The following is a 107,572-nucleotide window of genomic DNA, read 5'->3' as shown; positions in this document are numbered from 1 at the left end:
CTTGGTCGGGAGAGGTGCTGACTCTACCAGCTGGCCTCTCAACTACCAATTGCACTTATTATCTGAAACCGCGATTCATTTAGAAAAAATAATCGGAGTTCGTTATGAATAAAGATATGGCAGAAGGTAAATGGAAAGAAGTTAAAGGTGAAATTCGTAAAACTTGGGCCAAAATTTCCGACGACGAAGTAGAGCAAATGGCCGGTTCGCAAGAAAAATTTGAAGGTTCTATGCAAAAGCACTACGGCAAATCAAAAGAAGAAGCTCGCGAAGCGTGGGAAAAACTTACTAAGCATTAATAGCGAAAGCAAGTGGTTAACAACCACTTGCTTTTTTTTGTGCAAAAACTTCTTGGAGAGCCTAATGAATAATCCGTTAAAAATAAAAAATGTCTTTAAACAATACGGTAACAAGCGTCAATTAATTTTAGGTTTTGCGTGTTTAGTCGCCGTGTCTTTTGCCGGTTGTCAAACCGTTGAGGGTTTTGGTAAAGACGTGCAGTCGGCGGGTGAATCCATCGAGCGTGCCGCAGACTAATTTGAAATTAAACCCATTAATTTTGAATGGCCAATACTTGCTGGGTTATAAATACACTCGGTTATAAATACTTGTTTGATGATAAAAGCTGAGTATTTATTTTAAGCAACTGTAAAATTAAAAGTATTCGTCATTTTGCATGTATAACAATCAGCCACCCTTGGTTTGCGCTGATTTACGTAAATTTGACGATACTACCGACAGTTTATCGGTCGAATTAGGAATAAAATTATTTAAAACTTACTCAAACCCAAATAACTTAGATGCCACGACCTTAATGGAAGCCATTGCAGGGGTTCCATACCCCATTAGAGAAGGCTCGAAAATACCGCACAACTGCGCCGATGCCTATAAATAAAACCAAAACAATCGTAGCTCTAGGCATAATGATGCTTGGCTCGGCATTGTTGTTTTTTTACGTTAACAAAACGCAAATACCTCGCACGCTTGATGCAAACTCGCAAGAAATTATTCAACAACTTGATAGCATTGCTATTTTAAATAACACCAATTTTATTGAGTTCTATCGCAAAGAACTCACCGAAGAATTGAATGCTAAGCAAAGCGGCTCTGATAAAAATCTTCTAGAAAACAACGAGCTGCTAAACAGTAAACAATTTATTTTAACGGTAATGAACCAATACAACCTAAGCCGGGTTTTGTACGTAAAAGAACCTAGTGCGGCGCGTGCAAGGTTAATGGTAAATAGCTTTAGCCTAGGTGCTAGTTGGTATTACCAATACAGCGAAAACGGCTACACAGAAGAAACCCAAGTAGACTCTATTAATAACGCTTTAAAAACCAAAGCAGAGTTTTATCATTTATGTGAAAAAACCAACAATAAACACTGGTTTTTTTGTACCAGCAGCGATTAGTTATTTATTCATACTCGCAACATTACGCGCTTAATTTACCTGCCTAGCATTTCTCAAACATCCTCAGCTACTCTTTTTAGAAGCTAATTCTAACTCTTTAAATATTTCGTTTTGACGCGTTAAATATTTAATTTTTGTCCAGATGTTCTATTGGCGCCAGTATGTCAATAAATCCATATTCCCAGTAAAACTGCAACATGCGATAGTTACCCAAATGCTATCGACCGAGTACAAGGGACGGAAATGATTGGGCGCAACAGAACTCCAGCAGAAAATTATGCCGAAGCCGAACGGCGAATTGAAAACTGGCAGCCGGGTGAAGAGTTGGATTTATCCGATTTGGAAGAGCTGGAGGAAATACCGGAGAGTATTGCTGAGTTAAAAGAACTTCAGGTTCTTAATATTTCTGAGACTAAGGTTAGCGATTTAAGCCTATTGAGTAGTTTAAGCAACCTAAAACAAGTAAGTTTTATGTGGAGTCACGTCACTGACTTAAGCTCATTGAGTGGCTTAAGTAACTTACAAAAGCTTAATTGTGGGAATAGTCAAGTCCCTGACTTAAGGCCGTTGATTGGCTTAAGTAACCTGCAAACGCTTTATTGTGAGAATACTCGAGTCACTGACCTAAGGCCGTTGATTGGCTTAAAAAATTTGAAGGAACTAAATTGCGTAGTCACGAAAGTCACTGACTTAAGCCCGTTGAGTGGACTAATTAACTTGCAAGAGTTTTGTTGTGGTGGCACTCAAGTCACAGACCTAAGCCCATTGCGTGGCTTAAGTAACCTGCAAAAGCTTGATTGTGGTGGTACTGAAGTCTCAGACCTAAGCCCATTGAGTGGCTTAAGTAACCTGCAAGTGCTTCATTGTTCGTATGCTCAAGTCACAGACTTAAGCCCATTGAGTGGCTTAAGTAAGCTGCAGGAGCTTTATTGTAGTGATACTCAAGTCACTGACCTAAGCCCGTTGAGAGGCTTAAGTAACCTGCAAAGTCTTGATTGTTGGGGTACTCAAGTCACTGACCTAAGCCCGTTGAGTGGCTTAAGCAACCTGAAAGTGCTTAATTGTGGTAAAACTCAAGCTAATGACCTAAGTCCGTTGGGTGGCTTAATTAACTTGCAAGAGTTTAATTGTGGTCATACTCAAGTCACAGACCTAAGTCCGTTGGGTGGCTTAATTAACTTGCAAGAGTTTAATTGTGGTCATACTCAAGTCAGGGACCTAAGCCCACTGATTGGTTTGGGTTTATTGAGAAAATTAAACGTTTTTTTTTGTCCAATCACAGCAATACCATTGGAGTTGGTTTATTCGAAAAGCTTAAATGAATTAATTTTGGGTGATTGCAAAATCACTGAACTACCCAATGAGGTTTTATCAAAATTTGGGTATGATAATTGTCTACCAAGGTTAAGAGCACATTTTACAGATTTAGCCGAAAGCCAGAACCAGCAGCAAGATGCTAAGTTAATGATTATTGGCAATGGTCGTGTTGGCAAAACCCAAATTTGCAGACAGTTATCCGATTTAGAATTTGAGAAAAATTCGGATTCTACCCACGGTATTACCATTTCTTCGGCTGCTGTGCCTAACCATAAAACCGCGCGATTTAATTTGTGGGATTTTGGTGGCCAAGATATTTACCACGGCACCCACGCGTTATTTATGCGTAACCGGGCTGTGTTTTTATTGGCTTGGATGCCTGAAATGGAAGAATCTGAGACTCATTCCTACGGCGGTATGACCTTTCGTAATTATCCGCTTTTGTATTGGCTTAATTACATTAAGCAATTTGGTGGTACCGATTGCTCGGTGATTATTGTGCAAACCCATTGTGATGAGCCGGGCCAAGCGCAAACCTTGCCCAGTGACGTTTATGCAATGCTTGGTGAATTTAAATACTGGAAAACACTGGATTACAGCGCGTTTAATAATCGAGGCCGAGCAGCGTTGGATGAAGCGCTCACCGAGGCCTACCAACAAATAGATCAACCGTTTATTGGTGAAGGTAGGCAGCGTGTTATTGATCAACTGCAAACCTGGATAGATGACGATTCTAAAAGGCCAGTAGAGCAACGCCAACACCGAACCATTCAATACGATGATTTCGTAACCCTGTGTGAAAATACCGGTGGTATTTCTAACCCAAAATTATTTTTAAATTTTATGCACAACTGCGGTTACGTGTTTTACCAAAAGGGATTGTTTAATAACCAAATTATTCTTGACCAAGCCTGGGCGCTAGAAGCCATTTACGCGGTATTTAACCGCGATAATTGCTATAAAATTTTAAAAGAAAAAATGCATGGCAAGTTTGATCGCGATTTGTTAGCGATACTTTTATGGGATGAGCTGGGGTTTTCTGAGCAGGAACAAGTTTTATTTTTAAATTTAATGGAATCTTGCAATATCTGTTTTGGCTTGAATAAACGTTGGCAAAAAGAAAGTTTAGAGCATAAATTCGAATATCTTGCCCCAGATTTATTACCGGAACTCCCACCCGAGGGTTTAACGGAAAAATGGAACCCAAACTTACCCATTGAGAAAGTCGTATTTAGCTACGAACTCTTGCCTTCGGTATTACTGCGTAACTTTATGGCCGAAATTGGTAAAGACGCGGGTTTAGCTGGAGATTACTGGTTAAATGGTTTTTTTGTACCCGAGCGAACCACCCATAGCCGGGCCTTAATTACCCAAACCAAAACCGGTAGTTGGCAAGGTGAGATTTGTATACAAACTCAAGGTGAGGGTGCAGTTCAATTACTTGAGGCTATGATTCAAACATTGGAATACGTTGAGCAAAAAATTGGTATTAACGCAACGCAAAAAGAAAGCACTTTAGATAACGCAAAATCCCAACACGAGTTTGTAGATAATTCTAATATGAAAGCACCGAAATTTGAGCCTGATTACGCCCAAGAAAAACCCCAGCAAAAAGAATACTTTGTTTCTTACGCTTGGAACGACGATAAAACCGACGCCGGTAAAAAGCGAGAAGAAAAAGTAGATCAGTTATGTGATGATGCAGAAGAAAAGCTCGGTATTAAAATTATTCGCGATAAAAACACCCTGCAATTTGGCGATAGTATAACCAAATTTATGCAACGCATTGGCAAAGGTGAACGGGTGTTTGTGTTTTTAAGCGATAAATATTTAAAATCACCCAATTGTATGTTTGAACTTCACCAAATATGGGTGCATTCACAGCAGGATGGTGACAAATTATCAGATATTATTCGTATATTTACCTTAGACGATGCCAAAATTTGGGAAATAGAAAATCGGCTTGAATACGCCGCTTTTTGGAATACTAAGCGAGAAAGTTTAGAAAGTGCTATTAGTCAATACGGCGTGCAAAGTTTAAGTGCAAAAGATATGGAACGTTATCGAGCCATTAAAAAGTTTGCCGATACCGTAGGTGATGTTTTGGCTGAAATTACTGATCGTGTACAACCAAGAGAATGGCAAGATTTTTTAGAATACGGTTTTAAAGATTAACGGCGTATTTTTTAACTAAAAATAGTTTTCGCGGGTTTTTAACCTAGCGCTTGCATAAAAAGAACTCCGAATGCTCGGAGTTCTGTTGGTTTTTAACTAATTCTTTTGCGGCAAATTTAATTAGCTGGTCAATACACGTTTTGCAAAGTCTTGTTTGCGAACGCTTTCAATGTATTCCACAAGGTTTTTGTGCGCGGCAACCTTTGGTTTGCCAGCTTCGAGTTGTTCAATGTAGTCGATAATAGGAATTAAAATTAAATCGGCAGCGGTAATTTCATCGCCACAAATATAGGCGTTATCACCCAATTGTTCTGCAACTAAGCTTAGAGCGTTTTCAACACCCGGCATTGCGGCTTCTACCACATCGGCACGTACGGTGCCGTTTTCACCTTTCGGAAAAATGTATTCTAATAATACTTTGCGCACAATATCGGTATCTACGTAAATACCGCTAATGCCGCTCCACAGCTCAACCTGCGCTTGTTCAAAGGGGTCGGTTGGGTAGAGCTTTTTGCCACCAAAGGTGTTTTCTAGGTAGTGCAAAATGGCTACGGTTTCGCCAATTGGGCCTTTTTCGGTCATTAACACCGGGAATTTAGTGTAAGGGTGCAAAGCTTTGTGCTGCGCGCTTCTGAATTCAATTTTTTCGCCGTTAATTTCGGTGGTTACTTGGTAGGGAATATCTTTAAGTTCGCAGGCCATCATTACACTGCGCACAAAGGTGCTGAAAGTAGGGCCGTAAATAGTAATTGGGGTGCTCATGGCTCAGTCCTGATTATTGTTAATTGCGGGGTTAATGTATTCAAATTAACAATATGTTCAAGATCATATTCTTGTAAGATGAAATAATTAACGAAATCATCGCCGAATTAATGCAGCGTATTAACGATTACCGAAACCTTGAAAAGAGCTGAGTTATGGGTTGGAAAACAGAGCATAAAGACCAAAGCCGCCAAAAAATTACCGCCAGCGCGGCGGAATTATTTACCAAACGCGGGTTTGATAATGTCACAATCAACGACGTAATGGAACACGCTGGGTTAACACGCGGTGCCTTTTACAATCACTTTCAATCGAAGAGCGACTTGTACGCAGAAGCCGTGGTAGATGCTGCGCAACGTGCCAAAAACTACGCGTTAGAAAACGCTAATTTAAAACCGTCTGATATTATTGAGCTGTACTTAAGCGAACAACATAGACAGGGCGAATTTGCTTGCCCGCTGGCATTTTTGGCAACCGATATGCGTCAACGCGAGAGCAAGGTTCGTTCAACTTACACGGAGGTTTTTAAAAAATTCGTGACACGTATACAAGAGCTTACCGGCGATACCGAAGACGAGTTAGAAGCCATTAAAAAAACCGTATTAATGGTGGGCGGCATGGCAATTGCGCAGGCCATTAACGACGATGAATTGGTCGAAAAATTATTAAAAGCCTGTCGTGAGGGTGTTAATGCTGGTATTTCTGATTAATTTATAACGGAGCTAAATCAGAGTTTGTTGTACATAAAATCCTTATTAATAGCGAAAATTAACAAGTCATAACGATGCATTTTAATTTATGCCTTGTTGTGACTATTGTTGTTACTTGTGATTACTATTGTCTCGATAATATTCGCTACCCCAGTTGCACATTGCGTTTAAAATAGGTTTTAAACTTTCACCCAATTCTGTGAGTGAATATTCCACTTTGGGTGGTACTTCCGCAAACACTTCGCGATGGATTAATTGATCGCGTTCTAGTTCGCGCAATTGTTGGGTTAGCATTTTTTGCGTAACTTTAGGCAAGCGTCTTTTTAGCTGACTAAAACGCAATGTTTTATGGGACAAATGCCATAAAATTACGCCTTTCCATTTTCCGCCAATTAAATCTAAGGTGACAGATACACCACAAATATACGTGGTTTCGTTGTCTTCGGTGAGTGTCTCTACCGTTTTTGTCATTGTCGTGCTCGAATAAATTGATGCTGTTAATTCAATTTCGCTAAGGTGCTGCGCAAAGTGTTGGGTTATTTAGTTGGTATCTTTTTGGTAACTAGCAAACTAAAAAGTGCATACTTGATTAATAGTAGTATATCAACAAAACTGTACCTTAATAAATCTCTGAGTCTTTATGCAGTCTGTTCTGAGCTGATAATCAGTAAGTTCTGATGGTAATCGCTGCACGCTCGGTAAGTTCAGGGCTTTTACGTAATAACAATAATGATCAAGGAGGCTCGCGTGAGCACACAATACCGATGTTTATTGGTTGAGAAGTTAGAGAATAAGCAATTTTCGCGTTCTGTTACCCATCGTTCTATCGACAATCTACCGGCCGGTGATCTTTTAATCAAAGTGGATTATTCATCGCTCAATTACAAAGATGCGTTATCGGCCATGGGTAACCCGGCGGTTAGTCGCAACTTCCCACACACTCCTGGTATTGATGCCGCCGGTAACATTGTTGAGAGTAATTCCGATGACTTCGCCGTTGGCGATAAGGTGCTGGTTACCGGTTTTGATCTGGGTATGAACACCGCCGGTGGCTTTGGTGAGTACATTCGTATACCCAAGTCGTGGGCGGTAAAACTGCCAGAGAACCTAACAACGCGCGAAGCTATGATTATTGGCACCGCGGGTTTTACGGCAGCGATGAGTGTACAGGCGCTGCTTGATGGCGGTACAAGGCCCGAACACGGCCAAATTCTGGTGACCGGTAGCACAGGTGGTGTGGGTTCTGTGGCGATTGCCTTGTTGGCTAAAAGTGGCTTTGAAGTGGTAGCCGTAACCGGCAAAGCGGAGCAGGCCGAATTTTTAAAATCTTTGGGTGCCAGCGAAGTGGTTACCCGCGAATCACTGCTCGAAGGCGCTGAAAAACCCATGATGCGTGAACGCTGGGCTGGTGTGGTGGATTGCGTTGGCGGTAACTACTTAGCAGCGGCAATTAAATCAACCCGTTATGGCGGCAATGTAACCTGTTGTGGTTTAACAGCTTCTGCGGATTTATCGCTGAATGTTTTTCCGTTCATTTTGCGCGGCGTTTCTTTACTAGGCATTGATTCGGTGGAGTGCCCAATGGCACCACGATTAAAACTGTGGGCGAAATTGGCGAGCGAATGGAAGCTTGATAACCTAGAAGACTTTGTGACCGAATGTAGCCTTGATGCATTGGATCAGAAAATTAATGATATTTTAGCCGGTAAAGTGGTTGGTAGAACCCTGGTAAATTTAAAGACGGATTAATTTAAAGACGGGTTAACTTACAGAAGGGTTAATTTGGAACAGCTTAATTGAATGGAAAATTAATCGTATGTATTAATGATTAATTTTACGTTTAAGGGAATACCTAATTCGACGGCTCTACAAGTGTTATAAATATATAGGAAACTCTGATTAACCTAGAGTTTCTCGCGACACAAGGATGTGTCGCCAATTTCATGAACGGTAAGTGATTGAAATTGTATAGAAATTGGAAATCACATTTTCAATTTCTGCCCTCTGATTAAATCATGGATGAGTTAATCAGATGTTTCTACACGTAAAATTTATTTTTGCTTGACCGTATTTAATAGTTTGATCTTAGTGCTGTTGATGAGTTTGCGATTGTGTGGCGGTTGATGATAAAAGGCGTAACTGCTTTTACCTTTGCGTTTTATTTGGTACATGGCTTCGTCGGCTTGTTTTAATAGCTCAGTATGATCTTGATTGCCTGCATAATAAAAGGTAATACCAAAGCTAGCTGTAACCGTAACCGAAATGTCGGCCAGAAAAATGGGTTTTTCTAATTGTGAAATCAGTCGTTTTAAAAGTGCTTCGACGGCAATTTTTGCGTCTCTGGTATTGTTAGAAAGCTCAGGAATTAATAGTACAAATTCGTCGCCCCCAAATCGAGCCAAAGTATCTTTGCTTCGTAAATATTGGCGAATAGTTTCTGAAATTTTAGTCAGTGCTAAATCGCCAATTTTATGCCCGTAACTATCATTAATGATTTTAAAGTTATCCAAGTCGATAAATACTAATGCGCCCATTAAATGGTTACGTTGATAGGCAGCGAGTGCTTGATTGAGTCTGTCGTTGAGTAAGCGTCTGTTGGGCAATTGGGTGAGTTGATCGTGATAAGCCAGAATTTGAATTTTTTGTTCGGCCAGTCGATGGTGGGTTATATCTTGTGTGACGCCAACGACTTTTATCGAGTGATTTTCTTTATCTTCTATAGTGCAGGCACGGCTTTGTAGAATTTTAACGCCAGATTCTGTGTGTATTTTATATTCGGTGTTAAAAATTATCTTTCGGTTAGAAGCGTCTATTAAACTGAGTTTAACTCTTGCCTTATCGTCTGTATCTATTTGGTTGATCCAATCCCATAAATAACCGCTTGTGTCTGTGGGTTGTATTTCAAAGATTTCGTACATCCAGTGATCCCAAATAAGGGAGTTATCACTCGGTCGCCATTCCCATATGCCCATTTGGGCAACATCTGTCGCCAGCATTAAACGTTCTTTTATGGCTTCAAGTTCTGAGCCGGCGGCGTGTTGATCGTGATAAATAATAACTAAACGAAGACCGTGAACCTCATGGGCTTGCGCTCTCATTAAAAACCAGCGTTTAACCGTGTCGCTGTGACAAGGGTAATCGAGGGTGAATTCATCGCATTCGCCACTGATGACTTGTGATAATCCAAGGTGCGCTTTAGCCGCCAATGCATCACCGATTTGTGCCGACTGTTGGCTGATATTTAAATAATTTAAACCAATCCACTGATTATTATTTTTGCCGTTTTCGCGCCCAAAATTAATCCACGATTTATTCACATAAACTATTTCGCCGGTTGAGTCAACAACAGCGATATGAGAGGGTGATTTATCAAGAATACTGGTGAGCAGCGCGGTATTTATATTCACGATTTATTCTTTTGATGTTTTGGTGAAGTTAATATTTTTAACAAAATCATGTTTATAAATCGAGTAATTGTTCTAGCTTTTAAATATTATTTTTTTGGCTATGTTTTTTGGTTAGATGTTATTCATGTTTTTACTATGAATGTTTATATGCTATTCCTAATAAAGAAAGTGGTTGTATTTTTTTATTCTAGTAAGTGTGCCTGGGGTTTTTCTTTGTTGATTTATGAGTGAATAGTTATATGAGTGTTTTTAGGTGTTAACTTTGATAGAAGCTTTGGCGTTATCACGATGTTAATTAGAATTTTGAAAACTGTTACAAATTTGAGATAACAGGGATTTTATAAAATAGACTTTGACGAATTCATTTGAATAGAGCCAAGTATTTTGGGGTAACAAAATTGTTCATCTAACTCTAAAAACCTCTGATTAACTCATCCATGATTTAATCAGAGGACAGAAATTGAAAATGCGATTTCCAATTTCTTCGCAATTTCAATTACTTACCGTTCTTGAAATTGGCGACACATCCTTGTGTCACAAGAAACTCTGTTAATCAGAGTTTCTTGTATTTTTTGTGCAAATAGTGGCTAATATTTATTGTCTGTAAATATCGTTGTATTTTTCTAGAATACGCCAAAATCAGAAATCGATTAAATAATGATCGGTGTATCTGCCATAATTCGTCATATTTAAAATATGAAATTGCCAAGGTTTATTGTTACTCTAGCCGCAATTATTGCGCCGCATTTACAGCCTAAAAACGGGCCGAATGAAGTGCGCAGGTTCAGACTGGGAAGAATGAATGAAAACGCCTTTGATGTTATTTAAGTTTGTGTTTGGATCAATTCAGTGGCAGGCGCCAATTTGGTTGGTGTACTTTAATAGGCAGGCCAGATCTAAACCTTGGTTATTAGCACTGTTGCTGATCTTACTAGTTGCTGTTATTGGCTACTTTTTTTATCTTAAATCGCTTCCAGGTCAGGTTTTTGTTAAAGCCAATGTTGAGCCACCATTCTTAACAGAAGATTATCAAGGCGCATCTGCCAGTGGCCTTCAGGTTTATTTTGAGTTTGATTATTCAGAGCTTAAAGAAGGGCAAATTCTACCCGAACAATCGCCTTCTATTGCAAGGTTAGATTTAATCGGTGAAGAGTTAACCCAAGGCGTGACGATTGCTCCAGTCATAGAAGGTCAATGGCAGTGGGGGCAAGATCAGGTGTTGTATTTTTCACCAGAAGGCGACTGGGCGCCGGGTACGGAATACACTATTGATCTTGATCCGGCAATTTTTAGTGAAGAAACTCGTTTAAAAACAACTCAAATAAGCTTTACAACCCCGGCTATGCAGGTATCGATTGATGACATCAGCTTTTATCAAGATCCCACCAACAGTTCTATTCGCCGTGTAACCGCCGATCTTAATTTTACTCATCCCGTTGATCCCAAGAGTTTTGAGCAACATGCGAAATTGCTAATGCGACCTTCCGGCGCCGGTATCGAGGTAAAACCCAAAGCCTTTTCGTTTGACGTCAATTACAGCGAAACTTTTCGCACCGCTTATGTTGTCTCTGAGCCCATTGATTTACCCGATGTTGCCAACACCATGACATTAAATCTGGACAAGGGCATTGCCTCTAAGCTGGGTGGTGCACCAACCGATTCTGTGGTTGATAATCGCGTGTTAATTCCCGATGTTGCGAGCTATTTAAAAATATCGGAAATGTTTTTTGACATTGTTCGTAATGACCAAGACGAACCCGAGCAGGCCGTATTTATAGAATTAACCGACGATATAGAACAAGAAAATTTAGCTGAAAAACTCGAGTTTTATTTATTGCCCGATCGTTGGAATAATCGCAACGCCCATTGGAATAACGGTGGCGAAATTAACGACGCTATTCTTGAACAAAGCGAAAAGCTTTCACCCAAATGGCTAGAAAATCCTCGGTCATATTCTGCAACTTACAGTTTTGTGTTTGATGTTCCTGAAAATCGCCAGATTTACGCGCGTATTCATAAAGGCCTAATATCGCGTAACGGTTTTAAAACCACGGTTGCTTACGATCACGTTGTCACGGTCAATCGTTATCCGCAAGAGTTGCAATTCTTTGGTGAGGGTTCTATTTTAACCTATTCAGGTGAACATAAACTTTCGGTTTCTGCCCGCGGTGTACAAGCGCTTAAGTTTTCCATTGGGCAAATTATTGATGGTCAGTTAACACACTTAATCAGCCAAACCAGTGGCGATATACGTTCGCCAGATTTTAACAATTGGTATTTCGACGAAAATAACATTGCTAAAATAAACGAGAAAATTGTTCGTTTAAACAATGCTCATCCTAAAACCTTGAGCTATGCATCTTTAGACCTAAGCAGCTATTTAAAAGACAGTGGTCAGAGCTATGGTTTATTTTACGTAAAAGTCCACGGTTATGATGAACGAAGAAAAAATACAATCTACGGTATAGAAGATCACCGACTTATTTTGGTCACTGATTTGGGGATTATTGTTAAATCCAATATCAACAATACCCAAGATGTTTTTGTGCAATCTATTGTTGATGGCAAACCTGTTGCCAATGCAAAAGTACAATTGTTGGGTAAAAACGGATTGCCAGTAGTAGAAGGCACTACCAATGATTCGGGTCATACTCAATTAGCCTCTACCGAAGGGTTAAGTAACGAAAAACAACCGGTTGTGTATTTTGTAACCCACGGTAATGACTCTTCATTTATTCCCTTTGATCGCTATTCACGACAAATTAATAACTCCCGTTTTGACGTTGGTGGTATTAACCCGCGTTATCAAAAAAGTGAGCAGCTAAACGCTTTTGTATTTACCGACCGCGGTATTTATCGCCCCGGCGAATCGGTGCATTTAGGCTTTATTGTTAAACGCAATAATTTACAAAACGTTGAAGGTATTCCGGTAGAAGTGCAAATTCTAGATTCGCAATATCGATCGTTAACCAAACAAAAGATAACGGTACCCAAAAGCGGTTTCTTTGAATTTAACTTTGATACCAAAGAAACCTTTAATACCGGTCTTTATACCGCACAAGTGTACGTGTTGCGTAACAATAATCGACGTGGCGAAGAACTGGGTAATGTGACCTTTACGGTTGAAGAGTTCCAGCCCGATACCATGAAGATTACCAGCGAATTAGAAGGTTTGGATATGGCTCGCTGGACAACGCAATCTTCTATTACCGCAAAAGCAACGCTTAAGAATCTGTTTGATGTACCAGCACAAAACCGCAGAACGGAAGCGTATTTACACGTTTATCCTGCCAGTTTTTATTTCAGTCAGTTTAAAGACTACACCTTCTCGACCATAACCAGCGATAAAGAACCGCTAAATATCAGCGAGACTCTGCCGTCGATTACAACCAATAACGACGGTGAAGCACTATACGATATTGATTTGAGTCGTTTTAGCAGTGGTACCTATCGCGTTAATTTAAGCATCGAAGGGTTTGATCAAGCCGGTGGGCGTAGTGTTACGACCAATAGTAGTGTGCTTTTATCGCCGTTGGATTTTGTCTTGGGTTACAAAACCAATGGTCGTTTGGATTATATTAATCAAAACAGCCAACGCAGTATCGAATGGATTGCCCTAGACGCACAATTAAATACAGTGCAACAACAAGATTTAACCTTGCGTACCATTGAGTTACAAGATGTTTCAACATTGGTAAAACAACCCAACGGTACCTATCAATATCAAACCATTACCAAAGAAAATATTCTTTCCAATAAAGCATTTGTTGTTGACGATAATACGTCATTGGCTATCGACAGCTCGCAACCGGGCCGTTACGCCTACGAGGTTTACGACAACGACAATCATCGTTTGTCGAGAATCGATTTCACCGTTGTAGGTGTGGGTAATTTATCCGGTAAAATTGATAAAAACGCCGAGCTACAATTGACGCTAAATAAAAACGATTACAAGCCCGGCGAAACGATTGAGATGAGTATTCAGGCTCCGTATCAAGGTGCGGGTTTAATTACTATCGAATCCGATCGTGTGCATATTTATAAATGGTTTAAAACCACTACCCAAAGTACGCTGCAAACCATTCGTGTGCCCGATAACCTAGAAGGCACAGCCTACGTTAATGTGGCGTTTGTGCGCGATATTTCGAGCGAAGAAATTTATACCAGCCCGTTAAGTTACGCAGTGCAACCTTTCAGTGTGGATCGCTCTAAACGTGATTTGGCGGTAAATTTAGACATAGATCGAATTGTTCGTCCGGGCAAAACCATGGACATTCGTTATTCAACCGAAAAACCCGCCAAAATTGTTGTCTTTGCCGTTGATGAAGGCATTTTGCAGGTTGAAAACTATCAAACCCCTCAGCCGTTAAGTCACTTTTTACAAAAGCGTGCGCTCGGTGTTACCACCATGCAAATGATGGATTTAATTTTGCCAGAATTTAATCTCTGGAAAAATTTATCCGCCGCCGGTGGTGGCGCTTTCGTCGAAGCTGATGAATTTCTGGCAGCGAATCTAAATCCTTTTACACGCAAAACCGATACTCCTGCGGTTTATTGGTCGGGAATTATTGAATCAACCAGTGATGTGCAAACCGTACAGTTTAATGTTCCCGATACATTCGCGGGTGCATTACGGGTAATGGCCGTGGCGGTATCCGACGAAGCCATGGGTGCAACCAGTAAAAGTACCATTGTTCGCGGGCCGTTTGTATTAACACCCAACGTACTTTTACAAACCGCACCGGGTGATGAGTTTGAGGCAACTATTGGTATTGCCAATATCATTGAAGGTTCTGGGGTTGCTGCACAGGTGAAAGTCAGTGTAGAAACTTCTGAACATCTAGAGCTGCTGTCTGAATCCACTCAAACCATTGCGATCGATGAAGGTGGCGAAGCGGCATTGCGCTTCAAATTTAAAACACTGCCTAAATTGGGGGCGGCAAATATTGTCTTTTCGGCAGAGCATAACGGAATTGATGCATCGCGCAGTGCCAGTCTGAGTGTACGACCAGTAACGACTTATCGCAGTGACTTTAGCGCAGGCTTTAATAAAAATGGCGATGTTACTGTAGAATTGTCTCGCCAACTGTTTGAACCCTTAGCGTCACAGCATATTTCTGCATCCACCAGCCCGCTGGTATTGGTTGATGGTCTGCACGATTATTTAGAAAATTATCCACACGGCTGTACCGAACAAGTTGTTAGCCAGGTATTTCCGCGAATTGGTTTAATGAGCCATATCGGCTGGCAAGACCAACAAGCTCAATTGCAGGAGCATTTTGACCAAGTTTTGTTAAAACTGCGTCAGCGTCAATTAAGTGAGGGTGGTTTTAGTTTTTGGCCAGGTAATAGTTCGGTTTCTGAATACCCAACGGTTTACGCCGCGCACTTTTTATTAGAGGCTAAAGAACTCGGTTTTGCGGTGCCTAACGATATTTTAGAGCGCCTAGAGAGTTATTTAACGTTTTATGTTGGTCAACAAAGTAGTGATTTAGAGCAGGCACGAGTACGCGCCAATGCGATTTATTTGCTGACTCGCATGGGTAAGGTTACCACTAATTACTTGGTTGAGCTGCAAGAGTACCTCGAAAAAAATTACGCCAAAACTTGGCGAAAAGATTTAACCGCAAGCTATATGGCTGCTACTTATCTGCTGTTAAAACAAAATGATCAAGCAGAGCAGTTAATTGATAGCTATGTTGTGGCTGCGAGTAATAACAATATCTACGGTGATTTTGATTCTGCGTTAACGCAAAATGCACAGCATATTTATTTGCTGGCTCGTCATTTTGAATTGAAAGCGAAGGCATTAAATTTTTCGGTGATTTCGGAATTTATCAACCCCATTTTTGAAGGCCGCTACAACACTATCGCCGCGTCTTATTCAGTATTGGCCTTAAGTGCTTATGCAAGTGTCACAGAGAATGCAGAAGTTGATGCCGCCATTGAATTTATGGCTCAATCAAATTCGGGTCAACAGGTTTTAACCCGTGAGTCAGCGCCGTTTGCGCAAGCCAATTATGATACCGATACCACGGCAATTACCGTAAAGGGCGAAGACGGCTTGTATTACGTAAACGTACAAACTGGGTTTGATCATCAATCACCAACATCTGCTGTTAAGGAGGGTGTTGAGGTTACCAGAACCTTCTACGATAAAACCGGTAAAGCGATTGATACCATAAAACAAGGCGCCGAATTGGATGTGGTTATTCGTGTACGTGCCCTAAACAATAAAACACTCAGTAACATTGCTGTGATTGATTTACTGCCGGGTGGCTTTGAAGTGGTTCGTAACTCGATTAACAATGCGCAAACGTATAATAGTGATTTAGCTTTTAACAATATTGATTACGTAGACGTACGCGAAGATAGAGTTGTTTATTATGGTCGCTTTAACAGTGCAATTACCGAATTAAAATACAAGGTAAAAGCAACCGCAGCGGGCACCTTTACGGTACCATCTACAACCGCTGAATCGATGTACGATCGCTCTGTAAAAGCCATTTCAGAATCGCGCAACTTTAAGGTACTAGCCGCACAACCATGAAGTTAAAATCCTTTACGCTGAGTGTTATTCAATGGAGTTTAATAACGCTTGGCGTAATTTTATTAACATTGAGTGCCATTATTGCTTTTGCGCCTAAACCGCAATTGTATGCTGATATCAGTTATTCAACCGCGATTTTAAGTGACGAAAATACGTTATTGCGAATTAGCCTGGCCGACGATGATCAATATCGATTATTTCAACCCATAGAAACCATCGCACCGGCATTAATTGAGGCGACTTTGCTCTATGAAGATCAAGATTATTACCAGCATTGGGGGGTTGATGTTTTAGCGTTATTTCGCGCGGCTTGGTCAACGTATGGAATAGGGCATCGTCGAGTAGGTGCATCCACCATCGCCATGCAAGTTGCGCGCATGCGTTGGCAAATAAATTCTTCAACTTTTTATGGCAAGTTCGAACAAATATACAAAGCCTTGGTATTAACGCGTTATTACAATAAGCAAGAAATACTAGAAGCATACTTTAATGGTGTTTCTTACGGACAAAATGTTCAAGGTATAGCTGCCGCCAGTTTAATTTATTTTAATAAAACCGCCGATAAGCTCACGTGGCCCGAAGCCATGATGCTTAGTGTGGTACCACAAAACCCGAGTAAACGAGCCCCCGGTTTGGCAAAAAGTTATACTTCTATAAAACAGGCTCGTGATCGATTATTTGAACTTTGGCTAGAAAAGCACCCTGAAGACGTTGATAAAAAAGCATTTTTAGACTTACCGCTTTCAGTTGCTTCTTTAAATAAATTACCGTTTATTGCCCCGCATTTTACGCAGTATCAACTTCAACAGATTAATAATGCTGGCTTGCTGGATAATAGCTACCAGTCTAATGTTATTGAAACCACCCTAAATGTAAGCTTGCAAAAGCAGTTAGAAAATCGTATTGAAGAATACGTATCTAAACGTAAAAAAGACGGAATCAATAACGCTGCGGCTTTGTTAATTAATTACGAAACCAATACCCTAAAAGCCATGGTGGGTTCGGCGGATTTTTTCTCAACCGAATTCGAAGGGCAGGTAAACGGTACGACGGCTAAACGATCACCGGGTTCGGCTTTAAAACCGTTTGTGTATGCCTTGGCAATGGATGAAGGTTTAATTCATCCCATGACCATGTTACGCGATACACCCAAACAGTTTGCCGGGTTTTCACCGGAGAATTATGACAAGCGATTTTTAGGGCCGGTGTTTGCAAAAAATGCGCTGATCACCAGTCGCAACGTACCGGCTGTAGACTTGCAAGCGCAGCTTAAGCATTCAAGTTTTTACGAGTTTCTAGTCAATGCCGGTATTAAAGATCTTAAAGAACCTGATTTTTACGGGCTAGCACTGGCATTGGGCGGCGGCGAAGTTACCATGTTGGAGCTTGCGCAACTCTATGCCGGTTTAGCACGTGGTGGTGAGTTTTTACCGCTAATCTCTGTAAAAGATCAAAATTCGAAAACACAAAAAGAACCAGCACAAAAAGAACCAGCAAATACTCAACAATCCGCACATTTATTGTCTGCTGAAGCAAGTTATTTAATTTTAGATATTTTAAAAGATAATCCGCCACCAGACGGTAGCTACCGTAATAAAAACTCGTTACTTGCAAACGATATCGCTTGGAAAACCGGTACTTCTTGGGCATTCCGAGATGCATGGGCCGTTGGCGTTTCGGGGCCTTACGTATTGGCGGTTTGGGTGGGTAATTTTAACGGTGAAGGGAATCCTGCGTTCGTGGGTAGAACCGCCGCTGGCCCGTTATTATTTTCGATATTTTCGTCGATATTTCCCGATCAAGGTTGGAAGCTAAAAGATCAATACAATCTTCAGCAACTTAATATTAAAAAAGTTGATGTGTGCGCCAATACCGGTGATTTACCCAGCAAATATTGCCCGAACGTCACAGAGTCTTGGTTTATTCCGGGTGTTTCTCCCATTAAGGTTTCTACCGTACACAGAGCGGTAGCCGTAGATAACAAGACCGGTTTACGCGCTTGTGATTTTTTTCAAGAAAATACAGAGCTAAGGGTTTACGAATTTTGGCCATCGGATTTTTTGCAGTTATTTCAGCAGGCCGGAATTTCATTAAAATCGCCACCTGCTTATTTGCCCGAATGCCAGTTAAATACTAAAAGTGCATCCGGTCAGCAGCCGTTAATTACCTCACCTTTGTCTTCTATAGATTACGTTATCGATAACCACCAGAGTTCCAATATTCAATTACAAGCAACCGTAGATTCGGATGTAACAACGCAGTTTTGGTTTATTGATAATCAATATATTGGCCAGTCATCAACTGGTAATGTATTAAGTTGGCAGGCAGAAATAGGTGAGCACGAGATAACCGTGGTAGATGACTCGGGTAGAAGTAGCAGTAAAAAAATTCGTGTTATAAATCAACCCTAATTTAGAAAGCGCGCTTGAAAAATACGAGTGCATTAAGGCAGAAATTGAAAAATGCAATTTTCAGTTTCTTCACAATATCAATTACTTAACGTTTTTGAGATTGGCGACACATCCTTGTGTCGCGAGAAACTCTAGGGTTAATCAGAGTTTCTTTTAATTAACTAAAAAAATTGGCCGATTTAACACAATCAATTATGAAAAATTAGGCTGGCCGTTAGACGCAGAAATTCCGCCATCAACAGGTAGGTTTACACCGTTAATAAAGCTGGCCTCATCACTTAATAAAAACAGAATGGCAGCAGCCACTTCGCTGGGTTTTGCGGCTCTGCCCATTGGCATACGTGCGTTAAATTTGGCCATCATTTCTTCGTTTTCAGAAATAAACGTCACCATATCGGTATCCGTAAGGCTTGGAGCTACAGCGTTAACGCGAACGCCTTGACCTCCTAATTCTAGCGCTAGCGCACGAGTAAAATTACTTACGGCACCTTTGGATGCATTGTATGGGCTAAAACCCCAATCGCCCGCAAGGCCAGAAACCGACGATACGTTAACAATCGAACCACCGGTTTTTTTCAGGTGAGCTACGGCCAAACGTGTGGTATAAAAAACGCCGTCCAGGTTAACAGACATAACGTTTTTCCAATCATCCAAAGAGACAGCATCAATTGGGCCGCCTACAGGAACTCCGGCGTTGTTCACCAAACCATCTAAACCACCAAAGCGGTCGATGTGTGCATTTATTAAGGTTTCTACGTCGGCAGGGTTAGCAACATCACCGGTTACGGCTAACATTTGCTCAGGTTTGCCGATTCTTTCTACGGTTGCATCCAGTTTAGATTGAGTTCTACCAAAAATAGTGACATTCCAGCCGTTTTTAACCAATTTTTCTGCGGTAGCCGCACCAATACCTGAACCGCCACCGGTAACAATCGCTGATTTGTTCAAAGTTGACATAATAAAAACCCTTTGCTGTTAGATGAATACAAACACATAACCCCAGCTTCAGCATGGTGAAGTAATGTCAAAATGTGCGGGTTTATGGTTGGTATGAGAATGGGCACAGATCTTAATGATGAAGTCTTGTTAAATAAATAAGATTAATCTGAATTTATTTGTTAGTTTAAGTGATTAACTTAACATGAGGTTAATGGGTATTAGGTCGATAGTCTATCGTCAATTTCAATAACTTAGGTATCTTTAACTGATTGAGAGTCATTATGATTATTGGTGAATCGGAACGTTTATGTATTCGACATTTTCTATTGTCAGATACGGATTATATTCTTACACAATTAAATGATGCTGCTTTTATACAAAATATTGCCGATAAAAACGTAAAAACCAAAGCAGAAGCTGAATTGTATTTGCAAAATAGCCCCTTAGAAAGTTACAAGCTAAACGGTTTTGGGCTTAACATGGTGCAGCTGAAAGAAACCCTAGAACCTATTGGAATGTGTGGTTTGGTTAAACGACCAGAGTTAGACACTCCAGATTTAGGCTACGCATTTTTACCCAATTACTGGCGCAAAGGTTATGCAGAAGAAGCTTGTAATATTGTGCTTTCTCATGCAAAGCACAACTTAAAAATAAATGAAGTTTTGGCGATAACGCTACCGGATAATACGGCCTCAAATTATTTATTGCGAAAACTCGGCTTTAAGCGCGATGGTGTTGCGCAGCTGTATGGCTTTGAAAATAACCAGTATCGTTATTTTTTATAAGAAACTCCTATTAACTTATCTTTGTTGAAATTGTGAAGAGATTGAATATCGAATTGTCAATTTCTGTTCTGTCATTAAACCATGGAGTTAATCAGAGATTCTCTTAAACGGTTTAATCTGTATCTTATTGGCTTCAACAGTAACTGCCAGAGCAAATCAACAAGTACTTCAGTCCTCTAAAACTGTTCATTTATGTATTTAACGATATTTTGAACAGTTTGTTATTTTTATTGAGCCATTAACGGATTTATCAGTCTTTGTAGCTGTCATTCAAAAAGGCGTATTAATAATCGTATATTTTTTCGCCGTTGATAATTTCCATACAGAAAATGAGTTTTTTATGACTGAAGCTAAATCCTTAAAATTATCGCTACTGCTGCTACGTGTTGGTGTGTTTATCGTCTTTTTTATGTGGACGATTGATAAATTTATCAATCCAGAGCACTCAGCTCGCGTCTTTGCTAAGTTTTACTACTTTCAAGGCCTTGCGACCGAATTGGTGTACGTTATTGGCCTGTTGCAGGCAGCGGTGGTATTGGCGTTTTTACTGGGCATTATGAAAAAATATTCCTATGGGATTATTTTTCTTATGCATTTAGCGTCTACATTAGTGTCTTTTGAACATTATTTTGACCCTTGGAAAGTGCCAAATTTGCTGTTCTTTGCGGCTTTTCCAATGCTTGCTGCAATAATGGCCCTGTATTTGATGCGTGATCAAGACACTATGCTAACAATTAAACGATAGCTATTAAGCCAGTAACTGATTAATTAATGGACTCTGGCTTATGCCAGGGTCTATTGTAGAAAATTAATGAACCTCTGCGTTAAAAAACGATCGATCCTAAATTATTTAAAAACAAATTATTGGAGTAAAAGGGGTTTCCAATATGGGTGATAACTCGAAAAACAATTTTGGTGTAGATCAACCGGATGAAGTGGGGTATGCCTCGATAACTAATACGAGCGGCAAAAAATTTAATCGTAGAAAATTTGTGCAATCATCAATCGCTGGTTTAGCTGCACTTTCGGGTCTTGCATCCAGTCAAATATCCTTTGCAACTGAGGCTGCAAGTAACTCTTCAACATCTGCAACATCTAGAAAACGCCCAAAAGCCATTGCTTTTGATGTTATTGAAACACTGTTTGATTTGCGTGCGCTTCGTCCTGCGTTTGTAGAAGCAGGCTTACCGGCTTACAGCCTAGAATTATTTTTCTCGCAAATGCTACGTGATGGCTTTGCCTTAGAATCCAGCCATGAATTATTGCCCTTTGGCGAATTAGCGGTAAATACGCTTAAAGTGACCTCAGCTAATGTCGGAGCGCCACTTACTACGGAACAAGCTAAAGACATTCTCGCTAATGTTGCCGCGTTACCGCCGCATCCAGATGTAGTCGCAGCAGTTAAATATTTTAAAGCCAGCGGTATCAGATTAATTACGCTGACCAACAGCTCATCTGGCAATACCGATAAACTGCTCACCAAAGCGGGTATTCGTGATCAAATCGATTATCTTTGGCCGGCCTCAGACAGCGGCCACTGGAAACCCGCACCAGAACCCTATCATTATGCCGCAAAAAAATTGGGTTTAAATATTGATGAAGTCGCTTTAATTGCAGCTCACCCGTGGGATATTCACGGCGCGGTCAGTGCCGGTATGACTGGAGTTTACATAAAACGCCAAGAATCTTTGTATCAACCCAGCTTTAAACAACCGCATTTTCAAGGCGAAGATATGCTAGCCTTAGCAAAGGTGTTAATGAGTTTGTAGATTGGAAGTTGCAAATTTAAGAATCAAGGAGGCTAGGCCTCCTTTTTTATTTTAAGATACGTTGTATTTTAAAATTCGTCGTATTTTCAGATACCTTATATTTTTAAACGCATGTATTTCCAGATACTTTTTATTTTGAAGTATCGCTTAATTATTCAGAGTTTTTATTGTGTATGGATAAGAAAATTGATTTTTTAGTAGAAATAGACAAGCTAAAAAACGTTATTAGAAGTTCGCCTTTAGTTGATTCTTCACGGAGGGAAAACTCGGCGGAGCATTCTTGGCATTTGGCGATGTACGCATTGATTTTGGCGGATGAGGCACCAGAAGGTGTTGATATTAATCGTGTGATTCGTATGTTGTTAATTCACGATATTGTTGAGATTGATGCGGGTGATCATCCCATTTACGGTTCTACCGAACCTAAAGACCAACAAGAAAAAGAGCTTAAAGCCGCAGATCGTTTATTTGGATTATTACCTGAAGAGCTCAATCAACAATTAAAAACATTGTGGCTTGAGTTTGAAGCAGGTGAAACACCGGACGCCGCATTCGCAAAATCGTTAGATCGCTTTCAGCCGTTAATTCACAACGTAAAAGCCGGTGGTGGAACATGGGCCGAGTTTGGCGTTAGCAAAGAACAAGCAACCGCACGTTACGAAAAAACCATTCCTAAAGGTTCGTCAACATTATGGAAAAAGGCCAAGGAGTTGATGGCGTCTTATTTTGGCTAAATAAAACTATGATGAAAGTTAGTAAGAATTGATTAGCATTTTTTTTATTTTTGCTCGATTTGTAGATGTCCTGTTTTCTTTAAATCTTTGAGATACCCATTGGGCGCAGGCCACGAAACTATGTTTATGGGTTCTAGCGATTCTGGCTCATAAATTAAGGTTCCTAGTCCATCAATTACGGGACTACAACTTTCTGAACCCGGATACTCGGTGGTTACAAGGCAATAACCGGGTAAAACGGTTGAGTAATAAGGATCATTAATAATTTTGGTGTTGCAAATATTGCCTTCGGGCTCATTCAAAAAAAATCTGAGTTTTTGTTTGCAGTGTTTTTAGCTCGTTATCTGTTAATTTGCAGAGGGTTTTTGTGGTAGAGCAGCCACAAGGTAAACAGGTGCTTATGATAATTAATTTAATCAATGTATGAATGTTAATTTTTTTCCATAACTTGCTAGTTTTGCATTGTCTTTTTGCTAGGTTTATGTTGAGGTTCAATTAAAAAATATCCTCTCGTAAAAGGATTAATGTAATTGTATATCTTGCGAGTTCTGTTAGGTGATAATAACTTTCGCTGTCAGAAAAATGGCCTTGTTTTATTTCTAGAAATCCGTTTCTGCTTAAACTATTAATTAATATTTCTAATTCATCCCAGCTATAGCTTCTGTTCTTAATTAGCTCATTTCTTAAGTTTTCTATCTTTATATATAGATTCTCAATATCTTCTGGGCTGTTACAGTAAATATTGTGCTTGTGTAACTCGGATAATAAATTGACCTCTGAGTGAGTAAGCTTTGCTAATTGATCAAATGAGATTTGATATATATCTTGTTTTTCATCAATTGTTGGGTGCTTTATGCCGGAGATTAAAAATTCTGCTAAAACGTTTATCATTTCGTTAGATGTACATATCTCACAAGCCCGTTGTAGTCTACAAAATAGAGCGAATCTTTCATCTGATGTTATTAAGTCTAAAATCTTTATATTCTTTTCATTTTGAATTTCGTCTAATTTTTTATCCAGTCTTTTATATCTATATTCTTTATGTACATTTTTGACAGCACTAACGATGGTAGATGCTATTTTTGATGATTCAATCACTGAATTGTTACCCTTAAAGAAAATCTTTTAAAGTTTAATGAATTTTTTAATTTGAGATTTTAATTAGAATTTATTTTTCTGTTTTTGTCATGTTCAATTTCTTTGTGAGATTTGTGTTATTTTAGAATGATTTACATTGTTTAATGTATCATAGTTTTTTTTTCTGACTGACTAACGAAATTATCAGTTTGACTTCATTTATTGTCTTATATAGAGAATCGAATTAATTGAATAACTCAGGTTTTAATTCGTTTCTTCTACAAGGCTTTTAACGCCTTTTAACAGGCTCTATAAATGTACTTATAAAAAGAAATACTAAGGAGATCAACGGTGGCTTCACGTTTAGCTATGGCGATTAGATCGGCTGTGACTGGGGTTTTGGTGACGGGCGGTTTGTGTTTGTCGGTAAATACTGCGGTTTTGGCTCAAGAGAAAGATAAAGACGACGCTTCGCTGTTGTCGTCTAAAACCTTTGGCGGATTAGAATTCAGAAATATCGGCCCCGGTTTTATGTCGGGCCGTATTGCCGATGTGGCGATTGATCCCACCGATACCAGCGTTTGGTACGTGGGCGTGGGTTCTGGTGGTGTTTGGAAAACCGTCAACTCGGGCACGACTTGGTCGCCCATTTTTGATGGTCAAGAGGTGTATTCAATTGGCGCGGTCGCTCTTGACCCAAGTAACCCCAACACTGTTTGGGTGGGCACCGGTGAGAACGTCGGTGGTCGTCACGTGAGTTTTGGTGATGGTATTTATGTGAGTCACGATGCCGGTGCAAACTGGAAAAATCTTGGCCTTAAAGATTCCGGGCATATCTCTGAAATTATTGTGCATCCCACTAATTCCGATGTTGTTTGGGTAGCTGCGCAGGGGCCTTTGTGGTCGAAGGGTGGTGAGCGCGGTTTATACAAAACCACCGATGGTGGTGAAACTTGGAAACAAGTCTTAGGCGATAAAGAATGGGTGGGCGTTACCGATGTTGTGGTTGATCCGCGTAATCCCGATGTTTTATACGCCGCAACTTGGCAGCGTCATCGAACCGTTGCGGCCTATTACGGCGGCGGCCCGGGTTCTGGTTTGCATAAATCGGTAGACGGCGGTGAAACCTGGCAGAAGTTAACTCAAGGTTTGCCCGAAGGCGAAATGGGTAAAATTGGTTTAGCGATTTCGCCCATTGACCCCGATATTGTCTACGCGGCCATCGAACTAGATCGCCGCACCGGTGCCGTGTATCGCTCCAGCAATCGCGGCGCATCTTGGGTGAAAGGCGCCGATGCGGTTTCTGGCGGTACCGGCCCGCATTATTATCAAGAGCTTTACGCCAGCCCGCACAAGCTTGATCACATCTTTTTAGCCAACGTGCGTATGCTAGAGTCTACCGATGGCGGTAAAACCTTCAACGCCATGAAGGAAGAACACAAGCATTCCGATAACCATTCCATGGAATTTATCGCCGGTGATAAAGATTACATGATGGTGGGCACCGACGGCGGCTTGTACGAAAGCTTTGATAACGGCGCGAATTGGCGTTTTATTTCTAATTTACCGGTAACGCAGTACTACAAGCTTGCCGTTGATGATGACCTACCTTTTTACAATATTTACGCCGGTACCCAAGATAACAATACCCAAGGCGGGCCTTCGCGCACCGACAGCGGCCACGGTATTTTAAATTCCGATTGGTCGGTGATTTTATTTGGTGACGGCCATCAACCGGCAACAGAACCGGGTAATCCCGATATTGTTTACGCCGAATGGCAGCAGGGCAATTTAACCCGTTACGATCGCACCAATGGCGAAGTGGTTTATATTCAGCCGCAACCGGGCAAAGGTGAGCCACCCGAGCGCTTTAACTGGGACGCGCCTATTTTGGTGAGCCCGCACAATCCTTCGCGCTTGTATTTTGCGTCGCATCGCGTTTGGCAATCGGAAGATCGTGGCGATACTTGGACGGCGATCTCTGGTGATTTAACCAAAAACCTAGAGCGCATTCGTCAACCCATTATGGGTGGCAGCCAAGGTTGGGATGGCGCGTGGGACATTTACGCCATGTCGCAATTTAGCACCATTACTTCACTGGCAGAATCGCCCGTAAAAGCCGGTGTTATTTATGCGGGCACCGATGACGGTCATATTCAGGTAACACAAGACGGTGGTAAAAATTGGCAAAAAATAGACGTTAATAAATTGCCGGGCGTACCTAAAACCGCTTTTATTAACGATATTAAAGCCGATTTATTCGATGCCAATACCGTTTATGTGGCCCTAGATAATCACAAGCACGGTGACTTTACGCCGTATCTTTATAAAAGTACCAATCTCGGAAAATCCTGGACAAAAATCTCTGGTGATCTTCCCGAAAAACACTTGGTTTGGCGTTTAGTGCAAGATCACGTTGATCCTAATCTATTGTTTGTGGGTACAGAGTTTGGCGTATTTTTCTCGGTCGATTCTGGTAAAAAATGGATTGAATTAACCGGTGGTGTGCCGACCATTTCGTTCCGTGATTTAGCCATTCAACGCCGTGAAAACGATTTAATTGGTGCATCGTTTGGTCGTGGTTTTTTTGTGTTAGACGACTACAGTGCGCTGCGCGAATTAACCGAGAAAAAGCTCGAACAAGAAGCCTTGTTATTTCCAACCCGTAAAGCGCTTTGGTACATAGAGCGTCAACCGCTCGGTTTAAGTGCGTTAGGTTCACAAGGTGCGGGTACCTTTGCCGCGCCCAATCCAGAGTTTGGTGCTACTTTTACGTATTATTTAAAAGATGACATTAAAACTCTAAAAGGTGAACGCAAAGCCGCAGAGAAAAAACTGAAAGACGATAAAAAATCGTTAACCCTACCAAGTTGGGATGCCTTGCAAGCCGAAGAACTGCAACAAGCTCCGGCACTGTGGTTTACCATTCGTGATGTTGACGGCAATGTTATTCGTAAAATTAACGCCATTAATTGTGACGATGCTGCATTAAAGTCGGGCAGCTGTTCTGCGAAAAAAGGCATTCATCGCATCAGTTGGGACTTGCGCTTGCCAGCGCACGAAGCAGTGGGTAGTGAAAGTGGCTTTTTATCCGACGAACCTCAAGGCATGTTAATAGCGCCCGGTGTTTACAGCGTTAGCATCAGCAAAGAAATTAATGGCACGGTGACCGAATTGGTTGCGCCACAAAATTTCGATGTTGTACCAATGCACACCAAAGGAGCTTTAAAAGAAATTGATGCCGAAGCCGTTGCCGCATTCTGGAAAGAAATTGCCGACGTACAACGCGTTGCCAGTGCTGCCAGTGCCGCATTAAGTTCAGCGGTTGCGCATTTAGATGACCTAAATACCGCGCTATCTAGAACTCAATCCGCACCGGGAACACTAGACGCAAAATACTCAGCATTACGCACCAAGCTGCTAGGTATGAGCGTGCAAGTCGATGGCAACCCTGCCAAAAACCAAGTCGGCGCTGTAAACGACACCACAGGAATTGGTGATCGCTTATCGCACGTCCTAATTGGCACCTTCCGCTCAACCTACGGCCCAACACCCGCCATGCGAACCAGTCTAGACATCGCCCGTGAAGAACTCACCGACCTTGTCAACCAACTGGATTTAATACTAACCAAAGACATTCCCGCCTTTGAAGCCGAACTTCAAAAAGCAGGAGCACCATGGGTACAAGGACAAAAATTGCCTAAGCTGTAAAAAGATATTTTTAGTGAGATAAAAAAGAGATCGACACACAGGGACGTGTTGTTGATTTCAATCATATCCAAAAAATTGGTTCAGGTGAGCACTTTTTAGCGAGCAATTCTTTTACGCATTAAAAATCGTCTTAAGTGAAATGTTTGTTTCTTCGAGATCGATGCCTTCAAACGCACGTACGTATTTCTGCCTTACTAGGTCGAAGCACTATCGATCACATAACAACAATTGCGCTTCAATTCTCGATATAGACTTGAGAAACGACGCCCCACAAGTACTGCAATCTTACTAATCGATAAGCCTTGCAACTTTAATGTTCAAAACGTTACTCTTTCTTCATAGGTAAGCTGGTTATACATACTGGATCATCTTCTTGGTAGGAGAGGAAAAGTACGTATTCCGGCTTACTTTTTTAAGGTAAAAAGTGTCGCGGTTAGTATATGAATTCGCGCCACAAAAAAACGTGGCCTCCACCGGTAGCGCTAACTCGTGCCGTAAAGTAAAGCGTTATAACTTAGGCGAGTAATGAAGATATTCAAAGCTATTTTAAAGGTTATCGGAGGTCTCTTCCTTTTCTTGTTGTTAGCTATTGTCGGGCTTGTGATGTATGCATCAATAGACAAGCAAGATACTTTCTATCTTAAAAATGCCCAGTTTAGCAACTTTGACTACCTGACTGATTTAGATAAAAAAATAGAAAGCAAAGAGGACTTGCCTATTTTAAGAGAAGAAATGAATGTCTATGTTCATAGGCTTTCAAAAGGTACTGGCTCTATATTCGCTTATAGGTGGTACACAAATGGCGACACCATGACTATAGATGATGAGGGATTCAAGAAAATAACTATCTGGATATCAGTGCTTCCTAAGTCTTTCCCTGCTAACTATGAATTTAATTCTGAGCAAATTATTAAAGCTGTTTATACGTCTGGTGGTTCAGCTTGGCCAAGCGCGGCCTGTTCCGGATATATCAAGTCTGGGGCAATGTCATTGGATAAATCAGGTTCTACTTATACGGTCAGTATAAAAGGGACCGTTTATCCATCTGGCTCTAGTTCGTATGGAGACTACTGCAAAGAACAAGAAATAGAATATGAATTTTCAGCATCAGAGATTGAATTTTCTGAGTTAACCCCTTGGCTTGGGCTCAAAGGCGATCACCCTTATGCAGAAACATACAGGTAAAACAGTTATAACAAGCACCGGCATAAGAAAATCAAAGGCTAGCGTCTTTGTTTTCTTGTGAGTTGGTCGTTAGGTAATAGAGTAACTTCATGAATCCTGAATATATATACCACTATAGAAAAAGTAGGAAGCAGCAATCCAAAATCTTTAGAAACACGGGTGTTGCTTGCTGGGTTTATATTGCAGGTCTATATGTTTATGAAGCTTATGGTAGCAAAGAAGTTTCAGATGAATTTCGCTTGATCTACATTGGCGTATTTGCGGTTGCAAGCATAATTATTTTGGTAGGGATGTGAGTTTTAACCGGCCAGAAGCAATCAAAACCGCTGGGTTAATGCATGTACATTTAAACGATAGAAAGTCATGGGGCGTTCGATTACTGCAATTTGACCGTACCAGTGATACGCACATTGTATATTGTCAAGGCTATTTTAATCCGAGCTGCTATCTACTGATTACCCTTTTAAATGGAGCACATGCGAAATACCGAGACAATTTGTTAATGCTTAGTTTAGCTGATGTAGCTTCTGGCTTTAGAGATAAATATTAGCTTTGTTACTACCATGTTTAGTCATTAATGTTCAGTCATTTTCTAAATGCCGCTTTTGTAGTTTTCTCTGTAGTGTTCTTCTGTGCATGTTAAGTTGTCGGGCTGCGGCGGATATGTTGCCGTCGTTGTCGTCGAGTGCGGTTTGAATGGCTTCCCATTCGAGTTTTTTTAGGGTTAGTGGTTTTAGGTTTTCTTCTTTGGCTAAAAGTTCGTTGTCTAGATTTTCAAACGCGCTGATTATTTCAGAAATTGACGCAGGTTTTGTTAAAAAGTTAGCGGCGCCCAGTTTTATGGCTTTTACGGCTGTGCGAATGGTACCGTAGCCGGTTAAAAATACGGTGGGTATTTCTATAAGGTCGGGTATTTCGTTTAGTAATTCTAACGAGGTGTCGGTACCAATTTTTAAATCCAATAATGCGTAGTCGTATTCTTCTTTATTAAAGGCTTCTTTAAATGCTAGTAGAGTTTCTACGTGGGTTACCTCAAAACCTTTCTTGGTAAGGGAGCGGCTGGTAATTAACCCTAGTGCGGCATCGTCTTCTAAATAAATAATCTTTTGCGACATAATTAAATACTGTTGCTAATGATTGGAAAGCTTACGGTTACCCGAATGGTAACATCGGTTTTTGTTGTATCTTCTACGGGAATAATTTCTAAGCCTACGGTGCCACCTTGTTTTTCGATGGTGCTGTTGGCCAAAAATGATCCTATACCCAAGCCGGTTTCTTTATTTGAGGTTTTGGGTTTACCCCAACGCACCAATATTTGCTCGGCATTAAGTTCGCTTTGGTTTTCTATGGTGATGGTTAGTTGCTGTTGATGTGTGTTAAACGCTAATGTTGGGTGTTCGTTTGATGAATCAATGGCGTTATTAATAAGATTAATTAATGCGTAGTAGAAGAGTTCGTTTGAGAGAATTTTTTGCTTGCCGCAGGCGTTGTCGTAAATAACCGGTGCTTGCTCTATTTTTTGCAACGAATAATGCTCTTTAATGCTTTCTACAATATCACTCACAGAAACCGGTTTTAGATCTTCGGATTGCTGCGCAAGGTTGGATAGGTTTTTCATGGTTGAAAAGCAGCGTTCTAGCTGTGTTTTCATTAACAGTGCATCGTTTTTAATGTCTTCAGGTAGCGATTGCTGTTCTAAAATATCTTCGGCAATTAATTTTACGGTTGAAATGGGTGTCGCTAAGTTATGTACAGTAGATGCAGCAACGGTTGCCAGTGCGATTAATTGTTCATTTTTAAGATTTTCTTCACGTGCGGCCGAGAGCTGAAATTCTTGCTGTCTTATTAATCGCATTAAATTGGTGATAAAAAAGCAAGTAATGATGGTTCCGGCGAGATAGTTCAACCACATGGCTACAAGATGAACACGGTAATCGGTAGAGAAATGCGCAAAATGCTGTTGTGAATCGCTAATGAGTAAAGCCGTATACAACATTATGCCTAATGCACAAATCATCCACGCTTGTTTAAAAGTGAGTATAACCGCGGCAATTGCCGTAATGACTAAATAATAATAAATAAATGGGTTAGACGTGCCGCCGGTGGTGTAGGCGATGGCTAATACCCAGCTAATATCGATGATCAGTTCGCGCACTAGGCTGTTGGCTTGCTGTAACCTTGCCGTTTTAAACGCAATTAAAGACCAAGCCATCATCATTGCTAATACAACAAACGGCCAGTTGCCGCGCACTTCTAATAAATCTGTGTTCTTTTGGGCAATCAGTAAGCCGGCAGAAATTACGATTAGTGCCATTCTCAACATTAGAATGTTCTTAATAATTCCGTCCGGCCGATCAAACAAAGAGCGTTTTAATTGGTGTAAGACCATTGTTCCCCAAGCTTGCCAGCTGATTATTCAAAATAGGTGTTGATTATACCTTGGGATGGTCCTTTAACGCAGCTATGCGGCATTTTGTCACTACAGGTTAAGTACTGGCTTTTTGTAATATTTATTCACTGCAAATGGGTTTGATATAACGTTTTGTGGCGTTTTGTAAAACAGAATTTCGCAAAGTGTTAATAATTTTCGTGTTGCGTGCGTGGCAACAGGGACGTCTTTTTAGGTGTAATTTTTATGGTCAACAGTCAATCCGTTTTGTACCGCAATGTATGGCGCTGGCATTTTTATATTGGGCTGTTGTGTTTTCCGGTCATTATTTTTATGTCTATTTCGGGTGGTTTATATCTTTTTAAACCACAAATAGAGGCTTTTCGAGAATCTTCTTACAACAATATTAGTGTTGATGCCAGCCGTGCAACACCAAACCAAATTATAGCCACTGCACAAAGCGCCTTGCCCAATGCTCGCTTTCATTTATATCGCTTGCCTAAAAACGACAGCGATGCAGTACGCATTAGCGTGCTCTCGGAAGGTGTTCGCTATTTTGTTTACGTTAATCCGTACAATTTATCTGTAATCGACGTAGTACGTTTTGATCAATTATTTACCGAATTATTAAAAGACTTACACGAATCTATTTTTATGGGCAGTTACGGCTCTTATTTTGTAGAGCTATGCGCGAGCTGGGCCATTGTATTGTTGGTAACTGGTGTCATTTTGTGGTGGCCACGAAACAGTTCTGGATTTGCAGGAGTTTTATATCCGCGATTGCAGTTGCGAGGCCGCAAACTCTGGAAAGATTTGCACGTGGTGATTGGAATTTGGATCAGTATTTTTGCCTTATTTTTGTTGGTAACAGGATTACCTTGGACGCAAGGGTGGGGTAGTGCTTTTGAAAAATCCAGAAAATGGTTTGAGCCAGAACTGCAACAAGATTGGAGCACCAGTGCCGATTTAGAAAAACTCCGTTGGAGCTCCCAAGCGGTGCGTAATGCTCAGTTATCGGAATCGGTTTACAACACGGCGGTTGAACTTCAATTGGCTTATCCGGTAACGCTTTCGGTGAGTGATACTCAAAACAACGTATGGAAGGCCAGTTCTCTCAGCCAAAATCGCCCTAAGCGCGCCGATGCATGGATCGATGGCGCAAGCGGCGAACTTATTATTCTGCAACCGTTTTCTGAGCGTAAAATTGTTGACCGGATTGTCGGTTGGGGAATTGCCGCCCACGAAGGCCAGTTATTTGGCTGGTTTAACCAACTGCTGGGGGTGTTTACTACGGTTGGTCTGATTTTTATGAGTGTGAGTGGTTTTGTGCTGTGGTGGAAACGCAAACCCAATCACCAGTTGGGTGCGCCAAAAGCCATGGGTACACGTATCACCGGTGTTATGTTGGCTGTTTTGATGATTTGTGCAGCCTTGTTACCGGCGGTGCTGGTCACTGTGGTGATGCTTGTTGTGACTGATCTTTTGCTAAAACCTATCAAGCCTGTGCGTCGGCGGTTAGGTTTGTCGTGATGACTGGTTTACAATCTACAAAAGTGAACAATTATTGATCTGCTTGGAGTGATGTGTTGTGCTCGGTTGAACCTGTTTTGGAATGGCGTTAACATTGGCCGATTAATTGTCTATGAGCCGCTAATGCCAAATCGCCGAGTCATCATTGCCTTTATCTGCTTGCTTGCGTATCTCACGCAAAGCACGGCGGTGTTTGCGATGAATTGCGCTATGGGCGAATCTCACCCTACAGCGCTTGATACTCGCTCGGTAGATTCCTTGTCGAATTCTTCGGCTTTGCAGAGTTTGCAGGTAGGCTCATCTAATCCATCTACCGATACTCATCATTGCCACGATTCTGATCAGTCGATGGATTTAAAATCGGTAAATACCAAAACCGAAGCCAATACTGCATCTGGCTCCATGAGTTGCTGTGACAGTGGTAGTTGTGATTTAGAACATTGTTCTTATCATGTGGTTGTGCCGGTAGAGTCTTTTAATTTTTCCGTAATTATTTCAGCGAAATCCCACTTCGCTGCCTATCTTCAGTCTGTTACTCGTACTGTCTCCGTTTTTTTTCGCCCTCCCAAATTTTAATGTCCTAGCCCTAGTGGGTATTTTGCCTACTGATTTCTTGAATTTACGCGTTTAAATTCTTTGCGTTACGGCCAATGCTGTTTGTTCGTTTTTGAAATGAGCACTGTTTTGGCGAGACATTATTGTTGTTAAAAGGATTGGTGTTGTGAAAAACAATTCCTCATTGAGTTGCATTATTCGAAGCCTAACGGCCTGTGTGTTTGTCTTTAGTTCGGTATCTATTGGTGCGCAGCAGTCGTTTGAGAATTTACCACCGGTATTAAACGAGCTGATAGAGTCTGCGATTACTAATGATCCATACTTGGCTCAAACGCGTCACTTAAAGACTGCTGCCGAGGCGGAATCTATTGCCGACCGGCAGCTTAAAGATCCAAAAATTAATTTGGCTTACGCTAATCTTCCCATCGACACGTTTGATGTTAACCAAGAGCCCATGACGCAATTTCAAATTGGTATCAGTCAGGAGTTTCCGGGTGGTAAAAAACGATCGCTAAAATCAGAACAAAAAAACATTGCCGGTAATCGTTTTCCTGCATTGGCCGCGAATCGTAGGGCAGATATTGCGCGTTCGATCACTCAGTTGTGGTCGAGATTAGTTGCTAAAAAATTAGCCTTATTATTAATTAAAGACGATCAAATACTGCTAGAACAACTTAGCAACAGTTTGCAATCGAGTTATGCCAGTGGTTTAAGCAGCATTAGCCAGCAAGACTTGTTGCTTGCGCAATTAGAAATTACTCGCTTGAACGAAAAATATTTACAAATAACCAGCGAGTTAAACAGCACCCAAGCCTTGCTACTTGAGTTCGCCAGTCATGAGCAGGTGCAAGATGTGCTTGAGTCTGTAAATAATTATGTAGTGGGTGGTAACAAGGTTGTTTTATCGACCTTACCTGATTTTTTGGTCATGGCGAATAATTTAACTTTACTATCGAGTTCTGATTTTATTCAAATGCAGAAGCGACATCCGGCCGCAGTTGCTGTTGATCAACGATATAAAGAGCAACAATTGCAGGTGCAATTAGAAAAACAAGACTATTTACCCGATTGGACCTTACGTGCTCAGTATGGTTATCGTGAAAATAATCCAGTAGGTGACAGCCGTGCCGACTTTTTAACGTTAGGCGTTACTTTCGATTTACCGGTTTTTACACGTAATCGTCAAAGCCAATCGGTAAAAGCAGCGCAAGAAAAAGCCAGCGCTGCGCAGTTAGAACTCGATCAGTTATTGCTCGGATTTTCGGCAAAAACACAATCGTCCATTGCGCAATATAAAATCGTTAACGAACGTATAGAGATCTATCAGTCTCAATTTCTCGGCCAAAATCAAGAGTTAGTAGAGTCTTATCTTGCTGCTTACTCGGCGGGCAATGGCAGTTTTTCTGAGTTTTTGCGAGCCAAAGGTAATGAGTTAAATACGCAAATTGATTATTTATCGCTTTGGTCAACTCGCACTTCGCTAAGCGCAGACATTCATTATCTTTTAACCGAATACACCCTTTAATGGCTTGTATTGAGGCCAATTCAGGTATTTAAAAATGAACAATTTATTTTCAATTAAATCGTTACTGTTAGTTAGTGTGGGGGCGGTAGTTGGTATTGTCGGCTACAGTCTTTTAGCTACTCACACCATGACTGCCGCAGGCGGTTCGGCAGATGCAGCAGATGATGAGCCTTTGTATTGGGTTGCACCCATGGACCCGAATTTTAGACGCGACGGGCCCGGAAAATCACCCATGGGTATGGATTTAATCCCGGTTTACGCCAATGAACAACAAAGCCAAGACGTAGGCACCGTACAAATTAATTCGCAAATTGTGAACAGTATTGGTGTGCGAACTTCGCGTGCAGTAGTCAGAAATTTACCGACAGAAATTCAAACCGTGGGTTATGTAACCTACGACGAAGATCAATTGGTGCACATGCATCCGCGCGTTGAAGGTTGGATTGAAAAACTGTACATCAAGGCCGCGGGTGACCCGGTTGAAAAGGGCGAGCCGGTTTATTCGCTGTATTCACCGCAACTTGTTACTGCGCAAGAAGAGTTATTGCTTGCATTGAACCGCAATAATACACCGCTAATTAAAGCAGCCGAAGAACGCTTAAAAGCCTTACAGGTGCCGGAAGGCTTTATTGCAAAAATAAAAAAGCAACGCAAAATTGAAAACAACGTAATTTTTTCTGCTCCGCAATCAGGCATTATCGATAACCTAAACATACGCGAAGGTTTTTACATTAAACCAGGTTTAACTTTATTGAGTATTGTTAATTTAGATTCTGTCTGGGTAGAGGCTGAAGTATTTGAACGTCAAGCGCGTTTAATTGAAGTTGGTGAGCCGGTGATTATGACCCTAGGATTTGACACCACCAAAGAGTGGGCCGGAGAGGTTGATTATATTTATCCTGTGCTTGATGAAAAAATGCGAACACTGCGTGTGCGTTTAAAATTTAAAAACCCAGAGTATCTATTAAAACCTAATATGTTTGCCGACGTAAAAATATTGGGTAATTCAAAATATAAAGCGCTTACTGTTGAGAAAAGTGCCGTTATTCGTACCGGTGATCAAGCGCGAGTCGTACTTGCTAAAGGCAATGGTGAGTTTAAATCTGTAGAGGTTAATATTGGTCGCGTTGAAGGCGAATACACTGAAATTCTCTCGGGCATTTATGAGGGTGAAAAAGTTGTCACCGCAGCACAGTTTTTATTGGATTCTGAGTCTAGTAAAACGTCGGATTTTAAACGCTTAGACAGCGATGTTGCACGTAAGCCTTCGATTGCGGAAACGCGTGGTGAAATATTAGAAATTGACGCAGAAAATAATCAGCTAACGATTCACCGTGAAGCCATCGAAAAATGGAATCGTCCAGCAGCAACCGTAGATTTTATTTTAGAAGCGCCTTATCAAATTCAAGATTTTTCTAAAGGGGATTCTTTAACGTTTAAATTTTTGGTGAGCAGTGGCGAGTTTATTATTTTGGATATTCTGGATCATAAACCCTCGGACTTGCTTCAGGGTATGAATGCTCACGAAAACATGACAATGGAATCCAAGGCTTTGATGAGTTCAGACACCATGGATTCAAAGAGTATGAATTTAGAAGCCATGTCTGCCGATAAGGCAAAATCAATGGAAGATTCAACCATGGAAATGCCAGACTCTAATAATTCATCCAACGAACACAACCACACCGAGCATAATCACGCTGAGAATAATGGTGGCCAATTATGATTGAAAAAGTTATTTATTGGTCGATTCAAAATCGTGTTTTAGTTTTGTTAGCAACGGTTATTTTAAGCGTTGGCGGTTTGTACTCGGTGAAAAATACACCCGTAGACGCCATACCGGATCTGTCGGATGTACAAGTCATTATAAAAACCAGTTATCCGGGCCAGGCGCCGCAAGTTGTGCAAGATCAGGTTACTTATCCATTAACCACAGCCATGTTATCGGTTCCGGGCGCGCAAACGGTTCGAGGATTTTCGTTTTTTGGTGATTCTTACGTTTATATTATTTTTGAAGATAAAACCGATCTCTATTGGGCACGTTCACGCGTTTTAGAATATTTAAACCAAGTTGCGCCACAATTACCGGCAAATGCATCGCCACAATTAGGGCCGGATGCCACCGGTGTGGGCTGGGTGTATTTATACGCGTTAATTGATAAGACTGGTCAGCATGACATTAATCAGCTTAGAAGCTTGCAAGATTGGTTTTTAAAATTTGAACTGCAATCGGTACCCGGTGTTGCTGAGGTCGCAACCGTTGGCGGTATGGTAAAACAATATCAAGTTGAGGTTGATCCCGAGCGATTGCGCGCCTTTGATATTCCGCTCACGCATATTCAAAATGCCATTCGACAAGCAAACCAAGAGGTCGGTGCTTCTGTAATTGAGTTGGCGGAGGCCGAATATGTGGTTCGCGCTTCGGGTTATTTAAAGTCAGAACAAGACCTTAGCAATATTCCGCTGGGAGTAAGCGGCCAAGGCACGCCACTGTTGCTTAAAGACGTTGCGACGATTTCTGTTGGCCCACAAATGCGTCGCGGTATTTCCGAGTTTAACGGTTTGGGTGAATCGGTAGGTGGAATTGTGGTGATGCGTTTTGGTGAAAATGCACAACAAACCATCGATGCCGTTAAAGAAAAAATTGAGGCACTAAAAAGCAGTTTACCGGCTGGGGTAGAGTTGGTGCCTGTGTATGATCGATCAGAATTAATCACTTCGGCCATCGATAATTTGTGGCAAAAACTCGCCGAAGAATTAATCATGGTGGCGGTTGTATGCATTGTGTTTTTAATGCATTTAAGGTCATCGCTGGTCGCTATGATTAGTTTGCCAATTGGTATTCTTACCGCATTTATTGTTATGCACTGGCAAGGTCTTAACGCCAATATCATGTCTTTAGGTGGTATCGCCATTGCAATTGGTGCCATGATTGATGGTGCCATTGTAATGATTGAAAACCTTCATAAACATTTAGAAGACTATTCTAAAAATAATATTCAGCTCACGAATCAAGAGCGCTGGAATTTGGTCGCTAAATCTTCCGTTGAAGTTGGTCCAGGACTCTTTTTTAGTTTGTTGATTATTACCGTGAGTTTTTTACCGGTATTTACGCTAGAGGCGCAAGAAGGAAAAATGTTTGCGCCACTTGCGTATACCAAAACCTTTGCCATGGCAGCCTCTGCTGTGTTGGCAGTGACGCTTGTGCCGGTGCTTATGGGTTATTTTGTGCGCGGTAGAATTCGTACCGAGCAAGAAAACCCTATTAATCGTTTTTTGATGAATAGTTATCGCCCCTTGTTAAAAAGGGTACTTAAATTCCCTAAGCTAACCTTAGCGGTATTTATTGGTGTTTTGGTTTCGGGAGTTTGGCCGTTATTTAATATTGGCAGTGAGTTTATGCCAGAATTAAACGAAGGCGATTTAATGTACATGCCGACAACTTATCCGGGTGTGTCCATTGGTAAAGCGCGTGAAATTCTTCAACAAACCGATAAATTAATAAAAACAGTACCTGAAGTAAAAACCGTTTTCGGTAAAATTGGTCGGGCTGAAACCGCCACAGATCCTGCGCCCTTAACCATGATTGAAACCTTTATTCAGTTTAAGGACAAAAGTGAATGGCGTGATGGTTTGACATTTTCGGATTTAAAATCTGAATTGGAATCTATCGTCCAGGTTCCCGGCTTAACCAACGCTTGGGTAATGCCGATTAAAACCCGCATAGATATGCTGGCAACTGGTATTAAAACTCCCGTGGGTTTAAAAATTGCCGGTCCCAATTTAAAAACTATTCAAGGCATTGGCGAACAGGTAGAAAACCTGCTGGGAGATTTTCCAGGCACAGCATCGGTTTACTCCGAGCGCGTTGCTGGAGGTCGATATTTAGAAATCGATTTAAAACGCGAGCAGGCCGTTCGCTTTGGTTTAAATATTGACGATATTCAACAGGTCATTTCTACGGCTGTGGGCGGTGTTAACATCACACAAACCGTTGAAGGGTTAGAGCGGTATCCGGTGAATATTCGTTATCCGCAAGCGTATCGTGACTCACCAGAAAAACTCGAATTGTTGCCTATTGTTACCGAAAGTGGTCAACGTATTGCACTTGCCGATGTTGCTGACATAAAAATTGTCGAAGGGCCACCTAACATTAAAAGCGAAAATGCTCGTGTAAATGGTTGGGTATTTATCGATGTAGCGGGTGTAGATTTAGGTACCTACGTTACCACGGCAAAAGATTATTTGAATGAAAATCTAGATTTGCCGGTGGGTTATTCTGTTACGTGGTCTGGTCAGTTTGAATACCTAGAGCGTGCCAAAGAAAAACTCACTTACGTAATACCCTTAACCATCGCCATTATTATTGTGTTGCTGTATCTAAACTTTAAATCCTTTACGCAAGTTACCATGTTGCTACTGACATTACCGGTGGCGTTAGTTGGTAGTTTATGGCTGATGTACATATTGAATTTTAACTTCTCAATTGCCGCAGGGGTTGGATTAATAGCGTTAGCCGGTGTTGCTGCCGAAACGGGCGTTATTATGCTAGTGTATTTAAATCAAGCATTTAAAGATCACGTGATACAGAATAATAATCAACAAAAAATCGGTGAAGCTGACGATAATGTAATCCTAAAAGAATATTCAAAAAATGACATTGCCGAAATTATTGTCGAAGGTGCCTCTAAACGCGTTCGACCTGTGATCATGACTGCCGGTGCAACCGTAATAGGTTTAGTCCCTATTTTGTACGGAACCGGTACCGGTTCAGAGGTAATGAGTCGACTCGCTGCGCCTATGGTGGGGGGAATGTTGACAACAATTTTATTAACACTATTTGTATTGCCCGTGGTTTACTTGTTAGTTACTAAAAGTGTTAGCGCAACGCCGGTAATGAGCGAAGAAAACCAGAGCTCTTAATTAAGAAAATAATATTTCTTCTGGCTAAGGGAACTCTAATTTGCTGTTCTTTGATTTAATCGAAGAACAGTAATTGAGTTTGGCGACGTATTCCTCTGTGATAGGAGGCTTTAGAATAATCAGAGTTTTCTCTTTTAGCATTAACGCGAAAGCTATTTTAAATTGCATCTTAATGCTACAAAAGTAATTGCTTTTTTTGCTGCGAAGCTTTTGGATTAATTATGAATATATCTATAAGAAAGTATAAATCAACAGATGCTACTCAGTTTTATGAGGCGGTCATGGAATCTGTAGATCATGTATCTCGTTGGTTGCCTTGGTGTACAGAAAACTATTCCTTTTCTGACGCTCAAGATTGGTGTAACTCGGCGCTGACAGCATGGGAAAACGATACTGACTACAGGTTTATTATTGAAGATAACGACACTAGAGCAATACTAGGTTCGGTTGGATTTAATCAAATAGTCAAACAACATAAAATAGCGAATTTAGGATATTGGATTCGTAAATCAGCAGCCGGTAAAGGTGTGTGCACAACAGCTTGTCGTTTAGCGATTGATTACGCGTTTTCAAAATTGGATATTTATCGAATAGAAATTCACGTGCATCCTGAAAATACCGCTAGTAATACGGTAGCTTCAAAACTTGGTGTGTACGAAGGTACTTTTCGTAATAAGCTGGTATTACATGGCAAATCGGTAGCGGCAAAATGTTATTCTGTAATACCCGGAGACATTTAATAGAAATATAAGCGTGTCAAATAGCCGTTAATGATTGGTATATGAATGGATTTAACGAAAATAAAACTCTTCTTGATGGGTTCCCTACCGAATTCTTAGTGCGCTGCCCAAAAACCGACAAACAAGCTCGAATAGCCATAGTGCTCCTAATAAAGAGGGTTTTGCTTGCTCCAACTACGGTAATTTGCAAGATTGGCAAAATACACAACCAAGTATTCAATTATGGGCCCATAACAAAGGCCATTTGGAAGGGGTAGAAAATTACGTAAGTGTAAAGCTTTGTGAACACAAGCAAGACGATTTAAATGGCTGGCGTAACAACAGTTTGGCCTAAATGGATTAAAGCAGCAAAACTCCGAATGGAAATTTTAAATACGATTCAGAAATTGCAAGAAAACATTGGATAAAATAATTACTAACGGATTCTCATTGGGGGTTCGTTTTTCAATACTAAAAATACAATCAATGTACTGAAGTAATGACTTTGATGTATTTATTGTTCGAAGATATTAAATGGGAATTTTTTGAAAACTTGTTGAAGTGATTGAACAGCTTAATTTGCACAGCTGAAAATTCTTCTAATTACTTCTGTCTTTTTTCGCAGGCATAAAAAAAGCTTCAATAATTGAGGCTTTTTTTAGAATTAAGTGGCGGACCGGACGGGGCTCGAACCCGCGACCTCCGGCGTGACAGGCCGGCATTCTAACCAACTGAACTACCGGTCCGCATACTGAACTCATTTACCAGGTAGTTCTTTGGTAAATGGTGGGTGGTACAGGGGTCGAACCTGTGACCTACGGCTTGTAAGGCCGTCGCTCTCCCGACTGAGCTAACCACCCCTCGTCAGGAGCCGCGTATATTACTGATAAAAAAATCCGAGTCAACAAAAAATTCTAGAAAAATCATTTAAATATAATGTCTGTTGGTATTTTCTTCGCCTTGTTCAAGTTGTCGTCAGCTTTTACTGATATCATCGGTCTCGGTGGAGTTTGATGTCATCCTTGTTATAATTCGAAAAATTAACATCATGGCAAATGCATGAGGAAAATCTTTTTCAAGCATTTATAGGGCGATATCTGTAATTGATATTCAATTTATACCTTAATGCCATTTTCTGATTTTTTATTAAAGACGGTAGTTTTAATTTTTTTACGATGGTGTTGGTTATAGGTTTGATGGTAAAACGGTGTCACTTCTATAATAGGGGCTTATCGAGAAGTTAGAGCTACTAGGCACATGGTGAGACTGATATTACCGATTACGGTTAGCTGTTGTTCATAATATAGATTGGAAGCAGTTCGATAGTGTTAGTTACGGTGTTTAGGTGGTTGAATTTTGTTAACAAAAGGAGTCCAAGGTGAACCCTACAGTATCGGTGACTTGGTATTTTAATATGGAATTTGTTCGTAGCTATTTAGCTCGTATTTTGGGTGCGGCGTTACTGGTCTTGGCTGTGTTGTTCGCCAACTCGGTATACGCGGTGGTTGAAATTTACGAGTTTGATTCTGTTGAGCAAGAAAAGCTCTATCAAAGTTTGGCCAGCGAATTGCGCTGTCCTAAATGTCAGAACCAAAATCTTATTGGTTCGGATTCTCAGATCGCTAAGGATTTGCGTGCAGAGGTTTATCGCTTATTAAAAGAGGGTAAAACCGGCCCTGAAATTAAAGAATACATGGTTGCGCGTTATGGTGAGTACGTATTGTACAAGCCTAAGTTACAAGGTAAGACTTACATTCTTTGGTTTGGCCCGGCTGTTTTGTTGTTAATTGGTGTGAGTGTTTTGGCGATGATTGTCAAACGCCGCAAAACCACAGAGGTCGTCGAGACAAACACCGAAATCTCTGATCAAGAACAAGCCCGTTTGCAAGCGATGCTTAATAACCCAGAATTCAATGGAAAAGACTAATGTTAAATTTTTGGTTAGCCGTCGCGGTATTGGCTGTGCTTGCTGCTGTTTTTGTTGCTTGGCCGTTATTACGCAGCCGAGGTAGAAATCTAGCGAACGAATACAATCGAGAAGGTGAGAACGTCGTTCTTTATAAGTCTCATTTGGCCGAGCTTGAGCAAAGTTTTAAAAATGGCGAAATAGAAGAAGCGGTGTTTAAGCAGCTAAAAGCTGAGCTTGATCGTTCTTTGCTAGAAGATAATTACACAACCAGTGAAATTGTTTCTAAACGCGGTTTGAGTAAACCGGTCTTGATCATTTCTCTGGTGCTGGTGCCTGCGCTGGCACTGAGTTTTTATTTGTCCCGTGGCGAATTCGACAACGTTGAGCTTTCGCAGCTGATGAAAGCCCAAGAAAACGAACTTATTGAGGCGTTTCGTGCAAATCGAGATGCCAATCCTAAGGTTACTCAGGATGTTGTTGAGAAGTTAAAAGACTTGCTCGAAAAAGATCCTGATAATCTTAAAAACCGCTATATGCTTGCGCGTAATTACGCCGAGTTAGGTGATTTTCGATCGGCCATTTCTGCGTATCAAGCTATATTGATTAAGCGACCAAAAGATTCTCGCATCATGGCGGAGTTTGCTCAAACCGTGTTTTTTGCCTCTGGCAATCGAATGATTCCCGAGATTGAAAGTTTGGTGAATCGCGCTCTTGCGATAGATCCCGATAACACATTGGCACTGAGTATGTCGGGCATTGCAGCAATGCAAAATAGTCGTTTCCAAGAGGCTATTGATCAATGGACACGTGCGATAAATCTATTAGGCAATGATCCCGATGTTGCAACCTTGCAAGCCGGTATCAATCGCGCTCGCGAGTTGTTGGTTGAGTCCGGACAAGAAGTTGCCGAAACCACGCCTGCAACTACTGAGGCTGCGACTACTGATGCTGAGCCGTTGAAAGTCGTCTTGAATGTAGCTCTGTCAGAAGGGGTGCCATCTGAGCCTGAGCAAACCGTTTTTGTGTACGCGCGTGCTTGGAATGGTCCTAAAGTACCCTTAGCCATTCAACGTATTAAGGTTTCTGATTTACCAACCCAAATCACTCTAGACGAATCCATGTCTATGGTGCCAAACATGAATTTGCGATCGGTTGATCAGCTAGAGTTGGTTGCCAGAGTCAGTCCTGACGGTAGCCCAATCGCAAAAGCTGGTGATTGGCAGGGGGCAATTGGTCCGGTAACTCAAGATCAATTGAGCCAAGGTTTTGATTTGCTAATTCAGAATCCAGTTAACTGATTTACCCAAGTTTATATCGTAAAAGCTCAGTGGTGATTCTGTTGCCGCTGAGCTTTTTGATTTTTGGGTATGCTCAAATGTTAGGGCAGTGGTTGTTTTGTTTAGAGCTGTAATAAGCTCTTGTTGGCTACCATCTGATCGTATAATACTTTTGTGCTAGTTTGATCGATCATAAAAAATGTCAGAATTTTGTCTCATAAATTCGAAATTGACTAAAATGAAAGTAAATGAGTAAAAAGTCATAAAATCGTCACCTAAACCTTCGACAGACGCTTTTTATACGGGTATAAAAGCCCACCCAAAAACGCAGTCAAATGATTGAATTGAAATGATTTTTTAGAACGATCAATCACTTTATTAAGCGCGTCTTATGCGTTGTGCTGTCGTTTGTGAACGAATATGTAGAATTTGTCTGAATACTCAGGCCGATTACCAGACTATTAAAGAGTGAAATAACCTAATTATGCGGCTCAAGTGCATTAAGCTTGCTGGTTTTAAATCCTTTGTTGATCCAACCACCGTTTATTTTCCGAGTAATTTGTGTGCGGTTGTGGGGCCAAACGGTTGTGGTAAATCAAATATCATCGATGCCGTTCGTTGGGTAATGGGTGAGTCTTCGGCGAAAAACCTTCGTGGCGAGTCGATGACGGATGTTATTTTTAACGGATCGGGCAATCGCAAACCTATTGGTCAAGCCAGTATCGAATTGGTTTTTGATAACAGCGACGGCACCATCATTGGTGAGTTCGCCAGTTATAACGAAATTTCTGTGCGCCGAAAGGTTACCCGTGATGGTCAAAACAACTACTACCTTAACGGTAATCGCTGTCGCCGCCGTGACATCACCGATTTATTCTTAGGTACCGGTCTTGGGCCGCGCAGCTATGCAATCATCGAACAGGGCATGATCTCAAAGCTTATTGAGGCAAAACCAGAAGATCTGCGTGTTTTTATTGAAGAAGCTGCCGGTATTTCTAAGTACAAAGAGCGCCGTCGCGATACCGAAAATCGTATGCGACGCACCATGGAAAACCTTGAGCGTTTGACAGACTTACGCGAAGAACTAGAGCGACAGCTGTCGCGCTTGGAGCGTCAAGCTCAGGCTGCCGAAAAATACACCGAGTACAAAAAGCTGGAGCGTCAATCTAAGGCTTGGTTACAAGCGCTGCGCTATAAAGAGCTAGATCAGCAAGCTCAGTTGAAATCCGGAGAAATTACCGAGCTTGAACTCAAAGTGGAAAGCTTTGTAACCGATCAAGTCAGTACCGATACCCAAATTGAGCGCTACCGTCAAAACCATACCGAAGTGGGCGAGACCTTTAACGAAGTGCAAGGTCGTTTCTACTCGTTGGGCAACGATATCGCGCGAATCGAACAAAGTATTCACCATACCGAAGAGCGTTCTCGTCAGCTGAAAGCTGATTTGCAGCAGGCCGAGCAGGAATTCAACGAAACTAAAGAGCATCTAGAAAGTGATCGTGAGCGATCTGAACTGTTGCAAGTTGAGTTGATGGAGGTTGAGCCAGAAATGGAACTGCTTGCTGAAACCGAAGAGGTTTCAAGCGAAACATTGGCCGAATCAGAAGAGCAAATGCGCGCCTGGCAAACACGTTGGGATGAATTCAACCAAACGTCTGCGGCGCCCCGTCAACAGGCCGAGGTGCAACAGTCTCGCATTCAGCATCTAGAACAAGTTCAAACCCGATTGAATCAACGTATCGAACGACTGCGCGAAGAAAAATCCGGTTTGTCTGCGGTTGAAGGTGAAGAGAACTTAGAAATTCTGCGCGAAAAAATCGCCGAAATGGAATTAATCGGCGAGGAGTATGCCGAGCAATCTGAGCAGTTTAGCGATCAATTGCAATCTAAGCGGGCCGACGTAGAAAGCTTACGCAATAAGCTCGATGATGTACGCGCGCTTATTCAAACCCAAAAAGGACGCTTGGCTTCGTTGGAAGCACTTCAGCAGGCTGCATTAAGTCAATCTAGTGCTGCGGTTGATGAGTGGCTTGAAACTCACAATTTAAGATCAGCGCCAAAGCTTGCCGAAAAAATCCAAGTAACCGATGGCTGGAATTTGGCAGTAGAAACCGTTTTAGGGGCCAATTTACAAGCCGTCGCTACCGACGCTTTTGATGAATTTGCCAGCAGTCTTGAGGCCTTCAACGATGGCAACTTATTTTTGGTTGACGGAAAAGCATCGGCTCAACATAACGCTAGTGCCGATCTCGATTTGTTGAAATATGTTTCTGGTTCAGACGCCTTGCCATCTTTACTTGCTGGTGTACAGGTGGCCGAAACTCTTACCGATGCACTGACACGACGAGCCGGATTGAGCCACGGTCAATCGATTATTACCCGTGATGGTATTTGGATTGGCTCAAATTGGGTTCGTGTTAAGCGTGAACATGACGCTGGTGCTGGCGTTTTAGCGCGTCAGCAAGAGCTTGAGTTGCTTTCTGAAAATCTTCATGAGAATCAAGAGGTTGCCGAAGATATCTCAAGTCAGCTTGAGGATGCTTTGGGCGCAGTTAAGGATCTTGAGCGTAAGCGTGAAGACGTCCGCCGTGAAGCCGATACTCATAACCGTCAACGCAGTGAGCTTGCAGCGCAGCTTAGCGCTCAACAAGTCCAAATCGAACAGATTTTGGTGCGCCGTCAACGTGTTGATCAAGAAATCAATGAAGCGCTAACCCAACAACATCAAGAGAGCAAAAATCTATCCGAAGCGAGAGCCATTTTAGAAGACGCTATTGAGGCGATGGAAAACGATTCCAGTCAGCGTGAATCCTTAATGGCTGAACGCGATCGAATTCGCCAAGCATTGGAAGACGCACGAGTTAAGGCGCGAGAAAATAAAGATAAGTCGCACCAGTTAGCGATGCAGTATCAATCTTTAAAAACACAGCTGGACTCGATTCGGTCTTCTTTGAGTCGAACCGAGCAATTGCACTTACGAGCCAAAGAACGCCGCGAGTCGCTGCTTGAAAATATCGAAAATACGCAAGATCCGGCAGAAGAGCAGAAGTCTGAGTTGGAAGCTCTGTTGCAAAAACGTATGTCGGTTGAAGCCGAATTAACCGCAGCAAGAACCGCGGTGCAAGAGGTTGAACATCAACTGCGTGAGTTAGAACAGTCTCGCGGTAAGGTCGAGCAAACTCTCGCTCAAGTTCGCGGGGTACTTGAAAAGGCGCGTTTGTCTGCTCGTGAGTTAGAGACCAAGCGTGAATCTGCACTGGAACAGTTAAAAGCCGAGAATTATGAGTTAGAACAAACCCTCGCCGAGCTCGCCGATGACATTACCGAAGATTCTTTGGTTAGCGAAATCGAAGGTTTAGAGTCGAAAATTTCACGCCTAGGTGCTATCAATCTGGCGGCGATTGATGAATATAAAACCGAGTCAGAACGTAAAAATTATTTAGATCGCCAAGATGCCGATTTGCGTGACGCACTAGAAATGCTGGAAAATGCAATCCGCAAAATTGACAGGGAAACTCGAACTCGATTTAAAGAAACCTTCGATCAAGTTAACTCTGGACTGCAAGAGCTATTTCCAAAAGTTTTTGGCGGCGGCCATGCTTATCTGGAGCTCACCGGTGATGATTTGTTGGATACCGGTATCGCCATTATGGCGCGCCCTCCGGGCAAACGAAACAGCACCATTCATTTGCTCTCCGGTGGTGAAAAAGCACTTACAGCAATTGCATTGGTCTTTTCGATTTTCCGTTTGAATCCGGCGCCGTTTTGTATGCTCGATGAGGTTGATGCGCCGCTTGACGACGCTAACGTGGGTCGTTACGCACGCATGGTTGAAGAAATGAGTTCACAGGTTCAATTTATTTACATCACCCATAATAAAGGGGCGATGGAAATGGCGCAGAACCTTCTCGGCGTTACCATGCACGAACCCGGCGTTTCGCGACTGGTTTCGGTGGATGTCGAAGAAGCAGCAGAATTGGCGGCGAGCTAAACACGGTTTATCGAGCTTGCATAAGAATACACATTACTCACACCAGGTGTTTTGGTGTTTGTCAGAGGCAGTTTAATTTATGGAATTCGCCGCACGTGAGTGGCTTACCGTAATCATTGGTTTGGCTATTTTAGCCGTAATTTTGGACGGAGTTCGCCGAATGCGACACGCCAAACGCGGCTCAATTAAAGTATCTGCAAATGTTCAGGTTGGCGGTAATAAAGCCGATTTGGAACGCTATGGCAGCGAACTCCCAAGTGGTGGCGCACGAGTTGTCGCCCAACGCGATGAGGTTTCTGCCGAGCAACTGAATCGTGTCGTAAAAGAATCCTACAGTGCCAGTAAAACCACCAAGGGATATCGTATTCCCGAACAGGTTACATTAAATCTGGATGAGTCTGTGCCTATGCTAATGGACTCGGTTGTTGAACCGGATCAGGCGCAAAAACAGAAAGAGCCTACGTTGGGTAACATCGATGATCTAGAGGTTCCGGAGAACGAACCACAACTGCGAGCAGAACCTGAAGAATCTTTGCGATCGAACACGTCATTTACGGTTAGTGGTTCAAACCCGCTTGATGAACCTCAAGCTCAAGCGGACGTCGAGCATTCAGCCGATGCCGAGCCCGAGCTAGATGAAATCGAACATCATTACGAAGAGCCCGAAGAAGTCTTGGTCATTAATATTATGGCGCCAAGCGGCGAGTATTTTTCTGGCGGTGCGATTCTGGATGCTTGTATCGAAGAAGGGATGCGCTTTGGTGAAATGAATATTTTCCATCGCCACCGCGATATTGAGGGCAGGCAACCAATTATTTTTAGCATGGCTAACATCGTTATGCCAGGTACGTTTAACATCCAAGAAATGGATCGATTTTATACGCCGGGCGTGAGTTTCTTTCTGGCGTTACCCTGTTCCGGCAAAAGTATGGATGCCTTCGATTTGCTCTATAACACCGCGAAGAACCTTGCAAATTATTGGGGTGGTGAGTTAAAAGACGAAAATCGCAGTGTCTTAACCCAGCAAACGGTCGAGCATTATCGCCAGCGTATACGTGATTACGAACGCAAGCGGCTAACACACCCACACTGAGCCATAACGTTAAGTGATATTGAGCCTGCAAGTAAATCATTAAACCTTGCGGGCTTTTTTACATTTGCAGTCTTAATTTCGAATATCTAAGTATTAAAACCAATGTCTAATTCTTTAACCGAACTCCAGCAAAAAATTTCGGCGCTACGTGATGAGTTAGATCAGCACAATTACGCCTACTACGTACTTGATGATCCCAAGGTTCCAGACGCCGAGTACGATCGACTGTTTCAAGAGCTCAAAGCCATAGAGGCCGATCATCCCGAACTGATTACTCCCGATTCGCCCACACAAAGAGTCGGTGCGATTCCTTTATCGGCATTTGAGACCGTGCAACATCAGGTGCCCATGTTGTCTTTGGATAACGCGTTTTCAGACGAAGACTTAAGAGACTTTGATAAGCGCGTAAAAGATCGTTTGAAATCGAACGTCGATATCGAATACGCCTGTGAACCCAAACTGGATGGTTTGGCCATCAGCCTGATTTATCGAAATGGTGTGCTAGAGCGTGGTGCAACTCGTGGCGATGGTCAAAACGGTGAGGACATTACTCAGAACGTTCGCACTATTGGAACCGTTCCCTTAAAGCTGCGCGGTAACGGTTATCCAGAGGTTCTAGAGGTTCGCGGCGAAATCTATATGCCTAAAGATGGCTTTGAAAAACTCAACCAACAAGCACGGCTGGACGGTAGCAAGGTGTTTGTGAATCCACGTAATGCCGCTGCCGGTAGTTTACGTATGCTTGATAGCCGTATTACCGCGAAACGTCCTCTGGAGCTGTGCGCTTACAGCGTAGGTTTAGTGGAGGGTGGCGATATGGCGACCACGCATACCGAGGTTTTGCAGCAGCTCAATGGTTGGGGTTTCAAAATCAATAAGCACATGGCTACGGCGAAATCGATTGAAGAATGTCTGAGCTATCACCAAAAACTGGGTGAGCTGCGTGACGGCCTTGCGTACGATATCGACGGTATTGTTTTTAAAGTGAACGATCTAGAGCTACAGCGGGAGTTGGGGTTTGTCTCACGTGCGCCACGCTGGGCGATTGCTTATAAGTTTCCCGCCCAAGAGCAGGTTACCAAGCTGGTTGATGTTGAATTTCAAGTAGGGCGCACAGGTGCTGTGACACCGGTCGCGCGTTTAGAACCGGTTTTTGTCGGTGGTGTTACTGTTTCAAATGCAACCTTGCATAATCGTGATGAAATCGAACGCTTAGGTGTTCGTGTTGGCGACAGTGTTGTTATTCGTCGCGCTGGTGATGTAATTCCACAGGTGGTCTCGGTGGTCCTAGAACGCCGCCCAGAAGATGCCCGCGAAATTGTCTTTCCAGACGATTGTCCTGTGTGCGGCTCACCGGTAGAAACCGTTGCCGGAGAGGCGGTAGCGCGTTGCACCGGTGGCTTAACCTGCCAGGCTCAGCGCAAAGAGGCTATTAAACACTATGCATCGCGTAAAGCTATGGATATTGAAGGCCTGGGCGACAAGTTGGTTGAGCAACTCGTAGATGAGCAACTGATTGATTCGGTGGTGGATTTGTACTCATTGGATCTGGAAGCCGTTTCTAACCTTGAGCGAATGGGGCAAAAATCTGCTCAGAATCTGTTGGATGGTATCGAAAACAGTAAGCAAACTACGTTACCCCGGTTTATCTACGCACTGGGTATTCGAGAGGTGGGTGAGGCTACCGCTAGAACTCTAGCGCAATCACTGGGTAGCTTAGAGGCTATTGCTGCAGCGGATACGGAACAATTGCAAACCATCAACGATGTTGGTCCTGTGGTAGCGCACTTTATTCACGAATGGTTTTGTCGAGCCGAGCACCAACAACTCGTCGAGGCATTAAAAGAAGCCGGTGTTAGTTGGGAAAACCTAGCCGTTAAAGAGGTGGCAGAGTTGCCCCTTGCCGGTCAAACCTATGTGGTCACCGGAACACTTGAGCGTTTTAGTCGCGATGAAGCCAAGGCCTTTTTGCAAGAACTCGGTGCTAAGGTAGCGGGCAGTGTTTCTAAAAAGACCCAATGCGTTGTTACCGGTCCCGGTGCTGGATCAAAATTAACCAAGGCACAGGAGCTAGGTGTTGAGGTTATTGATGAACAGGCCTTTGTCGATCTTTTGCGTGGTTTTGGTATAAACGTTTAAAATCTCTTACGCTTTTGGTGTAATAACATTATTGAGTTCAAGGGCTCATTTAGGCGATGTAAATTATTAAATGGACTAAATCAATCTGAGAGCTGCGGGTGTATCGAAAATTAAGCAACCTATTTATCACGATTAGAGTTTTTGCGGTGGTTACCTTGTGCATTGCACTTGCTGCGTGTACTTCATCACCGCCTAAACATACCGAAAACATCTGCGATATTTTTGATGAGAAGCGCGGTTGGTATGACGATGCCAAAAAGGCTGAAAAGCGCTGGGGTTCGTCCATACCAACAATGATGGCAATTATGTATCAGGAGTCTGGCTTTGTTGCCAAGGCTCGGCCAAAGCGGAAGAAGTTCTTGTGGATTTTTCCCGGTGCTAGGCCCAGTGATGCCTATGGCTACGCCCAAGTAAAAGACGATACTTGGAAATGGTACAAAAAATCATCGGGTCGGTCGGGTGCAGACCGACACGATTTTGATGATGCCATCGATTTTGTCGGTTGGTACAACAAACAAAGCCAAAAACTCAGTAATATTAATCTCTCTAATACTTACGGTTTGTATTTGGCGTATCACGAAGGGCATGGCGGTTTTAACCGCAAAACCTATGCGAGTAAAGATTGGCTAAAAGCAACGGCTCGTAAAGTTGCTGATCGTGCTAGTCGATATACGACGCAGTTGCAACGTTGTGAAAAACGGTTAAGTAGTAAGGGTTGGTGGATTTTTTAACCTTTGATTATGTAACGTTTTGGGTGAGTTTTAAGCAAATCTACAATCCTCTAACGATTATCAACGAGAGAATATTGGGTGGAATTCGAATCTTTAGTTTACGGATGTATTATCGACTCCAAGCGCTTGGACGCCGAGCGACGAGAAATAAATCGCAAGGCCATGTTGGAGCTGCCTTCACAAGATGAGTGGCAGTTTTTGGCTCGGGAGATGTTTTCGTTACCACAGCCATCACCAGAATTAGACACCGTTAATAACGAAGTTTTTCATTTTGGCGCATCTTATCGCGGTATTGAATACGAATGGCAAAGTTGGATTGCGCAATTTGAGCAGCTGCTTTCTAAAATGTATTGGGTTTCTGCAAAGGTTCATCTGGAAACTGTGCTCTCTGGCAGCCATACTTTTACGTGGGAGACCAGTGGCGATTTTCACACGCCGGGCTCTGGGGATATGCAAGTGCAATGTGAATGGTCCCGTGAAGATGCATTCTAAGCACACTCATTATTCGTGATATGTAAAGTAGGTGATATTTGTTTATTTTTAAGCGTAAGTTCAAACGTACAACAACAACACTTGTTGGTGTGTTCGCTCTAGCGTCTTTTCTAGGACTGGCTGTGTGGGGGTGGGGAGTACCGGCTTACGCCATACGTAATTTTTTTCTAATTTGCGTACTGTTTTTACTGTTGATTTTAATAATTGCTGCTCTCACTGGATTATTAGTGTTACTGCTTCGAAAACTTAAAAATTCGAGTAACGAATAACCGGTTTTATTTTCGAAATTTATAAGTATTCGGTTATTTTCTTTTCCAGTTTTTTCTTTGCTTAACGGGCCTTTTTCGTTAGGCTCATTAGCAATTTTTGCCTTCTGGTTAAATTCAGGAAGAGTTAATCAGGGGCTTCTAAAAGTCCTCATTAATTAACCATTAAAAGTGATTGAATGTCCCGAGCGTTAGTTTTATCTGGTGGCGGTGCTAGAGCCGCCTATCAGGTTGGTGTGTTAAATGCCGTTAATGACATTATTGGCAAGTCTGAAACTTCTCCTTTTCCCATTATTTGCGGTACATCGGCTGGAGCAATTAATGCGCTGGCCTTGGCATCGCATTTAAGTACCTTCGATAACGCCATTGCTGATTTGGTGACTATTTGGGATAACCTACACGTTGAAAATGTCGTAAAAGCTGGCTGGAAAGATATTGCTTTGGGCGTAAAACGTCTTACCGGAGCGTTTTTTAATCAGGGTATCGCTAAGTCTGACTCCATAGCCTTACTCGACAATTCCCCGCTGAAAACTCTGCTGCAAAGTCATATTAATTTTTCAAACCTAAAACCTTCTATTGAATCTGGAAAACTTCACGCTGTTGCTGTAACTGCCATGGCCTACAGTACCGGTGAATCCATTAGTTTCTTTCAGGGACATTCATCCATTCGCAATTGGCGCCGTTATAATCGTTTAGGGTTGTCTACGGAACTATCCATTGATCACCTTTTGGCGTCTTCTGCGATTCCCGGAGTTTTTCCAAGCGTAAAAATTAATGATGAATATTACGGCGATGGTGCTGTTCGACAGTTATCGCCATTGAGTACCGCGTTGCAATTAGGCGCCGATAAAATATTCATTGTGGGTGTGAGCGATAGCCGAAATCCTGAACACTGGAACAAACGGCATATGGCTAAACATTCTCCTTCTATGGGGCAAATGTTTGGGCATTTGTTAGATTCCGCTTTTTTGGATTCTATGGATGCCGATCTAGAGCATTTAGAGCACGTCAACGACTTAATTAATTTGATTCCAGCGCCGCTTAGGGTGGGTCATCCTAAAGCGCGAAAAATAGAATCGATTTCAATTTCCCCCACCAAAGACGTAGATCGAATCGCCGGTCGTCATGTCCGTTATCTTCCTAAACCTTTGAAAGCAATCTTGGCATCGTCTGGCGCTACCGCAAAAGGTGGTGGAGCCGGTTTGGCCAGTTATCTTTTATTTTCTAATAAATTCACGAAAACTCTGATGGATCTTGGTTACCAAGATGCTATGTGGGAACGTGACAAGATATTGCGCTTTTTTGAAGATTGATTATTCGAAGTGGTTATTTATTATTCGTGATTCTGCGAAGTAATCCAAATGGTGCATGTTTTGGCTGAAATGCCAACATTTATGACCATAAAACCCGTTTAGTATCCTTTCTTGGCGCACTAGACTGCACGCTATAATTGATCTAGCTCTGACCTTCTTTGGAATTACCATGACTTTGTCTGCACGTTTACCTGTAATTGTTGGTTTTGGCGGCTATAACGCCGCTGGTCGTACATCTTTTCATCACGGTTATAAACGTTTAGTAATCGATAGTATCGATTCGACAGAGCGCAACAAGACAATTGCTGGTTTAGCTGTGTTAATGGGTTATGCCAAAAAAAGCGAAAATGGTTACATCGTTGGTGAACAGTCGGGTTTGTCGTTAGAGCAAACCGTTGGGTTATTAGAGACAGATGTACTCGCGAACACTTTAATTCGTCGTATTGATAAAGACGTGTATTTCGATGTTGATAACGTCAAATGGCACAAAAAAACCACTTTAGATTCGGCAACTGGTGAAGCGATCGAATTTAAAGTCCGTACTCGCGATTTACCAGAGCCATTACCCGAAGGTTGGGAAATTATTGCCGAAGACGGCAAAACTACCACCATCGCCATCAGTTCTTTGAGCAACATTAAAGTCGATAGCTATCGTGATTTTCCGGTTAAATCTGCGGGACAGTTGCCAAAAGGATTCGATATCTCCAGCCATTATAATTCCCACTTTCACCCTCGTGCGCTGCAAATGGCGGTGTTGGGTGCGTCTGACGCCATTCGTTCGGTGGGGATAGATTGGCAAGATATATTGAAAGCAGTTTCTCCCGATGAAATCGGTGTTTATGCCAGTAATATTATGGCGCAGCTTGATGAGCACGGCGCAGGCGGAATGTTGCAGTCTCGATTACTTGGCTCGCGCGTGTCGACCAAAAATTTAATTTTGGGCCTCAACTCAATGACTACCGATTTTATCAACGCCTATGTTATTGGTAGCGTGGGTAGTTCGGCTTCTATTACCGGGGCTTGCGCAAGCTTTTTGTATAATATGAACACTGCTATAGAAGAAATTCGTAGCGGTCGTAAGCGTGTGGTAATTGTTGGTGGTTGTGAAGCGCCGGTAACCAGTGAAATTATCGACGGTTACGCAACCATGGGTGCTTTAGCAACTGAAGACGCTCAAAAGCGTTTATACAATGTTGATGAGGTTGACCACAGTCGCTCCAGTCGTCCATTTTCTGATAACTGCGGTTTTACGATTGCTGAATCTAGCCAATTTACGGTGTTAATGGATGACGAATTAGCTCTTGAGCTGGGTGCGCAAATTCACGGTTCTGTTGCCGGGGTATTCTTAAATTCAGACGGTTATAAAAAGTCTATTTCTGCTCCCGGCGCCGGTAACTATTTGACTATGGCTCGGGCTGTGGCCAGTGCTCAATCTATGTTTGGCAAGGAGTCAGTTCAGTCGAGTATTTTATTGGCTCACGGATCTAGCACACCTAAGAATAGAGAAACCGAATCTGTTTTATTTGACGAAGTCGCTAAGACGTTCGGCATAGAAAATTGGCCAACCATTGCCATTAAAGCGTTTTTGGGCCATTCCTTGGCGCCTGCCAGCGGTGATCAAGTGAATGCGGCTTTGGGTATGTTTAAATATAAAGTTCTGCCCGGAATTCGCACCGCGGATAATATTGCCGACGATGTTGCACGAAGTCATTTAAATATTTTCTTGGATGACATTAAAGTCGAACATAATCTTGATTTGGCTTTTATCAACTCGAAAGGTTTTGGGGGCGCCAACGCTACTGGTATTTTAGTATCGCCAGAAAAAACTCTGCAAATGCTCGAAAAGCGCTGGGGTTCCGACGTTTTAGATCAGTATTTTTCTAAGCTAGACGCTACCGTAACACGCGCAAACGAATACGATCAAAGCGCTTTAGCCGGAGATTTACAGGTAATTTATCAGTTTGGTGAAGGTGTTATTGAAGAAGGTAAGATTGAAATGACCACCACAAGCATCCGCGTTCCCGGATTTGAAAATCCAATAAGTTTGGAAATGTCGAATCTCTACAAAGACATGCTTTAAGGAAACCCTGATTCATCTAGAGTTTCTTGTGGTACAAGGATGTGCCGTCAATTTCTAGATGCGTAAGTGATTGAAATCGTGAAAAAATTAAAAATCGCTGTTTCGTTTCCTACTCTTCTATTAAATCTCTGATCTAATAATCGAAAAATTAATCAAAGATTCCTTAAGTGGTTTTTCGCATACACTCAAAAAAAGCGAATGTATGCGGGTTACTATTCTTTTAGATTAATGATTAACGTCAATTAATTCTTAGCCATTATTTACCAAATAAGGCGTAATTAACCCTGTGACTCGATGTGTTTGGCCATTATTTTCGCAAATTCGCTGTTCGATCCAAAATAGTCTAATTGCGTAATCGTGCAATTTGGGTAAGCCGTTAAGCATTCTTGTATTTGTGCGGGAATATCTACGCCAACGTGCTTTCCTTGATTAAAAAACATCGGGTAGATATCTATATTTTCAATGCCATTTTCATAAAGCACCTCCACTGCATCCAGCATAGAAGGATCGCAAAGTTCTAAGAAAATAGGTTCTACGATTTTGTAGCCACTTACATACTCAGATAATTGGTTAACAATGGTTTTAAATTCATCGTTAGCTTTTTGCGCGCGGCTGCCATGCGCCATAACCAATAAAGCTTTTGTGTTTGTGCTCATGGCATTATTTACCTTTTGATGAAAATCTGAGTATTAAAACGTTGCACCGAGTACTTTTGCTCGTTGGCTTTGCTGTTGTCGATCTTCGTTTGCAATCGCCCAACCCTTAAGGTTGTCATTAACAATTTGAGCCAGTGCTTGAATATGCTCGGGTTCATCATTTAATGCCGTTATGTATTCAAAGCGCTCACCGCCGTTGGCAATAAAATAGCCTTTATTTTCAACGTTAATTTCTTCGATGGTTTCCAGACAGTCAGCGGAAAATCCCGGACAAAATACTTGAACAGATTTGGTACCTTTGGATGGTAACGACTTCATGGTTTCATCGGTATAAGGCTGCAACCATTCTTCTCTACCAAATCGAGATTGGAACGTTGTTAGATAATCACCGTCTTGGAGATTTAGCGCTTGGGCAATGAGTCGGGTGGTTTTATGGCATTCACAAAAATAAGGATCGCCATTATCCAAATAATGTTTAGGCACACCATGATACGAAAAAACGATTTTTTCGGCTCGTTCGTGTATCTGCCAATGTTTTTTAATTTTTTCAGCGCAGGCTTTTATGTACAAAGGATGATCATGGTAATGTGTAATAAAGCGCAGTTCCGGTAGCCAGCGGCGTTGGGTAAAATCTTGCGCGATGGCATCAAAGGTTGATGCAGTAGTGGCGGCGCAGTATTGAGGGTAGAGCGGTAATACGACTAATTTTCTAACACCGGCTTCCGACATTTTTTGAATCACAGATGTGATAGACGGATTGCCGTAGCGCATGGCAAATTCAACCACCAGATTCTCGTCCAGCATCTCACTGAGCGCGCGGTGCTGCGCCTTAGTAATGGTCATCAATGGCGAGCCTTCTTCTGTCCAAACCGATGCGTAAGCATGAGCCGACTTTTTAGGTCTCACGTTTAAAATAATTCCATTTAAGATAAACCACCATATCAACCTTGGGATTTCGACAACTCGTGGATCAGACAGAAATTCCTTTAAATAGGTTTTTAGCTTAGAGGGTGTTGGTGCGTCTGGAGTGCCTAAATTGGTAATGAGTACACCAATTTTCTCGTTGTGTTGATGATTAAAATTTTTTGTATTTTGGTATTTCATGCGCTTTCAACTTATCAACGTTCGAGGTCGTGAGCACTAAGCCTTTTAATGCTTAGCTTGGTTGCGTGTTATCAAAGCGCCATTATACGTAAAAGTGTCTGAGTTCGGTTCAATGCTTTTGATGATTTCTGCATTCCATGCAATCCGATGGAATATTTATTTAGAGAGCTGAATCATTTTATCCCTCAAAAATGCAAAGTCTGTCTTATGATTGTTTTTGTAATAACCGTACCAAAGACGATATTGCTCGCGATAATTCCTCTGCTGCCGGTTGATTATCGATAATTTCTAGCCAAGTGCTACCATCGGTGGGGTTAAGCAATTGGCAACTGGCATTTTCGAGTCCACACTCATAACGCAAATATGGATCAACTCCGTACACAGAAAATCGCTGATTTGTGGTTAATCTTTTAGTGTTTGCCAAATTCTGAGTCGTTGTGATGACAGTATCAGGCAGCTTTACGCTAATTTTGTGGCGATGAGCTCCTTCGAGCTTATTTGAGGCAACTACTGAGGTTTCACCGTAGCCGTAAAATTCGAGAAGATTATTGATGTGCTGTGTAACGGCTTTTACGGTGTCGTCGGTTTGATACAAAAATTCCAGATACTGATAATAATCGTCCACAACATCGAGATCGTTTGACCATTTAATCTTAGCGGTGCTGGCTTTAAGACTATCGTCGGCTACTGTTTTTGAGGGCCCCTGCGTTTGCTCGCGCAGTTTGGTGATTAATCGTAAGGTTTCAAAATACTCCGGTGCGCTTCGTCCTGCGTGCTCTATGTAAGATTCGTAAGATGATAATGCTTTATGAGGTTCGTTTAGAGCAGCGTAAACACGTCCTTGCAAGAAATAAAATCGTGGTGGTGGATCAGTTCTTAAAGAGAGCGAGCGGGATAAAGATTCTTTTGCCTTCGAAAATTGACTCTGACTGATTAAATCTTCAGCTTCAATCAACAGGCGATCCGCTTCAAAGGATGGACTCAGCGCTGAGTGTCCTTCTAATGATGACAATGTGAAAACAGCTGTGACGATAAGCGTAAGAAACGATGAACGTTTGGATTGTGTTTGGTGATTGTTCAAAATCGTTTCCTCAATTCAACCGTGAAAATCGTAAATCACTACCGCAAATGATCAAGGTAGGGCTGTAAAGTGATAACAAGATCACACTCATTAGTTTAGAAAGTTTACGCTGAACAGGGCATTACTGGTCAAATTTTTCTGATAAATGGTTTTGTTCAGTATAGGAGACTCTAATCGAGTTCGAACTATCGGTAACACAGAAGCGAGATTTCATTCTCCATAATCGTAACTGGTTGAAATTATGACGAAATTGGTAATCGCCTTATCAATACTGGTGCGGTGTTAACATCAGAATGGGTTCACTAAGGCAGTCAAGGCTAAGAGAAAGATTAAATGTTGGTTCAGATTTGCCCATTATGTGGCGCGGTTTGCTCGTTATTTCATCAAGATAAGCGGAGGAGTTACTTTATTTGTGCGATTTGTAGCCTGGTTCATGTGCCGAAAGAATTCCATTTGACGGACAATCAAGAGCGAGAAGAATACGATAAACACGAAAATTCATTGACCGATGTCGGCTATCGTCAATTTCTTACCCGCGCAGCGGAGCCACTTCTTGGCCGCTTACAGCAAAAGTCTTACGGCTTAGATTTTGGCTGTGGTCCGGCACCAATGCTGGCCAAAATCCTTTCTGAGTATGGGCACACCGTCGAGCTTTTCGATAAATTTTATTATCCAAATAACACGATTTTGGATAATAGGTTTGATTTTATTGTAACCACAGAAGTCGTAGAGCACTTGGCTGATCCAGCGTTAATACTAGATACACTGTTTAATACTTTGAAAGTGGGTGGTTTTTTGGTGATTATGACCAAGCGTTGGTTGGATCTTGAACGATTTAAGTCGTGGCATTACAAAAATGATCCCACTCACATCACCTATTTTCACGAAAAGACATTGCAGTGGATCGCCAACTTTTGGCGAGCTGAGCTTGAATTTGTTGCTGCGGATGTTGTTGTACTGACAAAAAAATAGTGCGCAAATTACGAGTGCTGATCGGCACTGAATAATTTGGCGCGTACGGTGGTTCTGTATTCGCTGGGTGTGGTAGCAAGTAGCTTTTTAAATAAACCCACAAAGTGACCCATATCGGAATAGCCAACTTTATAGGCAATTTCGTGAATGGTGAGATTACTGGTTTGAAGTAAATCTTTGGCGACCGTGATTCTGATTTCCTGCAAATACTGTAGGGGTGATTTGTTAGTGGCGATTTTAAATCGACGATTAAATGATCTTACGCTCATTTCAAATCGCTCTGCCACTTCACTGAGTCGAATATCTTTTCCATAGTTATCGTGTAACCACATTTGTGCTTGCACAATATCCTCATCGGGATGTTGATTTATCTTGCCATCGAAATAACCGCGTTCTTCATACGATCTACGAATTTCATGGGAAAAATGGCGCTCAACATGATTGGCAATTTCTTGGTTGTAGATTCTTTGAATAAAATGCACGGTCAGGTCGGCGAGGGCGTTTACGCTGGCGGCGCAGAATAGGTTTCCTGATTGGGTAATGAAATACTGGCGTTTTAAATCGACTCGCGGATAGTACTTTTGGAATTGATCGAAGTAATGCCAATGAGTTGTGGCCGCTTTACCATCAAGTAGGCCGGATTCCGCCAAGAAGCACACCCCGGTTCCGACTGCGCTTACAATGGCGCCATTTTGTACCTGTTGCGTTAACCAAGAATAGATGGAAGGGTTTTCTCGTAAACGTAATCGTGGATTTCGCCAGAGAGCAGGTAGAAAGATAATGTTGGCTTCTGGTTGTGCGTCGAATACTGTGTATGGTGTTAAAGGTATGCCCGCACGGGTTTTAATGGGGGTTGCATCCTGAGCAATTGTTTGTATTTCTAGCCGTGCTGATCTTCGATTTTTCGAGCGTGCAATGCTTTCTCCAGCATTGAGCATTTCCATGGGTAAAGTGGCGCTGGACGCAAGCATCTCATCACAAAGAACAAAATATATACGCTGAATCATAACTGTTAACGCTAAGAACTTGATCCGACATTGTGATGTAAAAATGTAAACCAAGAAAGTTATACCACCCCCAGAATTTATATCATCAACGTAAAACACAAAAACTTCTGGTAATTAAAAGGAAGGCGAAGAGCCAGATTACAAAGCTGTCTTTTGTATTGTTCAGTTAAGAATTCAATGTCGTTGCTGTCGCAAAATTATTGCGTATCAGATGCATCCCGCCTGGTGAGTTGCATATCTCTTTGCTTATTGCATTTTCTGTTTAAATTATAAATCTCTTATTAACTATTTATCTTTAGTAAGAAATTATTTTCTCGGTACATTATCGGTTCGTTTAGTTCGAAAATTTATCTAGAGGCTTTTGTCTTAGATAGATGGTTAGAAATCATCTAAGTATTGCAAGATGCCTTTACCGAATTGGAGTGGTGCGTGCTTGAGATCGGAGAACGCATACAATGGTTGCGTAAGCTCAACGGCTGGTCACAGCGAGAGCTGGCCCGTCGTGCCGGTGTCGCTAACAGTGCAATTTCGCAAATGGAGCAGGGGCGTATCAGTCCTTCGGTGTCCTCCCTTAAAAAAGTGCTCGATGGCGTGCCAATTTCCTTAGCGGATTTTTTCAGTTTAGATCTGCATTCTTCACATAATCCCTTTTATTCGTCCTCCGAATTACCCGATCAGGGCGATGGATTTATTCAAGCGCGCTTAGTCGGTAATGACAAACGACGCACGGTTTCTCTTTTTTGGCAATTTTATCCGCCAGGTAGTGATACCGGTGAAGATATGCTTCGTTCAACGAAAGACATCGCTGGATTAGTCTTCGAAGGGGAGTTGGAAGTTGCTGTTGCGGGTCAGGTAAAGGTTTTGTCGGTTGGTGATGGGTATTACATCTATGCCATGCAGCCTTATCGAATACGAAATGTTGGTTTTAAAGGGTGTATTTGTACCATGTCCAGAGCCTCGTAATGCCCGTAAGTTACTAATTTTTCGAGTAAAAAATATTCTTTTTGATTGCCCTTAGTGCAGTTTTTAAGAAAATCTACAAATTTAATGTAATTTTTAATTTTTGTGTTGCTGACCTGAAAATCCTATGGCACAATGCGCTCCGCTTTTCCGGTAGAGCACTTAAGAAAAAAGATTTTATTGAATAAAATCAAAAACTTAGGTAAAGTTCTTCCAAGCTTAGGAAAAAGCTTTTTCAATGCGGACGTGGTGAAATTGGTAGACACGCCAGGTTTAGGTTCTGGTGCCGCGAGGTGTGAGAGTTCGAGTCTCTCCGTCCGCACCACATTGAATTTTATGCGCAGGTTGATTCCGTCAGCTTGCGCTTTTTCATATTTTGAAAACCACTTTTCTCCTTTTTCCTTATCGTGCATGACATACGTCGTAGCTGGCGATACAGGGTATTAAGTTTATATAGCTAGAGGATCAACATGCAGGTCTCAATCGAAACCACCGAAGGATTAGAGCGTAAAATGACTGTGGGTATTCCCGCAGAGCAGTTTGATGGCGAAGTTGAAAAGCGACTTGCTGAAGCCGCTAAAACCATACGTCTAAACGGGTTTCGTAAAGGTAAGGTTCCTCTAAAAGTTGTTAAGCAACGCTTTGGTTTGGGTGTTCGTCAAGAAGTTATGGGCGACTTAATTAACCAAACTTTCCCGAAAGCCGTTCAAGAAAACGAAATTAAACCAGCTGGACAGCCTTCGATCGAACCTCTTGAAATCAAAGATGGTGAAGGTTTTCAGTACGTTGCAACGTTTGAAGTTTATCCAGAAGTTACTTTAAACAGCATTGAGGGCTTCGAAATTGAGAAGCTTAATGCGCAAGTAACTGACGCAGATCTCGATAAAATGATCGATATTCTGCGCAAGCAACAAGCTACTTGGAAATCTGTTGAACGCGCTGCGCAAACAGAAGACAAGGTAAATATTGATTTCGTTGGCACCAAAGACGGCGAAGAATTCCAAGGTGGTAGTGCTAAAGGTCAAGACCTAGTATTGGGTTCTGGTCGAATGATCCCTGGTTTTGAAGATGGCATCATCGGCTTATCTGCCGGCGAAGAGAAGGCTATCCCTTTAACTTTCCCAGAAGATTATCATTCAGAAGAGCTAAAAGGCGCTGCTGTTGAGTTCAAAATCACTGTTAATTCGGTGAGCGAACAAGAATTGCCTGAGCTTAATGCAGACTTTTTCAAAGCTTTTGGTACAGAAGTCGAAGATGAAGCCGCATTCCGTGAAGAAGTAAAAGCTAATATGGAGCGCGAGCTGAAGAACGCTGGCAAAAACAAACTAAAGACTCAAGTGATGGATAAGCTTATCGAAGCTCATGAAGTTGCGTTGCCAAAAGCTTTGGTTGCTGGTGAGATCGATGTTTTGCGTCAACAAACGGCTCAGCAGTTTGGTGGTCGTGCTCAGAATCTAGATTTGCGTTCTTTGCTTCCAGATACCATGTTTGAAGAGCAAGCAAAACGCCGTGTTTCTCTTGGTTTGATTGTTAGCGAAATTGTTAAGCAACAAGAAATTAAAGTCGACGCTGATAAAGTTAGAGAAATGGTTGATGAAATCGCCTCTACTTATCAAGAGCCCGAAGAAGTTGTTAACTACTACTACGGTAATCAGCAATTATTAGCTGGTATCGAATCAGTTGTTCTAGAAGATCAGGTTGTTGATTTTGTATTGTCTAAATCGACAATTTCTGAAGTCGAAAGCAATTATGAAGATGTCATTAAACCGGCTTCTGTGTAATTTCCAGTCTTTGTAAGCTTTGCCGCACATTATTTGTAAGCTAACAAAATGTGTGCGCCTATCTTCCTAAAACGCCACTAATTAGTGGCGTTTTTTGTCATTATTCGTTAATACTTCACTGGCATATCCTTTGAACTCGGGTTAAGCTGACGACTGAGGCTATGCAGGCTCGCCCCTAGTTTATTGGCTTTCAGGTCGTTTTCTGTGGTGTATCCTGTTTCTAAGTTTTGCAATTAGAGTATAAATATGTCCGATATTATTAATCCTAATTCCATGTACGTTAACTCCGGTTTGATTCCAATGGTGATTGAACAAACTGCGAGAGGTGAGCGTTCTTTCGATATTTATTCTCGACTATTAAAAGAGAGAATTATTTTCCTTGTGGGTCAAGTTGAAGATCATATGGCCAATTTAGTTGTGGCCCAGCTTTTGTTTTTAGAAGCTGAAAATCCCGACAAAGACATCCATTTATACATCAATAGCCCTGGAGGTTCCGTTACCGCAGGTCTATCAATCTACGACACCATGCAGTTTATTAAACCTGATGTTAGTACAATGTGTATCGGGCAAGCGTGCAGCATGGGAGCGTTCTTATTGACGGCAGGTGCTAAAGGTAAACGCTATTGTTTGCCTAATGCTCGTACCATGATTCATCAGCCTAGTGGCGGTGCTCAAGGTCAGGCATCTGATATTCATATTCAAGCTCAAGAAATTTTGAAAATACGTTCTCGTTTAAATGAACTAATGGCTCATCATACCGGTCAATCCGTTTCGAAAATTGAAACAGATACTGAGCGCGATAACTTCATGAGTGCTGCCCAGTCTGCGGAATATGGATTGGTTGATAAAGTACTGTCGAATCGCGTTCCTACCTAAGTCGGTGCGAAGGTCTAATTTCAATCTATAATAACTTTATAAAGGTCAGCCAACATAAAAAGTCGATAAGGTCTGATTCATCATGTTTGGATAAAATATAAACTAGATGAATGGTCTTATTATTTAGTCTTATAAGTTGTTAAATAATTCTTTTGTATGCCGATGATTTATTTCATCCAACAAAGGAGGCTGGCCAAGTGCCTTTGTTAGATTTTTTTCTTCAAAGACTTGCAAAACGAGTCCAAAGCTAGCATCTTCTAGTCATTGGCTCAAAAATGGAGTGATTTAATGTCCGATCACGGTAACGATAAAGACAACCAAAACGGCAAGCTTTTATACTGTTCATTCTGCGGTAAAAGTCAGCATGAAGTACGTAAGCTTATCGCAGGCCCATCAGTCTTTATCTGCGATGAATGCGTCGATTTATGTAACGACATCATTCGTGAAGAGATTCAAGACAACAATTCTGAAGGTAACCAGGACAAGCTTCCAACTCCTGAAGAAATTGCTAAAACCCTAGATCAGTATGTCATCGGACAACGTCGTGCGAAACGTGTGTTGTCGGTAGCGGTATACAATCATTACAAGCGTCTTCGAATTGGCAATGATAGCAAAAAGTCAAAAGACGATGTCGAATTAGGCAAGAGTAATATCTTACTTGTCGGTCCGACAGGTAGTGGTAAAACTCTGCTGGCTGAGACTTTGGCTAGGCTTTTGAATGTTCCGTTTACCATTGCAGATGCTACGACTTTAACTGAAGCCGGTTATGTTGGTGAAGACGTCGAGAATATTATTCAAAAGCTTTTGCAGAAGTGTGATTACGATGTAGATCGCGCTCAGCAAGGCATCGTCTATATTGATGAAATTGATAAGATATCTCGAAAGTCTGACAATCCATCGATTACACGAGATGTTTCTGGTGAAGGTGTACAGCAGGCGCTCTTAAAACTAATTGAAGGCACTGTGGCTTCGGTACCACCTCAAGGTGGTCGTAAACACCCTCAGCAAGAATTTTTGCAAGTTGATACTTCTAACATTCTCTTTATTTGTGGCGGCGCTTTTGCTGGCTTAGATAAAATCATTCTTGATCGCTCTGAAAAGGGTGGTATTGGTTTTGGTGCAGAAGTTAAGAGTAACAATGACAAGAAAAACTTCGGTGAAGCCCTTAAGGAGCTAGAAGCCGAAGATTTAGTCAAGTATGGATTAATTCCTGAATTTGTTGGTCGACTACCGGTAATTGCTACTTTAGAAGAATTGAGCAAAGAAGCATTGGTTCAAATTCTTACAGAACCTAAAAATGCACTTACTAAACAGTACGCCAAGCTATTCAGTATGGAAGGTGTCGAGATCGATTTTCGTCCAGAAGCTTTAGACGCAGTTGCGCAAAAAGCAATGGATAGAAAAACCGGTGCTCGTGGTCTTCGTTCCATTATGGAAAATGTTCTACTAGACACAATGTATGAAATTCCATCGTCAGAAAATGTTGTTAAGGTAGTTGTTGATGAAAGTGTAATCAAAGGTGAGTCCGAGCCACTTTTGGTATACGCAAGCAACACTTCTAAAGCAAGTAAAGCGAGTTCTGAAGATTGACCCGTAAACAGGCGATGTTAAAACATCGCCTGTTTTGCATTTGATGCTCCACTCTTTCCGATTACATGCCTCACGCTGACCTTGTCAGACGCAATTTCTGTTTCCTGTTTAGCCATGGTTGCTTTGGTCGGATACCCAAATGCGGGGATTTTCGGTAGTGTGTTTGTGGTTAACGGATATTAAATTCGTATTTACGGCTGTGTTACGGTTGCAATTAGTAAAAGACTCCCAACATTTACTAGATTGAAATGAAATTACACTTATTTTTATCGAGGCAATGATTAATATGTCTTCAGAAGGTTTCGAAAGTACAAACGCCGGACTACCTTTATTGCCACTTCGAGACGTGGTTATCTACCCGCACATGGTAATCCCTTTGTTTGTCGGTAGAGAGAAATCTATAGAAGCTCTAGAGCAAGCGATGGCAACTGACAAGCAGGTATTGTTGCTGGCTCAAAAAAATGCATCTGATGACGATCCAAGTCCAGATCGGTTGTATGAAATTGGTACTGTTTCTTCGGTATTACAGTTGCTAAAGCTTCCCGATGGCACAGTTAAAGTGCTAGTTGAGGGCGGTGAGCGTGCGCGCGTTACCTCAATTGATAGCGAGGGGAATTTTTACAAAGCGCACATCGAGTTGCTTGAACCCGAAGAGATACCCGCCCGTGAAGGCGAGGTTTTGGTAAAGACGGCACTCAGTCAGTTTGAGCAATATGTGAATCTCAGTAAGAAAGTACCGTCTGAGGTGATGACCTCTTTGTCGGGCATCGATGAGCCAGGTCGCTTGGCAGATACCATAGTTGCTCACATGTCTCTTGAGCTTCCGCAAAAACAAGAAATTCTTGAGATGGTCAATGTTCGAGAGCGCCTTGAGCACATTCTAGGACTTATTGAGGCTGAAATTGATCTTTTCCAAGTCGAAAAACGCATTCGTGGTCGCGTTAAAAAGCAAATGGAAAAGAGTCAACGTGAGTATTACCTAAACGAGCAAATGAAGGCCATTCAGCGTGAGTTGGGTGATCTTGGTGACGAGCCAAATGAGCTTGAAGATCTTGAGCAAAAGATTGCCGATGCCGGGATGCCGGAGGAAGCTGAGAAAAAATCTCGTGCTGAATTGAACAAGTTGAAGATGATGTCTCCTATGTCTGCCGAAGCTTCGGTGGTGCGTTCTTATATCGACTGGATGTTGAATGTACCTTGGACTAAAAAGAGCAAAGTTCGTAATGATTTGGCGCGTGCCGAAGAAATTTTAGAGCAAGATCATTATGGTCTTGAAGAAGTTAAAACTCGTATTTTGGAATATCTGGCCGTTCAGAAACGTGTTCGCAAGATTAAGGGGCCAGTTTTGTGTTTGGTCGGGCCTCCCGGTGTTGGTAAAACTTCACTGGGTGAATCTATTGCGCGTGCAACAAACCGTAAGTTTGTTCGTATGGCTTTGGGCGGTGTTCGAGACGAGGCTGAAATTCGAGGACATAGACGTACCTATATCGGTTCGTTGCCGGGTAAATTAATCCAAAAAATGTCTAAAGCAGGTGTTAAAAATCCATTATTCCTCTTAGATGAGATCGACAAAATGGGTATGGATCATCGTGGTGATCCTGCATCTGCTTTGCTTGAAGTATTAGATCCCGAACAAAACTTCAGTTTTAACGATCATTATCTGGAAGTTGATTATGACTTATCAGATGTAATGTTCGTTTGTACGTCGAACTCTATGAACATTCCTGGTCCACTGTTGGACCGTATGGAAGTCATAAGAATTCCGGGCTACACCGAAGACGAAAAAGTTAATATCTCTACAAAGTATCTAATTCCAAAACAAGTGCAACGTAACGGCTTGACCGAAGGTGAAATCACCATCAAGGAAAATGCGTTAAGAGATATTATCCGCTATTACACTCGCGAAGCTGGTGTGCGTGGTTTAGACCGTGAAATCGCCAAAATCTGCCGTAAAGTTGTAACTCAGCACGTTAAAGACAAAACCAAAGTTCAGGCCGAGGTTGATAGCGATGTGCTTGAAAACTACTTGGGTGTGAAGCGCTTCGACTACGGCGTGGCCGAGCAAGAGAATCAAGTTGGCCAGGTTACAGGTTTGGCTTGGACGCAAGTTGGTGGAGAGCTTTTGACTATTGAATCAGCTTCTTTAAGAGGAAAAGGGCGCCTGGTTAAGACCGGTTCTCTTGGCGACGTCATGCAGGAGTCGATTCAAGCTGCAATGACGGTTGTTAGATCTCGATCTCAAGTGTTAGGTATAGATCCAAACTATTCAGAAAATACTGATTTACATATTCACGTTCCTGAAGGTGCCACACCTAAAGATGGCCCAAGTGCGGGTATCGCAATGTGTACTGCACTTGTGAGTGTTCTCACCAACATTCCCGTTCGTGCTGATGTAGCTATGACAGGAGAGATCACTCTTAGAGGCGAGGTATTACGGATCGGTGGATTAAAAGAGAAGCTCTTGGCGGCGCATCGTGGTGGTATCAAAACAGTGTTGATTCCTGCCGATAATGAACGCGACCTTAAAGAAATTCCCGATAACATTAAGGCTGATTTAGTTATTAAACCTGTTAAATGGATTGATCAAGTACTTGAGGTTGCACTAACTCATTTACCGGAACCGTTCTCAGATGAGGAATACAGGGCTTTAGAGGAAAAAGAGCGAGCTAAAAAAGACGCTCCTATTGAAACTGCAAGCAGACATTAATTAATTTGAGTGGCCGATCACTATTTTCGGTCACTTATATTATTAATGAAGTGATTCCATTAGATTTTTTGTGAAAGTTAGAAAAGTATTTTTCAATTATATTTTAGGGTTTATTCAAGTTAAAAATAAACGCTAAGTAATTAACTTTCAATTTTATTATGCTGAATTTCTAATGATCTCTCTTCTCTAATAGTTTGTAGACAATATAATAAACAACACTGAAATTTTATTTACGGTTAAAAACGTGAATATTTTTTTAAGTATTTATTTGATTTCTTTGCGCGGTGCACTTGAATATAAATTCGATTTTATAAACAAGGTCACTTTGTGTGTAGAAATTTTAAACTAATGATGAGTTTATTTTTTGTTTTACGGATTTTTACTGTTTTAATGTGAGTGTTCCTTGACCCTTTACAGCACTGTTGGTATAAAACGCTCTCTCAGAGCCACGGGTTCCGGGGCTTAAAACTAAATTACATTAAAGTAAAAATTATTAAACTCAATCTCTAATCAATATATAAGAGGGGTAAAGTGTGAATAAATCAGAGCTAATCGAAGCCATTGCGGAATCAGCAGATATACCTAAAGCAGCTGCTGGTCGCGCGTTAGACGCGATGGTTGACGCCGTTACAACTGCTCTGAAAGACGGCGATCAAGTTGTGCTCGTTGGATTTGGTACTTTCTCTGTGAAAGATCGCGCTGCCCGTACCGGCCGTAATCCACAAACTGGCGCTCCAATCGAAATTGCAGCAGCAAAAATTCCAAGCTTTAAACCGGGTAAAGCATTGAAAGATGCGGTAAACCCATAGTTAATTAAGCGGGTATTTAAAACACCCGTTTTTAAAGGTTGTCTTCTCCTAGTTTAATTAGGGAGAAGGACCTTTTAAATTATACGTAAAGTATAAAAATTTTTTCTCGCGAATATTTCATTTCATAATTGAGCATTTTGCTCCACCTATACCCCCTTCAAAATTAGAATCATTTTTCTTTCACGCGCTTTTTATTTTTAAATGTTCGCGTTTTATTTCTTCAGTGATGTTTAGATTTAAAAAAATAAACACTCATTCTTTAGTTCAATTTTTAAAATCTCCGAAGAGTAAATTTTGAACAGATTGTTAAGCTCAGGGATCGCATTGCGTTAAAAACTACGTTGAGATCACTAAATACCTAGAAACTTTGCTGAAGTTATTAAAGAATATTTTGATTTACATGTGGTTTTTGTAACAATACACGTTTGGTAATCAACACTAGATTTCCGGTTCCTATATAGGTCGGTTTTCTAAAACTGAAGTCATAACGGCTAAAAAAATTCTTATTAGAATTGCCGTTTCGAAACAATTATCTGGTAACTAACATGCTGCAATCATTTCGCGATAACCTGAAAGGTGGTGTCGCAATTATTCTAGTTGGACTCATTTGTATTCCATTCGCGATATTTGGAATTGATTCTTTGTTTTCGCAATCGTCGGTGGTGCCAGAAGTCGCTGAGGTTAACGGTAAGAGCATCACTCAGTATGAATTGGATCAGGCGCTTCAACTTCAGAAGAGACAACTCGTTCAGCAGTTTGGTGAAAACCTACCACCAGACTTTTTGAGTGACGATAGATTGCGTCAACCTGTCTTAGAAAGTTTAGTTCAGCGAAAAGCTTTGTTGCAGGCTGCAGAAAAAAGCGGTTTAACGGCTTCTGAGAAGCAGCTCAATGAAATTATTCTTTCCTCTCCCGAATATCAAGTTAACGGTAAGTTTGACACGCTTCGTTTTCAGCAAGTCTTACGAGGTGCCGGTTACACAGTTGCAACTTATAAAGGATTGCTAACCGATGAGGTTGTGTTGAATCAATACGCAACCACAGTTGGTCAATCTAATTTCGCGCTAGATTCGGAGGTTAAAGCCTTAACTAAGTTAGGTTTGCAAACCCGAGATTTTGATTTTGTTACCTTAGACATAAATACGGTGTTGCCAACCATTGAAGTATCAGATGCTGAGATCGATGAATACTACCAATCACATCAAGATCGTTACTTGGAACCTGAGTCGGTAGTTATCGAAGCGGTTGAGATTAATACAGACGATTTCCTTGCTAATATTGAAGTCAGTGAAGAAGCTCTCAAACAAGAATACGATGCAGAAGTTAAAAATTACCAAGCTACTACCGAACGTCGCGCGTCGCATATCTTGTTAGACAATAGCGCCGACGATTACCAAGAAACCTTAGAGTCAATTCAATCGCGTCTAGCCAGTGGCGAAGACTTTGCGGCTTTGGCCAAAGAGTTCTCACAAGACTTTGGCTCAAAGGATTCCGGTGGTGACGTTGGTTACACATCTGGTTCTACCTTTGTAGAGCCATTCGAAACTGCTTTGGCGAATTTGTCTGTGGGCGAAATTTCTGAACCCGTAGAATCACAGTTTGGTGTTCACATTATCAAACTCACCGATGTTCAAGAAAAAGCGGCTCCTACCTTTGATGAGCTGAGATTTGAATTAGCTCAACGTATTAAAACCTCTGAAGCGGAAACGGTTTTTGTTCAAAAATCTGAGCTATTAGCAGACATTGCTTACAATGTTAATGATCTTAAACCTGTAGCGGATGAGTTGGGTGTTGAGTTGTGGACTTCGGCACGTTTTAATCGCCAAACTCCAGCGGGATTGGCAGCAAATCCAGAAGTTTTAGATCAAGCGTTCGATGAAGACTTAATTGCAAGTGGCCGCACCAGCGACATTATCAGTTTGGGCGATAATCGTTCAGTGGTTATCCGTGTAATCGAACACACGCCAGAGTCTGTTAAGTCATTGGAACAAGTTAAAGAACAAGTAGCCGAATCGGTAAAAGCCGATAAAGCACAGCAGCGTTTATTGGAAGTTGCTGATGAGCTTTTGGCATCTGCGAAAGGAACAAGTTTTTCAGAAGCCGTAAGCAATCAAACCTTGTTGGAAGGTGTTGAATTGACATTGACTCAAGCTCGGGAAGTAAGCCGACAACAAACGGAGTTTCCTTCTGATCTAGTCAGTGAAATTTTTAGTTATTCCAAGTCTGACGCTGAAAACGCTGCGTTTTCAAAAGTTGAATTGGCATCTGGCGGTGTTGCTTTAGTTCAATTCCTTGAAGTTAAAGAAGGGGACTTAACCAAGGTTTCCGAGCAGGAACTGAACGCTGTCAATGCACAGTTAGCCCAAGCCTATGGCAATGCCGACATTAGCAATGTTAGAAAAGTGATTGTTGATGAGTCTGATGTTGAATATCGGTGAGATATTACCGATAAAGTAAAACATCGATAGAGCAAAACATATCGATAAATAACAAATAAAAAAAGCCGCTTATGCGGCTTTTTTTGTATTTAGATGCTAGTCCTAACGCTGGTTGAAGATGGTTTAACAGTATCGTCAAACCATCTCATCCAAACTCAAGCCAGTAAGTTAATGTAAATTCGTCACATTCACGAATAAGGTTAACAAATCACCTGGTTGTAAATATTTTTTTGCAGCATAGCCGCTGTTCCAGTTTTTAATTTGCTGAACACTTAGATTAAATTTCTGAGCGATTAGCGCTAGAGAGTCTCCCTTCTTTACCTTGTAACTTACCTTTCTGACGGTAGCATTGTCGGCCAATGTGGTTTGTGGAATTGAGATGTTGCTCGTCGATTTCGACCAAATGGTGAGTTTTTGGTTAATTTGTAAGGGATCGGTTGGGGCTAAACCATTCCATTTGGCAAGCTCACGAACACCTACACGATATTTTTTAGCAATACTCCAAAAACTGTCGCCCTGTTGAGTTGTATAAACGATTTTTTGAGTATTCGTGGTTGGCGAGGTATTTTGTTTTCGGCTGATTCGCTGGCTTTGACTTTGTGTGTATTGATTGGCCGGTGATTTAGCCACAGGAATAATCAATGCGTCGCCAGCTCTGATGGTGTTATTTTTTAAATTGTTGGTTGCTTTTAATGTTGCCACATCGGTGTTGAATTTTTTGGCGATTGTGATCAAAGAATCACCGCTGGCAATTGTGTAACGTTCCCAGCCAACACGCTGGTCTTGAGGTAATGCAGCAAGATTCTCGTTAAACAATGCTATTTTTTCGGCAGGTATTAGTAGTGAGTGATGTCCTTTAGGATCGGTCGCCCAGCGATTGTAGCCAGGGTTAATTCGGTATAACTCGTTAATACTAATATCTGCGAGTTCAGCAGCCTGCGATAAATCGATTTGTGAACCTACTTCTACAATTTCAAAATAAGGTGCATTTATTATTGTTGGTAATTCAAGGCCATATTTTTCTGGGTCGGCAACGATTTTAGATAGAGCAATGAGTTGCGGTACGTAGGCCGCTGTTTCGTTCGGAAGCCTCAAAGACCAGTAATCGATGCTTTTGCCTAACTTTTCGTTGCGCTGTTTCGCGCGTTTTACTGTACCTTCACCAGAATTGTATGCTGCAAGGGAGTGTAGCCAATTGCCATCAAAAAATTTATTAAGATATTTTAAATACTTGATGGCAGCTTCGGTAGATTCAACAATATCGCGTCGCCCGTCGTACCACCAATTTTGCTCTAATCCGTAGCTTTTACCTGTACTTGGGATAAATTGCCAAATTCCGGCGGCTCTGCCGTGGGAATAGGCGAATGGATCGAACGCGCTTTCAACAATAGGTAAGAGCGCTAATTCCGTTGGAAGCCCTTCTTCCTCCATTCGCTCTACAATGTAATGCAGGTATAAACTGCCACGTTCGCCAACTCTTTCTATGTAGGTAGGGTGTTTTTGATACCATTCTATATAGGTTTGAACTCGGGCGTGATCAATCTCTTCAAAACCATATCCGTTACGAATTCTCGACCACAAATCGGTATTGTCACTCAGTCGATAGTTTTGGGCGCCAAATTCTGAGATAGAGCAATCCCAATCCCCTTCTGCCGGTGGACTCGCAAGCGTATCAGACTCAACGATTGTTCTGGAAATATCAGATGTGGAGGTTGTTTCAGCAGCGTTGTCTTTGGGTGCTTTTATTTGCTGTGTTTGGCAAGCCGATAGAGTGATACACATACAAACGGCGCAAAAAATAGGGCGTAAATGAAGCATACGTCTTTGGGTAATCCTAGCGATATTTTATAAGTTTAATAACTCTGAGATTGAGCACTCTTAATGATAAAAAGCGACTAAAAGTCTATCGCTTTCAATTTTTTGAATGAGAAATCGCTCAAATAGTGTCATGTTGTTTGAAAGTATAAATGATTCAAATTGAAGATATCTATGTCATTAGAACCATTAAAGATAAAACAACCGAATTTTAGTTCCGATAATTTTATCTGGAGTGAACAATATAGAGGTAAAAATCGAATACAGTTATTTAAAATCGATCCTTCCACAATCGTATTTGAGCGAATGTTTCAACGTCATTTAAAACAGGTTTTTCGGCAAGCTCTGCCGCTTTTGTCATTACAGCAGGATCATTCCAGCGTAGAAATGGATTGATCAATAGTTCTTGTTGAATTGTTGTGGGAACGGTTGGTTTGTTATTGTTTCGTAACTCAATACAGGAATGTTTGAATTCTTGGATATCTTGATTGGCTGGCTCTACAGCTTCTGCAAATTTTAAATTATTAAGTGTGTATTCGTGTGCGCAAAAGTTTACAGTATTTGCAGGCAGAGCTTTCAGCTTCTTAAGTGAAGAAAGCATTTGCTCGGCGCTACCTTCAAACAAGCGTCCGCATCCGGCCACAAATAACGTGTCACCACTGAATAAGAACGGATGCGTTGGGTTCTTCGAAAAATACGCTATGTGATCGCGGGTATGCCCCGTTACGGAAATAATTTCAAACGTTAAATTGGCAGACAGTTCAAGCGTGTCTCCTTCGGCCACAAACATAGATACTTGGGGCACACGGTCGGACTTAACACCATAAACCGGAGTATCAGGAAAAACCTTGAGTATTTGGTCGATTCCTCCAATATGGTCATGATGGTGGTGGGTGACTAAAATTCCAGACAGAGACTTATTGTTGAGGTTTTTAAGCGTTTTGAGTACGGGTTCGGCACTACCAGGATCAACAATCCAACATTGTTGTGTTTCGGTATCTTCCATATACCAAATGTAGTTGTCATCGAAGGCGCCTATTGGTGATACTTCAATGGCACCCAGTGTTGTTTTATTGATCAAAGCTAAGGTATTTTCTGATAGTGAATTCATAGGGTTGCGTTCTTTAGTGTTTTAATAAAATGGCGCAGGTAGATCTATCGGTACCAATACTGAAAGAGGTCGATTCAAAGTGCAAGTTGGTAATTTCGCAAGGAAATTACTTCGCCTCAAGGTCTTTACATATCGTTGTTTTCTCAAGTTGACTTGGGATTGTGGCGAAGGAAAATGTTCGACGCTAAAAAAATCATAAATATTGTTGGCGGTAAGCTGGTCCATGTCTGATAAGCATTTTTTTGATCACAAAGAGATACTCCCTTCTTTTATTCAACAGCGCTTGGATAGCTGGTTTGGCGTAGCCGAAATAGAGTCCTTAGCGCCATCGTTGGAGGCATGGTTTGAAACCCCTTTAGGTAGCAGCTTGCTAGAAGCTGAGCAAGAAGTGATTGATACCGCGTTAAATTATCTGTTTGGCTATCACTTGATGCAGCTCAGTATTGATCGCAGAGCAAAGCTTTATGAAAAAAGTAAAATTAATCACTGCTTTGGGCTACATCCCATGGCAACTGACGGAAAGGTTTATACCGCAACGTCAAATTTTGAAAGCTTGCCTTTAGAGAGCGATGTTATCGATGTTGCCATATTGCATCATGTTTTAGAGTTCTCATCCGATCCGCATCGCCTGCTTCGGGAGGTAGCTCGAACCATTACTCCCCATGGATACATGGTTATAGTTGGATTCAATCCCATAAGTTTGTTGGGTATACGAAGACAAATTGCCCGACACACGTTAAGAAAGCCCCATCAACGCTCACACGCAATTCGTTTGTCTCGATTGGTTGATTGGTTACGTTTATTGGATTTCACACCGGTTAAAATCCAACGCGGTTTGTTTAGGATTCCGGTCAACAATCGATTCTTATTAAATCACTGGCGCTGGTTTGAGCGATTCGGCGCAAAGTTACTCACGCCGACCGGTGGGTTTTATCTAATTATCGCGCGTAAGCAAACAGCAGCCGTAACGCCCATAAAGCCCAGTTGGAAGTTTTCCAAGCCGGTCCCAGGATTTGCAGTTGGTGCAGCATCAAGTGCCGGTGCCGGGTCTGTTCGTATTCACGATCGAGTCGGTGATCATGCAAAGTCTGATGAAATTTGCTTGAAAAAGTCTGATGAGAATTGTTTGAAATCGGAAGTTTGATTCCGATAGCCGTTTGATCAAAACGTTGGAGTCGTTATCATAAGTCCCAACAGAATATTTGTATGAAACTGATCTATTTATGCCCAAATCTTTAAAATCTGTAGAAATATTTACCGACGGTGCCTGCAAGGGAAATCCAGGTCCAGGAGGGTGGGGGGCACTTCTTCGCTATAACGGCAACGAAAAATCCTTCTATGGCGGTGAGGCAAATACCACTAACAATCGAATGGAATTGACCGCAGCGATTAAAGGTCTTGAAGCTCTCAAGGAGCCTTGCCAGGTCGATTTAACCACCGACTCTCAGTATGTTCGAAAGGGTGTTACCGAATGGATCAATCAATGGAAGAAAAATGGCTGGAAAACTTCTGCGAAAAAGCCCGTTAAAAATGTCGATTTGTGGCAGGAATTAGATCATTTGGCCTCTGTTCATTCGGTGGCGTGGCATTGGGTTAAAGGTCACGCAGGGCACAGAGAAAACGAAATTGCGGATGAATTGGCCAACAAAGGTATTGAAGAGCTGAACTGACGGCAAATGTTTGCCTTCGTCCGAAACTTATCTGAATTTAGGAAGAGAATAAACGTGCGACAAATTGTTCTAGATACCGAAACGACCGGTATTGATCCTGCGCAAGGGCACAGAATCATCGAGATTGGTTGTGTAGAAGTTATTGACCGAAAGCTTACAGGTCGTCATTACCATCAATATATCCACCCGGAACGCGAAGTCGAGCAGGAAGCTATTGAAGTTCATGGAATCACCAATGACTTTTTAGCAGATAAACCCAAGTTCGGTCAGATTGCCGACGAGTTTCTAGAATTCATTCGCGGCGCGCAGCTAGTCATACACAACGCTGCTTTCGATATTGGATTTATCAACAATGAACTGAAATTACTCAAGCGAAACGATGGTCAAGTCACCGATTTTTGTACGGTAATAGATACATTAGCGCTTGCCCGTGAAAAGCATCCGGGGCAAAAAAATAACTTAGACGCGCTCTGCAAACGTTATTTTGTCGATAACTCTGCTCGTGACCTGCATGGCGCTTTACTCGACGCCGAAATTTTAGCAGACGTATATTTGTTGATGACCGGTGGTCAAACTTCTTTGGGTTTGAACGCGGGTAATGCGGGGCAACAAGAGTCTGGGGAAGTGGATAACAGAGAGATTCGGCGCCTCATGCCCGGAAGTTATTCCGTTCCTGTGTTACAAGCCAGTCTCGACGAATTGTCTGCTCACGAATCGACTTTGGATGCCATTTCAAAAAGCTCAGGTGGAAATGTTGTTTGGCGTGAGGGAATCACCGAACACTAAATTGAGCGTCTATTATTGGCTACGGTCTTATGTGTCCCAACTTGTCAAGCTTGTTGTTGGCTTCCAGTTGGGACGGCTTAGCTAAATCGAGATAACATCTTCAACTTAGGCAAGGCGCTTCGAAATTCACGAAACCGCCGATAAATGGATGAAACTGATTTGTTATTGAGGCGATTTATGCTCAATGACAGAATGAATAACAATATCTCTCTCAAAATAAACGCTGAAGCTTGGATATATCCAGGTGGTAATTGGCGGGCTGCCAACTGGACCCAGCGTTCGCTCGGGATTTCCAAAACTGGACTTCACTGTGTTCATATTCATTCCCAAACTGGGCACCGCAATGTGTGATTGATTCCCCTGAGTACCCACAGGTATCGCAATTGTGTTGGTATCTTGAGTTAATTCAACGTCTTCGTTCTGTTGAGCACTTACGTTAGTGGAGAGTAAAACCGCAATAAAGACGATGTAATTACGCAGAGTAAGTTTGTTTTTCATAGTGTTTGATGAAGACCTTAACGTTCGGTTTCAAATAGTAGTGATGTCTCTATCTTGAGATTTTTTGTAGATAGAGAGTTTTGTACGAGTTAATTACTTTAGAAACCTCTGATGGACTCATTTATGATTTCATCAGAGGGAAGAAATTGAAGATGCGACTTTCAATTTCTTCGCAATTTTTATCACCCACCGTTCTTAATATGGGCGATACATCCTTGTGTTGCTAGAAACTCGGTTGATCAGAGTTTTCTTATACGTTAATAGAACTTGGCGTGAATATTTAAGGTTATTTCTAGGCGCTCACGGTATCATAGCACTTAACGTAGCCAAATTAATTGCACACTCAAATTAAATTGAACTTCGTCAAACTCCTAAGTTCTCTTAACATCTTCGCCTAAAAGCAGTTGATGTTTTTAAACAATAGCCTTCCACTAGCCTTAATTCATGATTGCTCGATTTTCTCCTGTATCACTGTTCATCGGTTTGCGTTATCTAAAAGCAAAAAGGCGTAACCAGTTTATCTCGTTTATCAGCACCTTTTCTTTGATCGGTATGGCGTTTGGCGTATTCGCGCTGATTGTGGTTTTGTCTGTTATGAATGGCTTTGATCGCGAAATCAAAGAACGTATTTTAAGTGTTGTGCCACACGGTTTTGTGCGCTCGGAACAGGGAATTGATGACTGGAGTTCGTTGCGAGACGAGGTCCTTCGTGATCCCGATGTAACTGGAGCGGCGCCTTACATAGAAGGCTATGGTTTACTGAATTATGGTTACGGTATTCAAGGCGTCAATATTCAGGGAGTTGATCCCAGTATTGAGCCTAGCGTATCGAGTGTTGCTGAAAAAATGGTTGTAGGCGAACTCGATAATCTTCAGCCCGGTGAATTTGGGATTGTCATCGGACGTTTATTAGCTCGTTATTTAGGAGTTACCACTGGCGATAAAATCACCTTAGTGCTGCCTCAAGTTAGCATTACTCCAGCCGGCGTTTTTCCTCGGCAGAAACGTGTAACCGTGGTTGGGGTTTTCGAAATTGGCGCACAGCAGGACCAAACATTGGCGCTGATAAACATTCACGATGCGCAAAAACTGTTCAGATTTGATGCCGAAGCTGAAGGTTTACGAATTGCGACCTCCGACCTGTACAGCGCTCAGGCAGTTTTAAGTCGTTTACAATCGACCATGAGCCAAGAAACAACATCCTCTCACAAGCTTGAATTTCTTGACTGGAGCCAAACCCAAGGCGGGCTTTTTCAAGCCGTTAAAATGGAAAAAATAGTCGTTGGCAGTTTGCTGATGATTATCATTGCGGTGGCTGCGTTCAACATTATTACCAGCTTGATTCTGATGGTTTCTGACAAGCGTTCAGACATAGCGGTACTTAGAACAATGGGTTTAAGTGCCGCCGAGGTTATGGCTATCTTTATTGTTCAGGGTACTGCGGTTGGTGTAATTGGGATTCTAATGGGTGGTGTTTTAGGCAGTTTATGCGCAGTTTACGTTGGCGATATTGTGCAATTTTTTGAATCCGTTGTTGGTACACCGGTTTTTGATCCAAACGTATATTTTGTTTCAAAACTCCCATCGTTAGTAATGATCAATGATGTTTTCACGGTTGCCGGCGTGGGATTTGTTTTAGCGACATTGGCGACGCTTTATCCAGCCAGGCAGGCTGCGAAAATTCAACCCGCCGATGCACTTCGCTACGAATAGCTTCGGGAGCTAGCGATAAACTGATCGCGATGTGTTTTTAAAATACGTAGTCAGCTCGTACGAACCTTGAATTTCTAGCGGCGCAAGGATATGTCGCTACTTTTAAGAGTTGATGGTAATTAAGAGTTGAAAATAATTAAGGGTCGTAAGTAATTGAAATTGTTAGTAATTGAGAATCATATTTTCAATTACTACTCTCTGATTAAATCCTTGGAGAGTGAATTTTAGGTTCTCTTTTCTGGGTTCTCTTACTGAAAGTTTGAAATGATTCAAACGTATCAATTTAGCAAACTTAAGTAGCTGTATTTCTATATTTGATTTCTGGATATTTATTTATGAACAGTGCAGAAAGTACCATCCGTTCCAATCAAAAGGCCTCTGCACGAGTAGTTTTGCAATGTCAAAACTTATCAAAGGTGTACCTTTCAGGTCCTGAACCAGTAAAAGTCTTAAACAATATCAATGTTTCTATTTTTGTTGGCGAGACCATTGCCATTGTTGGTTCTTCTGGCGCGGGTAAGTCTACGTTGTTGAATATTCTCGGCGGTTTGGATTTGCCGACCGAGGGAACTGTATCTCTATTAGGAAATGATTTTGCCAAACTTGATGAGGTAGAGCGCAGTCGGCTTCGAAATAAGCAGCTGGGTTTTGTTTATCAGTTCCATCATTTACTACCCGAATTTAGCGCACTGGAAAATGTCGCTATGCCTCTAATTATAGGCAAACTGTCTAAGAACGAAGCGCAAGAGCGTGCGAAAGACGTACTCGATAAGGTTAATTTATCAGCTCGAATTAAACATCGGCCATCTGAGCTGTCTGGCGGTGAACGTCAGCGCGTCGCTATTGCTAGGGCAATTGTCTCTAATCCGGCTTGCGTTTTAATGGATGAACCGACTGGAAATCTCGATAGAAAAACCGCCGAGTCCATTCAAGATTTAATGCAGTCTCTGAACACGGCCTACGACACTAGCTTTGTTATTGTGACGCACGACGAGGCTTTAGCCGAACAGCAAAACAGAATTTTGTTTTTATCGGATGGTGTTTTACAAGAAAAATAACACTCTGTCTGTGGTAGCACCTATTTCAAACTTACTTTATCCAATCCATTACTAAGAGTTCCTATGGCTTCTGGTGGCAATTCTACTTCTTCGACATCTTTGGCATGGTTTGTCGGTAGACGATTCGGCTCGGTAAAGAGCGTTAATCAATTAGTCAGTTTTATTTCAAGAATCTCGATGATTGGCCTAGTCGTTGGTGTGGCAATGCTTGTGGTTGTCGTGGCGGTCATGAATGGATTTGATCGAGATTTACGCACTAAAATTCTAGCAATTGTGCCCCAAGCTTCGTTATTTCATCGTCAGGGACTAGAGAACTGGTCTGAGCAAATCGAGTATTTGAAATCTTTGCCTTCAGCTGAAGATATTCAAGCTATGGCTCCCTTTGTTCATTTAGAAGGCATGCTGAAGTTTGGAACAGGTGTAGAACCTGTGTTGATCTATGGTGTAGAACCCAAGTTAGAGGTAAATGTTTCGGATATAGCTCTTTATTTGCAGCAGGGTGACCTGGCGTCATTAGAAAACACACCTAACGGTTTAGCACTAGGCTCCGGGCTCGCAAAAAAATTGGGTTTAAAGCTGGGTGATTCCATTTCTTTTATTGTTCCTAAGGTGAACCAGTCTCGGCAAGCGGCAGGTATAAAACAACTTACCCTCGTTGCATTGCTAGACAGTGGTACAGAGTTGGATCACAAAATTGGTGTTATTTCACTGTCGGATGCTTCTGAGCTTGCACCAATACCCGGTACAGTTACCGGAATTCGACTGAAGCTGAACGATTTATTTGATGCGCCATGGGTAGTGAGAGAAGTCGCTACTGATCTTCCTTACGGATTCTATACCAGTGATTGGACCCGAACTCACGGGAATCTTTATCACGCTGTTAAAATGTCTTCGAACTTAGTGTCTGTTTTATTGGTGTTAATTATTGGTATTGCGGTTTTCAATGTGGTTTCTACGTTGGTTTTAGCGGTTGTAGAAAAGCAGGGCGATATCGCTATCTTAAGAACACTCGGCGCAACACCCAATGAAATTTTGAAAATCTTTATGGTGCAGGGTTGTTCAATTGGGGTTTATGGAACGGTATTTGGCGTAATAATAGGCGTGCTTCTAACGATATTAGCGCCTTTTTTGCTGAATTTTATTGAGTGGGCGACGGCTACCGAAGTGTTACGCTCAGACATTTACCCAGTGAGCGAGTTACCGATTGATAACCGAATCTCTAACATTGTTTTTATTGCCGTCACCGCGTTGATTTTGAGCTTAATTGCGTCGATTTATCCGGCCTGGCGAGCTAGTAGAATTCAGCCAGCTGAAGCATTGCGTTACGATTAAGCATTGTTGGCGTTGTTTCTCTCTTCGCGATCTTTTTTACGTTTTTCCCAACTGCGAATCACGTTCCAGCGCCACAATACTTGCATTGCTAGGTAGCCAAAGGCACCTAGCACCAAACCACTCAATACGGAGCCTACAAATAAAGGCGCCCATATCTTGCCGACTTCATTGACTAACCAATCCCAACTCATTTCAAACGTAAACTCGTGAACGGGAGTGTTTAATATCCATGTGCCTATTAAGTAGGTGGTGAAAAAGATAGGGCCAAAGGTGAGTGGGTTGCTGATCCAAATAAGGCCGATGGTGATGGGTAGATTACACCTTGCAACAACTGCCAATATTGCGCCAACGATTAACTGTCCTGGAAAGGGCAGCAACATGCAGAATAAACCAGCAAAAAACGCAACGGAAACGGAATGCCTATTCAGATGAAATAGATTGGGATCGTGAAGAATGTCGCCCAAAAATGAAAAGCCAGGAATTTGTTTGACTTTAGCGGGGTCGGGCATCCATCTTTTTAAAAATTTCTTCGCCATTATAAATTCGTTGGCTCTAACAGGGGCGCGTATTATGCACTGAAAGGAATTACGACTTCTACCGTAACCTGACCGAATACCTTTAAAAACCATCGGATGGTTAAAACCTGTTCAGGTTTTGAGTCTAAATTCCAATCATATGAAGTCCGATCAAGTATAAAGTTTAGTTTTTACAGATTTTGGTGCTCTTAAATACACAATATGATTGCATATTGATCTTTTATTCCAAAGTTTAAACTCCGTACCCAACTTTCAATGACGTTTGAAGTTGGCTAGATGATTGACGTAAACCCAAGAACTCAAAAAGACAGTAAGGTGTTTGTAAGAAGCGCCGCACTACCTCCTTTCATTTCATCATGGTCATTTCGGTTAGCACTGGTTAATTCAGGTTATGTCTTCACCGGATTTTTATCCAAATTGCCAGACATCACACTGTGTTCGGTGGCTATAGTTATAAGTTTACTGCTGGGGAGAACAAATCCCAGTTCAATTTTAAGAGGTATCTTGCTTTCTGCTGTATGTGTATTGATTGGTGTGGCGATCGCTAGTTGGAGGTCGCAACAGGTCATTGATCGACAACTGCCTAAAGCATTAGACCGTGAAGTTATATGGTTGACCGGTTGGATTAGTGATTTGGCGGATCTGCCCGAAGAGAACCAAGATAATTTCAAAATATCTATATATGTTAACGAGTTATCTAGGTCTTCGTGTGTAAATTCTAGTAATTTAGACCTTCAGTCTACCTATTCTGTGGCCGGTAGTATTCGCCTTACTTGGAGCTCAGAGTTTCAAGACCCAGATCAAGCAGCCTCACAAAAACAATTTTTTGAACATCTGAAGCCCGCAGACCAATTCTGCATTCAGGCTAAGCTAAAGCGGCCTAGAGGTTTGGCGAATCCTGCAGGCCATGACTATCAGCTGTGGCTGCTAAGTGAAGGGCATATTGCCACCGGTTACATACTTGATATTTATCCCTATGAGCGAAGATTGGCTCGATCACTCAGCCAATCCATAAAAATTACTTTTAATCAATTGCGTTACCAGTTAAGGCAGAAACTGCTTCCGGTACTCTCTGAGAAACGGAATTTGGCGGCCATCTTGGCATTAAGTATCGGCGATGATCACCTGTTGGATGATCACGATTGGCAAGTTTTAAAGCAGACCGGAACCTTACATCTATTAGTAATATCTGGGCTGCATGTTGGCCTGATCGCAGCGCTGGGCTTTTGGTTGGGACAAGGCATTGCCAGAATTTTTGGGACTTTCGTTGGGCGGTACCCACTGGTAATTCCCGTCGTTTGTTCTGTGCTCTGCACGCTTGCCTATGCTTTGTTGGCTGGCTATTCGTTGCCCACCCAGCGAGCTATGATCATGGTAGTGGTCGCTGGTTTGTTGTTAGTGTGTGGGCGTATCCGCCAGATATGGTTCGGTTATTGGCTATCAATGCTGTTGGTGCTGATCAACAATCCCTTTGCAATGCATCAGATAGGATTTGTCTTATCGTTTGGTGTTGTATTTGTAATCTTAACCACGTTATTAACCCAGAGACATCATTCAAAGCTAGGCCTATTTGTAGGATTACAAACTCGCATTTATTTTATGATGTTAATTCCTCTGGTTTTAACGACAGAAACGTTTAGCCTTGCTTCTTGGTTCTCAAACCTCATCGCTATTCCTTATGTTTCTCTTTTATTAGTACCTCTGACCTTAATTAGCTCATGCCTTGCTTTTCTATCACCAGAAACTGTGCTGTTTGAATGGAGCATTCAGTTAACGAACTTCGCTGTTACTGGGTTTTGGATGTTTTTAGATACGCTCGCAAGTTTAAACTTTACCGAAAGTTTTGCTTTTTCGGGACAGCTCAGCGGGCAATCAGACGGATCTTTTTATGTGGGATTAGGAGCGGTACCAACACTAAACTGGGTATTCTCGTTAGCGATTGTGGTTGCATTATTGCTCCCGATTTGGAGCTTTCTGCATAAATTAGCGTTGATTGGTTCGATTCTGATCGTTTTATGGTTTCCAGCATATGAATCGAATCCACTCAAGCTCGTTGTGTTCGACGTTGGGCAAGGTTTTTCTGCGTTAATTACCACGCAAACTATTACCGACCTAGATCGAGGAATCGAGGCCAGTGATGTTCATTCCTTTGAACATCATTTGTACGATACCGGTCCTAGGTTTGGTGAAAGTTCATCCGCTATAGAGGCCGTTTTAACGCCCTATTTAAAGTTCAATCGCATTGATCGGATTCATAATTTAGTGATCAGCCATGGGGATGAAGATCACTCCTATCTAGCCGAGCACTTGAGTGAGATAGCATCTGTTAGTGTCGATAACACCTACGTCGGTGAACCGCATCGATATTTTCTTCCGGCGCAATCGTGTCAAAAAGGGCAGTCTTGGCGCTCGGGAAACGTAAGTTTTAAGATTTTGTGGCCAGATGAGAGCTTTATTGCCGATAAAGCTAACGATGCTTCGTGTGTACTACTGGTCTCATACAACGATTTCACCATTTTATTTGCTGGCGATATCAGTAAATCTGTTGAATGGAAGCTCGAACAAGCCGGTTTACCGGAAATAGATGTGCTTATGGCCGCGCATCACGGCAGTAACTCATCTTCCAGTCTAAGATTTTTGTACGCGTTACAACCAAAGCACATCGTATTTAGCTCCGGTTTTGGTAATTTTTATCGGCATCCTTCCGAAAAAGTCATTCAGCGTATTCGTCAGCACCTTTCTAACGCTCAGTTGTGGAATACTGCAGTTGATGGCGCAATCATCATCACAGTCGATCAATCCAATCAGCTTCTTGTAAACGGCTATCGCAAAAATCACAAACGGTTTTGGTATGAGCTTGATTAGTATTGGGTGAACTAATTTGCTGTGCTAAAGTCCCAGCCCGAAATTAAATAAGCCAATCGCTTGTTTTAACAGCAAAAAATAGCGTGGCGGGTGTTTTGACCATGCCTATTATTTATCAGTTTGAAGGTTGGGGGATTAACAAGTGTTTGAAGTCATCGCCGCTGGTGGTTGGTTGATGTTGCCAATAATTTTGTGTTCGCTTGCGGTTGTAGGCATTACTTTTGAGCGATATTGGACGTTATCACCTCAAAAAATAGCGCCCAAACACTTGCTTGGTGAAGTTTGGGAGAGCATCTCTAAAAAGAAAATGACCGCAGACACCCTAAAAGAGCTTAAGTATGGCTCTGCTCTTGGTGCAATTTTGGCTGCTGGGATCAGTAATTCTCGCCACGGCCGTGACGTGATGAAAGACAGTATCGAAGAAGCTGCAAGCTCGGTCATTCATGATATGGAGCGTTACCTAGGACTGTTGGGAACTATTGCTGCTGTGGCACCACTGTTGGGCCTTTTAGGTACAGTAATCGGTATGATCAATGTGTTTACTGCGATTATGATTCAAGGAGCAGGCAACACCGGTGCTTTAGCAGGTGGCATCTCCGAAGCGTTAATCACAACCGCTGCGGGTTTGTGTGTCGCTATTCCTGCGATGATGGCACACAGATTTTTCCAGCGTCGCATTGATTCTCTTGTCGTCACCATGGAGCAAGAAGCTGTTAAGCTGGTAGATGCGATTCATGGCGACCGAAAAGTCGATGTTAAGGTTGTTTAAGCTCAAAGGAGTAGTAAGTTGAAGTTTAAACGCCAGTCCAATGCCGAAGATTCCATCAATTTGACACCATTAATTGATGTCGTATTTTTGTTGCTCATCTTTTTTATGGTTTCTACTACTTTCACTAAAGAAACGCATCTAAAAGTTGATTTACCCGAAGCCAGCGCAGAGCCTAATACCGAACAACCTAAGGTTATTGAGATATTAATCGGTCGCGATGGCAGCTATGCGATTAATGGTCAATCGCTTGTGAACAGTAAAATTCCCACTCTCAAACGTGCGCTCTCAGAAGAATCGTCTGGCGATTTGACGCGTCCGTTGGTCATCACAGCTGACGCCAATACTCCGCACCAAGCTGTTGTAACGGCTATGGATGTGGCAGGGCAGCTCGGTTTTTCGCACTTGAGTATTACCACACGTTCTCCTGCTGGAGAGAGTAATCCTTAATCGATGACTGGTATAAAAACCTGGCTTGAAAAAGCCGTAAATGCCAGTTGGTATGGGCGCATTCCTTGGACCTATGCGCTCAAACCGCTGGAATACTTATCGCACCATCACATCAGTAAGCGTCGCCGATTGCGTAAATCACCCCAGAAAGGTCCTATTATTGTCGTTGTGGGCAACATCACCGTCGGTGGTACTGGCAAAACGCCTATCTTAATCTCTCTCGCAAAATCTCTTCATAAAGCCGGCTTGCGCGTAGGTATTGTGGCCCGTGGCTATGGAGGTTCGAACGACCGATATCCACTGCAGGTGACAGAGAACACATCAGTTACACAATGCGGTGACGAAGCTAAATTACTTGCTATGGCCACGGGTTGTGATGTTTGGGTTGATCCAAAACGCCGCCGTGCCCTCGAAGCTTTACTGTCAAACTCGTCTGTTGATGTTGTGTTAAGTGATGATGGCCTACAACACTATGAACTCGAACGTGATATCGAGGTGTGCGTTATCGATGGTCAAAGGGGATTTGGAAATCAGCAGTGCTTGCCAACGGGCCCCTTACGAGAACCTTTGGATCGCTTAAGCGATGTTGACTTTATCGTTATCAACGGCAACCAAGGGGCCGTCGATAGTTTTAAAGAAAGATATAGCGTCGAGTCGTATCTTAATAATCGAGATCTTCACTGCGCAACCATTCAACCAAACACGTTCATTGCGTTAAAAAGTGGAGATGCTATCCCACTGAAGGAATTTCCGAGGTTGAAGACCTATTCGGCAGTAACGGGAATTGGCAATCCGCAACGATTTTTTGATACGCTATCATCGCTTTCTATAAGCTATAAAGAACATATTTTTCCTGATCATTATCGATATCAGAAAAAGGATTTTGCCACTTTGCATTCTCCAATTCTGATGACGGAGAAAGACGCAGTAAAATGTCTTGGTTTTGCCGAAGAAGATTGGTTTTACCTTAATGTTTATGCGAGCTTCTCGACGCCATTTTTCGATCATCTATTCACTAAAATTCAAGCGCTTCAAAGCAGTCGTGGGCGCTAATAGACAATCTTTAAAAAGGTAATTACCAGCAGATGAGTGATTTTACGGTAATCATTCCAGCCCGATTTGCGTCGACTCGATTTCCCGGCAAACCATTGGTTGATATTCATGGTAAAACAATGGTTCAACGAGTTTACGAGCAAGCAAAGCAAAGTAGTGCGATTAGAGTGTGTATCGCTACTGATGACTCCCGAATATTTGATCATGTTGAGAGCTTCGGCGGTGAGGTTATTCTTACCGGTGCAAATCATGTGTCTGGTACAGATCGATTACAAGAAGCCGCTAATCTTTTGAATTTGGATGACCAGCATATTATCGTCAATGTACAAGGCGATGAGCCCATGATTCCGCCTTCGGTCATTGACCAGGTTGCGCGCAATTTAGCAGGCGCTAAAGATGCACTTGCGGCAACCTTGGCAGAGCCCATTGACTCGGTAGATGATTTTCTAAATCCAAACATCGTTAAAGTAGTTGCAGACCAAGAAGGCTACGCACATTACTTTAGTCGAGCGCCAATACCTTGGCCGCGAGATGCTTTCGCTAGCGAAAAAGTTCTGCCAGAGAATTATCCCTGTCTGCGTCATTTAGGCATTTATGCGTATCGAGTAAGCTTGTTGAATTTGTTCGTAAGTTGGCCGGTATCACTTTTAGAACGCTACGAAAGCCTTGAGCAATTGCGAATAATCGATCACGGCAAGAAAATTCACATTGAAACTTCCTGTGAGCCTGTGCCAGGTGGAATTGACACGCCTGAAGATCTTGAAAAATTGCGCGCCTTTTTGCGTTGATTGCAGCATCGTTTGGCTGTTGAAAAAAACGCCATCAGTTTAATAAACCTAGCCCCAGTTCAGTTGTTATGAAATCTGTAAAATCACCGCTTTCGGTTTTATTTGTTTGCTTGGGAAATATCTGCCGCTCACCGACCGCAGAGGCAGTGTTTAGGCAGATTATTGTGAACCGAATGAATGAAGGTAGTCTGTTACGCGATATGAGTATCGATTCTGCGGGCACAGGTGCTTGGCACATTGGTAGCCAGCCGGATTCTAGAGCGATAGCGGCAGGGCGTACGCGTGGGTACGATTTATCTTCTTTAAGAGCTCGGCAAGTATCGAATCAAGATTTCTCTCAATTTGATTTCATTTTAGCCATGGATAATGACAACCTACGCAATCTTCGCAATTTGTCGTCTTTGAACAATTTTCGAGGCCATCTAGGGTTATTTTTGGATTTTTCTCCTTCTTCAGAAACTGAGGTTCCTGATCCTTACTATGGCGGTAGTGAAGGATTCGATCACGTCTTGGATTTGATTGAATCGGCAAGCCATGGATTTATTGATTATTTGATTAAAACTTGTGACTAATAGCAACAGCTCTAAAATTTCACTGAAAACCTACAACAGTTTCCGGTTAGATGTATCTGCCCCCTGCATTTTTGAATTCGATCATGTTGATGCGCTTAAACGACAGATAGAAAAAAACGGTTCCGACTTTATCTTACTGGGTGGTGGAAGTAATGTTTTGCTTCTCGGCGATCTAGATGTTCCTGTGTTTATCAATAGGATAAAAGGCATTCGGGTAACATCTAGTGATGACAAAAACGTTTATATCACTGTCGGTGCTGGCGAGAACTGGTCGGATTTTGTCGAATATTCGGTTGCGAACAATTTCTGGGGCCTCGAAAATCTGGCATTGATTCCCGGTACCGTTGGCGCAGCTCCGGTTCAAAATATCGGTGCGTACGGTGTTGAAGTTGAATCTTGTTTTTTCAGTGCAACCTTATTAGATCGATACTCGTGCCAAGAAATTATTGTCACAAAACAAGACTGCAATTTTGGTTACCGTGAAAGTCGATTTAAATCACAATGGAAAGATCAATACGTTATCTTAGATGTTACCTTTCAGCTTTCCCTTACCGCCAAACCCACGCTTGAGTATCCGGGTTTAAAAGATTTTTTTTCAGCAGATCAGCCAATCATTTCACAAAGAGCGATTTTTGATCGAGTTTGTTTTTTGCGCAATTCAAAACTCCCCGATCCGCGCCGTCTACCTAACGTTGGTAGTTTTTTTAAAAATCCTGTTGTGGCAAAACCTACCTTTATTGAATTAAAAGAAAAATTTCCAAATATTGCCAGTTTTGCTTTCGGTGATGATTTTAAAATAGCTGCCGGTTGGTTAATCGATCAAGCTGGATGGCGAGGTAAGTGTTTGAATACCGTCGGTATGCATGAACATCAAGCGCTAGTCATGGTTAATCACGGCGGAGCGGTCCCGAGTGATGTTCGAGCTTTGTATGAAGAAATTCAACGTGATGTATTAAAACAGTATGGGATTTTTCTTGAAGTAGAACCCACGATCTTTCCAACCTTAAAAATTTAACGTTGCAAAAATGCAATTAAATCGATACGCCCAAATTTACTGACTTTACTGAATATTCTGATTAAGCCAAGCTTCGCCATAGCACAGGTATGTCTAGTCAATCTCAATAATGATAAGTGATTGAAATGGTGAATAAATTAGAGGTTGAAATGTCAATTGTTATCATCTTATTAAATCAAAGCGGGCTTAATCAAACACTTTTATTATTTTCGACATACTATTTTCCGTAAATTTATAAATAGCTCGTCGTAATTCATACAAGGCTCGATAGAGTATTTTTGAATATACAATTTGAGCGATCATTTTGTCTGCCCACTATTAACGTTAAGCGTTAATCACATATCTAAATCAGAATATTCAAACCGAGTTGTGAGCTTCGCCAATTTTTGTCGAAATGCGTTGTAATAGCCGAATGCTTACAATGTATAAAGCTGAAAATGCAGAAATTATCCGATTTATTTAATTCTATTTTAATCTGGAAGAAACAAAGTTGAGATTATTTTCAGATATGGTGCACCCAATAAGTCGTCGTTAGAAAAATATTGCTTATTATTGGGCGCCTTAGAATTTGTGAACAAAAAACATTAAATCAACCTAATTAAAAAAACTAAATATGAAATTGTCTCAATTATCGTTTTTAGTGTATCTGTTAAAAGAGTTGAGTCGCAAAACAGTTGTTGTGAATTCATGTCATTCTAAAAGCCAATACCAAACTCTGTGAGAATATGGTTTGCTATGCTTACGGCAATTATTAACATGATAACAATAAAAATAGACCGTTCATTCAACTTGTGAAACAGGGTGTTTCTCAAACGGGCAAAAAATTTCCTAGCGAAAGAATTTTAAACACGTTTCTACCAGATTTGGTTTGTAGTAGTGTAATAGGCGAGATAGAAGTAAAAGTTTTGTTAATCCGTTAAGATTAGAATCTGTTTTTATCCTAAATCGGATGTTTTTTAGTATAAAATTTTGAATCAATTTGGGATTGCTTACTTCCATGGCATCCGAAAAATTCACAATCTAAGATTTTATTGATAGATTCACAAAGCATGTATGTTAGGAAAATTGCCAAAGCACTGTTAAAAACATTCTGACTAAACCGTTTAAGCTACTATAAAATAAAGCTACTAGGACAAGATAAATACGGAATTTTGAAGGTGCGTTAATCGATACGTTTATCTGAATTTAACGCATAACTCTAAACATTAAATTCGAATCAGGTCAGCACTAGTTTGAGTCAATTAAATAAGCTTGTTGCGTGTTGGGGTCAATAACGTGATTAAAATTTTGGTGGTGGACGACCACGACTTAGTAAGAACCGGCTTTGTGCGCATGCTCGGTGATATTGACGGTTTTGATGTGGTAGGTGAGGCCGACAGTGGTGAAAAAGCCGTTGTTCTTGCACGTGAGCTTCAACCAGATATTGTTTTGATGGATGTCAAAATGCCAGGAATTGGCGGGCTAGAAGCTACTAAAAAGTTAATCAATGCGCACGAAGGTTTGCGTGTTATTGTGGTAACAGCGTTAGACGATGCTATGTATCCAAGTCGGCTGATGCAAGCCGGTGCCTATGGTTATCTAACAAAAGGGACTGCACTTGATGAAATGGTGATGGCCATAAAAACCGTTCATAAAGGCAAGCACTACATGAGCAACAACATTGCTCAACAAATGGCACTAAAAAGTTATGCCAAAGATACGCGTACTCCCTTTGAGAAATTATCAGAGCGAGAGTTACAAACCGCGCTCATGATCGCTAACGGACAAAAACCTCAAGCCATTGCAAATACCTTTAACGTCAGCCCAAAAACCGTAAACAGTTATCGCTATCGCATTTTTGATAAGCTTGAAATTAGCAGTGATGTAGAGTTGGCATTGTTAGCGGTAAAGCATGGCGTGCTTGATGTTGAGATTGAATAGCCGTTGGAATGGAAGCCAATTAAAATCTCTTTTCTCTTGAATACGTAACGCTATTTTGCCGTTGAAGATCGCGCTATTATCGCGCCATGACTGAAACAGATAGCTCCCTAAATAACATATTCGATCACAAACGTTTTTTGGCTAACATTAGCGTTGACGCTGGTGTTTACCAAATGTTTGATTCTAATAGTCAACCTTTGTATGTAGGAAAGGCTAAGAATCTCAAAAACCGTCTCTCTAGTTATTTCCGAAAGACCGGACTAACACCAAAAACAGAAGCTCTTGTTAAGAGAATTGCCAGTATTCAAGTCACTCTTACGCGGACTGAAACTGAAGCCCTAATTCTCGAACAGAATCTTATTAAATCGCAACGTCCTCCGTACAATATTCTATTAAGGGATGACAAGTCCTATCCTTACGTATTTTTGTCGTCTAATGATTCATATCCAAGAATAGCCTTGCATAGAGGCGCCAAAAAAAAGAAAGGACGTTATTTCGGACCTTTTCCGAATGTGAGTTCGGTACGTGAGAGTCTGAATCTTCTACAAAAAACATTTCGAATTCGCCAGTGCGAAGACAGTGTTTTTAAAAATAGATCGCGTCCTTGTTTGCAGTATCAAATTAACCGCTGTACCGGGCCTTGTGTGAATTTGATTTCTGAATCCGATTACGCAAAAGATGTACACTTTACGGAATTGTTCTTGGACGGTAAGAGTCAGCAACTGCTCAACGAACTCGCCGAGCAAATGGAACAAGCTGCTCGTGAATTGAACTTCGAAAAAGCCGCCGACTATCGCGATCAAATTGCTTCTTTGCGACAAATCCAGGCTGATCGAGTCGTTGAGGGCGAACAGGGTGATGCCGACGTATTTGCGATTGCAGAGGCTAGGGGTGGCTTTTGTGTGCACGTTTTATTTATTAGAAACGGTCGAGTGCTGGGTAGTAAGAGTTACTTCCCCCAAGAGAAGCTTGGGCAAAGTGTTGACCAAGTCTTATCGGCATTCTTACCACAATTTTATTTAGCAAATACCAACCGTGAAGTCCCCTCGGAAGTATTATTACCTTGTGAGATTGAAGGCGAGGCGGCTCTGAGCGAGGCACTAAAACAATTACGCTCTGTAAAAGTTGCCATTAAACATAATGTGCGTGGCCAGCGTTTGAAATGGTTACAGTTAGCGTTACAGTCGGCTCAACAAAATATTTTATCGAGGATTAGTAGTCACGATAAAGTTCAGAAAAAGTACGAAGCCATACAAGACGCTTTGTCTTTATCGGAGCTTCCTTCGCGTATGGAATGTTTTGATATCAGCCACAGCTCTGGAGAGAGAACGGTGGCATCTTGTGTTGTTTTTGACCAAGGTGGTGCCAATCCCTCTGATTATCGTCGTTTTAATATCAGTGATATAACCGCTGGTGATGACTATGCAGCTATGCGTCAAGCATTAACGCGTCGATATAAACGCCTGCGCGAAGGCGAAGACAAAATGCCAGATATTCTGTTGGTCGACGGCGGTAAAGGTCAGTTTAATATCGCAAAAGAGGTCTTAGAAGAACTAGGCGTAAGTGGTGTTGAATTAGTCGGTATTGCCAAGGGAACGACGCGAAAGGCTGGTTTTGAAACACTGATTGTCGATGGCGGAAGTCGAGAGCTAACCCTAGACTCTACTTCAGCGGCACTTCATTTGTTGCAAGAGATACGCGACGAAGCTCATCGATTTGCCATTACCGGACACCGTAATCGACGCGATAAAGCTCGTAAGACATCAACGCTAGAATCAATCCCCGGTATAGGTGCAAAACGTCGGCAAGAGTTGCTTAAGCACTTTGGTGGTTTACAAGGTGTAAAAGGCGCAAGTATTGAAGATTTAGCCAAGGTACCGGGTATCAGCAAAAGTCTTGCCGAGGAGATTTATCACGGCGTACGCATGTCGTAATCTTTAGCGCTTAACGTTAGAGTGATCATTATTATTGTCAAAAGATTTTATTCGTAATAGTGGGAGTAGATTACTTGGGCCAATATTCTGTTAAACTTAAAAACCAGTCCACTATAGAAGTACAAGAAATATCTGCATGACTCTCGCAAATCAACTCACACTCCTGAGAATTGTATTAATTCCTGCCCTGATACTTGTCTTTTATTTACCTTTCAAAACGAGTGCGTTTTTTTCAGCACTGATTTTTTCGATAGCCGCAATAACCGATTGGGCTGATGGCTATATCGCGCGAAAGTACAATCAAAGTACGCCGTTTGGTGCTTTTTTAGATCCCGTTGCAGACAAACTGATGGTTGCGGTTGCACTGGTGTTGCTGGTAGAAGTGCATGGCAGCCCGTGGTTCGCGATTCCTGCGGTTGTAATTGTGGGCAGAGAAATTGTAATTTCGGCGTTACGGGAATGGATGGCCGAACTTGGTAAGCGCAAAACGGTTGCCGTTTCTACTATTGGTAAAGTAAAAACAACCTGCCAAATGGTATCTATTATCGTGTTGTTATTATTCCGCCCCGGAGTCAATGTTTACATGACTTGGATCGGTTATATAACTCTTTATTCAGCGGCCGTGCTAACGTTATGGTCGATGATGCGTTACCTGAAAGCTGCTTGGCCGGATCTCAAGCCGCAAGAATAATAAAACTCTTTACTTCTTGCGGCGTAGCCATATCTCGACACGGCCAAAGGCTTTCTGTGTTCTATAACTTTGTGTAATCGAAATTTATCGCGTAAATACTCAATGAGTTGTGCGAAGAAAAATTATGAGCAGCTTTTCACGCGGTTAAATAAGTTTATTCGCGTTGCAGATAGTTACTTTTTTATTTAGTAATTTTGTCTTTATTGAGTAATTTTGGCGAGATCTTGTAGGTAAATTCTTTTTGCTGACTTTAGCTCGGTCGTATAAGAGGCAACATCTCCTGATGTAAGATTATGTCCGGTTTTCCAGTTATCTCTAACCCATTTCCAAACCGTTTCAAAACTGTTCGCCGATAAACTCTTGGTTCCTCGGTGATTCTTCAATTGCATCTCCATATTGATTCCGCCATTTCTATGTTGGCGAATTCTAAATCCTATCAAGCGTCCACAATTAGAAAATACTCTCGTTGGTTTCAATGCCGCAAGAGCATCTAATTCTCTTTGTTTAGCTTCGGCAATTTTGCGATCTCTGGAATATATTTGCACCTCAACACCATTGATTTTTTTATAAGCGCGGTGTCCGCCAGTAGGATGTGGTCTGCATGCCATAAGTTTTACTTCTTTGACGTTAGGAGAGTTAGACAATTTGTTGCCATCAACTTAAACAACCTTCATGCCAATGAAATGATACAGGGATTATCTTTAATAAATAGGCAATGAGCTGAGTGTAATGACCAAAAAATATCAGAATTAATACATATACCGGTTTAATTTGGCGATTGGATGTTTCAAGAAAAGGATTAAATTTACAAATTAGCCACAAAAAACCCGGTTATTAAAGGTTTTAAATGAATTATTTACATTGGATTTGTAATCTTGGATAAGGTAACGGGTATTAAAGCAAGATGATACTGTAAAGAGGAACTATTTATGGTACCAGAGGCTGTACGCGGTACGGTCAACACAATACACCCCTATATTACAGGTATTAGTAGATTAGGGTTTACTAACTACGTGATTTTGTCTGCTTTTACAAAGCAGGCACAGTCTCAACAACTTCAATACCAAATTCTACACTTTAACTAAGATGAATAGAAGTTTAATAAAATTACTTTGTAGCTATATCCGAGTGTTGGCGTGTTAATTCAGATCGTACCAACTACGGTAATCAAGTTTTTTGATTTTGAAATATCAGTTAGGCATTTCTTGTTCTTAGTGTTATTCAAGTGTTTATCTATATGCTTCTTATTTGATCAGATTTCTCTATTCGATTTACTATAGGAAACTCTGATTAACCTAGAGTTTCTCGCGGCACAAGGATGTGTCGTCAATTTCAAGAACGGTAAGTGATTGAAATTGTTCCTATATTTTAGATTTTTATTATAAAATCTATTCTAATTTACTAATACGATATAATATTTAGACAGGATATTAATGTGAGGGATCATTAAGTGAAGAATGTAGAAGTTTTGAGTGGGCAATTGGTTGGCAATTTTCTTGAGTTTGATGTCGTAAAAGAGCGCTTCTTTACTGGGGTCTTAACTCTTTCGATTTATCCATTTCGAGAGATTTCAAAAGTAAGTTTAGTTAGTGAAGATGAAAAATTCGTTGTAGTAGATGTTTCGTTTAATGAAAAAATTGATGCTCGTCTAAAGCTATCATGTGCTCAATATAAGTTATTTATTCAATGTTTGAATGGTTATAAAACGGGGCCGAGAGGGCTGGACTTACCCACCCGGGAGGTGAGTTCGGTTGTGTGGATTTGGAGCGCTGTATTCATTCTTTTTATAGTTATCGGGCTCAGCGGATCTGATCCTGCTCCTAACGCTACACCCGCTCCTGTGGTTCTGAGTGGTGTTACCAAGGTGGACGTATGCAAAGCTGCGATCGAATATCTTTCTACAATGCGTGGTGATCAAAATGTGGCGGTCGATAAAGGAAGCATGGTAAGAATAAATCAAACTCGCGCTAGTGATGGAAAGCGTTTCTATTACGATTGTAAGCTTCAGGGAAATACAGTTATTTGGAGAATGAACCGAGTTGATGGGGTTATGGGGAGGTGGAGAGATACCGCCAGCGATCCTACGGTTACGTTCTCGGTTTCAAATGGGTATATATCGATAAAAGAAACCTACTAGATATTGCTATATTTTAAGAGCCTGAGCTTTTGTTCCGGCTCTTTATTTTTGCTTCAAGTCTATTACTTGCGCTATGAATATTTAATAATTTGTATCGAGATGATATTGCCTAAAAATTAGCAAATTTTTTCAGAAGTTGTCGGTGAGGGTTATAGATTCTATTTCAATAGCAGTGGACTACAGTCTGTTGGTTATATGCGTTCTATTTTTGATAGATAACATGGAAATATGCTAAAAGAAGAGGTCTATATCTGATAAGGCAAAAAATGCTTCTTTTTATATGGTACCAGAGGCCGGACTCGAACCGGCACGCTTTTAAGGGCGGGGGATTTTGAATCCCCTGTGTCTACCAATTTCACCACTCTGGCACATCGTGAGTACAGCAATTTTTACTTAATAAACAAGATGTTAGCACTTGTTTGTAGCTGCACTGCGAAGGAGGGCGTATTATAACTACGGTTTTGATGCCGTCAATAGTTTTACGAAAATTCTTTCGAAAGAATAGCACTCTGCTTTAAGTGTGGCGGGTTTTTAATCAATCTGTATCTATTAACGACCTAACTTCAGCGCTCACATCAACGACGCGACCTAGTTTGCAAAATTCATTCGTTTAAGATATTAAAAGCATCTTTCGATTTGTTGGCCCTCTAAAAACACAAGCCTCGCAAATACGACAAATTTTCGATAGGCTGTGCCGCTTTTAACTGGTTAGCCTAATGTAATTTATGCAGCGTCAAGATTTTAACTTTGATCTACCTGAAGCGCTTATTGCCTCTAAACCGCTTGAGAAGCGCACTTCGAGTCGGTTACTCGTTCTGGATGGTAATACAGGTAGTCTTCAACATCGGATTTTTACCGATATTCTTGAAATGATTTCCCCCGGCGATTTGATGGTTTTCAACAACACCAAAGTCATTCCCGCCCGTTTATTTGGTAAAAAATCAACCGGTGGCCAGGTCGAAATATTAATTGAACGTATTACTGGTGATGATACTGCTCTTGCGCATGTACGTTCTAGTCGTTCGCCAAAACCTGGAAGTCAATTGCATCTTGAAAATGGTGCTGTGATTAACGTGGTAGGTCGAGCCGAAAATCTGTTCAAGCTCGAAATTAAAGAGCATTCCTTTATTAGTGTTCTAGAAGACATTGGGCACATTCCGCTGCCACCTTATATTCAGCGTGAAGACGACGAGTCCGATCGGCAACGTTACCAAACGGTATACAGTCGCGATGATAAAAAAGGTGCGGTCGCGGCACCAACGGCGGGATTGCATTTCGATCAACTGCTATTAGAAAGTTTAAAGAGTAAAGGTGTAGAGCTAGGGTTTGTTACTTTGCACGTTGGTGCCGGTACGTTTCAGCCTGTAAAGGTCGAAAAAATTGAAGAACACACCATGCACAGTGAATGGATCGAAGTCGATGAGCATTTGTGCGAGCAAGTTCGAGCAGCTAAGGCTCGGGGTAATCGAGTTATTGCCGTTGGTACTACCAGCGTACGATGTTTGGAAAGTGCTTCTTCAACAGGGGCCATCAATCCCATGACAGGTGATACCAATATCTTTATTTATCCGGGATATGAATTTAAAACCGTCGATGCCATGGTAACTAACTTCCATTTACCCGAATCAACTCTAATTATGCTGGTTTCTGCATTTGCAGGTATTGAACATACAAAAACTGCCTACCGTGTAGCAATTGAAGAACAGTATCGATTTTTTAGTTATGGCGATGCGATGTTTGTTACCAAACAACGCCGAGTTTAAGCCTGTGAGTTAACCAGAACTTACCCAGATTAACCCTAAACAAGATTATTGAGCAGTTGAGTGACTGAATTAGAAAATACTCCCAATACTTCCCGTCAGTGCTTTATGTCGTTTGAATGCGATACCACTGATGGTAATGCCCGTCGAGGTCGTTTGAAATTCCCTCGTGGTGTGGTTGAAACTCCAGCCTTTATGCCCGTTGGCACCTACGGCACGGTAAAAGGTATGTTGCCGCGAGATGTTGAAGAAATAGGCGCGCATATTATTCTAGGCAATACTTTCCACCTTATGCTTCGCCCGGGTACCGAAGTTGTAAAAAAACACGGCGACTTACACGACTTTATGCAATGGTCAAAGCCAATCCTTACGGATTCTGGTGGTTTCCAAGTGTTTAGTCTTGGTGATATGCGAAAAATCACTGAGGAGGGTGTTGCCTTTCGATCGCCAATCGATGGCAGTAAAGTATTCATCGATCCAGAAACATCCATGCAAGTTCAACGTGATTTGGGTTCTGATATCGTCATGATTTTTGACGAATGTACGCCTTATCCTGCAACCGAAGAAGAAGCAAAAACCTCCATGGAGCTTTCTCTTCGTTGGGCTAAACGCAGTAAAATCGCTCATGGTGATAGTCCTTCGGCATTATTCGGAATCATTCAGGGCGGCATGTATAAAAATCTTCGCGAGATTTCTTTAAACGGCCTAACCGATATCGACTTCGATGGCTACGCCATTGGCGGACTCTCGGTTGGTGAGCCCAAAGAAGAAATGATCAAGGTTCTGGATTATCTTCCAGAAACTATGCCGGCGAATAAACCCCGTTATTTGATGGGCGTTGGTAAGCCTGAAGATATTGTTGAGTCTGTCTTACGCGGCGTTGATATGTTCGACTGTGTAATGCCAACGCGTAATGCGCGTAACGGGCATTTATTCACCAGTGAAGGTGTTATCAAAATTCGTAACGCCAAACATCGCGGCGATACCAATCCTTTAGATAGCCAATGCGATTGCTACACCTGTAAGAATTTCAGTCGTGGTTATCTGTATCATCTAGACAAGTGTGGCGAAATTTTAGGTGCTCAATTAAACACCATTCATAATTTACGCTTTTATCAGACACTCATGTCTCGGTTAAGATTAGCCATCGAAGAGCATCGTTTAGATGAATTCGTACAACAGTTTTATGCTGAACAGCGAATCGAACGACCAGAGTTTGCCAAGCATTTTCAGCCGTTAGGCGCTCAATAACGACATTCTTTAGGCAATTCGATAAGCACAGGGCTTGATATAAAATTTTTCAGCCTAATTTTGTAAAAGCTTTTGTTTATATGGTTATAATCCAAGCCCTTTAAGTAGCGCTAGATGTATTGTGTTGACTCTTTATAACGATTTGACCAGTACTTCTCTCGTTCAACAGTAATATTTGAAGAAAAACTGGCTTTGTTTGCAAAGTCTGATGGAACTGACTAATGCTCAACCGTTACCCGCTGTGGAAATACATACTGATCCTGCTTGTGATCGTTTTGGGGTTTATCTACGCAGCCCCCAATCTCTATTCACCTGATCCTGCTATTCAGATTACTGGACAGTCCAGTAGCCTAGTGGTTGATCAGGCTGCACTCACAAAAGCCAAAAAAGCATTGGATGACAAGGGAATTGCTTATTTTGGCGAGACGCTTGGCGAAAAATCGATATTAATTCGATTTACGTCGGCAGAAGTTCAACGAGAAGCGCGTGAAACCGTGCAACTTGCGCTAAGCCGTGATTACGTTGTGGCGTTAAACCAAGCTTCTAATACACCCGACTGGTTACAAAGCCTAGGCGCGTCACCAATGAAGTTAGGTCTCGACCTTTCTGGTGGTGTTCACTTCTTATTAGAAGTCGACACCTTAGATGCCGTCAGCAAACGTCAAGAGACCAACGCCACGGAGTTACGTCGTCAATGGCGTGAAGCTGAAGCTCGATACGAAGGCCGTGTAGTTGCAGACAGCAACAATGTTATTGAAGCGCGTTTTCCCGATGCGGATGAGCGCAGTAAAGCTATTAGCGTGGTTCGCAGTGAATTTCCACAGTTGGTTTGGACAACCGACGAGCGTAACGACAAGTACTTCCTTCAGTTAACTATGTCTGAAACGGCTATTCGTGAAATCGAAGATTATGCAGTTTCGCAAAACTTGGTCACTCTGCGTAACCGTGTTAACGAATTGGGTGTGAGCGAGCCTTTGGTTCAGCGCCAAGGCCGTAATCGTATCGTTGTTGAATTACCGGGTGTACAAGATACCGCTGAAGCTAAGCGTGTTATTGGTAAAACCGCTAACCTAGAGTTCCGTTTAGAGGCAGAACCCAATACTCCAGTAACTCAGAGAGAAGAATTTGGCTTTCGCAGCGATGAAGGCTCTCGCTTTGGTAGAACCGCATGGCTAGAGCGTACGCCAATTATTACTGGTGAGAATGTATCTAACGCAAAACCTAACACCGACTTCCAAACAGGTTTACCAAAGGTTGATATCACTCTCGATAGTGAAGGTGGTACCAAAATGCATCGTGCGACACGAAATAACATCGGTCGTGCTATGGGCGTATTGTTTGTTGAGACTAAAACCGAAGATAAGAGGTCGTTCAACAGCGAAGGTGAAGAGGTAATCATCTCAGAACGAGTTGTTGAAAAGAAAATTATCAGTTTGGCAACAATTCAAGGCGCTCTCGGTGTTCAGTTCCAAATTACTGGCCTAGACAGTCCCGCAGAAGCGTCTGAACTCGCATTGTTATTACGTGCTGGTGCTTTGGCTGCGCCAATGTTCTTTGTTCAAGAAAGCACCATTGGTCCGTCATTGGGTGCCGAAAATATCGAACTAGGTTTGATATCGGTACAGCTTGGTCTTGCCTTAGTCCTGTTGTTCATGTTCATTTGTTATCGAGTTTTCGGCTTTGCCGCCAACATCGCCCTTGCCGCCAACATTGTTTTGCTCGTGGCAATCATGTCGATATTTGGGGCAACGCTTACGCTTCCTGGTATAGCGGGTATTGTATTAACCGTGGGTATGGCGGTAGATGCTAACGTGTTGATCTTCTCTCGAGTTCGAGAAGAGCTGAAAAATGGTTTGCAGGCTCAATCGGCGATCAGTGCTGGCTTTGATCGCGCATTTACGACCATCTTAGATGCAAACATCACTACATTTATTGTGGCAGTGATCTTATTTGGTATTGGTTCTGGCCCCGTCAAGGGCTTTGCGGTAACACTTATGATCGGTATTTTAACGTCGATGTTTACCGCTATTTTGGTGACACGTGCCGTAGTGAACCTCATTTATGGTGGTAAAAAAGTCCAAAAACTTTGGATTTAAGACGGGCATTAAACCCTTCTTCCGCTGCACATTACCCAATAATTCAACGCCGAACAAAATAAACGGTTTGGCGTTAAAAGGTTAAAAAGGCTCTCTCGATGTCTGAAACGAACGCAAAAAATATTTCTGGGAAAAGCGCAATTTCCTTCATGAAATTCAGAAAGCTCGCAATGAGCTTTTCCTTAATTTTAATCATTATTTCACTGGTATCTTTATCGGTAAAAGGTCTCAAATTTGGCCTAGACTTTACCGGCGGAACACAAGTTGAAGTTGAATACGACAAGCCCGCCGATTTGACAAAAGTTCGCCAACAGCTTGCTGACGCTGGGCATGATGATGCTGTGGTTGTCTACTTTGGTGTCGAAACAGAAATTCTTATTCGTCTGCAAGCAGAAGACTCCCAAGCCGCTGATCGAACTCAGGTTGGTCAAGAAGATGAGGGCAGCTCTGACCAGTCACTCGGAGATGAGATCATATCTGTTCTTGAAGCCGATGGTAGTAAGGTTACGCTCAAACGAATTGAATTTGTTGGACCCCAAGTAGGTGACGAGCTTCGCGAAGACGGCGGTCTTGGAATGCTATTCGCGCTGCTTGTTGTTATGGGTTACGTGGCATTTCGCTTCCAGTACAAATTCTCTGTCGGCGCTGTTGTTGCCTTGATTCACGACGTCATCATTGTTCTGGGTGTTTTTTCAATTTTAGGTTTGGATTTTGACCTTACGGTTTTGGCCGCAGTACTTGCGGTTATTGGTTATTCGCTTAACGATACCATCGTAGTAGCTGACAGAATTCGTGAAAATTTCCGCCGCGTTCGTCAATCCAGTCCTCTTGAGATCATCGATATCTCTTTAAATGAGACCCTCGGTCGTACTCTTATGACCTCTTTAACAACGTTATTGGTATTGTTCGCCTTGTTCTTTGTGGGTGGAGAATTAATTCGAGGTTTCTCAATTGCGCTTATCGTTGGTGTTGGTATTGGTACCTATTCTTCGATTTACGTTGCGGCCAACATTTTACTGTTGATGGGTTTAACCCCACAAGATCTGATTGAACCCGTGAAAGAAGGCAGTGAAGTTGACGATATGCCTTAAGCGATTCAGAGTGAGGCGTTTTGGTTTACGCCTTCTGTGTCAATCAGTTACCCGAGCCTAGGCTCGGGTAATTTTTTTGTGCGAATAAAAAACTTCGCGTTAATTTTTCCACAGATTTTTCTTGAATTTTAAATGCTCATTAAAAATCGTAATTAATTTCTTCTTTTCTCTGTGTTGTTTGAAGTTGGTAGCTGAGTTAGATTGAACGATTGAATTCGTTAGATACTCGGTTTCACATGACGCAGTCCGATAACCTAGAACCCAACAGCGCCAACCACAAATTACAGTGGTTACAGCATCTACAGATGACCAACGAGCAAATTGCTCTGGTTAAACGCTACCGTTGTTTAGTAGGAATCGACGGATTCGGTTTTTGGCAATGGAATTACGCAAACCAATCATTTCATTGCCACGGACAACTCTATTTCGACGCCGGTTACACAACCGAAGACATAGAATCCCTTGAAAACGCTACCGAGGTTCGTGGCTACATTCATCCTGACGATCTTGACCGATCCATAGTCATCGTTCGTCACCACGTGCAACGCCAATCGCCCATACACTTTACATTCAGATTGCTCCGCAAGTCTGGAGACTATTTATGGGTTACAACTATAGGGAGTTCTATTCGCGACGAACATGGCCGAATAGCTACCATCGTAGGTGTTGTCTTTGATGCAACCAATCTTAGGGCCAGTCAAGAAGCACTTAGAGAAGCGGAACTCAGATTGCAGCGCATTATGAGCGCATCCAACGACGGGATTTGGGAATGGAAAGCGAATAATCCTCAGGTCGAGTTTTCTGAGCGAGTGCTTCAGCATTTGGGATTTGAACACGTCAATGAACTTGTCGATGGGAACGAAAGTTTAATTTCTGCGTGGATCAAACGGATACACCCGTCTGATCAACGAAAGTTTAAAGTAAAGCTGAAGTCGGCTCTTAAACATAGGAAATTTCTCGACGTTGATTATCGAATAGCCGATAAGAATAATGTCTATCGATGGGTTAGAACCCGAGCCAACGCGCGTTTTAATGCTCAAGGTCGCCCCATTGTTATCTCGGGCACCAATATTGATATTACCGATATTAAATTAGCACAAAGTAAGCTATCAGCCGCTCGTGATCAGGCGGAGCAGGCAAACCAATCAAAATCTAAATTTCTCTCGGGCATGAGTCGGCATTTAAGAACGCCCATGAACGCCATATTGGGTTATGCGCAGCTGTTTGAATACGATCATAATTTAACTCAGCAACAACGCGACAACATGCGTGAAGTGCGAAAGGCTGGCGAGCATTTAATACAATTAATTGACGACGTGTTGGACCTTTCTAAAATTGAATCTGGCAATATCACTTTAACGAATGAACCAACACTAGTGAGTGATATTGTTAGAGATTGTATTAACCTCAGCCATCCACAAGCCAACAAATATGGCGTTTCTATTACCTCTGAAATTGATGAGACCGAGGCCTTATACGCCGACTGCGATCGCGTTCGATTGAAGCAAATTTTGTTAAACCTCATTAGCAACGGTATTAAATACAATCGGCCTTCTGGTTGGGTCAATATTAAAGTGTTTATACTCGATGAAAATGAGCTGTGTATCAGCGTTGAAGACAACGGATTTGGTATTGCAGAAGAAGAAAAAGGTAAATTATTTCAGCCGTTTAACCGATTGGGCGCAGAAAAAACAACCATCGAAGGCAGTGGCGTTGGCTTGGTTATTACTAAAAATCTAGTTGAAATGATGCATGGTGCCATCAGCTTTTATACCCAAGAAGGCGTGGGCAGCTGCTTTGAAATTCATCTAAAACGCTGCGATGACCTTTCTGAAGTCGCACCAGAGACCATTGGCAAAATTTTAAAAGAACAACGCAGTATTCAACTTAATATAGCGTCGACAAAAACTGTTTTATACATTGAAGATAACACCGCCAATCTCCGTTTAATGGAGAAATTTATTGAGCATATCAACAACGTCGAACTCGAAGTTGCCACAGACCCTTTGTTGGGCGTTTATAAAGCTCGAAGACTGCAACCTAATTTAATTTTACTCGATTTAGAAATTCCCGGACTGAATGCTCCAGAAATCATTGAGATTTTAAAATCGGATTCTGCAACAGCAACGATTCCCGTAGTTGCTTTGTCTTCAAACCGTGAAGAAGGTAAAAATTTCTCTAAAAGAAACCAGTACGCCGGTAAAAAAATTCGCCCTGAATTAATGTCCGAATTTCCGTTAGAAGACAAGTCAATTCCCAGTTTATTGGATCATTCGGCATCTAACTTTGCCGGTTCGGATTTTTATTCTTATTTAGTAAAACCTTGGAATATTGATCAGATCGTTAGTTTGCTTGAGAGCGTTTTTGTTGAGCCAAATGCAGAAGGCTCGGTTGCGCAACTTGATTTACCTTTGCAAGGTGAGTAACTGTATGTTTACCAGCACTTTGGAATTACGTCATTATGGATAAAAGCATCGACAAAACCGATAGTGATCCAATATTAACTCAGTCTGCAACAAGCACTGGGACGGATTCTATTGCAGTCGATAATGCAGCCGGTAAAAACAAGCCCGATGATTCGAAAAATTCATCAACAAATCCACCTAATCAAAGCCTTTATTCAAAATATTCACCAACATTTCCAGTACTTGGTCAAGCGATTGATGTCAGTCGCCATATTCCACTATCGCGTAATATCGCCTTAGCTCCTTTATTTCCTGCTGGTGTTTCCTATTCACAGAAAAATAGCCACAAAGAAATCGCGCATATTTCTGATCGATTCTCAAAAATGCAAAATATTTCTGGGTTTGGTTATTGGGAATGGAATTTTGAAACAAATGTTTTTCGGGTATTTCCAGGGCAACTCTGGCGAGAAATGGGTTATTCATTAGGTGATATGGGCCGCATTAAATCTATTGATGACGCCTACGAGTTTGTTCACCCAGAAGACCAAGAAAAAATATCGGCCTGCGCGCAGAGGCATTTTGAATTTAATGCGCCTTACAGCGAGTCGTACAGAATGCGTAACCGCGACGGTTCATATCGTTGGGTGCAAGGGCAGGCCAGCTCTATTCGCAATCGAAACAACGAAGTTATTTATTTTGCCGGTGTTAATTACGATATTACCGAAGAAAAACGCGTTGAATTTGCGTTACGAGAAAGCCAAATTCGTTTTGCTCGCATTCTAGAATCATCAAACGATGGCGTTTGGGAATGGAGCCGTAAAGATCGAACCATTAATTTCTCGCAAGGTTGCTGGGCCTTGTTGGGCTTTAGTATCGACGATTTGGAAATGGGTAATAACCAAACGCGAAAGTGGTTAATTCGAATTCATCCTCAAGACCGAGCCAGGGTTGAGAATGAGATTTATCAGAAGGTCAAAAATGCGCAAGCGTTTGATTTAGAATATCGGATTTTAAATCGTACCGGACAGTGGCAGTGGATTCGTACACGAGGTGATGTAATCACGAATTCGCAAGGCGAGGTAGAGTTTTTATCTGGTGCTCATGTGGATATTACCGAAATTAAAAATTCACAAGAGCGAATTCTTGCAGCAAAAAATATGGCCGATAAAGCCAATAGGGCGAAATCGGAATTCTTGTCGAGCATGAGTCACGAATTGCGCACGCCCATGAATGCTATTCTCGGCTTTACTCAGCTTTTTGACAGAGACAAAAACTTAACACCTGATCAAGCTGAGAATATTGTTGAAATAAAAAAAGCTGGCAAACAGTTGCTTAGATTAATCAACGATGTTTTAGAGTTTTCAAAAATTGAAGCCGGAAAGATGCTACCGCAACTTCGGCCTACCAAGCTCGAAAGTGTTATTTCTGAAGTGGTTGAACAATTACGTTCATTAGCAAATAAGCATTCCGTTAAAGTAAGCTTTACCCAAGATGAATCCAATACCACCTTTGTCAATGCTGATAGAAACTGTTTGAAACAAGCATTAATTAAGTTATTGACCAATGCGATTTTGTACAACTCAAAAAACGGTTCGGTAGCAATTTATTTAACAGATATGGCTCCCGATTACGTCACCATATCTGTGAACGATACAGGCAAAGGAATTCCAAAAAAATATCATGCGCAATTGTTTGAGCCGTTTGCTGAGTTTGAAAACAGATCTTCTTCACCGCCGGGTAATGGTGTAGGTTTGGCCATTTGTAAACAACTGGTCGAATTAATGGATGGACGTATTACTTTCGAAAGCTCGGAGGACGTAGGCAGTAGCTTCAAAATTTGTTTGCCTGTAGCCAGTAATGTTGTTAACGAAACGCAGCTTACGGGAGAGTTTAAAGCAACCGATTTTGTGAATTTTGACCAAAACCTTTTTCAATCGAAAAAGATCTTATACGTTGACGATGACGCTAAAAGTCGGAATTCTTTAACGCAATATTTTAGTAGTTTCAAAGATTTAACATTTATTGTTGCAGCTGAGGGTATTAAAGGCTTGTTCGAAGCAAGAAATACTCGGCCAGATATTATTTTTTATGATCTGCATATGCCAGGTGTCGATGGTTATGAGTTTATTAAAATCATTCGTAATGATCCCAACACACGATTAATCCCGATTATCGCGTTGTCTGAAATCGTGAATAAACAGCAAATGCGGGATGTAATTGAGGCAGGTTTTAACGATGTGCTTTCAAAACCCTTAGATATTGAACAACTGACGGTGATCGCATTACAGCTTATAAATTAGAGGCCGATGGCGCAGCATCTGAGTGTTTAGGAAACTCTGATTAACCTAGAGTTTCTCGCGACACAAGGATGTGTCGCCAATTTCAAGAACTGTAAGTGATTG

Annotated in this window: 79 protein-coding genes, 4 tRNA genes and 1 pseudogene; 64 read left to right on the top strand and 20 right to left on the bottom strand. The window is 41.8% G+C overall.

All coding sequences use genetic code 11. The annotated features are described in order from the left end of the window. Nucleotides 1–104 precede the first annotated feature (104 nt). From ACYQ2C_RS11530 to ACYQ2C_RS11510, 5 genes are all read left to right on the top strand, one after another. On the top strand, nucleotides 105–299 hold the full coding sequence (locus ACYQ2C_RS11530) for a CsbD family protein (RefSeq protein ID WP_460051533.1): 195 nt from the start codon (nucleotides 105–107) through the stop codon (nucleotides 297–299). Between the two features lie 64 nt (nucleotides 300–363). After that, nucleotides 364–537 carry an entericidin A/B family lipoprotein gene (locus ACYQ2C_RS11525; RefSeq protein ID WP_460051535.1) on the top strand — a complete coding sequence of 58 codons (174 nt, stop codon included), beginning with the start codon at nucleotides 364–366 and terminating at the stop codon, nucleotides 535–537. A gap of 139 nt (nucleotides 538–676) precedes the next feature. Continuing rightward, nucleotides 677–895 carry a hypothetical protein gene (locus ACYQ2C_RS11520; RefSeq protein WP_460102566.1) on the top strand — a complete coding sequence of 73 codons (219 nt, stop codon included), beginning with the start codon at nucleotides 677–679 and terminating at the stop codon, nucleotides 893–895. Then, the gene (locus tag ACYQ2C_RS11515) at nucleotides 882–1,412 is read left to right on the top strand and encodes a hypothetical protein (protein WP_460102569.1); all 531 of its coding nucleotides are present in this window, start codon (nucleotides 882–884) and stop codon (nucleotides 1,410–1,412) included. Before ACYQ2C_RS11520 ends, ACYQ2C_RS11515 begins: the two co-directional genes overlap by 14 nt. Before the next feature lie 243 nt (nucleotides 1,413–1,655). Then, the gene (locus ACYQ2C_RS11510; protein ID WP_460102571.1) at nucleotides 1,656–4,904 is read left to right on the top strand and encodes a leucine-rich repeat domain-containing protein; all 3,249 of its coding nucleotides are present in this window, start codon (nucleotides 1,656–1,658) and stop codon (nucleotides 4,902–4,904) included. A 120-nt stretch (nucleotides 4,905–5,024) separates the two neighbouring features. On the opposite strand, the gene ACYQ2C_RS11505 is transcribed toward ACYQ2C_RS11510, so the two are convergent. Then, nucleotides 5,025–5,666, bottom strand: coding sequence for a glutathione S-transferase family protein (locus ACYQ2C_RS11505; RefSeq protein WP_460102574.1), 642 nt, complete (start codon nucleotides 5,664–5,666; stop codon nucleotides 5,025–5,027). 155 nt (nucleotides 5,667–5,821) lie between these two features. Here ACYQ2C_RS11505 and ACYQ2C_RS11500 point away from each other — a divergent pair, with 155 nt between their 5' ends. Continuing rightward, nucleotides 5,822–6,376, top strand: coding sequence for a TetR/AcrR family transcriptional regulator (locus ACYQ2C_RS11500; RefSeq protein ID WP_460102576.1), 555 nt, complete (start codon nucleotides 5,822–5,824; stop codon nucleotides 6,374–6,376). A gap of 111 nt (nucleotides 6,377–6,487) precedes the next feature. Here ACYQ2C_RS11500 and ACYQ2C_RS11495 read toward each other — a convergent pair whose 3' ends face one another. After that, nucleotides 6,488–6,847 carry a winged helix-turn-helix transcriptional regulator gene (locus ACYQ2C_RS11495; RefSeq protein WP_460102578.1) on the bottom strand — a complete coding sequence of 120 codons (360 nt, stop codon included), beginning with the start codon at nucleotides 6,845–6,847 and terminating at the stop codon, nucleotides 6,488–6,490. 276 nt (nucleotides 6,848–7,123) lie between these two features. Here ACYQ2C_RS11495 and ACYQ2C_RS11490 point away from each other — a divergent pair, with 276 nt between their 5' ends. Beyond that, complete coding sequence (locus ACYQ2C_RS11490) at nucleotides 7,124–8,125, top strand: YhdH/YhfP family quinone oxidoreductase (protein ID WP_460102580.1); 1,002 nt, start codon at nucleotides 7,124–7,126, stop codon at nucleotides 8,123–8,125. A gap of 302 nt (nucleotides 8,126–8,427) precedes the next feature. Here the strand turns inward: ACYQ2C_RS11490 and ACYQ2C_RS11485 are convergent, their stop codons facing one another. After that, nucleotides 8,428–9,783 (bottom strand): diguanylate cyclase domain-containing protein, encoded by a 1,356-nt coding sequence (locus ACYQ2C_RS11485; RefSeq protein WP_460102584.1) that lies wholly within the window; start codon nucleotides 9,781–9,783, stop codon nucleotides 8,428–8,430. 802 nt (nucleotides 9,784–10,585) lie between these two features. On the opposite strand from ACYQ2C_RS11485, the gene ACYQ2C_RS11480 reads away from it, so the two are divergent. Both ACYQ2C_RS11480 and pbpC read left to right on the top strand, forming a co-directional pair. Then, a complete protein-coding gene (locus ACYQ2C_RS11480) occupies nucleotides 10,586–16,333 on the top strand; it encodes an alpha-2-macroglobulin (RefSeq protein ID WP_460102586.1) in 5,748 nt (1,915 codons plus the stop codon). After that, the gene (pbpC, locus tag ACYQ2C_RS11475) at nucleotides 16,330–18,744 is read left to right on the top strand and encodes a penicillin-binding protein 1C (RefSeq protein ID WP_460102588.1); all 2,415 of its coding nucleotides are present in this window, start codon (nucleotides 16,330–16,332) and stop codon (nucleotides 18,742–18,744) included. Before ACYQ2C_RS11480 ends, pbpC begins: the two co-directional genes overlap by 4 nt. 192 nt (nucleotides 18,745–18,936) lie before the next feature. Here the strand turns inward: pbpC and budC are convergent, their stop codons facing one another. Further along, entirely contained in the window at nucleotides 18,937–19,701 is a 765-nt protein-coding gene (gene budC, locus ACYQ2C_RS11470; RefSeq protein ID WP_460102590.1) for a meso-2,3-butanediol dehydrogenase, read from the bottom strand. 263 nt (nucleotides 19,702–19,964) lie between these two features. Here budC and ACYQ2C_RS11465 point away from each other — a divergent pair, with 263 nt between their 5' ends. The 4 genes from ACYQ2C_RS11465 (at nucleotide 19,965) to ACYQ2C_RS11450 (ending at nucleotide 22,971) form a co-directional block, all read left to right on the top strand. Further along, entirely contained in the window at nucleotides 19,965–20,468 is a 504-nt protein-coding gene (locus ACYQ2C_RS11465) for a GNAT family N-acetyltransferase (protein ID WP_460102592.1), read from the top strand. Nucleotides 20,469–20,808: 340 nt separating this feature from the next. Further along, nucleotides 20,809–21,213, top strand: coding sequence for a hypothetical protein (locus ACYQ2C_RS11460; RefSeq protein WP_460102596.1), 405 nt, complete (start codon nucleotides 20,809–20,811; stop codon nucleotides 21,211–21,213). Nucleotides 21,214–21,355: 142 nt separating this feature from the next. Further along, on the top strand, nucleotides 21,356–22,237 hold the full coding sequence (locus ACYQ2C_RS11455; RefSeq protein WP_460102600.1) for a haloacid dehalogenase type II: 882 nt from the start codon (nucleotides 21,356–21,358) through the stop codon (nucleotides 22,235–22,237). Nucleotides 22,238–22,410: 173 nt separating this feature from the next. Continuing rightward, a complete protein-coding gene (locus ACYQ2C_RS11450; RefSeq protein ID WP_460102602.1) occupies nucleotides 22,411–22,971 on the top strand; it encodes an HD domain-containing protein in 561 nt (186 codons plus the stop codon). 44 nt (nucleotides 22,972–23,015) lie between these two features. Here ACYQ2C_RS11450 and ACYQ2C_RS11445 read toward each other — a convergent pair whose 3' ends face one another. Together ACYQ2C_RS11445 and ACYQ2C_RS11440 are read right to left on the bottom strand one after the other, a co-directional pair. Continuing rightward, entirely contained in the window at nucleotides 23,016–23,273 is a 258-nt protein-coding gene (locus tag ACYQ2C_RS11445; RefSeq protein ID WP_460102604.1) for a hypothetical protein, read from the bottom strand. Nucleotides 23,274–23,466: 193 nt separating this feature from the next. Beyond that, nucleotides 23,467–24,069, bottom strand: coding sequence for a hypothetical protein (locus ACYQ2C_RS11440; RefSeq protein WP_460102606.1), 603 nt, complete (start codon nucleotides 24,067–24,069; stop codon nucleotides 23,467–23,469). A 330-nt stretch (nucleotides 24,070–24,399) separates the two neighbouring features. On the opposite strand from ACYQ2C_RS11440, the gene ACYQ2C_RS11435 reads away from it, so the two are divergent. The 4 genes from ACYQ2C_RS11435 to ACYQ2C_RS11420 all read left to right on the top strand — a co-directional run bounded on the left by ACYQ2C_RS11435 (nucleotide 24,400) and on the right by ACYQ2C_RS11420 (nucleotide 29,494). Next, nucleotides 24,400–27,759 (top strand): WD40/YVTN/BNR-like repeat-containing protein, encoded by a 3,360-nt coding sequence (locus ACYQ2C_RS11435; protein ID WP_460102608.1) that lies wholly within the window; start codon nucleotides 24,400–24,402, stop codon nucleotides 27,757–27,759. Between the two features lie 525 nt (nucleotides 27,760–28,284). After that, nucleotides 28,285–28,944: a hypothetical protein gene (locus ACYQ2C_RS11430; RefSeq protein WP_460102611.1), complete on the top strand. Its 660-nt coding sequence runs from the start codon at nucleotides 28,285–28,287 to the stop codon at nucleotides 28,942–28,944. An 89-nt stretch (nucleotides 28,945–29,033) separates the two neighbouring features. Further along, a complete protein-coding gene (locus ACYQ2C_RS11425; protein WP_460102614.1) occupies nucleotides 29,034–29,240 on the top strand; it encodes a hypothetical protein in 207 nt (68 codons plus the stop codon). Beyond that, the gene (locus ACYQ2C_RS11420) at nucleotides 29,237–29,494 is read left to right on the top strand and encodes a type II toxin-antitoxin system YafO family toxin (protein WP_460102617.1); all 258 of its coding nucleotides are present in this window, start codon (nucleotides 29,237–29,239) and stop codon (nucleotides 29,492–29,494) included. The genes ACYQ2C_RS11425 and ACYQ2C_RS11420 overlap by 4 nt, the downstream gene beginning before the upstream one ends. A gap of 31 nt (nucleotides 29,495–29,525) precedes the next feature. On the opposite strand, the gene ACYQ2C_RS11415 is transcribed toward ACYQ2C_RS11420, so the two are convergent. Together ACYQ2C_RS11415 and ACYQ2C_RS11410 are read right to left on the bottom strand one after the other, a co-directional pair. After that, complete coding sequence (locus ACYQ2C_RS11415) at nucleotides 29,526–30,059, bottom strand: response regulator transcription factor (protein ID WP_460102619.1); 534 nt, start codon at nucleotides 30,057–30,059, stop codon at nucleotides 29,526–29,528. A 2-nt stretch (nucleotides 30,060–30,061) separates the two neighbouring features. Next, nucleotides 30,062–31,267, bottom strand: a complete 1,206-nt coding sequence (locus tag ACYQ2C_RS11410; protein ID WP_460102621.1) for an ActS/PrrB/RegB family redox-sensitive histidine kinase — start codon at nucleotides 31,265–31,267, stop codon at nucleotides 30,062–30,064. A gap of 312 nt (nucleotides 31,268–31,579) precedes the next feature. Here ACYQ2C_RS11410 and ACYQ2C_RS11405 point away from each other — a divergent pair, with 312 nt between their 5' ends. The 6 genes from ACYQ2C_RS11405 (at nucleotide 31,580) to ACYQ2C_RS11380 (ending at nucleotide 40,606) form a co-directional block, all read left to right on the top strand. Beyond that, nucleotides 31,580–32,863: a PepSY-associated TM helix domain-containing protein gene (locus ACYQ2C_RS11405; protein ID WP_460102624.1), complete on the top strand. Its 1,284-nt coding sequence runs from the start codon at nucleotides 31,580–31,582 to the stop codon at nucleotides 32,861–32,863. 123 nt (nucleotides 32,864–32,986) lie between these two features. Further along, complete coding sequence (locus tag ACYQ2C_RS11400) at nucleotides 32,987–33,439, top strand: hypothetical protein (protein ID WP_460102626.1); 453 nt, start codon at nucleotides 32,987–32,989, stop codon at nucleotides 33,437–33,439. 145 nt (nucleotides 33,440–33,584) lie between these two features. Further along, complete coding sequence (locus ACYQ2C_RS11395) at nucleotides 33,585–34,943, top strand: TolC family protein (protein ID WP_460102628.1); 1,359 nt, start codon at nucleotides 33,585–33,587, stop codon at nucleotides 34,941–34,943. A 34-nt stretch (nucleotides 34,944–34,977) separates the two neighbouring features. Beyond that, nucleotides 34,978–36,669 carry an efflux RND transporter periplasmic adaptor subunit gene (locus tag ACYQ2C_RS11390; RefSeq protein ID WP_460102630.1) on the top strand — a complete coding sequence of 564 codons (1,692 nt, stop codon included), beginning with the start codon at nucleotides 34,978–34,980 and terminating at the stop codon, nucleotides 36,667–36,669. Then, nucleotides 36,666–39,866 (top strand): efflux RND transporter permease subunit, encoded by a 3,201-nt coding sequence (locus ACYQ2C_RS11385; protein ID WP_460102632.1) that lies wholly within the window; start codon nucleotides 36,666–36,668, stop codon nucleotides 39,864–39,866. The genes ACYQ2C_RS11390 and ACYQ2C_RS11385 overlap by 4 nt, the downstream gene beginning before the upstream one ends. Before the next feature lie 221 nt (nucleotides 39,867–40,087). Next, nucleotides 40,088–40,606 carry a GNAT family N-acetyltransferase gene (locus tag ACYQ2C_RS11380; RefSeq protein WP_460102634.1) on the top strand — a complete coding sequence of 173 codons (519 nt, stop codon included), beginning with the start codon at nucleotides 40,088–40,090 and terminating at the stop codon, nucleotides 40,604–40,606. Nucleotides 40,607–41,254: 648 nt separating this feature from the next. Here the strand turns inward: ACYQ2C_RS11380 and ACYQ2C_RS11375 are convergent. Together ACYQ2C_RS11375 and ACYQ2C_RS11370 are read right to left on the bottom strand one after the other, a co-directional pair. Continuing rightward, a tRNA-Asp gene (locus ACYQ2C_RS11375) sits at nucleotides 41,255–41,331 on the bottom strand. A gap of 38 nt (nucleotides 41,332–41,369) precedes the next feature. Next, a tRNA-Val gene (locus ACYQ2C_RS11370) sits at nucleotides 41,370–41,445 on the bottom strand. A gap of 518 nt (nucleotides 41,446–41,963) precedes the next feature. On the opposite strand from ACYQ2C_RS11370, the gene ACYQ2C_RS11365 reads away from it, so the two are divergent. The 9 genes from ACYQ2C_RS11365 to ACYQ2C_RS11325 all read left to right on the top strand — a co-directional run bounded on the left by ACYQ2C_RS11365 (nucleotide 41,964) and on the right by ACYQ2C_RS11325 (nucleotide 55,876). Then, entirely contained in the window at nucleotides 41,964–42,512 is a 549-nt protein-coding gene (locus tag ACYQ2C_RS11365; protein ID WP_460102636.1) for a cytochrome c-type biogenesis protein, read from the top strand. Next, nucleotides 42,512–43,792, top strand: coding sequence for a c-type cytochrome biogenesis protein CcmI (gene ccmI, locus ACYQ2C_RS11360; RefSeq protein WP_460102638.1), 1,281 nt, complete (start codon nucleotides 42,512–42,514; stop codon nucleotides 43,790–43,792). The genes ACYQ2C_RS11365 and ccmI overlap by 1 nt, the downstream gene beginning before the upstream one ends. Nucleotides 43,793–44,255: 463 nt before the next feature. Further along, nucleotides 44,256–47,762 (top strand): chromosome segregation protein SMC, encoded by a 3,507-nt coding sequence (smc, locus tag ACYQ2C_RS11355; protein ID WP_460102640.1) that lies wholly within the window; start codon nucleotides 44,256–44,258, stop codon nucleotides 47,760–47,762. Nucleotides 47,763–47,841: 79 nt separating this feature from the next. Then, complete coding sequence (zipA, locus tag ACYQ2C_RS11350) at nucleotides 47,842–48,855, top strand: cell division protein ZipA (protein WP_460102643.1); 1,014 nt, start codon at nucleotides 47,842–47,844, stop codon at nucleotides 48,853–48,855. A gap of 102 nt (nucleotides 48,856–48,957) precedes the next feature. After that, nucleotides 48,958–50,994, top strand: coding sequence for an NAD-dependent DNA ligase LigA (ligA, locus tag ACYQ2C_RS11345; RefSeq protein ID WP_460102645.1), 2,037 nt, complete (start codon nucleotides 48,958–48,960; stop codon nucleotides 50,992–50,994). Between the two features lie 98 nt (nucleotides 50,995–51,092). Next, nucleotides 51,093–51,725 carry a transglycosylase SLT domain-containing protein gene (locus tag ACYQ2C_RS11340; RefSeq protein WP_460102647.1) on the top strand — a complete coding sequence of 211 codons (633 nt, stop codon included), beginning with the start codon at nucleotides 51,093–51,095 and terminating at the stop codon, nucleotides 51,723–51,725. A gap of 78 nt (nucleotides 51,726–51,803) precedes the next feature. Continuing rightward, nucleotides 51,804–52,217 (top strand): hypothetical protein, encoded by a 414-nt coding sequence (locus ACYQ2C_RS11335; protein WP_460049455.1) that lies wholly within the window; start codon nucleotides 51,804–51,806, stop codon nucleotides 52,215–52,217. 445 nt (nucleotides 52,218–52,662) lie between these two features. After that, nucleotides 52,663–53,796, top strand: coding sequence for a patatin-like phospholipase family protein (locus ACYQ2C_RS11330; RefSeq protein ID WP_460049454.1), 1,134 nt, complete (start codon nucleotides 52,663–52,665; stop codon nucleotides 53,794–53,796). Nucleotides 53,797–53,965: 169 nt separating this feature from the next. Continuing rightward, nucleotides 53,966–55,876, top strand: a complete 1,911-nt coding sequence (locus ACYQ2C_RS11325) for a beta-ketoacyl synthase (RefSeq protein ID WP_460102650.1) — start codon at nucleotides 53,966–53,968, stop codon at nucleotides 55,874–55,876. Nucleotides 55,877–56,154: 278 nt separating this feature from the next. Here ACYQ2C_RS11325 and ACYQ2C_RS11320 read toward each other — a convergent pair. The 3 genes and pseudogenes from ACYQ2C_RS11320 to ACYQ2C_RS11310 form a co-directional block, all read right to left on the bottom strand. Then, nucleotides 56,155–56,544: pseudogene (locus tag ACYQ2C_RS11320) on the bottom strand (sirohydrochlorin chelatase); the annotation flags it as partial. A 21-nt stretch (nucleotides 56,545–56,565) separates the two neighbouring features. Continuing rightward, nucleotides 56,566–57,636 (bottom strand): ferrochelatase, encoded by a 1,071-nt coding sequence (gene hemH, locus ACYQ2C_RS11315; protein ID WP_460102652.1) that lies wholly within the window; start codon nucleotides 57,634–57,636, stop codon nucleotides 56,566–56,568. 205 nt (nucleotides 57,637–57,841) lie between these two features. Further along, entirely contained in the window at nucleotides 57,842–58,717 is an 876-nt protein-coding gene (locus ACYQ2C_RS11310) for a tetratricopeptide repeat protein (RefSeq protein WP_460102654.1), read from the bottom strand. A gap of 453 nt (nucleotides 58,718–59,170) precedes the next feature. Here ACYQ2C_RS11310 and ACYQ2C_RS11305 point away from each other — a divergent pair, with 453 nt between their 5' ends. Continuing rightward, complete coding sequence (locus ACYQ2C_RS11305; protein ID WP_460102656.1) at nucleotides 59,171–59,689, top strand: class I SAM-dependent methyltransferase; 519 nt, start codon at nucleotides 59,171–59,173, stop codon at nucleotides 59,687–59,689. Between the two features lie 8 nt (nucleotides 59,690–59,697). Here the strand turns inward: ACYQ2C_RS11305 and ACYQ2C_RS11300 are convergent, their stop codons facing one another. Then, the gene (locus ACYQ2C_RS11300) at nucleotides 59,698–60,693 is read right to left on the bottom strand and encodes a GlxA family transcriptional regulator (RefSeq protein ID WP_460102716.1); all 996 of its coding nucleotides are present in this window, start codon (nucleotides 60,691–60,693) and stop codon (nucleotides 59,698–59,700) included. Nucleotides 60,694–61,125: 432 nt separating this feature from the next. Here ACYQ2C_RS11300 and ACYQ2C_RS11295 point away from each other — a divergent pair, with 432 nt between their 5' ends. The 8 genes from ACYQ2C_RS11295 to ACYQ2C_RS11260 all read left to right on the top strand — a co-directional run bounded on the left by ACYQ2C_RS11295 (nucleotide 61,126) and on the right by ACYQ2C_RS11260 (nucleotide 71,857). Continuing rightward, complete coding sequence (locus ACYQ2C_RS11295) at nucleotides 61,126–61,659, top strand: helix-turn-helix domain-containing protein (protein ID WP_460102658.1); 534 nt, start codon at nucleotides 61,126–61,128, stop codon at nucleotides 61,657–61,659. Between the two features lie 237 nt (nucleotides 61,660–61,896). Beyond that, nucleotides 61,897–61,981 (top strand) — tRNA-Leu (locus ACYQ2C_RS11290). Between the two features lie 145 nt (nucleotides 61,982–62,126). Continuing rightward, nucleotides 62,127–63,437 (top strand): trigger factor, encoded by a 1,311-nt coding sequence (gene tig, locus ACYQ2C_RS11285; protein WP_460102660.1) that lies wholly within the window; start codon nucleotides 62,127–62,129, stop codon nucleotides 63,435–63,437. Between the two features lie 246 nt (nucleotides 63,438–63,683). After that, the gene (clpP, locus tag ACYQ2C_RS11280) at nucleotides 63,684–64,313 is read left to right on the top strand and encodes an ATP-dependent Clp endopeptidase proteolytic subunit ClpP (protein ID WP_460049447.1); all 630 of its coding nucleotides are present in this window, start codon (nucleotides 63,684–63,686) and stop codon (nucleotides 64,311–64,313) included. A gap of 288 nt (nucleotides 64,314–64,601) precedes the next feature. Further along, nucleotides 64,602–65,903, top strand: a complete 1,302-nt coding sequence (gene clpX, locus ACYQ2C_RS11275; protein ID WP_460102663.1) for an ATP-dependent Clp protease ATP-binding subunit ClpX — start codon at nucleotides 64,602–64,604, stop codon at nucleotides 65,901–65,903. Nucleotides 65,904–66,189: 286 nt separating this feature from the next. Next, a complete protein-coding gene (gene lon / locus ACYQ2C_RS11270) occupies nucleotides 66,190–68,610 on the top strand; it encodes an endopeptidase La (protein WP_460049445.1) in 2,421 nt (806 codons plus the stop codon). 533 nt (nucleotides 68,611–69,143) lie between these two features. After that, a complete protein-coding gene (locus ACYQ2C_RS11265) occupies nucleotides 69,144–69,419 on the top strand; it encodes an HU family DNA-binding protein (protein WP_460049444.1) in 276 nt (91 codons plus the stop codon). Between the two features lie 545 nt (nucleotides 69,420–69,964). Further along, nucleotides 69,965–71,857, top strand: a complete 1,893-nt coding sequence (locus tag ACYQ2C_RS11260) for a SurA N-terminal domain-containing protein (protein ID WP_460102666.1) — start codon at nucleotides 69,965–69,967, stop codon at nucleotides 71,855–71,857. 168 nt (nucleotides 71,858–72,025) lie between these two features. Here the strand turns inward: ACYQ2C_RS11260 and ACYQ2C_RS11255 are convergent, their stop codons facing one another. Beyond that, nucleotides 72,026–73,675, bottom strand: coding sequence for a LysM peptidoglycan-binding domain-containing protein (locus ACYQ2C_RS11255; RefSeq protein ID WP_460102668.1), 1,650 nt, complete (start codon nucleotides 73,673–73,675; stop codon nucleotides 72,026–72,028). Between the two features lie 268 nt (nucleotides 73,676–73,943). Next, nucleotides 73,944–74,783 (bottom strand): hydroxyacylglutathione hydrolase, encoded by an 840-nt coding sequence (gloB, locus tag ACYQ2C_RS11250; protein WP_460102670.1) that lies wholly within the window; start codon nucleotides 74,781–74,783, stop codon nucleotides 73,944–73,946. 223 nt (nucleotides 74,784–75,006) lie between these two features. Here gloB and ACYQ2C_RS11245 point away from each other — a divergent pair, with 223 nt between their 5' ends. From ACYQ2C_RS11245 to dnaQ, 3 genes are all read left to right on the top strand, one after another. Further along, nucleotides 75,007–75,927 carry a class I SAM-dependent methyltransferase gene (locus ACYQ2C_RS11245; protein ID WP_460102672.1) on the top strand — a complete coding sequence of 307 codons (921 nt, stop codon included), beginning with the start codon at nucleotides 75,007–75,009 and terminating at the stop codon, nucleotides 75,925–75,927. Between the two features lie 79 nt (nucleotides 75,928–76,006). After that, nucleotides 76,007–76,453 (top strand): ribonuclease HI, encoded by a 447-nt coding sequence (rnhA, locus tag ACYQ2C_RS11240; protein ID WP_460102674.1) that lies wholly within the window; start codon nucleotides 76,007–76,009, stop codon nucleotides 76,451–76,453. A 54-nt stretch (nucleotides 76,454–76,507) separates the two neighbouring features. Continuing rightward, nucleotides 76,508–77,239 carry a DNA polymerase III subunit epsilon gene (dnaQ, locus tag ACYQ2C_RS11235; RefSeq protein WP_460102676.1) on the top strand — a complete coding sequence of 244 codons (732 nt, stop codon included), beginning with the start codon at nucleotides 76,508–76,510 and terminating at the stop codon, nucleotides 77,237–77,239. A gap of 162 nt (nucleotides 77,240–77,401) precedes the next feature. Here the strand turns inward: dnaQ and ACYQ2C_RS11230 are convergent, their stop codons facing one another. Beyond that, on the bottom strand, nucleotides 77,402–77,737 hold the full coding sequence (locus ACYQ2C_RS11230) for a hypothetical protein (RefSeq protein WP_460102678.1): 336 nt from the start codon (nucleotides 77,735–77,737) through the stop codon (nucleotides 77,402–77,404). Nucleotides 77,738–78,181: 444 nt separating this feature from the next. Here ACYQ2C_RS11230 and ACYQ2C_RS11225 point away from each other — a divergent pair, with 444 nt between their 5' ends. From ACYQ2C_RS11225 to ACYQ2C_RS11215, 3 genes are all read left to right on the top strand, one after another. Then, the gene (locus tag ACYQ2C_RS11225; protein ID WP_460102680.1) at nucleotides 78,182–79,450 is read left to right on the top strand and encodes a lipoprotein-releasing ABC transporter permease subunit; all 1,269 of its coding nucleotides are present in this window, start codon (nucleotides 78,182–78,184) and stop codon (nucleotides 79,448–79,450) included. Between the two features lie 335 nt (nucleotides 79,451–79,785). Beyond that, nucleotides 79,786–80,508: a lipoprotein-releasing ABC transporter ATP-binding protein LolD gene (gene lolD / locus ACYQ2C_RS11220; protein WP_460102682.1), complete on the top strand. Its 723-nt coding sequence runs from the start codon at nucleotides 79,786–79,788 to the stop codon at nucleotides 80,506–80,508. Between the two features lie 63 nt (nucleotides 80,509–80,571). Further along, the gene (locus ACYQ2C_RS11215; protein WP_460102684.1) at nucleotides 80,572–81,840 is read left to right on the top strand and encodes a lipoprotein-releasing ABC transporter permease subunit; all 1,269 of its coding nucleotides are present in this window, start codon (nucleotides 80,572–80,574) and stop codon (nucleotides 81,838–81,840) included. Here the strand turns inward: ACYQ2C_RS11215 and ACYQ2C_RS11210 are convergent. After that, entirely contained in the window at nucleotides 81,837–82,376 is a 540-nt protein-coding gene (locus tag ACYQ2C_RS11210) for a DUF2062 domain-containing protein (RefSeq protein ID WP_460049433.1), read from the bottom strand. The two genes, ACYQ2C_RS11215 and ACYQ2C_RS11210, sit on opposite strands and share 4 nt — an antisense overlap. Before the next feature lie 276 nt (nucleotides 82,377–82,652). Between ACYQ2C_RS11210 and ACYQ2C_RS11205 the strand changes: the two genes are divergently transcribed. The 10 genes from ACYQ2C_RS11205 (at nucleotide 82,653) to pgsA (ending at nucleotide 94,430) form a co-directional block, all read left to right on the top strand. Then, nucleotides 82,653–85,241: a DNA internalization-related competence protein ComEC/Rec2 gene (locus ACYQ2C_RS11205; RefSeq protein WP_460102687.1), complete on the top strand. Its 2,589-nt coding sequence runs from the start codon at nucleotides 82,653–82,655 to the stop codon at nucleotides 85,239–85,241. 142 nt (nucleotides 85,242–85,383) lie between these two features. Continuing rightward, nucleotides 85,384–86,010, top strand: coding sequence for a MotA/TolQ/ExbB proton channel family protein (locus ACYQ2C_RS11200; RefSeq protein ID WP_460049431.1), 627 nt, complete (start codon nucleotides 85,384–85,386; stop codon nucleotides 86,008–86,010). An 18-nt stretch (nucleotides 86,011–86,028) separates the two neighbouring features. Further along, complete coding sequence (locus tag ACYQ2C_RS11195; protein ID WP_460102689.1) at nucleotides 86,029–86,457, top strand: ExbD/TolR family protein; 429 nt, start codon at nucleotides 86,029–86,031, stop codon at nucleotides 86,455–86,457. 3 nt (nucleotides 86,458–86,460) lie between these two features. Further along, the gene (lpxK, locus tag ACYQ2C_RS11190; protein WP_460102691.1) at nucleotides 86,461–87,510 is read left to right on the top strand and encodes a tetraacyldisaccharide 4'-kinase; all 1,050 of its coding nucleotides are present in this window, start codon (nucleotides 86,461–86,463) and stop codon (nucleotides 87,508–87,510) included. A gap of 32 nt (nucleotides 87,511–87,542) precedes the next feature. Further along, nucleotides 87,543–88,298 (top strand): 3-deoxy-manno-octulosonate cytidylyltransferase, encoded by a 756-nt coding sequence (gene kdsB, locus ACYQ2C_RS11185; RefSeq protein ID WP_460102693.1) that lies wholly within the window; start codon nucleotides 87,543–87,545, stop codon nucleotides 88,296–88,298. A 68-nt stretch (nucleotides 88,299–88,366) separates the two neighbouring features. Beyond that, nucleotides 88,367–88,870: a low molecular weight protein-tyrosine-phosphatase gene (locus ACYQ2C_RS11180; protein ID WP_460049427.1), complete on the top strand. Its 504-nt coding sequence runs from the start codon at nucleotides 88,367–88,369 to the stop codon at nucleotides 88,868–88,870. Then, entirely contained in the window at nucleotides 88,863–89,885 is a 1,023-nt protein-coding gene (gene murB / locus ACYQ2C_RS11175; protein ID WP_460102696.1) for a UDP-N-acetylmuramate dehydrogenase, read from the top strand. The genes ACYQ2C_RS11180 and murB overlap by 8 nt, the downstream gene beginning before the upstream one ends. 1,275 nt (nucleotides 89,886–91,160) lie before the next feature. Next, nucleotides 91,161–91,805 (top strand): UvrY/SirA/GacA family response regulator transcription factor, encoded by a 645-nt coding sequence (gene uvrY / locus ACYQ2C_RS11170; protein WP_460049425.1) that lies wholly within the window; start codon nucleotides 91,161–91,163, stop codon nucleotides 91,803–91,805. 86 nt (nucleotides 91,806–91,891) lie between these two features. Then, the gene (gene uvrC, locus ACYQ2C_RS11165) at nucleotides 91,892–93,739 is read left to right on the top strand and encodes an excinuclease ABC subunit UvrC (RefSeq protein WP_460102698.1); all 1,848 of its coding nucleotides are present in this window, start codon (nucleotides 91,892–91,894) and stop codon (nucleotides 93,737–93,739) included. 136 nt (nucleotides 93,740–93,875) lie between these two features. Further along, the gene (gene pgsA, locus ACYQ2C_RS11160) at nucleotides 93,876–94,430 is read left to right on the top strand and encodes a CDP-diacylglycerol--glycerol-3-phosphate 3-phosphatidyltransferase (RefSeq protein ID WP_460102700.1); all 555 of its coding nucleotides are present in this window, start codon (nucleotides 93,876–93,878) and stop codon (nucleotides 94,428–94,430) included. A 200-nt stretch (nucleotides 94,431–94,630) separates the two neighbouring features. Here the strand turns inward: pgsA and ACYQ2C_RS11155 are convergent, their stop codons facing one another. Beyond that, a complete protein-coding gene (locus tag ACYQ2C_RS11155; protein WP_460049422.1) occupies nucleotides 94,631–95,038 on the bottom strand; it encodes a hypothetical protein in 408 nt (135 codons plus the stop codon). An 842-nt stretch (nucleotides 95,039–95,880) separates the two neighbouring features. On the opposite strand from ACYQ2C_RS11155, the gene ACYQ2C_RS11150 reads away from it, so the two are divergent. Beyond that, nucleotides 95,881–96,567, top strand: coding sequence for a hypothetical protein (locus ACYQ2C_RS11150; RefSeq protein ID WP_460102703.1), 687 nt, complete (start codon nucleotides 95,881–95,883; stop codon nucleotides 96,565–96,567). Nucleotides 96,568–96,848: 281 nt separating this feature from the next. On the opposite strand, the gene ACYQ2C_RS11145 is transcribed toward ACYQ2C_RS11150, so the two are convergent. After that, a tRNA-Leu gene (locus tag ACYQ2C_RS11145) sits at nucleotides 96,849–96,935 on the bottom strand. 357 nt (nucleotides 96,936–97,292) lie between these two features. On the opposite strand from ACYQ2C_RS11145, the gene queA reads away from it, so the two are divergent. The 6 genes from queA to ACYQ2C_RS11115 all read left to right on the top strand — a co-directional run bounded on the left by queA (nucleotide 97,293) and on the right by ACYQ2C_RS11115 (nucleotide 107,470). Next, nucleotides 97,293–98,330 (top strand): tRNA preQ1(34) S-adenosylmethionine ribosyltransferase-isomerase QueA, encoded by a 1,038-nt coding sequence (queA, locus tag ACYQ2C_RS11140; protein WP_460102705.1) that lies wholly within the window; start codon nucleotides 97,293–97,295, stop codon nucleotides 98,328–98,330. A gap of 105 nt (nucleotides 98,331–98,435) precedes the next feature. Then, complete coding sequence (gene tgt, locus ACYQ2C_RS11135) at nucleotides 98,436–99,578, top strand: tRNA guanosine(34) transglycosylase Tgt (protein ID WP_460102718.1); 1,143 nt, start codon at nucleotides 98,436–98,438, stop codon at nucleotides 99,576–99,578. Between the two features lie 221 nt (nucleotides 99,579–99,799). Further along, a complete protein-coding gene (gene secD, locus ACYQ2C_RS11130; RefSeq protein WP_460102707.1) occupies nucleotides 99,800–101,674 on the top strand; it encodes a protein translocase subunit SecD in 1,875 nt (624 codons plus the stop codon). Nucleotides 101,675–101,772: 98 nt separating this feature from the next. After that, on the top strand, nucleotides 101,773–102,765 hold the full coding sequence (secF, locus tag ACYQ2C_RS11125) for a protein translocase subunit SecF (protein WP_460049418.1): 993 nt from the start codon (nucleotides 101,773–101,775) through the stop codon (nucleotides 102,763–102,765). A gap of 236 nt (nucleotides 102,766–103,001) precedes the next feature. Then, nucleotides 103,002–105,191: a hybrid sensor histidine kinase/response regulator gene (locus tag ACYQ2C_RS11120; protein WP_460102710.1), complete on the top strand. Its 2,190-nt coding sequence runs from the start codon at nucleotides 103,002–103,004 to the stop codon at nucleotides 105,189–105,191. A gap of 35 nt (nucleotides 105,192–105,226) precedes the next feature. Beyond that, a complete protein-coding gene (locus ACYQ2C_RS11115; RefSeq protein WP_460102714.1) occupies nucleotides 105,227–107,470 on the top strand; it encodes a PAS domain-containing protein in 2,244 nt (747 codons plus the stop codon). Nucleotides 107,471–107,572: the final 102 nt, after the last annotated feature.

Source organism: Sessilibacter sp. MAH3, from assembly GCF_054658275.1.
The sequence above is the reverse complement of the archived record's forward strand: the minus strand, read 5'-3'. Positions and strand labels throughout refer to the sequence as shown.

Excerpts from the sequence above, each read along its gene's own strand:
- ACYQ2C_RS11405 (WP_460102624.1), top strand. The coding sequence starts at position 31,580 with ATGGTCAACAGTCAATCCGTTTTGTACCGCAATGTATGGCGCTGGCAT.
- ACYQ2C_RS11210 (WP_460049433.1), bottom strand. The coding sequence starts at position 82,376 with ATGGCGAAGAAATTTTTAAAAAGATGGATGCCCGACCCCGCTAAAGTC.
- ACYQ2C_RS11260 (WP_460102666.1), top strand. The coding sequence starts at position 69,965 with ATGCTGCAATCATTTCGCGATAACCTGAAAGGTGGTGTCGCAATTATT.
- ACYQ2C_RS11115 (WP_460102714.1), top strand. The coding sequence starts at position 105,227 with ATGGATAAAAGCATCGACAAAACCGATAGTGATCCAATATTAACTCAG.
- clpX (WP_460102663.1), top strand. The coding sequence starts at position 64,602 with ATGTCCGATCACGGTAACGATAAAGACAACCAAAACGGCAAGCTTTTA.
- ACYQ2C_RS11495 (WP_460102578.1), bottom strand. The coding sequence starts at position 6,847 with ATGACAAAAACGGTAGAGACACTCACCGAAGACAACGAAACCACGTAT.
- ACYQ2C_RS11430 (WP_460102611.1), top strand. The coding sequence starts at position 28,285 with ATGAAGATATTCAAAGCTATTTTAAAGGTTATCGGAGGTCTCTTCCTT.
- lpxK (WP_460102691.1), top strand. The coding sequence starts at position 86,461 with ATGACTGGTATAAAAACCTGGCTTGAAAAAGCCGTAAATGCCAGTTGG.
- tgt (WP_460102718.1), top strand. The coding sequence starts at position 98,436 with ATGTCGTTTGAATGCGATACCACTGATGGTAATGCCCGTCGAGGTCGT.
- ACYQ2C_RS11530 (WP_460051533.1), top strand. The coding sequence starts at position 105 with ATGAATAAAGATATGGCAGAAGGTAAATGGAAAGAAGTTAAAGGTGAA.
- ACYQ2C_RS11255 (WP_460102668.1), bottom strand. The coding sequence starts at position 73,675 with ATGCTTCATTTACGCCCTATTTTTTGCGCCGTTTGTATGTGTATCACT.
- ligA (WP_460102645.1), top strand. The coding sequence starts at position 48,958 with ATGTCTAATTCTTTAACCGAACTCCAGCAAAAAATTTCGGCGCTACGT.
- ACYQ2C_RS11520 (WP_460102566.1), top strand. The coding sequence starts at position 677 with ATGTATAACAATCAGCCACCCTTGGTTTGCGCTGATTTACGTAAATTT.
- ACYQ2C_RS11325 (WP_460102650.1), top strand. The coding sequence starts at position 53,966 with ATGACTTTGTCTGCACGTTTACCTGTAATTGTTGGTTTTGGCGGCTAT.
- ACYQ2C_RS11460 (WP_460102596.1), top strand. The coding sequence starts at position 20,809 with ATGACTGAAGCTAAATCCTTAAAATTATCGCTACTGCTGCTACGTGTT.
- clpP (WP_460049447.1), top strand. The coding sequence starts at position 63,684 with ATGTCCGATATTATTAATCCTAATTCCATGTACGTTAACTCCGGTTTG.
- hemH (WP_460102652.1), bottom strand. The coding sequence starts at position 57,636 with ATGAAATACCAAAATACAAAAAATTTTAATCATCAACACAACGAGAAA.
- ACYQ2C_RS11180 (WP_460049427.1), top strand. The coding sequence starts at position 88,367 with ATGAAATCTGTAAAATCACCGCTTTCGGTTTTATTTGTTTGCTTGGGA.
- secD (WP_460102707.1), top strand. The coding sequence starts at position 99,800 with ATGCTCAACCGTTACCCGCTGTGGAAATACATACTGATCCTGCTTGTG.
- pgsA (WP_460102700.1), top strand. The coding sequence starts at position 93,876 with ATGACTCTCGCAAATCAACTCACACTCCTGAGAATTGTATTAATTCCT.
- ACYQ2C_RS11455 (WP_460102600.1), top strand. The coding sequence starts at position 21,356 with ATGGGTGATAACTCGAAAAACAATTTTGGTGTAGATCAACCGGATGAA.
- pbpC (WP_460102588.1), top strand. The coding sequence starts at position 16,330 with ATGAAGTTAAAATCCTTTACGCTGAGTGTTATTCAATGGAGTTTAATA.
- lon (WP_460049445.1), top strand. The coding sequence starts at position 66,190 with ATGTCTTCAGAAGGTTTCGAAAGTACAAACGCCGGACTACCTTTATTG.
- tig (WP_460102660.1), top strand. The coding sequence starts at position 62,127 with ATGCAGGTCTCAATCGAAACCACCGAAGGATTAGAGCGTAAAATGACT.
- ACYQ2C_RS11415 (WP_460102619.1), bottom strand. The coding sequence starts at position 30,059 with ATGTCGCAAAAGATTATTTATTTAGAAGACGATGCCGCACTAGGGTTA.
- ACYQ2C_RS11480 (WP_460102586.1), top strand. The coding sequence starts at position 10,586 with ATGAAAACGCCTTTGATGTTATTTAAGTTTGTGTTTGGATCAATTCAG.
- smc (WP_460102640.1), top strand. The coding sequence starts at position 44,256 with ATGCGGCTCAAGTGCATTAAGCTTGCTGGTTTTAAATCCTTTGTTGAT.
- ACYQ2C_RS11215 (WP_460102684.1), top strand. The coding sequence starts at position 80,572 with ATGGCTTCTGGTGGCAATTCTACTTCTTCGACATCTTTGGCATGGTTT.
- kdsB (WP_460102693.1), top strand. The coding sequence starts at position 87,543 with ATGAGTGATTTTACGGTAATCATTCCAGCCCGATTTGCGTCGACTCGA.
- ACYQ2C_RS11390 (WP_460102630.1), top strand. The coding sequence starts at position 34,978 with ATGAACAATTTATTTTCAATTAAATCGTTACTGTTAGTTAGTGTGGGG.
- ACYQ2C_RS11330 (WP_460049454.1), top strand. The coding sequence starts at position 52,663 with ATGTCCCGAGCGTTAGTTTTATCTGGTGGCGGTGCTAGAGCCGCCTAT.
- ACYQ2C_RS11515 (WP_460102569.1), top strand. The coding sequence starts at position 882 with ATGCCTATAAATAAAACCAAAACAATCGTAGCTCTAGGCATAATGATG.
- zipA (WP_460102643.1), top strand. The coding sequence starts at position 47,842 with ATGGAATTCGCCGCACGTGAGTGGCTTACCGTAATCATTGGTTTGGCT.
- ACYQ2C_RS11450 (WP_460102602.1), top strand. The coding sequence starts at position 22,411 with ATGGATAAGAAAATTGATTTTTTAGTAGAAATAGACAAGCTAAAAAAC.
- ACYQ2C_RS11385 (WP_460102632.1), top strand. The coding sequence starts at position 36,666 with ATGATTGAAAAAGTTATTTATTGGTCGATTCAAAATCGTGTTTTAGTT.
- ACYQ2C_RS11410 (WP_460102621.1), bottom strand. The coding sequence starts at position 31,267 with ATGTTGAGAATGGCACTAATCGTAATTTCTGCCGGCTTACTGATTGCC.
- ACYQ2C_RS11225 (WP_460102680.1), top strand. The coding sequence starts at position 78,182 with ATGATTGCTCGATTTTCTCCTGTATCACTGTTCATCGGTTTGCGTTAT.
- ACYQ2C_RS11465 (WP_460102592.1), top strand. The coding sequence starts at position 19,965 with ATGATTATTGGTGAATCGGAACGTTTATGTATTCGACATTTTCTATTG.
- ACYQ2C_RS11525 (WP_460051535.1), top strand. The coding sequence starts at position 364 with ATGAATAATCCGTTAAAAATAAAAAATGTCTTTAAACAATACGGTAAC.
- rnhA (WP_460102674.1), top strand. The coding sequence starts at position 76,007 with ATGCCCAAATCTTTAAAATCTGTAGAAATATTTACCGACGGTGCCTGC.
- ccmI (WP_460102638.1), top strand. The coding sequence starts at position 42,512 with ATGTTAAATTTTTGGTTAGCCGTCGCGGTATTGGCTGTGCTTGCTGCT.
- ACYQ2C_RS11425 (WP_460102614.1), top strand. The coding sequence starts at position 29,034 with ATGAATCCTGAATATATATACCACTATAGAAAAAGTAGGAAGCAGCAA.
- ACYQ2C_RS11510 (WP_460102571.1), top strand. The coding sequence starts at position 1,656 with ATGATTGGGCGCAACAGAACTCCAGCAGAAAATTATGCCGAAGCCGAA.
- uvrC (WP_460102698.1), top strand. The coding sequence starts at position 91,892 with ATGACTGAAACAGATAGCTCCCTAAATAACATATTCGATCACAAACGT.
- queA (WP_460102705.1), top strand. The coding sequence starts at position 97,293 with ATGCAGCGTCAAGATTTTAACTTTGATCTACCTGAAGCGCTTATTGCC.
- ACYQ2C_RS11505 (WP_460102574.1), bottom strand. The coding sequence starts at position 5,666 with ATGAGCACCCCAATTACTATTTACGGCCCTACTTTCAGCACCTTTGTG.
- ACYQ2C_RS11500 (WP_460102576.1), top strand. The coding sequence starts at position 5,822 with ATGGGTTGGAAAACAGAGCATAAAGACCAAAGCCGCCAAAAAATTACC.
- ACYQ2C_RS11120 (WP_460102710.1), top strand. The coding sequence starts at position 103,002 with ATGACGCAGTCCGATAACCTAGAACCCAACAGCGCCAACCACAAATTA.
- ACYQ2C_RS11155 (WP_460049422.1), bottom strand. The coding sequence starts at position 95,038 with ATGGCATGCAGACCACATCCTACTGGCGGACACCGCGCTTATAAAAAA.
- gloB (WP_460102670.1), bottom strand. The coding sequence starts at position 74,783 with ATGAATTCACTATCAGAAAATACCTTAGCTTTGATCAATAAAACAACA.
- lolD (WP_460102682.1), top strand. The coding sequence starts at position 79,786 with ATGAACAGTGCAGAAAGTACCATCCGTTCCAATCAAAAGGCCTCTGCA.
- ACYQ2C_RS11205 (WP_460102687.1), top strand. The coding sequence starts at position 82,653 with ATGATTGACGTAAACCCAAGAACTCAAAAAGACAGTAAGGTGTTTGTA.
- ACYQ2C_RS11380 (WP_460102634.1), top strand. The coding sequence starts at position 40,088 with ATGAATATATCTATAAGAAAGTATAAATCAACAGATGCTACTCAGTTT.
- secF (WP_460049418.1), top strand. The coding sequence starts at position 101,773 with ATGTCTGAAACGAACGCAAAAAATATTTCTGGGAAAAGCGCAATTTCC.
- budC (WP_460102590.1), bottom strand. The coding sequence starts at position 19,701 with ATGTCAACTTTGAACAAATCAGCGATTGTTACCGGTGGCGGTTCAGGT.
- ACYQ2C_RS11230 (WP_460102678.1), bottom strand. The coding sequence starts at position 77,737 with ATGAAAAACAAACTTACTCTGCGTAATTACATCGTCTTTATTGCGGTT.
- ACYQ2C_RS11400 (WP_460102626.1), top strand. The coding sequence starts at position 32,987 with ATGCCAAATCGCCGAGTCATCATTGCCTTTATCTGCTTGCTTGCGTAT.
- ACYQ2C_RS11245 (WP_460102672.1), top strand. The coding sequence starts at position 75,007 with ATGTCTGATAAGCATTTTTTTGATCACAAAGAGATACTCCCTTCTTTT.